The sequence below is a fragment of the Catellatospora sichuanensis genome, assembly GCF_007483665.1.
Lineage (GTDB): Bacteria > Actinomycetota > Actinomycetes > Mycobacteriales > Micromonosporaceae > Catellatospora > Catellatospora sichuanensis.
Genome location: NZ_VIQO01000012.1, coordinates 226569 through 340874, shown reverse-complemented (window position 1 = coordinate 340874; position 114306 = coordinate 226569). Strand labels below are relative to the sequence as shown.

General features: G+C 70.7%; 103 protein-coding genes and 1 pseudogene (1 of these 104 cut by a window edge). 55 read left to right on the top strand and 49 right to left on the bottom strand.

The window, feature by feature from the left end; translation table 11 throughout:
• From FLL47_RS24835 to FLL47_RS24810, 6 genes are all read right to left on the bottom strand, one after another.
• Positions 1 to 737, bottom strand: the 5' portion of a protein-coding gene (locus tag FLL47_RS24835; RefSeq protein WP_222106186.1) for an MBL fold metallo-hydrolase. It extends 22 nt beyond the left edge of the window; only the first 737 of its 759 coding nucleotides appear in the window; it begins with the start codon at positions 735 to 737; its stop codon lies off the left edge, out of view.
• Positions 738 to 889: 152 nt separating this feature from the next.
• Positions 890 to 2362 (bottom strand): FAD/NAD(P)-dependent oxidoreductase, encoded by a 1473-nt coding sequence (locus tag FLL47_RS24830; protein WP_144122958.1) that lies wholly within the window; start codon positions 2360 to 2362, stop codon positions 890 to 892.
• Positions 2359 to 2661, bottom strand: a complete 303-nt coding sequence (locus tag FLL47_RS24825; protein WP_222106184.1) for a (2Fe-2S)-binding protein — start codon at positions 2659 to 2661, stop codon at positions 2359 to 2361. The genes FLL47_RS24830 and FLL47_RS24825 overlap by 4 nt, the downstream gene beginning before the upstream one ends.
• Positions 2662 to 2696: 35 nt before the next feature.
• Positions 2697 to 3866 carry an NAD(P)/FAD-dependent oxidoreductase gene (locus tag FLL47_RS24820; protein ID WP_144122957.1) on the bottom strand — a complete coding sequence of 390 codons (1170 nt, stop codon included), beginning with the start codon at positions 3864 to 3866 and terminating at the stop codon, positions 2697 to 2699.
• Complete coding sequence (locus FLL47_RS24815; protein ID WP_144122956.1) at positions 3866 to 4783, bottom strand: dihydrodipicolinate synthase family protein; 918 nt, start codon at positions 4781 to 4783, stop codon at positions 3866 to 3868. The genes FLL47_RS24820 and FLL47_RS24815 overlap by 1 nt, the downstream gene beginning before the upstream one ends.
• A gap of 71 nt (positions 4784 to 4854) precedes the next feature.
• Positions 4855 to 5391 carry a cupin domain-containing protein gene (locus FLL47_RS24810; RefSeq protein ID WP_144123018.1) on the bottom strand — a complete coding sequence of 179 codons (537 nt, stop codon included), beginning with the start codon at positions 5389 to 5391 and terminating at the stop codon, positions 4855 to 4857.
• A gap of 301 nt (positions 5392 to 5692) precedes the next feature.
• On the opposite strand from FLL47_RS24810, the gene FLL47_RS24805 reads away from it, so the two are divergent.
• The 12 genes from FLL47_RS24805 (at position 5693) to gnd (ending at position 18705) form a co-directional block, all read left to right on the top strand.
• On the top strand, positions 5693 to 7312 hold the full coding sequence (locus FLL47_RS24805) for an ABC transporter substrate-binding protein (protein ID WP_144122955.1): 1620 nt from the start codon (positions 5693 to 5695) through the stop codon (positions 7310 to 7312).
• Positions 7309 to 8400 (top strand): ABC transporter permease, encoded by a 1092-nt coding sequence (locus FLL47_RS24800; RefSeq protein ID WP_144122954.1) that lies wholly within the window; start codon positions 7309 to 7311, stop codon positions 8398 to 8400. Before FLL47_RS24805 ends, FLL47_RS24800 begins: the two co-directional genes overlap by 4 nt.
• A complete protein-coding gene (locus FLL47_RS24795; RefSeq protein WP_144122953.1) occupies positions 8397 to 9302 on the top strand; it encodes an ABC transporter permease in 906 nt (301 codons plus the stop codon). The genes FLL47_RS24800 and FLL47_RS24795 overlap by 4 nt, the downstream gene beginning before the upstream one ends.
• Before the next feature lie 2 nt (positions 9303 to 9304).
• Positions 9305 to 10282: an ABC transporter ATP-binding protein gene (locus FLL47_RS24790; RefSeq protein WP_144122952.1), complete on the top strand. Its 978-nt coding sequence runs from the start codon at positions 9305 to 9307 to the stop codon at positions 10280 to 10282.
• Positions 10279 to 11226, top strand: coding sequence for an ABC transporter ATP-binding protein (locus FLL47_RS24785; protein ID WP_144122951.1), 948 nt, complete (start codon positions 10279 to 10281; stop codon positions 11224 to 11226). The genes FLL47_RS24790 and FLL47_RS24785 overlap by 4 nt, the downstream gene beginning before the upstream one ends.
• Before the next feature lie 9 nt (positions 11227 to 11235).
• A complete protein-coding gene (locus FLL47_RS24780; protein WP_144122950.1) occupies positions 11236 to 12477 on the top strand; it encodes an amidohydrolase family protein in 1242 nt (413 codons plus the stop codon).
• Positions 12474 to 14135, top strand: a complete 1662-nt coding sequence (locus tag FLL47_RS24775) for a DUF885 domain-containing protein (RefSeq protein WP_144122949.1) — start codon at positions 12474 to 12476, stop codon at positions 14133 to 14135. Before FLL47_RS24780 ends, FLL47_RS24775 begins: the two co-directional genes overlap by 4 nt.
• Positions 14132 to 14521, top strand: a complete 390-nt coding sequence (locus tag FLL47_RS24770; protein WP_144122948.1) for a nuclear transport factor 2 family protein — start codon at positions 14132 to 14134, stop codon at positions 14519 to 14521. The genes FLL47_RS24775 and FLL47_RS24770 overlap by 4 nt, the downstream gene beginning before the upstream one ends.
• Positions 14518 to 14841, top strand: a complete 324-nt coding sequence (locus FLL47_RS24765) for a TIGR04076 family protein (RefSeq protein WP_144122947.1) — start codon at positions 14518 to 14520, stop codon at positions 14839 to 14841. The genes FLL47_RS24770 and FLL47_RS24765 overlap by 4 nt, the downstream gene beginning before the upstream one ends.
• The gene (locus tag FLL47_RS24760; RefSeq protein WP_144122946.1) at positions 14838 to 15848 is read left to right on the top strand and encodes an LLM class flavin-dependent oxidoreductase; all 1011 of its coding nucleotides are present in this window, start codon (positions 14838 to 14840) and stop codon (positions 15846 to 15848) included. The genes FLL47_RS24765 and FLL47_RS24760 overlap by 4 nt, the downstream gene beginning before the upstream one ends.
• Positions 15849 to 16011: 163 nt before the next feature.
• Positions 16012 to 17640, top strand: coding sequence for a glucose-6-phosphate isomerase (pgi, locus tag FLL47_RS24755; protein WP_144122945.1), 1629 nt, complete (start codon positions 16012 to 16014; stop codon positions 17638 to 17640).
• Positions 17641 to 17649: 9 nt separating this feature from the next.
• Positions 17650 to 18705, top strand: coding sequence for a phosphogluconate dehydrogenase (NAD(+)-dependent, decarboxylating) (gene gnd, locus FLL47_RS24750; protein WP_144122944.1), 1056 nt, complete (start codon positions 17650 to 17652; stop codon positions 18703 to 18705).
• Between the two features lie 132 nt (positions 18706 to 18837).
• Here gnd and FLL47_RS24745 read toward each other — a convergent pair whose 3' ends face one another.
• Complete coding sequence (locus tag FLL47_RS24745; RefSeq protein WP_144122943.1) at positions 18838 to 20298, bottom strand: hypothetical protein; 1461 nt, start codon at positions 20296 to 20298, stop codon at positions 18838 to 18840.
• Positions 20299 to 20533: 235 nt separating this feature from the next.
• On the opposite strand from FLL47_RS24745, the gene FLL47_RS24740 reads away from it, so the two are divergent.
• Both FLL47_RS24740 and FLL47_RS24735 read left to right on the top strand, forming a co-directional pair.
• Positions 20534 to 20932, top strand: coding sequence for a hypothetical protein (locus FLL47_RS24740; RefSeq protein ID WP_144122942.1), 399 nt, complete (start codon positions 20534 to 20536; stop codon positions 20930 to 20932).
• On the top strand, positions 20929 to 21123 hold the full coding sequence (locus tag FLL47_RS24735) for a helix-turn-helix transcriptional regulator (RefSeq protein ID WP_144122941.1): 195 nt from the start codon (positions 20929 to 20931) through the stop codon (positions 21121 to 21123). Before FLL47_RS24740 ends, FLL47_RS24735 begins: the two co-directional genes overlap by 4 nt.
• 43 nt (positions 21124 to 21166) lie before the next feature.
• On the opposite strand, the gene FLL47_RS24730 is transcribed toward FLL47_RS24735, so the two are convergent.
• The 3 genes from FLL47_RS24730 to FLL47_RS24720 all read right to left on the bottom strand — a co-directional run bounded on the left by FLL47_RS24730 (position 21167) and on the right by FLL47_RS24720 (position 24426).
• Complete coding sequence (locus FLL47_RS24730) at positions 21167 to 22600, bottom strand: lipase maturation factor family protein (RefSeq protein ID WP_144122940.1); 1434 nt, start codon at positions 22598 to 22600, stop codon at positions 21167 to 21169.
• Position 22601: 1 nt separating this feature from the next.
• A complete protein-coding gene (locus FLL47_RS24725) occupies positions 22602 to 24053 on the bottom strand; it encodes a phytoene desaturase family protein (protein ID WP_246158543.1) in 1452 nt (483 codons plus the stop codon).
• 100 nt (positions 24054 to 24153) lie between these two features.
• Positions 24154 to 24426, bottom strand: coding sequence for a dsRBD fold-containing protein (locus FLL47_RS24720; RefSeq protein ID WP_144122938.1), 273 nt, complete (start codon positions 24424 to 24426; stop codon positions 24154 to 24156).
• 105 nt (positions 24427 to 24531) lie between these two features.
• Here FLL47_RS24720 and FLL47_RS24715 point away from each other — a divergent pair, with 105 nt between their 5' ends.
• Entirely contained in the window at positions 24532 to 24717 is a 186-nt protein-coding gene (locus FLL47_RS24715; RefSeq protein WP_144122937.1) for a hypothetical protein, read from the top strand.
• Here the strand turns inward: FLL47_RS24715 and FLL47_RS24710 are convergent, their stop codons facing one another.
• The 3 genes from FLL47_RS24710 to FLL47_RS24700 all read right to left on the bottom strand — a co-directional run bounded on the left by FLL47_RS24710 (position 24718) and on the right by FLL47_RS24700 (position 26162).
• Positions 24718 to 25242, bottom strand: coding sequence for a P-loop nucleotide/nucleoside kinase family protein (locus FLL47_RS24710; RefSeq protein ID WP_144122936.1), 525 nt, complete (start codon positions 25240 to 25242; stop codon positions 24718 to 24720).
• Between the two features lie 90 nt (positions 25243 to 25332).
• Positions 25333 to 25947 carry a GOLPH3/VPS74 family protein gene (locus FLL47_RS24705; protein ID WP_144122935.1) on the bottom strand — a complete coding sequence of 205 codons (615 nt, stop codon included), beginning with the start codon at positions 25945 to 25947 and terminating at the stop codon, positions 25333 to 25335.
• An 11-nt stretch (positions 25948 to 25958) separates the two neighbouring features.
• Entirely contained in the window at positions 25959 to 26162 is a 204-nt protein-coding gene (locus FLL47_RS24700; protein ID WP_144122934.1) for a type II toxin-antitoxin system antitoxin, read from the bottom strand.
• Between the two features lie 490 nt (positions 26163 to 26652).
• Here FLL47_RS24700 and FLL47_RS24690 point away from each other — a divergent pair, with 490 nt between their 5' ends.
• The gene (locus tag FLL47_RS24690) at positions 26653 to 26979 is read left to right on the top strand and encodes a DUF3040 domain-containing protein (protein WP_186315893.1); all 327 of its coding nucleotides are present in this window, start codon (positions 26653 to 26655) and stop codon (positions 26977 to 26979) included.
• A gap of 44 nt (positions 26980 to 27023) precedes the next feature.
• Here FLL47_RS24690 and FLL47_RS24685 read toward each other — a convergent pair whose 3' ends face one another.
• Together FLL47_RS24685 and FLL47_RS24680 are read right to left on the bottom strand one after the other, a co-directional pair.
• The gene (locus FLL47_RS24685) at positions 27024 to 27278 is read right to left on the bottom strand and encodes a hypothetical protein (protein WP_144122932.1); all 255 of its coding nucleotides are present in this window, start codon (positions 27276 to 27278) and stop codon (positions 27024 to 27026) included.
• 50 nt (positions 27279 to 27328) lie between these two features.
• The gene (locus tag FLL47_RS24680) at positions 27329 to 29245 is read right to left on the bottom strand and encodes a toprim domain-containing protein (RefSeq protein WP_144122931.1); all 1917 of its coding nucleotides are present in this window, start codon (positions 29243 to 29245) and stop codon (positions 27329 to 27331) included.
• A 564-nt stretch (positions 29246 to 29809) separates the two neighbouring features.
• Here FLL47_RS24680 and FLL47_RS24675 point away from each other — a divergent pair.
• Together FLL47_RS24675 and FLL47_RS24670 are read left to right on the top strand one after the other, a co-directional pair.
• Positions 29810 to 30478, top strand: a complete 669-nt coding sequence (locus FLL47_RS24675) for a DUF4328 domain-containing protein (protein WP_144122930.1) — start codon at positions 29810 to 29812, stop codon at positions 30476 to 30478.
• 245 nt (positions 30479 to 30723) lie between these two features.
• Positions 30724 to 31683 (top strand): hypothetical protein, encoded by a 960-nt coding sequence (locus FLL47_RS24670; RefSeq protein ID WP_425457756.1) that lies wholly within the window; start codon positions 30724 to 30726, stop codon positions 31681 to 31683.
• On the opposite strand, the gene FLL47_RS24665 is transcribed toward FLL47_RS24670, so the two are convergent.
• Positions 31658 to 31819, bottom strand: coding sequence for an LPXTG cell wall anchor domain-containing protein (locus FLL47_RS24665; RefSeq protein ID WP_144122929.1), 162 nt, complete (start codon positions 31817 to 31819; stop codon positions 31658 to 31660). The genes FLL47_RS24670 and FLL47_RS24665 overlap by 26 nt on opposite strands.
• Before the next feature lie 207 nt (positions 31820 to 32026).
• Here FLL47_RS24665 and FLL47_RS24660 point away from each other — a divergent pair, with 207 nt between their 5' ends.
• The 4 genes from FLL47_RS24660 (at position 32027) to FLL47_RS24645 (ending at position 35694) form a co-directional block, all read left to right on the top strand.
• Positions 32027 to 32785 (top strand): SDR family oxidoreductase, encoded by a 759-nt coding sequence (locus FLL47_RS24660; RefSeq protein WP_144122928.1) that lies wholly within the window; start codon positions 32027 to 32029, stop codon positions 32783 to 32785.
• A 252-nt stretch (positions 32786 to 33037) separates the two neighbouring features.
• Positions 33038 to 34258, top strand: coding sequence for a macrolide family glycosyltransferase (locus FLL47_RS24655; RefSeq protein WP_144122927.1), 1221 nt, complete (start codon positions 33038 to 33040; stop codon positions 34256 to 34258).
• 3 nt (positions 34259 to 34261) lie between these two features.
• Positions 34262 to 34753, top strand: coding sequence for a hypothetical protein (locus tag FLL47_RS24650; RefSeq protein ID WP_144122926.1), 492 nt, complete (start codon positions 34262 to 34264; stop codon positions 34751 to 34753).
• Entirely contained in the window at positions 34750 to 35694 is a 945-nt protein-coding gene (locus tag FLL47_RS24645; protein ID WP_144122925.1) for a hypothetical protein, read from the top strand. Before FLL47_RS24650 ends, FLL47_RS24645 begins: the two co-directional genes overlap by 4 nt.
• A gap of 16 nt (positions 35695 to 35710) precedes the next feature.
• Here the strand turns inward: FLL47_RS24645 and FLL47_RS45005 are convergent, their stop codons facing one another.
• From FLL47_RS45005 to FLL47_RS24630, 3 genes are all read right to left on the bottom strand, one after another.
• Positions 35711 to 37459, bottom strand: a complete 1749-nt coding sequence (locus FLL47_RS45005; RefSeq protein WP_342780350.1) for a protein kinase domain-containing protein — start codon at positions 37457 to 37459, stop codon at positions 35711 to 35713.
• Between the two features lie 343 nt (positions 37460 to 37802).
• Positions 37803 to 39965 carry a DEAD/DEAH box helicase gene (locus FLL47_RS24635; protein WP_144122924.1) on the bottom strand — a complete coding sequence of 721 codons (2163 nt, stop codon included), beginning with the start codon at positions 39963 to 39965 and terminating at the stop codon, positions 37803 to 37805.
• 168 nt (positions 39966 to 40133) lie between these two features.
• Positions 40134 to 41348, bottom strand: coding sequence for a low temperature requirement protein A (locus FLL47_RS24630; protein ID WP_186315892.1), 1215 nt, complete (start codon positions 41346 to 41348; stop codon positions 40134 to 40136).
• Between the two features lie 385 nt (positions 41349 to 41733).
• Between FLL47_RS24630 and FLL47_RS24625 the strand changes: the two genes are divergently transcribed.
• Entirely contained in the window at positions 41734 to 43092 is a 1359-nt protein-coding gene (locus FLL47_RS24625; RefSeq protein WP_246158540.1) for a YibE/F family protein, read from the top strand.
• Positions 43093 to 43203: 111 nt separating this feature from the next.
• Entirely contained in the window at positions 43204 to 44643 is a 1440-nt protein-coding gene (locus FLL47_RS24620; protein WP_246158538.1) for a PepSY-associated TM helix domain-containing protein, read from the top strand.
• Between the two features lie 87 nt (positions 44644 to 44730).
• On the opposite strand, the gene FLL47_RS24615 is transcribed toward FLL47_RS24620, so the two are convergent.
• On the bottom strand, positions 44731 to 45912 hold the full coding sequence (locus tag FLL47_RS24615) for a serine hydrolase domain-containing protein (protein WP_144122921.1): 1182 nt from the start codon (positions 45910 to 45912) through the stop codon (positions 44731 to 44733).
• Positions 45913 to 46254: 342 nt separating this feature from the next.
• On the opposite strand from FLL47_RS24615, the gene FLL47_RS24610 reads away from it, so the two are divergent.
• From FLL47_RS24610 to FLL47_RS24595, 4 genes are all read left to right on the top strand, one after another.
• Positions 46255 to 46878, top strand: coding sequence for a DinB family protein (locus tag FLL47_RS24610; protein ID WP_144122920.1), 624 nt, complete (start codon positions 46255 to 46257; stop codon positions 46876 to 46878).
• 190 nt (positions 46879 to 47068) lie between these two features.
• Positions 47069 to 47983, top strand: coding sequence for an ABC transporter ATP-binding protein (locus FLL47_RS24605; protein ID WP_144122919.1), 915 nt, complete (start codon positions 47069 to 47071; stop codon positions 47981 to 47983).
• The gene (locus FLL47_RS24600; RefSeq protein WP_144122918.1) at positions 47980 to 48819 is read left to right on the top strand and encodes an ABC-2 transporter permease; all 840 of its coding nucleotides are present in this window, start codon (positions 47980 to 47982) and stop codon (positions 48817 to 48819) included. The genes FLL47_RS24605 and FLL47_RS24600 overlap by 4 nt, the downstream gene beginning before the upstream one ends.
• 494 nt (positions 48820 to 49313) lie before the next feature.
• Positions 49314 to 50093, top strand: a complete 780-nt coding sequence (locus tag FLL47_RS24595; RefSeq protein ID WP_144122917.1) for a hypothetical protein — start codon at positions 49314 to 49316, stop codon at positions 50091 to 50093.
• A gap of 58 nt (positions 50094 to 50151) precedes the next feature.
• Here the strand turns inward: FLL47_RS24595 and FLL47_RS24590 are convergent, their stop codons facing one another.
• Positions 50152 to 51108, bottom strand: coding sequence for a helix-turn-helix domain-containing protein (locus FLL47_RS24590; RefSeq protein WP_144122916.1), 957 nt, complete (start codon positions 51106 to 51108; stop codon positions 50152 to 50154).
• 105 nt (positions 51109 to 51213) lie between these two features.
• Here FLL47_RS24590 and FLL47_RS24585 point away from each other — a divergent pair, with 105 nt between their 5' ends.
• Together FLL47_RS24585 and FLL47_RS24580 are read left to right on the top strand one after the other, a co-directional pair.
• Positions 51214 to 52269: a saccharopine dehydrogenase family protein gene (locus tag FLL47_RS24585; protein ID WP_144122915.1), complete on the top strand. Its 1056-nt coding sequence runs from the start codon at positions 51214 to 51216 to the stop codon at positions 52267 to 52269.
• A 277-nt stretch (positions 52270 to 52546) separates the two neighbouring features.
• Positions 52547 to 54445 (top strand): adenylyl cyclase, encoded by a 1899-nt coding sequence (locus FLL47_RS24580; RefSeq protein WP_144123015.1) that lies wholly within the window; start codon positions 52547 to 52549, stop codon positions 54443 to 54445.
• 91 nt (positions 54446 to 54536) lie between these two features.
• On the opposite strand, the gene FLL47_RS24575 is transcribed toward FLL47_RS24580, so the two are convergent.
• Positions 54537 to 56471 carry a potassium transporter Kup gene (locus FLL47_RS24575; RefSeq protein WP_222106183.1) on the bottom strand — a complete coding sequence of 645 codons (1935 nt, stop codon included), beginning with the start codon at positions 56469 to 56471 and terminating at the stop codon, positions 54537 to 54539.
• A gap of 196 nt (positions 56472 to 56667) precedes the next feature.
• Positions 56668 to 58056, bottom strand: coding sequence for a MocR-like pyridoxine biosynthesis transcription factor PdxR (gene pdxR / locus FLL47_RS24570; RefSeq protein WP_144122913.1), 1389 nt, complete (start codon positions 58054 to 58056; stop codon positions 56668 to 56670).
• 46 nt (positions 58057 to 58102) lie between these two features.
• Between pdxR and FLL47_RS24565 the strand changes: the two genes are divergently transcribed.
• Both FLL47_RS24565 and FLL47_RS24560 read left to right on the top strand, forming a co-directional pair.
• Positions 58103 to 58564, top strand: coding sequence for a carboxymuconolactone decarboxylase family protein (locus FLL47_RS24565; RefSeq protein ID WP_144122912.1), 462 nt, complete (start codon positions 58103 to 58105; stop codon positions 58562 to 58564).
• Positions 58549 to 59400 (top strand): isocitrate lyase/PEP mutase family protein, encoded by an 852-nt coding sequence (locus FLL47_RS24560; RefSeq protein WP_246158532.1) that lies wholly within the window; start codon positions 58549 to 58551, stop codon positions 59398 to 59400. The genes FLL47_RS24565 and FLL47_RS24560 overlap by 16 nt, the downstream gene beginning before the upstream one ends.
• 114 nt (positions 59401 to 59514) lie before the next feature.
• Here the strand turns inward: FLL47_RS24560 and FLL47_RS24555 are convergent, their stop codons facing one another.
• Both FLL47_RS24555 and FLL47_RS24550 read right to left on the bottom strand, forming a co-directional pair.
• Entirely contained in the window at positions 59515 to 60144 is a 630-nt protein-coding gene (locus FLL47_RS24555; RefSeq protein ID WP_144122911.1) for a P-loop nucleotide/nucleoside kinase family protein, read from the bottom strand.
• A 138-nt stretch (positions 60145 to 60282) separates the two neighbouring features.
• Positions 60283 to 61332, bottom strand: coding sequence for an AraC family transcriptional regulator (locus FLL47_RS24550; RefSeq protein WP_144122910.1), 1050 nt, complete (start codon positions 61330 to 61332; stop codon positions 60283 to 60285).
• Positions 61333 to 61464: 132 nt separating this feature from the next.
• Here FLL47_RS24550 and FLL47_RS24545 point away from each other — a divergent pair, with 132 nt between their 5' ends.
• From FLL47_RS24545 to FLL47_RS24495, 11 genes and pseudogenes are all read left to right on the top strand, one after another.
• The gene (locus FLL47_RS24545) at positions 61465 to 62454 is read left to right on the top strand and encodes a quinone oxidoreductase family protein (protein WP_144122909.1); all 990 of its coding nucleotides are present in this window, start codon (positions 61465 to 61467) and stop codon (positions 62452 to 62454) included.
• Between the two features lie 70 nt (positions 62455 to 62524).
• Positions 62525 to 63442 carry a TauD/TfdA dioxygenase family protein gene (locus FLL47_RS24540; protein ID WP_144122908.1) on the top strand — a complete coding sequence of 306 codons (918 nt, stop codon included), beginning with the start codon at positions 62525 to 62527 and terminating at the stop codon, positions 63440 to 63442.
• Positions 63443 to 63486: 44 nt separating this feature from the next.
• Entirely contained in the window at positions 63487 to 64539 is a 1053-nt protein-coding gene (locus tag FLL47_RS24535) for a beta-keto acid cleavage family enzyme (protein ID WP_144122907.1), read from the top strand.
• Positions 64540 to 64715: 176 nt separating this feature from the next.
• Positions 64716 to 66047 (top strand): MFS transporter, encoded by a 1332-nt coding sequence (locus FLL47_RS24530; RefSeq protein ID WP_144122906.1) that lies wholly within the window; start codon positions 64716 to 64718, stop codon positions 66045 to 66047.
• Positions 66044 to 66631, top strand: coding sequence for an RBBP9/YdeN family alpha/beta hydrolase (locus FLL47_RS24525; RefSeq protein ID WP_144122905.1), 588 nt, complete (start codon positions 66044 to 66046; stop codon positions 66629 to 66631). The genes FLL47_RS24530 and FLL47_RS24525 overlap by 4 nt, the downstream gene beginning before the upstream one ends.
• Positions 66628 to 68187, top strand: coding sequence for a long-chain-fatty-acid--CoA ligase (locus FLL47_RS24520; protein ID WP_144122904.1), 1560 nt, complete (start codon positions 66628 to 66630; stop codon positions 68185 to 68187). The genes FLL47_RS24525 and FLL47_RS24520 overlap by 4 nt, the downstream gene beginning before the upstream one ends.
• 82 nt (positions 68188 to 68269) lie before the next feature.
• Entirely contained in the window at positions 68270 to 69310 is a 1041-nt protein-coding gene (locus tag FLL47_RS24515; RefSeq protein ID WP_144122903.1) for a YeiH family protein, read from the top strand.
• A 50-nt stretch (positions 69311 to 69360) separates the two neighbouring features.
• Positions 69361 to 70533, top strand: a complete 1173-nt coding sequence (locus FLL47_RS24510; RefSeq protein ID WP_144122902.1) for an acyl-CoA dehydrogenase family protein — start codon at positions 69361 to 69363, stop codon at positions 70531 to 70533.
• Positions 70534 to 71226: 693 nt separating this feature from the next.
• Positions 71227 to 71931, top strand: coding sequence for a helix-turn-helix transcriptional regulator (locus FLL47_RS24505; RefSeq protein WP_222106181.1), 705 nt, complete (start codon positions 71227 to 71229; stop codon positions 71929 to 71931).
• Between the two features lie 254 nt (positions 71932 to 72185).
• Positions 72186 to 72296: pseudogene (locus FLL47_RS44205) on the top strand (metallophosphoesterase); the annotation flags it as partial.
• Positions 72293 to 72943, top strand: a complete 651-nt coding sequence (locus FLL47_RS24495) for a 4'-phosphopantetheinyl transferase family protein (RefSeq protein WP_144122900.1) — start codon at positions 72293 to 72295, stop codon at positions 72941 to 72943. The pseudogene FLL47_RS44205 and the gene FLL47_RS24495, both read left to right, overlap by 4 nt.
• A gap of 154 nt (positions 72944 to 73097) precedes the next feature.
• Here the strand turns inward: FLL47_RS24495 and FLL47_RS24490 are convergent, their stop codons facing one another.
• Positions 73098 to 73448, bottom strand: coding sequence for a helix-turn-helix domain-containing protein (locus FLL47_RS24490; protein ID WP_144122899.1), 351 nt, complete (start codon positions 73446 to 73448; stop codon positions 73098 to 73100).
• A gap of 35 nt (positions 73449 to 73483) precedes the next feature.
• On the opposite strand from FLL47_RS24490, the gene FLL47_RS43100 reads away from it, so the two are divergent.
• Entirely contained in the window at positions 73484 to 73651 is a 168-nt protein-coding gene (locus tag FLL47_RS43100) for a hypothetical protein (RefSeq protein ID WP_186315891.1), read from the top strand.
• Positions 73652 to 73755: 104 nt separating this feature from the next.
• Here FLL47_RS43100 and FLL47_RS44200 read toward each other — a convergent pair whose 3' ends face one another.
• Entirely contained in the window at positions 73756 to 74040 is a 285-nt protein-coding gene (locus FLL47_RS44200) for a GNAT family N-acetyltransferase (RefSeq protein WP_246158531.1), read from the bottom strand.
• 125 nt (positions 74041 to 74165) lie between these two features.
• A complete protein-coding gene (locus FLL47_RS24480) occupies positions 74166 to 74633 on the bottom strand; it encodes a nuclear transport factor 2 family protein (RefSeq protein WP_144122898.1) in 468 nt (155 codons plus the stop codon).
• A gap of 284 nt (positions 74634 to 74917) precedes the next feature.
• Between FLL47_RS24480 and FLL47_RS24475 the strand changes: the two genes are divergently transcribed.
• A complete protein-coding gene (locus FLL47_RS24475; protein WP_144122897.1) occupies positions 74918 to 75283 on the top strand; it encodes a VOC family protein in 366 nt (121 codons plus the stop codon).
• A 280-nt stretch (positions 75284 to 75563) separates the two neighbouring features.
• On the opposite strand, the gene FLL47_RS24470 is transcribed toward FLL47_RS24475, so the two are convergent.
• Together FLL47_RS24470 and FLL47_RS24465 are read right to left on the bottom strand one after the other, a co-directional pair.
• The gene (locus tag FLL47_RS24470; RefSeq protein ID WP_222106179.1) at positions 75564 to 75908 is read right to left on the bottom strand and encodes a carbamoyltransferase N-terminal domain-containing protein; all 345 of its coding nucleotides are present in this window, start codon (positions 75906 to 75908) and stop codon (positions 75564 to 75566) included.
• 11 nt (positions 75909 to 75919) lie between these two features.
• Positions 75920 to 78295, bottom strand: a complete 2376-nt coding sequence (locus FLL47_RS24465) for an iron-containing redox enzyme family protein (RefSeq protein ID WP_222106178.1) — start codon at positions 78293 to 78295, stop codon at positions 75920 to 75922.
• A gap of 163 nt (positions 78296 to 78458) precedes the next feature.
• Between FLL47_RS24465 and FLL47_RS24460 the strand changes: the two genes are divergently transcribed.
• The 7 genes from FLL47_RS24460 to FLL47_RS24430 all read left to right on the top strand — a co-directional run bounded on the left by FLL47_RS24460 (position 78459) and on the right by FLL47_RS24430 (position 94038).
• Positions 78459 to 79433 carry a fatty acid desaturase family protein gene (locus FLL47_RS24460; protein ID WP_144122896.1) on the top strand — a complete coding sequence of 325 codons (975 nt, stop codon included), beginning with the start codon at positions 78459 to 78461 and terminating at the stop codon, positions 79431 to 79433.
• A gap of 34 nt (positions 79434 to 79467) precedes the next feature.
• Positions 79468 to 81267: a SidA/IucD/PvdA family monooxygenase gene (locus tag FLL47_RS24455; RefSeq protein WP_144122895.1), complete on the top strand. Its 1800-nt coding sequence runs from the start codon at positions 79468 to 79470 to the stop codon at positions 81265 to 81267.
• Positions 81264 to 81491, top strand: a complete 228-nt coding sequence (locus tag FLL47_RS24450; protein ID WP_144122894.1) for an MbtH family protein — start codon at positions 81264 to 81266, stop codon at positions 81489 to 81491. The genes FLL47_RS24455 and FLL47_RS24450 overlap by 4 nt, the downstream gene beginning before the upstream one ends.
• A gap of 73 nt (positions 81492 to 81564) precedes the next feature.
• Positions 81565 to 83400, top strand: a complete 1836-nt coding sequence (locus FLL47_RS24445; protein WP_144122893.1) for an ABC transporter ATP-binding protein — start codon at positions 81565 to 81567, stop codon at positions 83398 to 83400.
• Entirely contained in the window at positions 83397 to 85190 is a 1794-nt protein-coding gene (locus FLL47_RS24440) for an ABC transporter ATP-binding protein (RefSeq protein ID WP_144122892.1), read from the top strand. Before FLL47_RS24445 ends, FLL47_RS24440 begins: the two co-directional genes overlap by 4 nt.
• A 68-nt stretch (positions 85191 to 85258) precedes the next feature.
• Positions 85259 to 90253: a non-ribosomal peptide synthetase gene (locus tag FLL47_RS24435; protein ID WP_186315890.1), complete on the top strand. Its 4995-nt coding sequence runs from the start codon at positions 85259 to 85261 to the stop codon at positions 90251 to 90253.
• On the top strand, positions 90250 to 94038 hold the full coding sequence (locus FLL47_RS24430) for a non-ribosomal peptide synthetase (RefSeq protein WP_144122890.1): 3789 nt from the start codon (positions 90250 to 90252) through the stop codon (positions 94036 to 94038). Before FLL47_RS24435 ends, FLL47_RS24430 begins: the two co-directional genes overlap by 4 nt.
• Before the next feature lie 497 nt (positions 94039 to 94535).
• Here the strand turns inward: FLL47_RS24430 and FLL47_RS24425 are convergent, their stop codons facing one another.
• Entirely contained in the window at positions 94536 to 94871 is a 336-nt protein-coding gene (locus tag FLL47_RS24425; RefSeq protein ID WP_144122889.1) for a hypothetical protein, read from the bottom strand.
• Positions 94872 to 95086: 215 nt separating this feature from the next.
• Positions 95087 to 95929, bottom strand: coding sequence for a phytanoyl-CoA dioxygenase family protein (locus tag FLL47_RS24420; RefSeq protein WP_144122888.1), 843 nt, complete (start codon positions 95927 to 95929; stop codon positions 95087 to 95089).
• A gap of 272 nt (positions 95930 to 96201) precedes the next feature.
• Between FLL47_RS24420 and FLL47_RS24415 the strand changes: the two genes are divergently transcribed.
• Complete coding sequence (locus FLL47_RS24415; RefSeq protein WP_144122861.1) at positions 96202 to 96969, top strand: DinB family protein; 768 nt, start codon at positions 96202 to 96204, stop codon at positions 96967 to 96969.
• 306 nt (positions 96970 to 97275) lie between these two features.
• Here the strand turns inward: FLL47_RS24415 and FLL47_RS24410 are convergent, their stop codons facing one another.
• The 14 genes from FLL47_RS24410 to FLL47_RS24345 all read right to left on the bottom strand — a co-directional run bounded on the left by FLL47_RS24410 (position 97276) and on the right by FLL47_RS24345 (position 110568).
• Complete coding sequence (locus tag FLL47_RS24410; protein WP_144122887.1) at positions 97276 to 97542, bottom strand: hypothetical protein; 267 nt, start codon at positions 97540 to 97542, stop codon at positions 97276 to 97278.
• 138 nt (positions 97543 to 97680) lie between these two features.
• Entirely contained in the window at positions 97681 to 98364 is a 684-nt protein-coding gene (locus tag FLL47_RS24405) for an FMN-binding negative transcriptional regulator (protein WP_144122886.1), read from the bottom strand.
• 2 nt (positions 98365 to 98366) lie between these two features.
• Entirely contained in the window at positions 98367 to 100130 is a 1764-nt protein-coding gene (locus FLL47_RS24400; protein WP_246158528.1) for a gamma-glutamyltransferase family protein, read from the bottom strand.
• Between the two features lie 38 nt (positions 100131 to 100168).
• Entirely contained in the window at positions 100169 to 100564 is a 396-nt protein-coding gene (locus tag FLL47_RS24395; RefSeq protein WP_144122884.1) for a cupin domain-containing protein, read from the bottom strand.
• A 46-nt stretch (positions 100565 to 100610) separates the two neighbouring features.
• Positions 100611 to 101624, bottom strand: a complete 1014-nt coding sequence (locus tag FLL47_RS24390; protein ID WP_144122883.1) for a class I SAM-dependent methyltransferase — start codon at positions 101622 to 101624, stop codon at positions 100611 to 100613.
• Positions 101621 to 102625: an L-tyrosine 3-hydroxylase gene (locus tag FLL47_RS24385; protein ID WP_144122882.1), complete on the bottom strand. Its 1005-nt coding sequence runs from the start codon at positions 102623 to 102625 to the stop codon at positions 101621 to 101623. The genes FLL47_RS24390 and FLL47_RS24385 overlap by 4 nt, the downstream gene beginning before the upstream one ends.
• Positions 102603 to 103148, bottom strand: coding sequence for a VOC family protein (locus tag FLL47_RS24380; protein WP_222106177.1), 546 nt, complete (start codon positions 103146 to 103148; stop codon positions 102603 to 102605). Before FLL47_RS24380 ends, FLL47_RS24385 begins: the two co-directional genes overlap by 23 nt.
• Before the next feature lie 59 nt (positions 103149 to 103207).
• Positions 103208 to 103939 (bottom strand): aspartyl/asparaginyl beta-hydroxylase domain-containing protein, encoded by a 732-nt coding sequence (locus FLL47_RS24375; RefSeq protein ID WP_222106176.1) that lies wholly within the window; start codon positions 103937 to 103939, stop codon positions 103208 to 103210.
• A 207-nt stretch (positions 103940 to 104146) separates the two neighbouring features.
• On the bottom strand, positions 104147 to 105037 hold the full coding sequence (locus FLL47_RS24370) for an LLM class flavin-dependent oxidoreductase (protein ID WP_144122880.1): 891 nt from the start codon (positions 105035 to 105037) through the stop codon (positions 104147 to 104149).
• Positions 105038 to 105131: 94 nt separating this feature from the next.
• Positions 105132 to 107534 carry a non-ribosomal peptide synthetase gene (locus tag FLL47_RS24365; protein ID WP_222106175.1) on the bottom strand — a complete coding sequence of 801 codons (2403 nt, stop codon included), beginning with the start codon at positions 107532 to 107534 and terminating at the stop codon, positions 105132 to 105134.
• On the bottom strand, positions 107531 to 108460 hold the full coding sequence (locus FLL47_RS24360; RefSeq protein WP_186315889.1) for a beta-ketoacyl-[acyl-carrier-protein] synthase family protein: 930 nt from the start codon (positions 108458 to 108460) through the stop codon (positions 107531 to 107533). Before FLL47_RS24360 ends, FLL47_RS24365 begins: the two co-directional genes overlap by 4 nt.
• Before the next feature lie 56 nt (positions 108461 to 108516).
• Positions 108517 to 108798, bottom strand: coding sequence for a hypothetical protein (locus FLL47_RS24355; protein WP_144122878.1), 282 nt, complete (start codon positions 108796 to 108798; stop codon positions 108517 to 108519).
• Positions 108788 to 109717: a chlorinating enzyme gene (locus tag FLL47_RS24350; RefSeq protein WP_186315888.1), complete on the bottom strand. Its 930-nt coding sequence runs from the start codon at positions 109715 to 109717 to the stop codon at positions 108788 to 108790. Before FLL47_RS24350 ends, FLL47_RS24355 begins: the two co-directional genes overlap by 11 nt.
• 167 nt (positions 109718 to 109884) lie before the next feature.
• A complete protein-coding gene (locus FLL47_RS24345) occupies positions 109885 to 110568 on the bottom strand; it encodes a helix-turn-helix transcriptional regulator (protein ID WP_144122876.1) in 684 nt (227 codons plus the stop codon).
• Positions 110569 to 110910: 342 nt separating this feature from the next.
• Between FLL47_RS24345 and FLL47_RS24340 the strand changes: the two genes are divergently transcribed.
• The gene (locus FLL47_RS24340; protein WP_144122875.1) at positions 110911 to 111996 is read left to right on the top strand and encodes a branched-chain amino acid aminotransferase; all 1086 of its coding nucleotides are present in this window, start codon (positions 110911 to 110913) and stop codon (positions 111994 to 111996) included.
• 20 nt (positions 111997 to 112016) lie between these two features.
• Here the strand turns inward: FLL47_RS24340 and FLL47_RS24335 are convergent, their stop codons facing one another.
• Entirely contained in the window at positions 112017 to 112247 is a 231-nt protein-coding gene (locus FLL47_RS24335) for a hypothetical protein (RefSeq protein WP_144122874.1), read from the bottom strand.
• Between the two features lie 22 nt (positions 112248 to 112269).
• On the opposite strand from FLL47_RS24335, the gene FLL47_RS24330 reads away from it, so the two are divergent.
• Positions 112270 to 112464: a hypothetical protein gene (locus tag FLL47_RS24330; RefSeq protein ID WP_144122873.1), complete on the top strand. Its 195-nt coding sequence runs from the start codon at positions 112270 to 112272 to the stop codon at positions 112462 to 112464.
• Positions 112465 to 112483: 19 nt separating this feature from the next.
• Here FLL47_RS24330 and FLL47_RS24325 read toward each other — a convergent pair whose 3' ends face one another.
• Positions 112484 to 113494, bottom strand: a complete 1011-nt coding sequence (locus tag FLL47_RS24325; protein WP_222106174.1) for a fatty acid desaturase — start codon at positions 113492 to 113494, stop codon at positions 112484 to 112486.
• A gap of 17 nt (positions 113495 to 113511) precedes the next feature.
• A complete protein-coding gene (locus FLL47_RS24320; protein ID WP_144122871.1) occupies positions 113512 to 114303 on the bottom strand; it encodes a thioesterase II family protein in 792 nt (263 codons plus the stop codon).
• Positions 114304 to 114306: the final 3 nt, after the last annotated feature.

Genomic DNA, 114306 nt, shown 5'->3' with positions numbered 1-114306 from the left:
CTGCCCGGGGCCAGCACCCGCACTTCGGTCGGCAGCTCGCGGGCTGCGACGGCGGCGGCGAAGGCGCGGGCGGGTTCGCGGAGCCGGTCGGGGTAGAAGCGCTTCAGCCCGTACGGGAAAAGCGTGCCCCAGTGGACGGGCACGGCGCGGCGTGGGCGCAGCAGGGCGACGGCTTCGGCGGCGCGTTGCGGGTCGAGGTGTCCGGGCCCGAGGTTGGGTCCCCATCCCCATACCGGGATCAGGGCGAGGTCGAGGTCGGGGCACAGCTCACGCATCCCGGGGAACAGGTCGGTGTCGCCGGCGAAGTAGACGGCGGTCTGCCCGGAGGCGATGAGGTAGCCGACCGCGTCGGCCCGGGGCCCGAAGGGTTCGCGCCTGCCGTCGTGCACCGCCGGGGTCGCGGTGATCGTCACCGCGCCGATCGTGTGGGACTCGCCGGCCTTCAGCGTGACGATCCGCTCGAATCCCCGCCGCCGGAGGAAACGGTGGGCGCCGTCGGGCGCGACGACGCGCACGCCGCGGCCGAGCAGGGCGAGCGAGCGCAGGTCGCAGTGATCGTGGTGCAGGTGGGAGAGGACGACGACGTCGATGTCGGCGTGATCGCGGGGTGCCACCGGTGCGACGACCCGGTGCAGGAACGTCAGGCGCCTGCGCAGCACCGGATCGGTGAGCACCCTGATGCCGGCGAGGTCGAGCAAAACCGTCGAGTGGCCCAGGAACACCAGTGAAGACGTCACGTGGAGTCCTTTCGGCCGGTGACGGGGTGCCCCTCGAATGTCGCACCGTCCCCGGTGTGCCGGGCCGAAAAGCCGGCATTGCCGTCCTCAGTGCAGCGCCCGGCTTCCTGAACCGCGCGCCGGAGCCGGGTGTGCCACCGGCCGAGCCGATCTCAGCCCTGGTCGTCGTGCTGTCGTGCGGCGGCTGCCAAGGATGCCAGCGGCACCGGTTTGACCGGTGGCTGCGCGGTGAACGCGCCGATCTGCTCGGGCGAGCGGCCGGTCTGCTCGGCGATGAGCCGGCATACCGCGGGCTGGCAGGATCTGCCCTGGCAGAGGCCCATGCCGGCGCGGGTGAGCAGCTTCACCGCGTTGGCGGTGCCCAGGTGGGGGTGGTCGCACAGGGCGCGGCGGATGTCGCCGGCCGTCACCTCCTCGCACCGGCACAGCACGGTGTCGTCGGTGACCAGCGCGTTCAGCGCTGCCGGGTCGGGGGCGAACCGGCTCAGGACGGCCGCGGCGAAGCGGCGCCGGCGGGCGAGGATCCGCCGCACCGGCCGGGCCAGGGCCGCCGCGCGGTCGGCGTCGAGCAGGCCGAGGGTCTGCAGCGTGCCGTACGCGGCGAGGCGGCCCTCGACCTCGGCCTGCTCGGCGCCCGCGACGCCGGTGAGCTCGCCTGCCACGCTGATGCCGGGTACGGAGGTGCGCATCCAGTCGTCGTGGTCGACGATCCAGCCGCCTTCGGCGGGTCGCCAGGCGACGGCGCACCCGGCCTGCCGGGCCAGCTCGGTCGACGGGACGAAGCCGTAGCCGAGCGCGAGCACGTCGCAGGCGACGGTGCGTTCGGTGCCGGGCACGGGCAGGCCCGCCGCGTCGACGCGGGACAGCACGACGCCGTCGAGTTCGGGGTCGCCGTGGGCGGCGCGGATCACCGTGCCGAAGCGGACCGGCACCCGGGCGCGCCGCAGGTGACGTAGCGCGGCCGCGCCTTCGGCGAGTTTGGCGGCGTTGCCGACGGCGGCTGCCAGGTCACGCGGGCCGGGGAGCAGGGTCCGCAGGTGCTGGCTGAACGCGACCTCGACGACGTGGGCACCGGCGGCGACGAGCTGGGCGGCGACGACGAGCAGCAGCGGGTGGCCGCCGGCGAGCACGAAGCGGCGTCCGGGCAGCAGCCCCTGTGCTTTGAGGAAGGTCTGCACGCCACCGGCGGTGAGCACGCCGGGCAGGGTCCAGCCGGGAAACGGCACGGGCAGGTCGTAGGCGCCGGCGGTCAGCACGAGGGCGGCCGGTTCGAGTGTGCGCCCGCCGTCGGGGGTGTGCACGCCGAGGCGGAGGCGGCCGGGTGCGGGCGCGGGTCCGGCGTAGTCGTCGAGCCCGGCGCGGGTGCCGAACACGCCCCAGGCGACGGTGTCGGGCAGCCAGTCCAGGTGCGGCGCGGCGGCGGCCTCGGCCAGCAGCGCCCGGCCCGCCTCGGTGCGGCGGCCGGTGCGGGTGTGGCCGGTCGGTGGCTGCCGGTAGATCTGCCCGCCGGGGCGTTGCTGCTCGTCGACCACGGTCACGCGGGCACCGTGGCGGCCCAGGGTCGCGGCGGCGGCGAGCCCGGCCGGGCCCGCACCGACCACGACGACGTCGGTTGGGTTGCTCATCGGGCGGGGCCGGTCTGCACGATCAGGCCGGGGCGGACCCGGATCAGGCAGGAGCGCTGGAAGGGCTGGCCGTCCACGGTGACGACGCATTCGAAGCAGACGCCCATGTTGCAGTACGGGGCCTTGCCCGCGCCCGACGTGGTTTCACCGGTGGTGCGGCGGCCGGCGGCCAGCAGTGCGGTGGCCAGCGACTCGCCGGGGTGGGCGGTGACCGGCTCGCCATCGACCATGATCGTCGTCGGGTCGGGACGGTGCAGGCCGGTGCGGGTGGGCCGGGCAGGGGTGGCGGTGTCGGACAAGGTTCAGCGCTCCAGGCAGGGTGTGGACGGCCGCGTCAGACGAAGTTCAGCGCGCCGAACCGGGCGGGGGAGTAGTCGTCCAGCGGCAGGTCGGGCCGGTCGCCGAGCAGCGTCGAGGCGAGCAGCCGGGCGTAGGTCGGCCCGAGCGTGAACGCGGAGCCGCCGGTGGCCACGTGCAGCCCGGGTCGCCGGGGGACCGGGCCGAGCAGCGGGAGCTGGTCGGGGGTGAGGGTGGTCATGCCGGACCAGGAGCGGATGATCGGCAGGCGCATGACCGCGGGCACGACCCGGGCCGCGTCGGCGTTGCCGGTCAGTGACTCGTAGCGGAGTTCGGGGTTGCGGTCGAGGTCGGTGCGGCCGTGGCGGGTTACCAGTTTCGCGGGCCAGCCGCCGCCGAGCAGCACGTTGCCTTCGGCGGTCTGCTTCATCGACAGCCTGCGTCCCACGTGCTGGATCAGGTGGGGCAGCAGCGGGGCGGTGCGGGCGGTGGCGCTCATGGTCAGGCCGACCGGGAACACCGGCAGCCGTACGTCGGCCATCGCGGCGAGTTCGGCGGTCCACACCCCGGCGGCCAGCACGACCGTGTCGGCGGTGTCGGAGCGGCCGTCGCCGGTGCTCAACCGCCACCGGCCGCCGTCGCGGTGCAGCGCGGTGACGCGGTGGCCGGTGCGCAGCTCGGCGCCGTGGCGCAGGGCGGCGTGCGCGAACGCCGGGGTGACCAGCCTCGGGTTGGCCTTGCCCTCGCCGGGCAGGTGACCGGCGGCCCGGACGGTGTCGGCGAGGTAGGGCGCGAGCTCGCGCAGCTGCGGGCCGCCGAGGACCTGGACGTCGAGGCCGTACTCGCGTTCCAGGGCGGCCTTGCGGTCGAGGGCGGCGACCTCGGCGGGGGTCTCGGCGAGCATCAGCCCGCCGCGGAGCGCGACGCCGCAGGGTGCGCCGAGTGCGGCTTCGAGGCCGGCCCAGGTGCGTTGCGCGTCCAGGTGCAGGGGCAGGGCGCGGGCGGCGAGGCGGGCTGCGTCGTCGCCGTGTTCGACCATGCGGAATTCGAGCTGGAAGTGCAGGCTGCCCGCGTTCTGGCCGGACGCGTGCCGGTTGACCTGGTCCTTTTCGACGATCAGGACGCGGGTGCCGGCGCGGGCGAGGTGCCAGGCGATGGCGCAGCCGAGCAGGCCCCCGCCGATGACCGCCGTGTCGTAGTGGGCCATCAGAGCAGGCCGAGCTCCGTGAGCGTGGCGCGGACGCGGCCCTGCTGGTCTTCGGTGAGCGGCAGCAGTGGCGCGCGGACGTGGCCGGCCGGGACGCCGCGCAGGGTCAGCGCGTACTTGAGGATGGCCTGGGCGCTGGCGAACTTGGCGCCGTAGTCGGCGTTGAACCAGCTGTTCATGAGCACCCGGTCGCGGGCGCCGAGGCGGCGGGCGCGGAACAGGTCGCCGTCGGCGACGGCGCGGAAGAAGTCGGAGTGGTCGGCGCCGAGCACGGCGCCCGCGCCCATCAGGCCGTCGCCGCCGATGTTGGTCAGCAGGCCGATACCGATGTCGTCGGTGGGGATGCCGAAGTAGCGGACCTGGCGGCGCAGCGCGAACAGGCCGCGGACGAAGCCGCCGAAGTCGGGGGTGGAGTTCTTGACCGCGACGACGGTGTCGAGCGCGGCGAGTTCGGTGAGCAGGGCGGTGTCGAGGTCGACGCCGGTGCCGCGGGGCCAGTTGTAGACGCACAGCGGGATGTCCACGGCGTCGGAGACCTGGCGGTAGAAGGCGAGGGTCTCGTCACGGTTGGGTACCACGTACGGCGGCGGGGTGAGCAGGATGCCGTGCAGGCCGGCGCGCTTGGCGGCTTCGGCGTGGCGGATCGCTTCGGCGGGAGTGTAGGCGTTGCAGCCGCCGAGCACGGTCATGCGGTCGCCGACGTGTTTCGCGGCGGTGCTGAACAGCTCGGCGCGTTCCTGTTCAGTGAGGCTGAACCACTCGCCGGTGGTGCCCGCGACGATGATGCCGTGCAGCCGCTGGGCGGCGAACCAGTCGAGCTGTGCCGTCCAGGCGTCGAGGTCGAGTTCGCCGGTGGTGGTGAACGGGGTGGTGACGGCGGGGATGTAGCCGTGCCAGTCGACGCTGTCGCGGTTCATGCTCGGGCCTTCCTTGGCGCAGGGTGCAGCGGCCCGCGGGGGTGCGCGGGCTGCGTGGTGGTGCGGTCGGGTCAGGGGGTCGGCGGGGTGACCGCGATGACCAGGCGGGCGGGTTCGGTGCTGGTGTTGAGGTAGCGGTGCGGCATGCGGGAGTCGAACGTGACCGATTCGCCGGTGGCCAGCTCGTAGGTGGTACCGGCGATCTCGGCGGTGACGGTGCCGGCGAGCACGATGGCGCATTCGGTGGAGGGGTGTGCCCAGGGCTGGGCGGAGCTGGCGTCGCCGGGGGCGAGGTCGGCCTGGAGCACTTCGAGGTCGCCGCGGCCGGGGGTGAGCCGGTCGTAGGAGATCTGCCCGGGTGGGGCGGCCAGGCGGCTGCGGGAGCCGGGGCGGCTGACGTACACCGCGGGGGCATCAGGCTCACTGAACAGCATGGCGATCGAGGTGTCGAAGACGCGGGCCAGTTTGCGCAGGGTCGACAGGCTGGGGTCGGTCGCGCCGTTTTCAATCTGGCTTAGCAGCGCTGACGAGACGTCCGCCGCGGTGGCCAACTGGCGCAGCGTGTACCCGTGCTGCGTACGCAGCTCGCGGAGCCGGTCACCGAGCATTGGCGCCTCCATCTCAGATAAGTATCGCTGAACTTGTTTGACTAAACTACACGAGCTAGTTTAGCGTGGTCAAACAGAGCGGGTGGCGAGTCTCACTCCACCACCTGCCCTTTCGATACATCGCCGGACCGACTCGTGTCCGTCCACATCAAACACGTGCCACCCATGCCGGGTAAAGCCGGCCGGGTCCGCACACCCCAGGCGTGCCGCCGGCCGCAGGCCGGCACCCGGTACTGCCGGTCCCCGGGAGAGCCTCCTCTCCCAGCTCCCGAGGACCGGCCCCAAGGAAGGTAGGAACCGCATGCCGGCGAACACCCGCCGACTCCGCGCCGCAGCGCTCGCGCTCGTGGCCCTCACCGCCGCCTCCGCCACCGCCGCATGCACCGCCGGAAGCGGCGCCAGCGGCGGCACGGGCACGACGGACACCCTCACCATCAACACCTCGTTCGTCCTGAAGACCCTGGACCCGGGCCGGGTGTACGAGGCCACCGGCGTCACCACCACCCACGCCCTCTACGACACCCTGCTGACCTTCGAAGGCTCGGACGTCGGCAAGCTCGTGCCGCGGCTGGCCGAGTCCTACGAGGCCTCGGCCGACGCCAAGACGTTCACGTTCAAGCTGCGCCAGGGCGTGAAGTTCTCCGACGGCACGCCGCTGACCGCCGACGACGTCGTCTTCTCGCTCAACCGGCTCAAGAACGTCAAGGCCAGCCCCGCCGTCATGGTCTCGGACCTGACCGCGGCCAAGTCCGACGACCGCACCGTCGTGGTCACCTCGGCCAAGCCCAACCCGAACGTGCCCGTCGTGCTGGCCATGTCGGCCACCGGCGTGGTCAACGCCAAGGTCGCCAAGGCCAACGGGGCCACCGACGCCGCCGACGCCGCCTCGGCCGACACCGCCCAGCAGTTCCTCGACAAGACCTCGGCCGGCAGCGGACCGTACGTGCTGAAGTCCTACGACCCGAACTCCCAGGTCGTGCTCGAGGCCAACCCGAACTACTGGGGCACCAAGCCGCAGTTCAACCGGGTCGTGCTGCGCAACATGGACGTGCAGACCCAGAAGCTGACCATGTCGCGGGCCTCCGGCGCGGAGGTGTCGCTGGACATCTCCGGCAAGCTGCTCGACGGCCTGCCGGACACGGTGCAGACCTCCGGCATCCAGGACACCGTGTACTACCTCATCCTCAACGCCGACCCGGCCGTGTCGCCGCTGACCTCGAACGCGAAGTTCCGCCAGGCGCTGCGCTCCGCGATCGACTACCAGGGTGTCGCCCAGCTGTTCGGCAAGGGCGCAGGCCCCGGCGCGGGCCTGGTCGCACCGGCGTTCCCCGGCACGCTGCCCGCCGGTGAGGAGAGCAAGCGCGACGTCGTCCAGGCGAAGGCGCTGCTGGCCGAGTCCGGCGTCACCGACCCGACGGTCAAGTTCAGCTACCCGACGATCACCTACCGGGGCGTCGACCTCGGCACGGTCGCGACCAAGGTGCAGGGCGACGCGGCCGAGGCCGGCATCAAGCTGGAACTCAACCCCCAGCCGCTGACCACGTTCCTCGACCAGATGCGCAGCGGCAAGATGCCGATGGGCTTCACCCCGCAGAGCCTGAACTACCCGGTCGCCGACTCGCTGATCAACAACATGGCCCCCGGTGCGGGCAGCGCGCTGCGCGCCGGATGGACCGTGGAGCGGGCCGCCCCGAGCGTCATCACCGCCGGTGACAAGGTCGTGGCGACCCTCGACCCGGCCGCCCGGGCCGAGGCGATGAAGGACTGGCAGCGCGAGATGAACGCGCACTCGCCCTACATCGTCATCGCCAACAACTCCGGCATGAACGTCGCCACCGCCAACCTCACCGGGGTCGAGTACACCCCCGCCGGCTGGCAGATCGACATCGCCGCGATCGGCAGCAAGACGGAAGCGCGATGACCACGGTCACGCAGGGCACCCCGGGAGCGGCCGTCACGGCCGCCCCCGGGCCCCGCCCGCGCCGCCGCCGCCCGGTGCTGGCGTACGTCGCCAAACGGCTGGTCATCACCATCGGACTGCTGCTGGGCGTCACCGTCCTGACGTTCGGCCTGGTCCAGGTCGTGCCCGGCGACCCGGTCACCGCGAACCTGTCCGACCAGGCGCTCAACGACCCGGCCGCGGTCGCGGCGTTCCAGGCCAAGTGGGGCCTGGACCAGCCGGTGTACGTGCAGTACCTGCACTACCTCGGCAACCTGCTGCACGGCGACCTCGGCACCTCCCAGCAGACCGGCCGCGCCGTCGCCGAGGACCTGCTGCAGTACGTGCCCGCCACCATGGAACTGGCCATCCCCACCATGCTGCTGGCCCTGCTGCTCGGCACCGGTATCGGCATGCTCGCCGCGGTCCGCAACGGCCGCCTCACCGACCAGCTCATCCGCGTCGGCGCGCTGCTCGGCCTGTCCACCCCGCCGTTCTGGCTGTCGCTGGTCGTGCTCTACCTGTTCTTCTACCGGTTCGGCCTGGCCCCCAGCGGCGGGCGGCTGTCCCCGGGCTTCACCCCGCCGGACACCGTCACCGGCATGTACACGGTCGACGCGATGCTCGCCGGGCAGTGGGAACTGGCCTGGGACGCCGCCCAGCACCTGCTGCTGCCGATCCTCGTGCTGACCTGCCTCACCGTGGCGATCCTGGTCCGCTTCGTGCGCTCGTCCATGCTCGAAGTGCTCGGCCAGGACTACATCAAGGCCGCGTACGCCAAGGGCCTGCCCACCGGCCTCGTGCTGCGCCGGCACCTGCTGCGCGCCGGTCTCGTGCCCGTGATCACCGTCTCCGGCCTGGCGTTCGCGTCGCTGCTGTCGGGCACCGTGCTGGTCGAGAACATCTTCGGCTGGCCGGGCCTGGGCCAGTACGCCTACCGCAGCGCCAGCGCGCTGGACCTGCCCGCGATCCTCGGCGCCAGCCTGTTCGTGGCCCTGGTCTACACGCTGGTCAACCTCACCGTCGACCTGCTGTACGGACTCATCGACCCCAGGATCCGGATCTCATGACGACACTCGCCCACGCCGACCCGAAGGCCGCCAAGTCGCTGCGCCGCCGCTCGTGGCTGCGACGGCTGCGCGGCGCGGACACCGGCCGCCCCATCTGGCGCCAGCCCGTCACCGTCGTCGCCCTGTCGATCCTCGCCGCCTGGCTGCTGATCGCGCTGGCTGCGCCGCTGATCGCCCCCTACGACCCGATCGCGCAGAGCATCGACACCTACCAGCCGCCCACCGGCGCGCACTGGTTCGGCACCGACTCCCTAGGCCGCGACGTGTTCAGCCGGGTCGTGCACGGCGCGCGCCTGTCGATCCCGCTCGCGCTGGCCATCGTCGCCCTGGCCCTGCTGCTCGGCGGGCTGCTCGGCCTGGTCGCCGGGTACGTCGGGCGGCTGCTCGACGAGGCCGTCATGCGCCTGACCGACCTGGTGTTCGCGTTCCCGCAGATCATCCTCGCGATGGCGGTCACCGCGGCCTTCGGCCCGAGCACCGGCAACGCCATCCTCGCCCTGGTCATCGTGTCCTGGCCGGTGTACGCCCGGGTCATCCGCAGCGCCGTGCTCACCATCCGCGGCGAGGACTACCTCAACGCCTCCCGCCTGCTGGGCGTCGGCCCGATCCGGACGCTGCGCCGCGACGTGCTGCCCAACAGCGTCGGCCCGGCCATCGTGCTGGCCACCCTGGAACTCGGCAACGCCGTACTGCTGCTGGCCGCGCTGTCGTTCCTCGGCCTCGGGCCGCGCCCACCGGCCGCCGAGTGGGGCTCGATGGTCGCCCTCGGCGCGCAGGACCTGTCGATGTGGTGGGTCAGCGTCTTCCCCGGCCTGGCCATCCTCACCGTGGTGCTGGCCTTCAACGTGCTCGGCGACGCGCTGCGCGACCGCCTCGACCCCCGCTACATGAACGGACGCTGACGATGGGCGCACTCCTCGACATCGACCGCCTCGCCGTGGCCCTGCCCGGACCCCGCGGACCCCTGCCGATCCTGCACGACGTCTCGCTGACCGTCGGCGAAGGAGAACTCGTCGGCATCGCCGGGGAGAGCGGCTGCGGCAAGAGCATCACCGCGCAGACCGTGCTCGGCCTGCTGCCACCCGGCGCGACGGTCACCGGCTCGGCCCGTTTCGACGGCACCGAGCTGCTGAACCTGGACCGCAAGGGCTGGCAGCGGGTACGCGGCGCGGGCATCGCCATGGTGTTCCAGGACCCCAGCGCCGCGCTGCACCCCATGCTCACCGTCGGTCGGCAGCTCACCGAGCACATGCGGGTGCATCTGGGCGTCGATCGCAAAGCCGCCAAGCGCCGCGCGATCGACCTGCTCGACCAGGTCCGCCTGCCCGACCCGGAACGGGCCCTGGACGCCTACCCGCACCAGTTCTCCGGAGGCATGCGCCAGCGCGTCGCCATCGCCAGCGCCCTGGCCGCGCAGCCGCGGTTGCTCATCGCCGACGAACCGACCACCGCCCTGGACGTCACCGTGCAGGCGGGCATCCTGGGCCTGCTCGACCGGCTGCGCCGCGAGACGGGACTGGCCGTCGCGTTCATCACCCACGACCTGGGCGTGCTCAGCGCGCTGACCGCCCGCAGCTACGTGTTCTACGCCGGTCGTGTCGTCGAGAACGGACCGACCGGCGCGCTGCTCACCGAGCCGCGGCACCCGTACACGGCCGCGCTGCTCGGCGCGCGCCCGCACGGCGGGCAGTCCACCGCCACGCTCACCCCGATCCCCGGCGGCCCGCCCGCCCCCGGCGAGCTGCCGCCCGGCTGCGCGTTCAGCCCTCGCTGCACGCACGTGCGCGACGACTGCCGCACCGCCGTGCCGCCGCTGCTCCAGGCGGGCCCCGCCCGGGAGACCGCCTGCGTGATCCGACCCGAGCTGGAGGCAGCCGCGTGACACTCCTGGAGATCGACGGCGTGCACGTCGAACACAAACCCCGCGGCCGGGACGCGGTCCGCGCCGTCGTCGGCGTCGACCTGTCGGTCGCGCCCGGCCAGATCGTCGGCCTGGTCGGCGAGTCCGGGTGCGGCAAGTCGTCGCTGGCCCGGGTCGCCGCCGGGCTCACCCCGCCCAGCGCGGGCGAGGTCCGCTACGCCGGACGGCCGGTCACCCCGCTGGGCTGGCGGCGGCGCGCAGCCGACCAGATCGGCCTGCAGATGGTGTTCCAGAACCCGTACGCCTCCCTGAACCCGCGCCGCGCTGTCGGCGAGCAGCTGCTCGACGGCGTGCCCGCCGACGTCACCGGCGCGGCCCGCCGCAACCGGATCCCCGAGCTGCTGGAACGGGTCGGGATGCCGGCCAGTGCCGCCACCCGCTACCCGCACCAGTTCTCCGGCGGGCAGCGCCAGCGGCTGGCCATCGCCAGGGCGCTGGCCCCGCAGCCCCGTGTGATCATCGCGGACGAGCCGGTCACCGCGCTGGACGCCTCCTCGCAGGCGCAGGTGGTGAACCTGCTGGTGGGACTGGTCCGGGAGCTGGAGATGGGCATGCTGTTCATCTCCCACGACCTGGCCCTGGTGCACGAGATCGCCGACGTCACCGCGGTCATGTACCTCGGCAAGATCGTCGAGACGGCGCCGACCCGGCAGCTGTGGGCCGAGCCGCGCCATCCGTACACCCGTGCCCTGATCGACGCGGTGCCGCGCATCAGCGCGACCCCGACCCTGCCCACGACGTTGGCCGGTGAGGTGCCCGACCCGGCGAACGCGCCGGCCGGGTGCCGCTTCGCGCCGCGCTGCCCGCACGCGTTCGACCGCTGCGCCGAAGCGCCCCCCACCGTGCAGATCGGCGCCGGCAGCGTCGCCTGCTGGCTCAACGTTCCGCAGCCCGTACACCAGTAAGGAGGTCGCATGAACCGCCCGACCGAGCAGGTCCTCGTCAACTGCGCCGTCTACGACGCCGTCACCGACACCGCACAGTCCGACCAGGGCGTCTGGATCGGACCCGACGGCCTCATCCGCGCTGTCGGCCCGGTCGACGACGTGCTCGCCGAAGCAGGCGACACCACCGTCGTCGACCTCGACGGCGGGTACGTGATGCCCGGCCTGACCAACATGCACGTGCACCTGTCGCTGGGCCTGCCCGGCCACTTCGGTGACGAGGTGCACCGCTCCGACCAGGCCGAACTGGTGCTGCTGATGGCCGACTCGGCCCGGCGCACCCTGCACGCGGGCATCACCACCGCCCGCCTGGTGGGGGAGAGCCGCTACGCCGACTTCGCGCTGCGCAAGGCCATCGACCGGGGTGCCGTCGACGGCCCGCGCATCTTCACCGCCGGACACGCGCTGTGCTGCACCGGCGGGCACGGCTGGGACGCCGACGCGCTGGAGGCCGACGGGGCCGACGGCTTCCGCAAGCTCACCCGCCAGCAGATCCGCGCCGGGGCCGACCTCATCAAGGTGTGCATCTCCGGCGGCATCGCCGGGCAGCACGAGTCGATCGACACCCCGCAGCTGCTCGACGACGAGATGGCCGCGGTGATCCAGGTCGCCCACGACTGGGGACGCAAGGTCACCGCACACGCGGGTCCCGCCGACTCCGTGCGCCGCGCCGTCGAACTCGGCCTGGACTGCGTCGAGCACGGCTACGAGCTGACCGACGAGGTCACCAAGCTGATGGCCGCCCGCGGCGTCTGGTACGTGCCGACGATCGTGGTCAGCCGATGCGAGCAGTTCTTCCGCGACTCCGGCGTGCCCGGCTGGCTGATGGACCGGGCACTGGCCGCCGGTCCCCGGCACTGGGAGAGCCTGCAGTTGGCCATCCGCAACGGGGTGCCGATCGCGATGGGCAGCGACATGCCGCCGCACGCCGGATACGACGAGACCACCGCCACCGTCCGCGAGCTGGAGTTCATGGTCGAGGCCGGGATGAGCGTCGCCGACGCGCTCAAGTCCGCCACCGTCCGCCCGGCGCAGTGGCTCGGGGCCGACGACCGGCTCGGCACGGTCGAGGCGGGCAAGCACGCCGACCTGCTGGTGCTGCGCGACGACCCGACCCGCGACATCTCCGCCCTGCGGACCCTGCGCCTGGTCATGAAGGACGGCGTCGTGTACCGCGACGACACGAACGCGACCGGGAAGGCCCGCCGATGACCACCATCGTCAAGGTCGCCGACGCCTATCTCGCGGCGCTGGCCACCGTGGACCCCGACGCCGCCGACGTGGTCGGGCGGCCGCTGCCGTCCCGGTTCGGCGACCTGTCCCCGGCCGGGTTCGCCGCCCGCGCCGACCTCGACCGCCGCACCCTGGCCGCGGTGCGCACGGCCACCGCGGGCACCACCGCCGAACGGGCGCTGCGGGCGGCGCTGCTCGACCGGCTCGACAGCGATCTCGCGCTGCACGACGCCGGTTTCACGACCCGCCTGCTCGCCCCGCTGGCCACCCCGGTGCACCTCACCCGCCAGGTCTTCGACCAGCTGCCCCGGCAGACCGAGGACGACTGGGCGGTCGTGGCCCGGCACCTGGAGGATCTCGGCGGGGCCCTCGACGCGTACGCCGCGACCCTGCGTGCCGCCGCCGACCGCGGCCACCTCGTGGCCCGCCGCCAGGTGCTCGCCGTCGCCGACCAGGCCACCGCCTGGATCACCACCGACGACTTCTACGGCCGGTTGGTCGGCGGCTACTCCGGCGGTGCGCTGAGCGACCGCCTGGCCGCCGGTGCCCGCGAAGCGGCCGCGGCCACCGGACGGTTCGTCGACTTCCTGCGCGACGAACTCGCCCCCCGCGCAGGGACCGTCGACGGCGTGGGCCGCGAGATGTACGCGGTGACCTCCCGCAGCTTCCTGGGCGCCGAGGTCGACCTCGACGAGCTCTACGCCTACGGCTGGGCGCAGCTGCGCGAAACGGCCGAGGAGATGCGGCAGGTCGCCCTGCAGCTCGGCCACCCCGACACGGCCACCGCCATGGCCGCGCTGGACGCCGACCCGGCGTGGCGGGTGGCCACCGGGGCTCCGCTGGAGGAATGGCTCAGCCGGCGCGTCGAGCAGGTCACCGACGCCCTCGACGGAACCCACTTCGACATCCCCGCCGCAACCCGGCAGGTCACGTGCCGGATCAGCCCGGCGGCCTCCGGCGTCATGTACTACACCCCGCCCGACGCGACGCTGACCCGTCCCGGCGGCATCTGGTGGGCGGTGCCCGGCGGACAGGCCGAGATCCCGGTATGGAGCCACGTCGGCACCCTGTACCACGAGGGCCTGCCCGGACACCACCTCCAGCACGCGATCACCATGACGACCGAGCAGCTGCACCCCTGGCAGCGGCACCTGTGCCACGTGCACGGCTACGCCGAGGGCTGGGCGCACTACGCCGAGCGCCTCGCCGACGAACTCGACCTGTACGCCGGACCCGCAGAGCGCCTCGGCATGCTCTGCGGCCAGATGTGGCGGGCCGCCCGCATCGTCATCGACATCGGCCTGCACCTGGACGTGCCCATCCCCGACGGCAACGGCATCACCGACCAGACCCGCTGGAGCCCCGAGTTCGCGGTGGGGTTCCTGTCCACGGTGGCCGGTCTCGACACCGCGACCGCGCGCTTCGAGGTCGACCGCTACCTCGGCTGGCCCGGCCAGGCGCTGGCGTTCAAGGCCGGCGCACGGCTGTGGACCGAGGTCCGCCGCGACGCCGAGCGCCGCGCGGGAGCCGCGTTCGACCGCAAGCGGTTCCACGCCGACGCGCTGCGGCTGGGCCCGATGGGCCTGGACCCGCTGCGCACCGTACTCACCGAACTCGACCACCAGGAGCGGCCATGACGACCCCCGACATCGCCCCGGTCATCACCGCGATGTACCAGGCCCTGGGCGACCGCCCGGCCTTCGACGCCCACCTGCACCCCGACCTGACCATCTGGGAGTCCGACGCCCCGGCCATGCTGCACGGCGTCGCGCAGCTGGACACCCTGCGCGACCAGCGCGCCGCGGCCCGTCCCGCGTCCGACGGGCCGGTGTCCGCATCGGTGACGGTCGCGCCCGAGGACCTGTCGACCGAGACCTGGGGCGACACCGGCCTGGCCCGGTACGTGCTGCGCGCCCGGCACGCCGACGGCAGCCCCGACGCCGTCTTCCGGGTCACCGACGTGCTGCGCCGCGACGACACCGGCTGGCGCATCGTGCACCACCACGCGGAGGCCGTGTCATGACCGACGGACCCGTCACCGACCTGTACGACCTGCGTGTCGTCGTGGAACGCATCGAGGGCCGCTCCGTGTGCGGCATGCACGTCGGCGACCACATCGACCTGACCGAGTCCAACCGGCTGTCCATCCCCGAGGGCAAGCACTTCTGCCTGTACGCCCTGGCCGCGTGCCTGCCCCTGCTGCCGGCCAAGCAGCGGCCCCTGCCGCCCGGCGACTGGCTGGAGACCGACAGCCACGTCGCCTGCCCCGACCCCGACGAACGGCTGATCATGCGCATCGAGCGCACCGGCCGGCGCACCATCCCCACCGAGGAACTCACATGACCCAGCGCCTGATCGGCCTCGGCGTGCAGTCCGACAAGACCGCCGGCGAGTACGCGGCCATCGCCGAGCTGGCCGAGCAGCACGGCTTCGACGTGCTGTCGGTGTTCGGCGACCTGATGTACCAGCCGCCCATCTTCCCGCTGCTGGTGGCCGCCCAGCACACCCGGCGCATCAAGCTCGGACCGGCCTGCCTCAACCCGTACACGATGCACCCGGCCGAGATCGCCGGACAGGCCGCGGCGCTGGACATCGCCTCGGGCGGCCGGGCCTACCTCGGCCTGGCCCGCGGCACCTGGCTCGACCAGGTCGGCGTGCCGCAGGCCCGCCCGCTGCGCCGGCTGCGCGAAACCGTCGACGTGGTCAACCTGCTGCTCGGCCAGGACCCGGCGGGCTACACCGGCCGGGAGCTGACCATCGCGGCGGGCACCGCGCTGCGCTACACGCCGCTGCGCCCGCGGGTGCCGCTGCTGATCGGCACCTGGGGGCAGAAGACCGCGGAACTCGCCGCCGCCGTCGCCGACGACATCAAGGTCGGCGGCTCGGCCAACCCGGCCATGGCCAAGACCATGCGCGCCTGGGTCGACACGGCCGCGGCGGCCGCCGGCCGGTCCCCGGCCGACGTCGGCGTGACGCTGGGTGCGGTCACCGTCGTCGACGAGGACGGCGCGGCGGCCCGGCGGCTGGCCCGCACGGAGGTGGCCATGTACATCGCGGTCGTCGCCGACCTCGACCCGACCGTCGAGATCGACCCCGAGCTGCTCACCCGCGTACAGCAGCACGTCGCCCGCGGCGAGCATGATGCCGCCGGGGCGCTGATCAGCGGCGACCTGCTGGACCTGTTCGCGTTCTCCGGCACGCCGGAGCAGGTCGCCGCGCAGGCCGACGCCGTGTTCGCCGCCGGGGCGTCGCGGGTCGAGTTCGGCACCCCGCACGGGCTGACCCCGATGTCCGGCGTCGACCTGCTCGGCCGCCGGGTCCTTCCGGCGTTGCGGGCGACGATCGGCTGAGCGCTGCCGCGCCTGGCCGCCTCGCCTATCCCGGCGCGGCGGCCAGGCGCGGCACCCTCGTAGAGCAAATCGCTGGGAACTTCCTGAAACGGACGATAGAGGGCTTAACGTGTCCCCATGGGCGCGAAGTGCGTATGCCTGAAAGTCGACCAGAGGAACAGCGATGCCGACCGTCCCCCTTCGAGACCGTGCCGCCTGGCAGGCGCTGGAGTCGCACCGCGCCGAGCTGGGCGAAGTTCGTCTCCGGGAGCTGTTCGCCGCCGACCCGGGCCGCGGTGAGCGGCTGACCGCCGAAGCGGCCGGGATCTACCTCGACTACTCGAAGAACCTGATCACCGACGAGACGCTGCGTCTGCTGGTACGCCTCGCCGAGGAGTCCGGCCTGGCCGGGCACCGCGACGCGATGTTCCGGGGGGAGCCGATCAACGTCTCGGAACACCGCTCGGTGCTGCACGTCGCGCTGCGCATGCCCAGGGGCGGTTCCCTGACCGTCGACGGTGTCGACGTCGTCGCGCAGGTCCACGAGGTGCTGGACCGCATGGCCGGCTTCGCGCGGCGCGTCCGCTCCGGCGACTGGAAGGGCCACACCGGCAAGCGGATCAGGAACGTCGTCAACGTCGGCATCGGCGGCTCGGATCTGGGACCCGTCATGGCGTACGAGGCACTGCGCCACTACACCGACCGGGACCTGACCTTCCGTTTCGTGTCCAACGTCGACGCCACCGACTTCGTCGAGGCGACCCGCGACCTGTCCGCCGACGAGACCCTGTTCATCATCTCGTCCAAGACCTTCGGCACCCTGGAGACCCTCACCAACGCCCACTCGGCCCGCGACTGGCTGGTGTCCCGGCTGGGCACCCAGGACGCGATCGCGAAGCATTTCGTGGCGGTCTCGACCAACGCGGAGCGGGTCGCGGAGTTCGGCATCGACACCGCGAACATGTTCGGATTCTGGGACTGGGTCGGCGGACGCTACTCGATGGACTCCGCCATCGGGCTGTCGACGATGATCGCGATCGGGCCGGAGCAGTTCCACGACCTGCTCGCCGGGTTTCACGAGATGGACGAGCACTTCCGCAGCGCACCGCTGCCGGAGAACCTGCCGGTGCTGATGGGCCTGCTGGCCGTCTGGTACGCGAACTTCCACGGTGCGCAGACGGTCGGCGTCCTGCCGTACGAGCAATACCTGAAGAGGTTCCCCGCCTACCTGCAGCAGCTGACGATGGAGTCCAACGGCAAGCACGTGACCCTGGGCGGCGACCTCGTCGACTACGACACCGGTGCCGTCTACTGGGGCGAGCCGGGCACGAACGGCCAGCACAGCTTCTACCAGCTGATCCACCAGGGCACCCGGCTGATCCCGGTCGACCTGATCGGATTCGGCAAGAGCCTCAACCCCCTGGGCGACCACCACGACATCCTGTCGTCCAACGTGTTCGCCCAGGCCCAGGCGCTGGCCTTCGGCAAGTCCGAGGACGAGGTGCGGGCCGAGGGCACGGCCCCCGACGTCGTGCCGCACCGGGTGATGCAGGGCAACCGCCCCACCAACGTCCTGCTCGCCGAGAAGCTGACCCCGTACCTGCTCGGCTGCCTCGTCGCCCTCTACGAGCACAGCGTCTTCACCCAGGGCACGATCTGGGGCATCGACTCCTTCGACCAGTGGGGTGTGGAGCTCGGCAAGCAACTCGCGGCCCAGATCGTTCCCGAGCTCACCAGCAGCACCGAGCCGGACCTGAGCCACGACTCCTCGACGAACGCGCTCATCCGCCGCTACCGGCGCCTCAAGGGATAGGAGCAGGCGATGGCCACCGCCAAACCCATGCAGCTGGGCATGATCGGTCTCGGACGGATGGGCGCCAACCTCGTCCGCCGCCTCATCAGGGACGGGCACCGGTGCGTCGTCTACGACATCGACGCCGCCGCCGTCGCCGAACTCGCGGCCGAGGGCGCGGTCGGCGCGACGTCGCTCGCCGATCTCGTGGCGAAGCTGGACAAGCCCCGGTCGGTATGGCTCATGCTGCCGGCCGCCATCGTGCAGTCGACCCTCGACGAACTCGCCGGGCTGCTCGCACCGGACGACGTGGTGATCGACGGCGGCAACTCCTTCTACCGCGACGACATCGACCGCGCCCGGCAGCTCGCAGCAAAGAAGATCCACTACGTGGACTGCGGGACCTCCGGCGGCGTCTGGGGACTCGAACGCGGCTACTGCCTCATGATCGGGGGCGAGCAGAAGGTCGTCGACCGGCTCGATCCCATCTTCAAGACCATCGCACCCGGCCTCGGCGACGCCGAACCCACACCGGGCCGGACGCGTAAGGGCGGGACCGCGCCGGAAGGCTACCTGCGCTGCGGACCCAACGGCGCCGGACATTTCGTCAAGATGGTCCACAACGGCGTGGAGTACGCCATGATGGCCGGGATCGCCGAGGGTCTGAGCATCATCAAGAGCGCCGACGTCGGCAAGCGGGACCACGTCGTGGACGCCGAGACCGCGCCGCTGCGCGACCCCGAGGCCTACCAGTACGAGATCGACGTCGCCGAGGTGGCCGAGGTGTGGCGACGAGGGTCGGTCGTCGGTTCATGGCTGGTCGACCTGGTCGCCGCCGCGCTGGCCCGCTCGCCGCAGCTCGACGACTTCGCCGGACACGTCTCCGATTCCGGCGAGGGCAGGTGGACCGTGATAGCCGCGGTCGACGAGAGCGTGCCGGCTCCGGTCATCACCGCGGCCCTGAACCAGCGCTTCGAATCCCGGGGACTCGGCGAGTTCACCGGCAAGGTGCTGTCGGCGATGCGCAGCGAGTTCGGCGGCCACGCGGAGAAGAAGGGCCGGAAGCGCCAGGGCAGCCACGGCTAGGAAGACGCGACGTGTGGCCGGGACCTAGGCGATCTCGGACTGCGCCGAAACCATGGTCGTGGTGCAGCGCGACAGGCGACATGTACTCGTCGACGGGCGGCATCGATGGCCACGTGACCGTCGGCCCGGGGATCAGATCCCGGGTGTCCTGGTCTGGTCGGCGGACTCCACGAGCCGTCGACAGGCCATGGGCGGGATGGCCGGATTGCGGGCGACTTCCAGGACCACCTCGGGATCGGGATGGGCTGCCAGTTCCAGTAGAACGTCAGGCGGTGTGGCCGGGTTGCCTGCCACGCACACGGCGTTCGCCGGATGCCGCAGACATGCCTCCAGCGCGGCGGGCGGCGACGCCTCGTTCCAGGAGACGGTCGTGACCGCCTCGGCCGGTGCCTGGGGATGCGTCGCGATGGCGAGCAGGACGTCGGGCGGGCAGCGACGAAGGCCGGCCAGTGCCGGGAACATCGCGGGTCCGTGCCGGGCGGCGGCCGCCCGGATCTGCTCGGCGGACACCGCGGAACTGCGGACCGCCCGACTCGACACGTCGAAGTCCGCGTCGTCAATTAGCGCTGCGCGTACGTCGTCAGGAAGCCGGTGACTGGCGGCCGCGACCAGCCTCACCCGCGGATCGGCGTCTGCGGCCAGGACGCCCAGCTCGTCGAGTGCCGGGTGGAAGTCCGTGCTCGGTGACCCGCCTTCGCGGCTGTGCCGCACCAGCAGGTCCAGCGGCGTTCGCGGGTTGGCCAGGACAGCGCCGCGCCAGTGGCCGGCGTCCGTGTCGTAGAGCCTGCGGAGCAGGTCGGGCGGGGCCGCCCAGTTGATCGCGACACGAATCGTCACCTGGTGGTCTTCCAGCGAGACGAGACGGTCGTAGGTCTCGTCCGTGAGATCGGGACGGGTCGCGAGCGCGAGCGCCATCGGCTGGTTCGGTGCGACGGTGAACGGCTCGACCGCGTCGAGGGGCGTCGTGGGATTGCCCGCCGCGACCCGCTGCACCTCTTGCCGGGCGGCCGGTCCGTCCGGCTGATGCGGGCACGGGTTCATCGGCGGTGATCCGCCGTGGTCGATCAGGTCGGCCAGGAGCCGGGCGGGCGCGTTGCCGTTGGCGGCCAGGGCGATCCGGACGCACGCTTCGGTCCGGTCGGCCAACCGAAAGGCGAGCTTCTCGGGCAGTTCCCAGAGCCGAGCGGCGTGGGCGGCCACCGCACAGACCGGATCGCCGGCCAGTGCCTCGGCGATGTCGCGCCGCTCGAGCGTTTGGTCACCGAGCGCGTGACGTACCGCGACGTCCGGGCATGACGCGAGCGACCGCAGCAGGTCGGCGGGTGCGTCGTCCCGGTGGACGGCGGCGAGCAGCAGCCACGGGTCATCAGGCGGGATCTGCTGGATCATGAGGTGTTCTGACTTGATCAGTGCCAGCAGGACGTCGCGGTGGCCGGTCGCCACGAGGGTTTCGATCTGGGCCGGCGTGAGCGGCTGCCCGTCGGCCAACTCCGTCAGCACGGCCGCGTCGCCTGTCGCGATGAGCCTGTCGACGTGCTCGGGTGGCAATGCCGGGTTACCCGCCAGGGCGAGCAGGATCTGCTGAGCGGACACGACACTCCTGCTCGTACGGGACCAGCGGCGCCGATCGCGGCGCTCAGGATCACCGACGTGAACTCGCGGTGCAAGCAGGTTTGGCTCTGTGGGTCGGTGCTCGCTGCCGGGTGGCTACTCGTTTACCCATGTCGCTGCCGCGAGATGGCGCTCGATGTCAAGGACACTTGACATCACGGCACGCCGTCTCATAGTGTGTCAAGTGTCCTTGACACCGCACCGGAGGAGACCGCCCGTGCAAGCACAGAACGAGCTCAAGGCGTCCGTCGGACTCGTACTCTGGACGCTCGCTTGGGCGGCGAGCCTTGCCCTGGCCAAGTTCGGCCCCCGACTCCTGTGGGATCCGCCGCAGCAGGTGGCGAGCTGGGTCGCCGTCGCCGTCAATCTGGCCGTCGGCATCGGCTGGATCGTCGCCTTCACGCGCTTTCTCCACGCACTCGATGAGCTGCAACGGAAGATCATGCAGGATGCGCTGGCGGTCACCCTCGGCGTGGGGTGGGTCGTCGGATTCGCCTACGTCGTCGCGGACGCCGTTGGCCTCGTCGCCCGCGACGTCAATGTCGCCGTCCTTCCCGCGCTCATGGGAGTCGTCTTCATGGTCGCGTTCGCCGTCGGCAAGCTCCGATACCGATGAAGAACCGCATCACGGACCTACGCGCCGAACGGGGTTGGACGCAGGCCGACCTGGCTCAGCGTGCGGGCGTCTCCAGGCAGACGATCAACGCCATCGAGACAGGGAAGTTCGATCCGAGCCTTCCGCTCGCCTTCCGTCTGGCCAAGCTCTTCGAGCTGAGGATCGAAGAACTCTTCCTCGACGAGCAGTGACCGAACTTCGCGGCGTCGGGTCGGTGTTCACGGCAGCGGGTCGTCAGGGACCGTGTGGAGTTCGGACGCCGTGCCGCAGAGTGACCGGTGGCACGTACTCGTCGATCAGGGTGCGGTGCCACCAGGCGCCGGTGGCGCGCCGCTCGGCGGGTGTGGTGAACCGGTAGCGGTAGAGCACAGCCCGCACGTAGGTCGGCGGTTTGCCGGGGAACGGGTTGGTCCGCAGCAGCCGCAGCAGCGCGCGGTCGCCGGTGAGCAGGCGGCCGATCAGGTCGAGCAGCCAGGGGTGGGCGTACAGCGGGGACATGGCGGCGAACCACATCAGCCAGTCCAGGCGCAGGTGGTACGGCGCGAATTGCCCCGGCAGCCGGCGGGTGTCGCCGGGTTTGCCCTTGAAGCCGTACTCCCGCCAGATGGTCTGCGGACCGGGGTGGGTCTCGTCGGTGCCCTCGATGACGATCTCGTTGCGGAGCTTGGTGACGCTGCCGAACGCGCCGTAGGTGTTGACCAGGTGCAGCGGTTCGAAGCTGTGGTTCATCAGCTGGTGTCGCGCCACCAGGTTGCGGGCCGGCCGGTAGCTGAGCGCGATCACCAGCGCCGCGGCGGCGAGCACCAGCAACTGGTACCAGCCGGGTCCGGTCGTGGCGGTGCCGGACCCGAGCAGCGGGGAGAGGTCCAGCGCCGAGGCCGCCAGGACGATCGCCATCCAGTTCAGCCAGGAGAAGTTGCCCGACGCGACCAGCCACAGCTGGGTGACGATGATGGTCCCGGCGGCCACGCTCGCGACCGGCTGCGGCAGGAACAATCCGAACGGCACGACGAGCTGCGTGACGTGGTTGGCGGCGACCTCCGCGCGGTGCAGGGGGCGGGGCAGGTGGTGGAACCACCAGCTCAGCGGACCGGGCATGGGCTGGGTCTGGTGGTGGTAGTACAGGCAGGTCAGGTCGCGCCAGCAGCGGTCGCCGCGCAGCTTGATCAGCCCGGCGCCGAACTCGAGCCGGAACAGCAGCCAGCGCAGCAGCCACAGCATGACGACCGGCGGGCCGACCCGGGCGTTGCCCAGGAAGATCGCCAGGAAGCCCGCTTCCAGCAGCAGGCTCTCCCAGCCGAATCCGTACCACAGCTGTCCCACGTTGACGATCGACAGGTACAGCAGCCACAGCAGCAGCCACATCGCCATCGCGGTCCACAGCGGCACCAGGTCGCCGACACCGACGAGCAGCGCGGCGGACACCGCTACGCCCGTCCATGCCACGGCCGTGAACAGGCCGTCGGAGTAGCGCAGGTGGAAGATGCTCGGCGCGCGCCGCCACGGCGTACGGGCGAGGAACCGCGGCACGGGGGTGAGGCCGTGCTCGCCGAGCAGCACCCGGAACTGGTTGACGGCCACCAGGAACGCGACGAGGTAGACGGCGGCGAGTCCGCGCTGGAACAGCAGCCGGCTCCACCAGTACTCGGGTGCGGTGAACCAGTCCATGTCAGCCCTCGCCGGGGCCCGGCAGCCGCACCCCGAAGACCCGCCGCAGCGCCACTCGGGCGGCGTGGAAACCGCACATGCCGTGTACACCGGGTCCGGGCGGCGTGGACGCCGAGCACAGGAACACGGCCGGGTCCGGGGTGGCGTAGGGGACCGGTGCGAAGTTCGGCCGGAACAGCAGTCGCAGGCCTTCGCAGCTGCCGCCGGCGATGTCGCCGCCGAGGTAGTTGAGGTTGCGCCGCTGGATCTCCGCGGGCCCGGCGACGGCTCGGGCGAGCACCAGGTCGCGGAAACCGGGCGCGAACCGTTCCAGCTGCGCCTCGATCGCGGGCGTGAGGTCGCCCGTCCAGCCGTTGGGTACGTGGGCGTACACCCAGAACACGTGGGAGCCGGTCGGGGCGCGCGTGGGGTCCCACAGGCTGGGTTGCGCCGTGATCAAAAACGGCGGGTCCGGTGCGGCGCCGTGGTGCACGGCCTGCAGCGAGTCGGCGACGTCGGTGTCGTACGGGCCGAGGTGCACGGTGCCCGCCTGCCGGCAGGCCGGTGCCGTCCACGGCACCGGTCCCGACAACGCATAGTCGATCTTGAAAACGGCCGGGCCGCGTCGCGTGCGGCGCAGCCGGTCGCGGTAACGCTCCGGCAGCCGGGCGCCGGCCAGTTCGGCGAGGTGCTGCGGGACGACGTCCAGCAGGTATGCCCGCGCCCGCGGCAGCTCGTCGAGGCTCGTGACCGCGTGTCCGGTGTATACCCGCCCGCCCAGTTCCTGAAGGTAGGCCGCCAGGGCGTCGGAGATGGCCTGGGACCCGCCGCGGGCCAGCGGCCACCCGGCCGCGTGCGCGGCCAGGGCGAACGTCAACGCGACGCCACTGCTACCGGGCGAGCTGAGCGGTGAGGTGGTGTGCGCCGCCAGTCCGGCGAGCAGCGCACGCGCGCGCGGACCGTGGAACCGGCGCAGCAGGACGGCAGCGGGCAGCGCTGCGGGGATACCGAAACGGGCCAGCAGCAACGGGTGGCGGGGCATGGCTCCCAGCGGGGGGCGCAGCACGTCCGGTGCCAGCTCGTCCCAGCGGCCCAGGAACGGCCTGACCAGCCGCCGGTACTGCTGCGCGTCGATCGCGAGCGAGGCGGCGGTCTGCGCCACGGAGCGGGACAGCGTCGCGGCCGTGCCGTCCGGGAACGGGTGCGCCAGCGCCACCTCCGGGTGCAGCCAATGCAGGCCGTGCCGGTCCAGCGGCCAGGACCGCAGCACCGGCGAGCCCGCCCCCAGCGGGTGCACGGCCGAGCACGGGTCGTGCCGGAAACCGGGCAGGGTCAGCTCCTCGGTGCGGGCGCCGCCGCCTACCGTGTCGGCGGCCTCGAAGACGCTCACCCGCAGCCCGGCGCTAGCGAGGGTCACCGCCGCGGCGAGCCCGTTCGGTCCGGCGCCCACCACGACCGCATCGACGCCGTCCACACCGCCACCAGCCATCACACCAGCCGTCCTGTGCGCGGAGCACGAACGTTCGACGTGCTGTGTACCCGGGTTCCGAGCCGGTCACACCTCGCGCCGCGGTTCAGGCAGTCGGCGGCGGCGGTGTCGCGCCGAACTTCTCCAGGACCTGTGCGGCGTCGGTCTGCAGCAGGCTGGCGAGTTCGACCAGGGCTCGAGCGGCTGCGAGATCGTCGCCGACGCGTGCCAGGTCGAGGTCGCGGGGATGGCGGTGGGCGGTGCCTGTGCCCTCCAGGCTCGTTCCGTCACGGCGCAGCCTCGCCACCGCGCGTGTGCACCGCTCCTCCTGGACCTCCTCGATGTCCAGGTCGATGATCCAGCGCGTCTTGTTCGGCATCGTCCACCTCCTGGGGCGCCCTTTTCATTCTGCCCCGCGCGTGAGTCGAGCCGTCAGGGTGCAAGGTCTTCGTCCCGAACGGCCACGCACGTTTCTCGTACCCCGGTGGCGGGGTGGCTCGACTTCACCACCGGGCCGGACGGCAGTGCGCAGAGTTCGGCGACCCATCAGTGGCCGTTCAACCAGCAGAACCCGCCGCAGTCACTGATCGTCCACGCCGAGGCGACCCAGACCGCGGCCGGCCACGCCGGTATGGCGGGCGCCCGGCTGGCCTGCGTCAACCTGCCCTGATCACGCCGGTCGAACCGGTGCGTGACCCGTGACGCCGTGGGTCGGGTTCGGCGGAAGCTCCTCACCTTCGCCGTTCGGGGCCTCGCTGTGTTCGGCGATCCAGTCGAGGAGCTGCGGTGTGATCGCCACGTGCGCCGGATCCTCGTTACGTCTGGACAGGCGGCGTAGCAGCTCATCGCGGTCGAGCTGGAAGGTGACCAGGCGCCAGGTTCCGCCGTGCTCGGTGACCAGCTGCTTGAGCTCCTCCCGCTGCGCCCGCCGTCCCAATCCGTGGTCCAGGACGACCGAATGACCCGCCTGGACGAGTTCGATCAGCTGTCGACGCACGCTTTCCACCACCGGCGCCAGGAGCGTGAGGTGCTCGTGCTCGGCGTAGTCCTTGCCGATGCGGCCGTGCAATGCGGTCATCCGGTCGTCGACCGACAGCCGGACGACGCCTGCTTTCTCCAGGGTGAGCGCAAACGTGGTCTTGCCGGTCCCCGGCAGCCCGGCCAGCAGCCAGACCACGGGTTGAAGATCGCTCATCCGGAAACCTTAGCCGCACGCCTCGAGCTCGCGGCTCCGAGAACCGGGCCGTGGACTCGGCGACGCGCTCGCCGTTTTCGATTCCGTTGATCAGCCTCCGCCGGAGGTGGCGGCGTGGTGGTCGCGGATGACTTTGCGCAGTGCGGGCAGCGCCGGCCCGGCCTGGTCGGTCAGTTGTTCGATGCGCTGCTTGTGCTCGCGGGCCTGAGCCCGACTGACCGCGATTCGGATCTCCCCGATGGCGGCGAGCGCCGTCAGCGCCGCCTCCTGCGGGTGGGCCCTGCTTGCGCTCAGCGTGCGGGACACCGTCGACCGCAGCTCGCTGATCAGCCGATGCTGGTGCACCTTGACTCTGGTCGCCGGGAAGAGACCGAGCATCCGATAACGCTCGGTGCTGATGAGGCGGGCATCGGCCAGCCGCTGCTGCACCGCGCGGAACATCGGCGTCTGTGCGCGGTGCACCCAGTGCGCCCAGCTCTTGAGTTTGGGCGCGTCGGCAAGGTCCCGGAGCACGTCGGCGAGCATGGGGTCGGTCACGCGGACGCTGGTCGGCTTGGCCTTACCGTCGGCATCGGACAGTGCACCGAGCTGGAGGAGCTCGGTCAGAGCTGCGGCGCGAAGAACGTATCCCAGGTAACCGTTGCAGGTGAGCTTGTGCCTGTCGGTGTTGTAGGCCAGCAGATAGACCTGTGAGGTGAGCTCCATGTCTGTCTCTCTCAGTCCGGGTCCTTGGGGGGACGTCCGCGCCGCCTGGGCTCGCCGACGCCACCGGGCAGCCTGCCGTTGTCGGCCAGGGACCGGCGCAGCAGGAACTCGATCTGCGCGTTGACGCTGCGCAGGTCGTCTGCCGCCCACCTGGCCAGCGCGTCGTGCACGGCGGGGTCGAGCCGCAGCAACAGCTGCTTCCGTTCACCCGCCATGTCGCTATCATAGTGATATCTATTTTCTGCGCGCAAGCATCCGCGCAAGATGCGCGGCCTCGCTGCCCCGAGCACGACGGAGGTCCCGCACGACGTGCGGGACCTCCGTCGGGTCCGTGCTCAGTGTGACCCCCGGCGGCACGTGGCCATCGGGCTCCTCCCCGCGGGCTGCCGAGTCGTCACATAGGCGGCGGTGGGACCGGCGGGATCGGCGAAGGCGCCGGTGGTGGAGGTGTGGGCGGGGGAGCGGGCTGGGGCGGCTCCGGTGCCGGCATGGGCTGCACCGGATCGCGAGGATCGGTGATGGTCGACATCTTCTGCCTCCTGCTGTCGATGCCTCAGCCGTACCCCGGATGCCCCGGTTGCCAAACCGGGGCATCGGATCAGTAGCCGCCCGCCGCACCGGCTGCGCCGGAATGTTCGGCGGTTCGCGAGCGGTATGCGACCGCGTGCGCTGGGTAGGAGGTGGGCACAGGAGGAGGTGGGTGCGATGTCGCTGCGTCCGGAGGAACAGGCACTTCTTGAGGGGCTGGCTGAGCAGACCCGCGCCGGTGATCCGGTGTTCGTGGCGGGCCTGAGCATCGGTGTCGCCTGCCCGCCGGTGGAATACCGCAGGCGGACCGCCGCGCGGGTCGGGTTCGCGCTGGCCGCCGCAGCGGTGGTGCTGGCGACCGTCCTGCTGCTGGCGGGGTGGCTGGGCGGTGGGCTGGTCGCCCTGTTCGCCGCGGTGGGTGCGGGCACCGCCGCCCGGCGCTGCGCGCTGCAGCCGGGGGTGAGCCGCACCGTTCACCGCGGCCCCCAGGACATCCCTGCCTGAACACCGGCAGTCCCGCCGGACCGCTGCACAGGTTCGCTTCCGGGCTACTCCGCTTCGCCGCTCCTCAGCAGGCGGCGTGTCAGTTCGTGCTCCCTCAGCTCCCTGATGATCACCGCTCCCACCACGGACACGACCGCCCACGTGAGAATGAACAAACCGGTGATCAATAGGTACAGGCGGCCGTGCTGACCATCGATCTCGGCGGTCACCCGGTCGCCGAAACTTATGATCAAGAGTGCCAGGCCGGCGACGCCGAGCCAGATGGCGACCCTACCCAGGACAGACTTCTCGGACCTCATGAAAACGGCACGCTAGCAGCCACTCGCCAACGAGAGCGCGGACCAGCGTCTTATCGAGGTGGTCCGGCTCCGAGATCAGGCCGGTCGCTTCCGTAGTGCTGGGCCACGCCTTGGCTGAGTTCATGCGGTGCCAGCGACAGCTGCGCTGCCGCTGACTGCAGCAGCAGATCGACGTCGCCGTGGCGCACCGCGTCGAGCAGGTACGGGGCGACCGTGCGGCAGGCGCGGACCCGGGCCTCCGGCCAGTCGGAGTGGAAGCCCTCGGGGAAGGCCTTGGCCAGCGCCTGCGCGACGCCGAGCAGCGGCAGCGGCCGCTCGGCGGCGAGCAGGTCCAGCAGTGCCTCGTCGGCGCCGCGGGCGGCCAGCAGCGCGGCGATGTCCTTGCACCCGGCCGGTGCGGTGCCCAGCACTCGGCCGTGCGGCCAGGTGACGGCCAGCGGGTAGGCCCGGTCCAGGGCTCTGGCGCCCGCATTGTCGGCGTCGAACGACATGATCAGCGAAGTGTCGGGTCCGGCGCCGGCGGCGAGCAGGGCGAGCTGAGCCGCGGTGAACGCGGTGCCGCACGGGGCGACGGCGACGGTGGTGACGCCCTCGCCGGCGAGGGCGCGGTAGGTCAGGTGAGCGGCGATGGCGTCGGTCGGGCCCTCGACGACGACGAACTGTGTCGGGGGGCCGTTCTCGCGCAGCTGCAGTGCGAGGCCGTAGAGCAGCTCGCTCTTGCGGAAGATCGAGGTCGCGGGGGTGTTGTAGAACTTGGCCTTGCTGTGCCCGGACAGGTCCCGTCCGGTGAACCCGGCGATCTGCCCGTCGGGGGCGTGGATGGGGAACATCAGCCGGTCGCGGAACAGGTCGTACAGGCCACCGCCGTGGAGCCGGCTCGCGGCGACCAGGCCTGCGTCGAGCAGGACGCGGTGGGAGAAGCCGAGTGCGCGGAGGTGCTGCAGGAGGGCGTCGCCGCCGGGCGGGGCGACGCCGAGCTGCCAGCTGCTGTCGGGGTCAGCGGCCGCGGCGATGCCCCGTGATCGCAGGTAAGCGGCTGCGGCGCGGCTGGCGGGCAGGTGGGTGGCGTAGAACGCGGCGGCGGCGGCGTTGGCGGCGTACAGGGCGGTTCGGTCTGCGGCGCTCGGCGCTGCGGCTGCCGTCGGGTCCGGGCGGCGTGGCGCCGGGATATGGGCGGAACGGCGCTGTGGCACCGGCGCCGCCGTGGGCCGGTCGAGCGCGTGCCGGAGGCGGGCAGTGAGGGCGTCGGCAGCGCTGATGATCGCCGCAGCGGTGGCGACGATGGCGCGGTCGGGAGCTGCCGGGTCCAGGATCTCCGCCCAGCGGCGGGGCTCGGGCACGGTGACGTCGGGTGGCTGCAGGCCGAATCGCCCGGCGATGATCTGGGCCACGCCTGCGGCTTGTACGTGGCGGGCCGGGCCTGCGGGCAGCGTTCGCTGGGCCAGGTGGTGGACCAGGTGACCGGCGGTCGCGGAGATCGGCAGGTTCGCGGCCAGGTCGAGGCGGTGGCCGTCGGTGCGTACCGCGGTCACGAGTCCCTGGCGCAGTCGCACGGTCAGCCCGGCCTCGTCGGCCAGCGCCGCCAGCGCTGCGACCACGGGCACCAGATCGGGTGCGGGGGGCCGTGGTGAAGGCGCCGCGTTGGTCTGTGTGATGTCGAAGACTTTGACGATGTCGGAGGCCTCGCCGGAGTCGTCCGACGGTGGGAGCAGTGCCAGGCCGCGTTCGGCCCGGCGCACGTGGACGCCTCGTGCGCGCCACTGGTCGTAAGTGGCCAGCTCGGTGGCGTCCGGGCGTTGCCGGGCGATCAGCAGGACCTCGTCGACGCTGCGGCCCGGGTGGCGGGCCGCGACCCTGAGCAGGCGGTTCCATGCCTGCGTACTGGTGAGGTCGGCGACCGCCATCCGCAGGGTGAGCATGGTGGCGTGGAGCAGGCCACGGCTGGACGGGTGCACCCGAGTGGTCATGGTTCACCTGCCCGCCGGGACCCGGCGATGCCGATCTCGAGCCGGCCCGCGTGAGGAGAGCGTCGGTGGAGCGATCGAGCAATGACCATGGGTTTCACCGTCCCGATGCCAGGCAGCGCCTCGAATGCCCGCCGCTGTGTCCAGCACGGTTGCCCGCCGGGACAGCGACTCACATCGAGGTTAAGCGCTGGGTCCGACAGCGGTAGCCGTGCTGGTTCGGCCCGTCAGCGGCCGGGGCAACGGTTGTCGCCGCCGCTGTGCTCCATACAGTGCGTCGGAGCCTAGGGTTGCGGCGTCGCCGGGTGCAGGGTGCGCCACATTCCGGCCGCGCCGACTGCGCCGACAGGCACGAGCAGGACGGCGAGGACCGCGATTTCATGCGCAGGTGATCCCGGCGCGTGATCCGGTCCTGGCCGCGCTGCCGCAAAGATCGCGGGGCCTGTCAGCGTCGCGGGCCGGGCATACTCGCCGGTGACCTCCGAAAGGGATGAGCGCCTGTGGAACCGACGACCAGCCATCGACCGCCGGGCGACCTGCCGGGCCCGGCAGCGGACGGGACGCGGCGTGGCCCGGTTGGCAGTGGCCGCGCTTCTGGTGTGGGCCGTCCTCGACGTGCTGCGCACGATCGTCGCGGTGGGACACTACGAGCACCGGATCGAGGTGGTGGTGCACGGCAACACCGATCCGGTGCTGCCCGCCTTGATGGTGTACGAACTCCTCGACCATCTGCTGCCGCGGGGCATGACGACCACTGTGGCCGACCGGTCGTGGATCGTCGGGTTGCTCGTCGCGGCCGCCGCCTTCATCATCTGGCTCCACCGGGCGCGGCGCAACGCGGAGCGTCTGGGTGGCGCGCCGGTGTGGGCACCCGGCTGGGCGGTCGGCGGATGGTTCGTTCCGGCGGCGAATCTGGTCATTCCTTACCTCGTGGTGCGGGACGTGCAGCGGGCCGGCGGCCATGGCGCGCATCCGGCCCCGGTGGGCCGATGGTGGGCGAGCGTGCTGCTCGCGGTGCTTCTCGACGGACTCATCCGGCTGTACGGCGTCGTCACCTCGGACGGTGGCGTGTTCGAGAAGACCGCATTGGACATGCGCATCGTGGCCTATCCGCTGTGGACGGCAGGAACGGTGACGGTCGTGGTCGCGGCGTTTCTCGCCGCACGCGTGGTGCGGCGGATCACGCAGGCACAGCAGCGGACTGCCGCGACCCAGGGGCCACCTCCCCAGCGTTGACCATCCTCGAGCGGCTGGTGCTTCGACCACGTCCATCGGGCTCACCCGTCGCGCCTTCCCAGCCGAAATCCCTCTGACACCCGCCCGGCGCGTGCGGTGCGCTTGCGGGGGCAGACCCCCGGGCGGACCCGGGGGTCGACCGCATGGTTCGGCGCGGCCTGCTCCGCGAGGCTGATGGAAGTACGGCGGCAGCAAGGCCAGGCCGTACGAAACCAGCCATCAAGAGCCGCGTTCGGGAGCATCCCTTGACCATCCTCACGACAGCCGTCAGCGCGATGCGCGGCTGGCATCGCCCGCTGACGGTGCACGCGATGTCCATGTTCGCCCTGGTGCTGGCGTGCGCCGTAGCCATGTTCGTCGACGATCGCCTGCTCATGGGCGAATCGGTCTGGCTGAAGCCGATGAAGTTCGGCTTCGCGATGGGGGTGTACGGCCTGACGCTGGCATGGCTGCTCAGCAGGCTGCGCAAGGGCAGACGCTTCGGGTGGTGGCTGGGCACCGTCTTCGCGGTCGCCGGGCTGCTCGACGTCGCCGCCGTCGCCTACGCCGCCGCACACGGCACCTTCAGCCACTTCAACGCCAACACCGACCCGGTCGCCCGGACCGTGCGGACCGTGTTCAACTTCGGCGTCATGCCGCTGCTGCTGACCACCCTGGCCATCGCGGTGCTGCTCCTGATCCAGCGCGCCGGCGACCGCGCGCTGACCCGCGCCCTGCGCGCCGGGCTCGGACTTGCCGTCGCCGGCATGGTCGTGGCCGTTTGGCTCAGCAACTCTTCCGGTGCCACGCCCCGTACGGTGACCGACGCCAACGGACACACGGTGTCCATGACCGGTGGCCACGGCATCGGCGATCCCGACGGCAGCGGTATGCCCGTCACCCACTGGAGCACGACCGGCGGCGATCTGCGTGTGCCGCACTTCTTCGGGCTGCACGGCATCCAGGTATTACTGCTCGTCACGGCCATTCTGGGCATACTGGCGACCCGGTACGGTCGGCTGTCCGGCGAACGGGTCCGCGCTCGGCTGGTGGGCGTCGCCGGGCTCGGCTACACCGGAGGGTTCGTGGTGCTCACCTGGCAGGCCAAGCGGGGCCAGTCGGTGATCCACCCCGACGGGCAGACGTTGCTGGCCTTCGCGGCGTTGGCGGTGATCAGCCTGGCGGCTGCCGTCGCCGTGGTCATCGCCGCGCGGAGGCGGCGGTGAAGGTGCTTTTGGGTCCGAGGTCCTTCTCGGCGACGACGGTCTCGCGGCGGTTTCGGCGAAGCAGCGCGCCCGCCACCCCGGCCGCGGTGGCGCCCGCGAGCACGGTGAAGATCGCCAGCCGGGTTCCGGTCGACATTCCGTTGCCCTGTGTACCGCTACCAGGCATGACGCACCCCCTGTTCCTGCAGCATAGGCCCGATTGCCGCCGCCGCGACGGCGTTGCTGCGGCATAGTGCACCTGGCCGGCACACGGCTTGTTAAGGTCCAAAGGAACATAACGGACCGTCCCGGCCCGTCACCAGTGCTGCCGCCCCGCGGCGGGGCGGAGAACGGGGGCAACGCCATGACGAGCAACGCGGACGACGCGCAGCTGGGGGTGGCTGTCGTCACCGGCGGCTCACGCGGCATCGGCCGTGAGTCGGCACGTCTGCTGGCCGGCCGCGGATTCGCCGTCGTCGTCAGCTCACGTAACCAGGGCGAGTCCGACGCGGTCGCCAAGGAGATCACCGCGGCCGGCGGGACGGCACTCGGTGTGCGTGCCGACGTCTCGGACGAGGGCTCCGTCGCCGCGCTGTTCGACACCACCGAGACGACCTACGGCGGGGTCGACGTGGTCGTCCATGCCGCTGCCCACGCCGGACTCGGACGCACCTCGACGGTCGCCGAGCTCGACCTGGCGGTGCTCGACGAGCTGTACCGCACCAACATCCGGGGCACGTTCATGGTGGCGCAGCAGGCCGCCCGGCGCGTGCGCGACGGCGGCGCGATCATCACGTTCTCCACCGCGGTGGTGCGGCTGGCCATGCCCGGTTATGGCGCCTACAGCGCCAGCAAGGGTGCGGTCGAGGCGCTGACGCTGATCCTGGCACGGGAACTGGGCAGCAGGAACGTCACCGTCAACGCGGTCGCGCCCGGCCCCACCGCGACGGAACTGTTCCTGGAGGGCAAGGACGAGGCGACCCTGTCCCGGTTGGCCGCCCAGGCTCCGTCGAACCGTCTCGGCATGCCGGCAGAGATCGCCGAAGTCGTCGCGTTCCTCGCCGGTCCTGCCGGTCACTGGGTCAACGGCCAGGTCATCCAGGTCAACGGCGGCGCGCTCTGACGGCCGAGGGACCGGCCCGCCGGGTACGCGGAAGCGGGTTGGCCCGGACTGCTCCGGGCACCGCACCCTGCCCGTGAGATGCCTGCATGCGCGGCGACGACCTCGATCACTGCCTGGGGTCCCGGCCGAGTGGATCATCCGGGGCTGCGATACTGGCCGCGAACGAGCGCGATGATCTGTCGCGGAGGTGAAGCGGATCATGATCGCCACAGGGTGCCGGACACTGACTCCCTCCCCGGCCGAGGCCGGCCGATGAGCGCAGTCGCGTTCCTCAACATCGGCATGCACGGTCACATCAACCCGACGCTGCCGCTCGCGGCCGAGCTCGTCCGTCGTGGCCACTCCGTCACGTACCACACGACGCCCGCCTACGCCGACGAGATCGCGGCCACCGGCGCGAAGGTGTTCCTTTACGCCGGGGACGAGATACCGCTTTCCGGCCCGCCGAGTGCGGTCACGCTGATGGAGCAACTGGCGCGGACCGCGGTGCAGGTGCTGCCCGGTGTCCTCACCGACCTGGGCCGCGCCCGGCCCGACCTGATCGTGCACGACTCCGCCTGTCTGTGGGGGCCGGTGGCGGCCCGGGAACTCGACGTGCCGGCCGCGTCGTCGTTCACGACGTTCGCGTTCAACCGGCACGTGCCCAGCCCCACCCGCGCGTCCTGGGGGCTGCTCGCCGCAGCGGCGGCCAGACCCCGCAGCGCGTGGGGTTACCTGAGGTCGCGCTGGGAACTGCGCCGCCGGTACGACGTGCGTGGCGTGCCCCTGATCGACCTGGCCGACATCCGCCAACCGCTCAACCTGGTATACACCTCGCGGGCGTTCCATCCCGATGCCGCCGGTTTCGACCAGTCCTACCGGTTCGTCGGACCGAGCATCGGCGCCCGCCCGGCCGACTCGTCGTTCCCGCTCGACCGGCTGCGCGATCCAGTGCTGTACGTCTCCATGGGCACGGTGTTCGACGCCGGGCCCCGGCTGCTGCGCAGCTTCGCCGACGCGCTCGCCCCGCTGGGCGGCACCGTGGTCGTCGCCACCGGACACACCGACCCCGCCGAACTCGGTCCGCTGCCGGCCCATGTGATCGCCCACGGCTCCGTGCCGCAGCTGGAGGTGCTGGCCCGCGCCGCGCTGTTCATCACCCACGGCGGGGTCAACAGCGTCAACGAGGCCCTGTACTCCGGCGTCCCGATGCTGGCCGTCCCACAGGGCGCCGACCAGGCGCTGGTGGCCCGCCGCATCGTCGAACTCGAGGCCGGCCTGTCCATCCGCACCGAGGACGCCGACGTGCAGACCGTGCGCGCCCTCGCCGAACGCCTGCTCGGTGAGCCCCGTTTCCAGGCCGCCGTGAGCACCCTGCAAGACGCCCAGCGTCAGGCGAGCGGCTATCCGCGTGCCGCCGATGAACTCGAACGTCTTCTGCGGCAGACCGGCGTCACCAGGCCGGGCGCTGCCAAGCTGACGTCGCAGGGCTGACCGGTGACCCCCTTCGTCGCCGTCGTGCTGCTGCTCGCCGGCCTGTCCGAGGCCATCGGTCGTCTCCTGCCCGTGGTGGCACGCCTGTCCGGCGTATCGCAGACCCGGGCGATGTGGCTGGTGGTGGCCGGCGCCTTCGTCGACGCCGCAGTGTTCGCGCTCTGGCCGCTGACCGCATGGACGCTCGCCGAGCTGGTGCTGCCCACCTCTCCGACCGGTGAGGGCGTGCTGGTCTGGACACCCGGCCTGGCCGCCCCGCTGCTGCTCGCCGCGATCCTCGCGTTCCCGCTGCTCGGACCGCTGCTGCACCTGCTGCTCATGGTGGGTGTGGGAGCGGGCCTCGCCACCGCGCTCGTCCCGGTGGCCGGGATCGGCTGGTGGGAAGCCGCAGGCTGCGTCGCCGTCGCGGGGGTCGCGCTCGGTGTCGCCGTCGAGGGCGTCCGCCGCCTGGTTGCCAGGCTCAACAGGACCAGCGCACCGGCGCCGCTCACATGATCGAGTTCGCGCTCCTGCTGCTGCTCCTCGGGATCGGGCCGGTGCTGCTCGCCGAAGCCCTGCTCGCCCGCTACGAGGTGCTGGCCTATGCCGCAGGCTGGCGGACTCCCACCACCGAGCTGCCCACCCGCGTGCCCTACGCCCGGGGCGCGGACGCGGACCGCCCGCCGGACGCCTACCTGGTCTACCTGGACGGCATCGGCAAGCGCCGCTTCCAGGACACCCGTGACGGCGGCCAGCTGGTCAAATCCCTGCTGAGCAAGGCGCCGGAGCTCAGGGTGCTGGGCCAGGTGCAGCCCTACTCTCCGCTGGCCAATCCACTCGCCAACCGGCCGGTGTGGATATGGCTGCGCCGCCGCATCGGGCTGGTGCTGTTCCTGCACAACGTGATGCAGATCTTCGTGGCCGCCGACCGCCGGTACCGTCCCCTGTACAACCGTGCCGTCGGCTCGCAGATCGCCACGCAGCTCCGGCTCGGCGGCTACCGGCCCGACAGCGGTATCCCCGTGGTGCTGCTCAGTTACAGCGGCGGCGCCCAGGTCGCCACCGGCGCGGTGGAAGAACTGTGGTCCGAGCTGCGCTGCCCGCTCTGGCTGATGACTCTCGGCGGGTTCTACAACGGCGCCAACGACATCAGCCACGCCCGGCACCTCCACCGGCTGACCGCTGCCGACGACTGGATCGAGCGAGCCGGCATGTGGATCTTCCCGCAGCGGTGGCCGCTGTTCCGCTGGAGCGGGTGGAACCGGGCCGTCCGGGCACGCAAGGTCACGGTGCACTGGCTCGACCCGGCCACCCACGTGGGACCGCGCAGCTACATCAGCCCACAGGCCCGCCTGCCCGACGGCCGCAGCCACCTGGACCGGACCGCCGACACCGTGATCGCGCTGATCCGCGACAGCGTCCGCGCCACCGCGGAACCCGGGAGCCCGCCGGCCTGATCCGACGCCGCACGGACTATGTGGCCGGTGTGGTGATGCAGACCCAATCGCTCTGCGCGGGCGGGTCGTAGGCCGAGACGCCAGCGGAGTGGAACGCGCGGACCTTGAAGCACGTGTGCGTACCGGGGGCCACGCCGTCCCAGTTCAGCGTCGTCGTGTCGGCACCGACATTCCTCGACGTGGCACCGTTGGTGACGGTGAAACCGTCCTCGTCCGGCGACCTGTCGGTCCACTGCAGACGGACGGTCCCGGTGCCGACCGCTGTCGCGCTCAGGCCCGTGGGCGCCGCCGGTCCCGAGCCGGACAGGCTGGTGGCACAGACCCAGTCGAGCTGCGCGGCCGGGTGGTAGGCCGAGACGCCGGACGAGTCGTACGCGCGGACCTTGAAGCACGAGTGGGTGGCAGGCGCCAGCCCGGTCCAGTCGTACGCGGTCGTGTTCGCGGCGACGTTCCTCGACGTATTGCCGTTGATGATGGTGAAGCCGCCTTCACCGGACGACCTGTCCCTCCAGCGCAGCCGAATAGTGCCGGCGCTGATCGGTGTCGCCGTGAGGTTGTTAGGCGCCGTGAGCGACGTGTTGCGGGCGCTCGCCTTCGGGCTCGGGGCGCCGGAACCCGGGACGGAACTCGGGACCGGACTCGTGGCACTCGGACTCGCCGGCGGAATCACGGCGTCACCGTTTCCGGCAGGACTCGGGGTGCTGAGGCCCGGGCTCGTCATGAGGGTCTGGGGTGGTGGGTCGGAGGGACGGTTGAGGACGATCGCGGCTGCCGCGGCGACCGCGATGGCCAGGCCGACGATCGCGGGGACGAGCAGTCGCCGGCCACGGCGCCTGCCGGCAACGGGCTGGCTGCTGGTCGGCACCGGCACCACGGCCTGGGGCCGGGTCGGTGCCGCTGCCGTCACGGGCAGCGCTGATGCCGCCGCGGACCGGTCCTGGAGCGGATCCTGCGCCGACGCGCGTCGCGCCTCGAGGGCCATCACGGTGGCGGAGGGCCAGCGCATCGCCGGGTCCTTGGCCAGCGCCCGCTCGACGACCGCTCGTGCACCGGCCGGCACGTCCGGCGGCAGCGGCGGGGGTTCGTCGTGGACATGGCGCAGCGCCAGCTCGACCATGCTGTCCCCGGCGAACGGCAGCCGGCCCGCCAGGCATCGGTAGGCCACGATGCCCAGCGCATAGATGTCCGACGCGGGGGTGGCCGGTTGGCCCATCGCCCGCTCAGGTGCCAGGTATCCGGCGGTGCCGACCAGTGATCCGGTCGCGGTGTGCCCGGTCGCACCGGCCGACCGGGCGATGCCGAAGTCGGTGACCATGGTACTGCCGTCGGTACGCAGCAGCAGGTTGCCGGGCTTGATGTCGCGGTGGGTCACGCCCTTCTCGTGGGCCGCGTGCAGCGCCGCGGCGGCCTCGGCGACCAGCCGCATCGTCGCCTCGGCGCTCAGCCGTCCGACCCGGGCCAGGGTCTGCGCCAGCGACTCGCCTTCGATGTACTTCATGACCAGGTACACGCCCACAGCCGGGTCGTCGCCGAAGTCGTGCACCTCCACCACCCCGTGGTGGCTGATCGTGGCCATGATGCGCGCCTCGGCCCGGAACCGGGCGACGAAGCTCGGGTCGTCCGGCCGCGCATCCAGCAGGCATTTGACCGCGACGGTGCGGCCCAGCACCTCGTCGAAGGCCCGCCACACCTCACCCATGCCGCCGCTGCCGACGCGCTGCTCAAGCCGATACCGTTCGGCGAGCACCGTTCCTGCACGGACCAACGCGACCACCTTCGCAGGCCAGAACACCAGAGCCAATCCCGACTCGCAGTTGGGTACGTCCCTTGGTCGTGATCTTCGGCGCGGGTGCCGTCGACGGACATCAGGTGGTCGAGTCGACCGTCACGGTGCCGCGAAGTCGGCCACTGCCGCGTATTCGCCGCCCGCGGAGCGGGCCGCGGTGCCGACGTGGGTGAGGCGGCAGTCGCTGATTATCGCGCGGTGGCCGGGGCTGTCATCCAGGCGGCGACCGCCTGCTGCGGGTCGCCTGTGCCCTGTGCCCAATAGAGAATCTCGCCGCTTGCCGACGCCTCGAAGCCGGTGTCGGCGATGCGCTGCCGGTCGGCTACTCGTCGCCCTGGTCCCGCAGGCGCGCCCGCTCCTTCTCGATGATCAAACGCTCGGTGGCAGCGCGTGTGCTGTCGTTGTCGCTCACATCGACGGCCTGCGCGTTCGCGTCCTTGAACGCGCTGCGCCGGGCGTACTCGTCGAAGATCGCGGCTTTGGCCGCGACCAGTTCGCGCACGCTGGTGTCCACGGTGTCCTCGGCGATCAGCCGGAAGACCTGCACCGGCCGGACCTGGCCCATCCGGTGGCAGCGGGCGATCGCCTGCTCCTCGGTGCTGGGCTTCCACTGCGGCTCGACCAGGATCACCACCGAGGCGGTCTGCAGGTTCAGCCCGACGCCGCCCACTTCGATCTGGCTGACCAGCACGGATGGTTTCCGGCTGGCGGTGAACGCGTCGATGACCTGCTGGCGCTGCAGCGGAGGCGTCGATCCGGTGAGCGGGCCGTGCGCCCGCTTGCCGAGCGTCTCCGCGACCGCGGTGAGCACGTCGCGGAAGTACGAGAACACGACGACCTTGTGCCCCTCGGCGAGCGCCTCATCGGTTATCTCGCGGATGTGGTCGAGTTTGGTCGAGGTCCGCGCCGGGTCGCCGAACGTGGCCCGGCGCATGGTCATGAAGTGCCCCTCCCAGACGGCCTTGCGGTAGGCGCTGACCTCGTCCGGGGCCAACGTCACCGGCAGCACGTTCTCGATCCGGGCGGGCAGTTCGGCGAGCACGTCGGACTGGTTTCGGCGCAGGTACGCCGGTGCGATGGCGTGGCGGAACGCGTCGGCCGACGGCGCCGCGGCGGCCTGCCGGGCGATGTCGGGGTTGACGTGTTCGGTGAGCACGGCGAACTCCGCCACCCGGTTCTCCAGCGGGGTGCCGGTCAGCAGCGCGACCCGCTCGACCCGCTCGATGAGGCGGCGGCTCTGCCGGGTGCGCCTGGCCTCCGGGTTCTTGATGTAGTGAGCCTCGTCGAACGCGGCCATGGCGACCTTGACGCCGTTCAGGTCCAGCCGGTCCAGCGCCGTGTACGTGGTCACACCGACGCCGCCCTGCGCACGCCAGACGGCGTTCGCCTTGGCGACGTCGCCGCCGTAGAGCAGACGGGGGACGAGTTTGCAGTGGCGCCGGATCTCGTGCATCCAGTTGCCGGCCAGGCTCGGCGGGCAGACCACCAGGAAGTGCCGCTCGCCCTGGGCGGCCAGGTGGCACATCGCCGCGAGCGTCTCGACGGTCTTGCCCAGGCCCATCTCGTCGCCGAGGATCACGCGGCGCTGCGCGAGCATGAACCGGGCGCCGAACGACTGGTAGCCACGCAGCGTGGAATTCAGCAGGCTGGTGTCCAGGCGCAACTCGTCGATGCGGGCCGCGTCGTCGGACGGCAGGTGCTCGGCCGGGCCCTGCCCGCCGGTCTCCCGGCCGGTCACCTCGGCCAGCAACGTCAGGTAGGTCGCGGCGTCGGCCTGGTACTTCTGCCACAACTGCTTGTCGGTCGGCTCTCGCGTCAGCGCCGTCGCGGCCGCGACCACCCTGGTGCGGGCGGTGTCGAGCCGCGGCGAGTGCAGGGCCGTTTCGAGCGAGGCCAGCGCCTCGCGATCGGCCTGGCGGCCCTGGCGGCCGCGGAACAGGCCGCGCCAGCGGCTGTTGGCGCGCCGGGCGCCGTCGATGCTGCCGGCGATGGCGTCGTGCAGCTCGCCGGCTCGGCCGAGCACGGGCCGCACCCGTCGCCGCACGACGGCCAGCCGGTGCAGCGAGCGCAGCAGGTGGGTGTCGGCCGGCGAGCGGCGGTCGGGGTCGGGGCGCAGCACCGTGTCGGCCTCGACGGCTTCGGCCAGGGCCTCGATGGCCGCCTCGAGCTGGGTGACGGTCGTGCGCCCGATGCCGGGGTACTGGTGGAGCTGGTGGCGTCGGGCGATGAGCTGACCTACGGTGGTGAACCCGGCCGCCTGCAGCGGCCCGAGGCGCAACCGGCCGCCGGCCGCCTCCCGCAGCCGCGAGATGTCGGCCCGATGCAGGCGCTCGTCGAGCAGCTGCCGGCGGTGGCCGGTGGCGAGCTCACGGATCTCGGTGACGAGGTGCTGCTCGGCGTCGAGCAGTGTCCGGGCGGTCCGCTGCGTGTCCGCTGCGTCGGCGACCAGGGCACGCGCCTGCGGGCTGCGGGCAGCGGCGACCATCGTGACCTCCTTTCACACCGGCCGCACCGGGCGGGGCGCGGACCTTGGATTCTTGCGGCAGCACGGGTCGCTCGGTATCGGACCCTCGTGGCCTGCCGGCAGGCTGTCCGACGTCCTCATGCCCACCGGGCCGCACCGTCACGCCCCACGGCTGCCGCGAGGTCGGGTTCAGCTCTCCGTGGTGACGCGGCTGCGGGGCAGCCGCAGCAGCGGCAGGGGCCGGTGGGTGCGGATGAGCCAGGCCTCGAACCCGTTGAGCGCGAGCAGGACGGCGACCAGCAGCGCGGCCGTCGCTGCGATCGGGAGCACGACGGCCGCCACGGCGAGAACGCAGCAGGCGACCGCGGCGGCGACGCGCTGCAGGGTCGCCGCGCCGAACATGCGCCAGCGGGCGTAGCAGAATCCCCACAGGTACAGCGCGACACCGGGTGCCAGCAGCAGCTCGGGCAGGCTGTGCGGCACGCCCAGGGGATGGGCGAGCAGCTTCTTCAGGCCGACCGCGACCAACACGATCGCGATGACGTAGCCGAGGTGAGCGTAGCTGAACACGTCGGTGACGATGCGGGACTGCGCGGGCGTGTGCTCCAGGCTGTGCCGGACCGCGGGCGCGCCGTAGTGGAAGTACGTCCACCACAGCAGCACGATCAGAGTGAACGCGAGCAGCAGCGCGGCCAGTTCCGGCGTGCCGAGGCGGCCCGCGGCGGCCTGGTTGCCGGTGGCGACCACGGTCTCGCCCAACGCGATGATCAGCACCAGCCCGAACCGTTCGGGCAGGTGCGCGGTCTCGAACCGCATCCCGCTCAGCCGCCGGCGCAGCAGCCGCGGGCTGCTGAGCTCGATGAGCGCGGCGGCCGCCCACAGCGCGGTCTGCCACGGCCCGCCGAGCACGGCGCCGGCCAGGTACAGCGGGGCGCTGACGAACAGGGCGACCGCGAACGGCTCCAGCGTGGGCCGCCGGGGCGCGCCGTCCAGTCCGCTGCGGACCGCCCACAGCACGAGGCGCAGCACGGCGTACGCGACGGCGAACAGGACGGCGTGGTCGCCGTACGCCTGCGCGATCGACACCGACACCAGCAGTCCGCAGCCGGCGGCGCCGAACAGCACGAGCCGGCCCGCGGCCCGGTCGACGCGGCTGCCGGCCAGGTTCGCCACCAGCGTCGTGCCGACCCAGCCCCACCACAGCGGCAGGAACAGCAGCAGCGTACGGGCCGCCTCGCCCGCGCTGTGCGCACCGGCCAGGGTCGTGGTGATCTGCGTGATCGCGAATACCCAGATCAGGTCGAAGAACAGCTCGGCCCAGGCGACACGCTGCTCCTCGTGGGGGGCGGCCGGGGCGGCGGGGGTGTCGACGACGGGATCTGCGGTGAGCGGTGGGGGGTTCACATGGCTCCCTGTGGTGAGGCTGCCCGGCAAACGCTATGGGCCTGCGGCCCGCCCGACAACTTCCTTACTCGCCCACATCGGACTGTCTCGCGCGGCCGGCCCATGGCCGGGCGGCTGTTGTGCCGGCGACGCGCCTCCGGAAGGACGTGCCTCTGACGCCACGGGGAGGTGGGCATGAGCCGCCCGGGCGGGTTGCTGATCCTTGTCGGTGCCCGGGACGCCGTCACCGCTGCCCCAGCGCACCGAGTGCGTGGGGCGTGGCCACCGCGTCTTCTCGCCATGAGCACCACCCTGACCTGCGTGGTTTACTTGTCCGGACGTTGACAGCGACGCCGCCTTGCCCTGCCCCGGGCATCGCGGCCGCCGAACCGCCGAGGAGCCTCCGGTGACCCCCTCGCACGACCTGGGCGCTTTCGCCGGTGACCCCGGGCACGAACACGCCCAGCACTCCCACTCGCACTCCCACGCCGGCGTTCCGGTGAGTCGGCGGGCCACCCGGCTGACGTTGGCCGCGCTGATTCCGGCCGCCGTGGCGACAATTGTCGGATTGATCCTGTTGTGGCCCGGCGACCTCAAGTCAGAGCCGTGGGCCGGGGCGGTCAACCACGACGGCGTCGTGGCGTCCGTGCGCGTCATCGACTGTGCCGATGCCGCCGAGCCGCCGGTGCAGACCCCTGAGCAGACCGCACCACCGGTGTGCGGCGAGGTGGTCGTGCGGCTGGCTGACGGCAAGGCTGTCACGACCTCGATCCCGTCGGGTCCGGGCGCACCGGAGGTCGAGGCCGGCGACAAGGTCCTCGTCATGGAGACCGAGGCGTTCGACCAGCCGGGCGTGATCAACTACGAGATCGTCGACCACGACCGCACCGGCGGCCTGTGGGCGTTGGCGCTGGCGTTCGCGGGGGCGGTGATCGCGTTCGGGCGCTGGCGCGGCGTTTTCGCGCTGGTCGGGCTCGCATTCACCTTCGCCGTGCTGCTGATGTTCGTCGTCCCGGCGATCCTGCAGGGCAGCTCGCCGCTGCTGGTCGCCATCGTCGGCTCAGCGGTGATCATGCTGGTGGTGCTCTACCTCACCCACGGCATCAACGCGCCCACCTCGATGGCGGTGCTGGGCACGCTGACCGCCCTGGCGCTGACCGGCGGCCTGTCGGCGCTGTCGGTGTCGCTGCTGCACCTGACCGGCATGGCCAGCGAGGAGTCGCTGTACGTCACATTCGTCAACGCCGACATCAACATGCCGGGCCTGCTGCTGGCAGGCATCCTCATCGGCGCGCTCGGCGTGCTCGACGACGTCACCGTCACCCAGGCCTACACCGTCACCGAACTCGCCGCCGCCAACCCGAAACTGGGATTCGCCGCCCTGTACCGGGCGGCGTCGCGCGTCGGGCGGGCGCACATCACCTCGGTCATCAACACCATCGTGCTGGCGTACGCAGGCGCGTCGCTGCCCACCCTGCTGCTGCTGACCGCGGGCGGCGCGCCGCTGGGGGAGATGCTGACCAACGAGTTCCTGGCGCAGGAGATCGTGCGCTCGGCGGTCGGCACGATCGGCCTGATCGCCGCCGTGCCGATCACCACGGCCCTGGCCGCACTGGTCAGCCGCGGGTCGATGAGCGACGTGCCGGCACCTCGACGGGCGCGGCCTCGGCGGGTCGACGAGCTCGAGCAGGCGTGGGGCCTGCCGGCCGAGGACGGCGCAGACCCGCACCCGCAGGCGTGGGCGGAGCCCGGCCGACCGGCCTGACCCGCACCCTTAAATCTCGACTTAAGGGAACTAACGCCGCATACTACGCGACCAGTGGGCTCCACACCCTGGCCGGCGCCGCCCAGGGACGCCCGCCGGATGGAGCCCGCCATGACCACCACGACCAGCCCCACCTCGGCAGCACCACGCACAGAACCCGCCGAACACGCCCCCGAACCCGCGGCCCGATCAGCCCTGTACAGCGGATTCGGGCCGCTGCTACGCCGGATGCACTTCTACGCCGGCCTCCTCGTCGCACCCTTCCTGCTGCTCGCAGCGCTCACCGGCCTGCTGTACGCGTTCACCCCGCAAATCGATCAGATCGCCTACCACGACCAACTGCACGTCGACACCGTGGCCACCGCACGCGTGCCCCTGGCCCAGCAGGTCACCGCCGCCCGACAGGTCGTGCCCGGCGGCACCCTGGTCGCCGTGCACCTCCCCGGCACCCCCGACGCGACCACCAAGGTCGAGTTCAGCCTGCCCGAACTGGGCGACAAGCAGCGGACGGTGTACATCGACCCCTACACCGCACAGGTCCGCGGCGTGCTCACCACCTGGTTCGGCGCCACCCCCGTCACCACCTGGCTCGACCAGATGCACGCCAACCTCAACCTCGGCGAGACCGGACGCCTCTACTCCGAACTCGCCGCCTCCTGGCTCTGGGCGCTCGTCCTCGGCGGCGTCGTGCTCTGGTGGCGGCACCAGCGCGGCCGCCGCACCGCACGCCGCCTGCTCCTGCCCGAACGCGCAGCCAAGGGCGTACGCCGCACCCGCTCGCTGCACGCCGCCACCGGCATCTGGCTCGCCGCATTCCTGCTGACCCTGTCCGCCACCGGCCTGACCTGGTCCCAGTACGCCGGAGCAAATTTCGGGGCACTGCGCTCCGCCCTCAACTCCGACGCCGTCCCGCTGCACACCGGACTCGACGGCACGACACCGCCCGACCCGGGCGGACACCACGGCGGCGGCACCACCGGCGGCGACACCGGCGCCGACCTGAACGCGATCGCCGCCGCAGCCGCGACAGCCGGGCTGACCGGGCCGACCACCATCACCCCCGGCGATGCCGGGCAGGCCTGGACCGTCGAACAGATCGACAACACCTGGCCCCTGCACAAGGACAAGATCGCCGTCCATCCGAGCACCGGGCAGGTCATCGACGCCGTCCGCTGGGCCGACCAGCCGCTGCTGTCCAAGCTCACCACGATCGGCATCCAGGTGCACATGGGCGCGCTGTTCGGCCTCGCCAACCAGATCGCCCTGGCCCTCGTCGCGACAGGGCTCATCACCGTCCTCGTGTGGGGCTATCGCATGTGGTGGCGTCGGCGCCCCACTCGCGACGCGGCCCGCCCGGCGCTGGGCGCGCCACCGGCGCGTGGAACCTGGCGCCACCTCCCCGCGCCTGCCCTGGTGCTCGCCGGGTCGGTCGCCGTGGCGGTCGGGTGGGCCCTGCCGCTGCTGGGCTGGACCCTTCTCGGCTTCCTCGCCCTCGACGCCGTCGCCGGGGCCGTGACCCGGCGCCGATCGGGTCGAAAGGTGCTTTCGTAGAGCGGTGGCCCCAGGACGTCACAGCATGCGGTCGGCAGCCGCGGAAACGCCGACGCGGCACGGAACCCGTGCCGCGTCGGCGCGCACTCAGCGGCGGAAGGCGAGATCGGCGAGGTGTGGGCATACGCCTGCGCGGGCCGTGGCCACCTGCTCGCCGCACAGCTGCGCGGTCAGCATGGCGATCGTGGCGTCCGCGATCGGGTCGGGCTGCCCGGGCGCGACGTAGTGGGTCATGTTCTGTGCGACGGTGGTCTGGCGGCGGCCGTCGGGGCTGTGCCAGGAGATGGTGGCGTGGCCGAGCACGAGGCCGTCATGCCCCCAGACCAGCCCGCACGGCAGCGCGTTCGAGTACAGGCCGAGGCCGTACCCGCCGTACTCCGGCGCGCCGGGCACCCACGGCACGGTCGTCTGCATCTCGGCGAGTTGGGCGGGCCGCAGCAGCTTGCCGGTCAGCAGCGCCCGGTAGAACGTGTTGAGGTCGCCGGTCGTGGAGACCAGCTCACCCGCGGCCCACGCCCAGGACATGTTGTAGTCGGCGAAGTCGAGCAGTATGCCGTCGTACCAGGGGATGTAGGCGGCGGCGTGCGGGCCGTGGATACGGATGCCGGTGCCGGGCAGGTAGGTGTGGCGCAGGCCCAGCGGCCGGATGATCCGCTTGGTGATCTCGTACGCCACCGACCGCCCGGTGATTCTTTCCAGGATCATTCCGGCGAGCACGTAGTTGGTGTTGGAGTAGGACCAGGCCGCGCCCGGAGTGCCCGTGGCGGGCTGGCCCAGCCCGACCGCGGCGAGCTCGGCCGGTGTGAACGTGCGGTGGCGGTTGGCCTCCAGCAAGGCATCGGTGGCGAAGATGACGTGGTCGTAGTCGGCGATCCCGCTGGTGTGGTTGAGCAGCATCCGGACGGTGACCCCGTCGACGGCGTACGCCGGCAGGTAGTGGCCGACAGGCTCGTCGAGCCTCAGCCGGCCCTCTCCGGCGAGCTGGAGCAAGACGGTCGCGGTGAAGGTCTTGGTGATGCTGCCGACGCGGTGCCGCATGTCGGGCCGGGTGGGTGCGCCGGTGGTGACGTCGGCGACTCCGGCGGCCGCGGAGTGCCGGCGGAAGCCGTTGACGGCTTGGGCGAACACTCCGGGCATGCCGGCCGCGGTGATCGCTTCCAGTTGGGGGCGCAGGGTCGCGCCCGTGGCGGCGCCGGCGGGTGCGGCGCCGCCCAGCAGAATCAGAGCGACGGCGGTGCCGAGGGCGGCACGGATGGGCGTTATGGACATCATTCCTCCCCTTTGGACAAATGTCATGCTGCCCCATCCGCGCGCCGGTGCCGTCAGCCGGGCGAGGGACCCGTTCCTCGGTCCGCGGGAGGACCTGGTCGTCGTCCTGGCGGGGGAGTGTCCACCGCCGAGGGTGGAGTCGTGACAGCGAACTCGTCCGCGGCATGCGTCGGCGGGTCCAATGCTCCGACCGCCGCGGACCGCTCCAACCAGCGCGCGGCTGTAACCGCCGGATTCGGCACCACAAGATCGTCGCTGGATTTCATGTCCACGAGTTTCGACGCCACAGTTCGGTGAACTCCGGAGTGGCTCCTGTTGTTGCCGCGTGGCAAGCTCGTCGCCATGATCGATGGTTTCGCGAAGGACTTCCTGCACAGCCGCCTCAAGACGATCCGTGAGACGCTGGTCTGGAAGCTCGACGGCCTGTCCGAGTACGACATCCGGCGTCCCCTGACGGCGACGGGAACCAATCTCCTCGGCCTGGTGAAGCATGTGGCGACCTGCGAGGCCTGGTATTTCGGTGAGGTCTTCGGCCGCCCGTCCCCGGAGCCGCTGGGGCGATGGCAGGACGCGGACGGCAGTGACCTGTGGGCGACCCCGGACGAGACACGCGAACAGATCATCGACTTCTACCAGCGTGCCTGCAAGCATGCGGACGCGACGATCGGAGAGCTTGCCATCGACGCGCCTGGCCACGTGCCTTGGTGGTCGCGTCCCGACGTCAATCTCTTCAACATCATGATCCACATCCTGCAGGAGACCACCCGCCATGCCGGCCACGCTGACATCCTGCGTGAGCAGCTCGACGGCCGGACCGGGCTGAGGGCCGAGTACGAGGAAGAGATCGACACGGCGGCCCGCGCGACATACCGCGCGAAGATCGAGCAGGCTGCTCAGGCAGCGGCAGGCGGCGCGGGCCGTGCCGGCCTATCTGCCCCACACGGCGCAGTCGGGACTATGCCGTGATCAGCTCGGCGGGCACGAGGCGTTCTTCGAAGGCCACGAACCCCGACCAACCCGCGACGGCGGCCGGAAGTGCGGTCAAAACTCCCATCGACCCGGAAACCGAAGTCCGCGGCGGGCCATGACGGCGACTGGCGCCATGGTGACGGAAATCGCGATGGCCGGACTTGCCACGACCACGCACACTGTCCGGATGGGCAATGTGATCACCGATGGTGAGATCGTCGTGTCCGGCCTGACCAAACATTACAAACAGGTCAAAGCCGTCGACGGCCTCTCGTTTGCCATCAAGCCGGGGCGTGTGACCGGCTTCCTCGGACCGAACGGCGCAGGTAAGACCACCACTCTACGAATGATCCTGAATCTGGTGTCGCCCACCGCGGGCACCGCGACGATCGGCGGCTCCCGCTACGCAGACCTAGCCGAGCCACTGCGAGCGGTCGGTGCCGTCCTGGAGGCGTCGAGCGCGCACAAGGGCCGCACCGGTCGCAACCACCTGCGAGTCATCTGCGCCGCAGCCGGGCTGCCGGCCTCCCGCGCCGACGAGGCGATGGAGCTGGTCGGGCTGACCCCCGCGGCCAAACGCAAGTTCAAGGGCTACTCGCTGGGTATGCGGCAGCGGCTCGGCATCGCCGCCGCCATGCTCGGCGACCCGCGCGTGCTGATCCTCGACGAGCCGGCCAACGGCCTGGACCCCGAAGGCATCCGCTGGATGCGCGACCTGCTGCAGAAACTCGCCGGCGAAGGCCGCACCATCCTGGTCTCCAGCCACCTGCTGTCGGAGATGGAACTGCTCGCCGACGACGTCGTCATCATCGCCGCGGGCCGGCTGGTGGCGCAGGGCGCGGTCGCCGACGTGATCGGGAACGCGGGCAGTGCGGGCACGGTACGCGTACGCACCCCCCACCCCGACACTCTGCTCGAGGCGCTGGCCGGCGTTGCCAGCAGCCGCGACGACGGCGCGCTGGTGCTGACCGGCGTCACTGCCGAGCAGGTCGGCGACGCCGCACTGCGCGCCGGGGTCGCCATCCACGGACTGGTCACCGAACGCCCCGACCTGGAGCGCGTCTTCCTCGACCTCACAGCGGGCAAGGAGGCGATCCGGTGAGGCTCGTCCGCAGCGAATTCCTGAAGATCCGTACGACCAACGTGTGGTGGCTGTTCGCGCTCGGCGCGGTGGGCCTGCTCGTGGTGGCGTTCGCGATCAACGCGTTGAACATGCACTTCGGTGTCCTGCAGCCGCCCGTCGAGGCGGGACAGAACATGGACCCCGAGCAGGCGGCGGTGCTGTCGGCGCTGGCCGAGCCCGTGGCGCTGACCTCGTACATGGTGACGTCGGGGCAGTACTTCGGGCTGATGTTCGTCATGCTCCTGGGCATCATCACCGTGACGAACGAGTTCCACCACCAGACCGCCACGACGACGTTCCTGGCGACCCCGCACCGGACCTCGGTGATCGTGGCCAAGGCGGTGGCCGGCGGCGTGTTCGGCATCGTGCTGTGGCTGGTGACCACGGCGGTGACCGTGCCGGCGACCGCGATCTTCCTCGACGCCGAGGGCATCACCCCGGCCCTGGGCGACGGGGAGGTCATCCGGGCCGTCCTGCTCAACGGCCTGGCGTACGCGCTGTGGGCGCTGATCGGCATCGGCATCGGCGTGCTCATCCGCAGCCAGATCGGCGCCACCATCACCGCGATGGTCGTCTACACGGTCGGCACGGCCGCTGTGTCGATCATCGTGAACGTGCTGACGGCCTGGCTGAACTGGGAATGGCTCGCCAACGTCCAGTGGGCGATGCCGTCCCTGGCGTCGAGCCTCATGACCAGCGGCACGAGCCTGCCGGGCCAGCCGGACTACTGGGTGGGCGCGCTGGTGCTGGTCGGCTGGGCGGTGGTCACCGGCCTCGTCGGCACCCTGCTCACCCGCTCCCGCGACGTGTCCTGAACGTGCGCCCGGGGCCCGCTCCCATCGTGGGAGCGGGTCCCGGGCCCGGCGGGGCCGAAGCCGGGATTCCGTGACGTGAGCGGCGGCGCGACCGTCAGCGGCGGCGCGGCACTCAAGCCGCGGTGCGGGCGGCGGTGTAGACGACCGTCAGGCGCGGGTCGTCGACCTGTCCGCCCTGGTCGTCGATGAGCGCGACCAGCCTGGTCAGGAACTGTTCGCGGTCGGGTGGGGCGAGTTCGGCGATGTTGGGGAACGTCGACCACAGGTCGCGGGCGGTGCTCGGGGTCAGGGTCTGCTGCCATTCGATATTTGTCGCCTCTCGTCCATTTATGCGGTGGACATGCTTTCAACCTGTCCGCCATGGAGCCCCCGGTCACTGCGGGGGCAGGCCGTCACTGCACTTCAACGCACAGTCGGGGGCCTGCGATACTGACGGTTGTCGTTGCGTGTCGTTGCTAGCGTGACACTCACGGGCGACCGAGTCGGGAGAACCCATGACCGATCACTGGGACCAGCGTCGTATATCTCGTGACAGGAATTCCGTGCACGCCCTGCGGCTCCTGCTGGCCTTCTTCGTCATGGATCTTACCTGGGAGGTCCTGCGCGCCAATCTCGACGCGCCCCAGCGGACCCAGTGGCCGTGGCGACTGACGATCCTGGACCCGGCCACCTGCGCGACTCTCGCGGCGCTGCTCACCGGCATCCTCGTCACTCGCAATCAGTACGCCCTGTCGACGCTACCGCTGCTTAGCTGGGCAGCGCATCGAGGGAACAGCGACTACATCGTCGATTCGCCGCAAACGGTTCGCCTGTGTAATGCAGGTGGCGGCCGGGCGGTCGTGAAGCGGGTCGAATACCGATTGCAGGAATCACCGCGACCGGACGAGCCAAATCCTCGGCTCAGCCCATGGCTTGACTGGTACGCCACGATCGCAGCGCTGAAGGGGATCGGCCTGCGCATGGGCCAGGACATCCATGTACTCGAGCTGGGCAAGGGCGCGGTGATCCCATTGACAGCACGGCCGAGTGACGGCATCGAGCTGGTCTCTTTCGGAGCGAGAGGGCTCGAGCGCCTCGACCACCTGGATATGAGAATCCAGGTGGTCGACGCGCTCGGGGACGTGCACGAGAGGATGCTCCAATGCCGGCGCCGACGTCCGGATCCGTCCCGCCAGGCTTCACTCGCCACCGACGGTCAGCGGGAGCTGCCGGCCGAGGCGCAGGTGACCTCCGTCGTCCAGCAGGGCGTATCCACAGAGAATGATCACCGGTAGGGCCGCGGCGGGACGTCGTCGGGCGGCCGGGTGACTGTGGCCGCCGACAGGATGGTGCTCACGATTCTGATGCGTGCCCGGTGCTGCGGAAGGTGCGGCGATAGGCGTCCGGAGGCACCCCGACGGTGCGGTTGAAGTGTCGGCGCAGCGTCGTGGCGGTACCCATGCCGGCCGCCTCCGCGATCACGTCGATGCTGCTGTCGGTGTTCTCCAGCAGCTCCTGGGCTCGGCGGATGCGCTGCGTCGACAGCCACTGCAGCGGGGTGGTGCCGGTCGCCGACTTGAAGTGGCGGGCCAGGTTGCGCGAGCTCATGTTCGTCTGGCGGGCCAGGTCCTCTACGGTCAGCGGACGATCGAGCCGTTCCAGCGCCCAGCCGAACAGGTTGGCGATGGGGTGGTCGTCGCGGGCGGGCACCGGGGTGGTGACGAACTGGGCCTGGCCGCCGGCGCGATGCGGTGGCACGACCAGGCGGCGGGCGACGGCGTTGGCGACCGTCGAGCCGTGGTCGCGGCGGATGAGGTGCAGGCACAGGTCGATCGCGGCGGCTTTGCCGGCGGAGGCGAGCACGTTGCCGTTGTCGACGTAGAGCACGTCGGGGTCCACGGTCACTCGGGGGTAGCGGGTGGCCAGCGCCTCGGTGTGGGCCCAGTGCGTGGTGGCGCGCAGCCCGTCGAGGACCCCGGCGGCGGCCAGCACGAACGCGCCGGTGCACAGCGAGACCATCCGGGCGCCTGCCTCATGTGCTGCGCGGACTGCGTCGATCAGGTCGGGTGGCAGATCCGCGTCGATGTCTTCGACGGCGGGGATGATCACGGTGTCGGCGCGGGCGAGCCGGTCCAGACCGTCGTCGGGTTCCATGCGGAATCTGCCGATGCCGACCGGCCCCGGGCCGCAGACGACGAGGTCGTACCACGGGTCAGCCAGGCCGGAGGGGTCGCGGACGAAGACCTCGCAGGCCATCGCGACCTCGAAGTGCAGCATGCCTTCGGTGGCGGCGAGCGCGATGGTGGCCATGTCCGAAAGTGTATGGGGCCTGGCGTTCCAGACACTCGCTGGGGACGGGTCGCCGCTGAGAGGATGTCTTCAGTTGATCTTTGAGGGACATCGGAGGCAAGGCAGATGAATGCGAAGCAGACCGTGGCGGTGTTCGGCGCATACGGGCACACAGGCCGGTTCGTGGTGGCGGAGTTGCGCGATCGCGGCTTCGTCCCGTTGCTTCTCGGTCGTGACGCGGGCAGGCTCCAGGCGCTGGCCGCGTCGCATCCGGGGCTCGCCTACCGGGTGGCGTCCGTGGACGATCCGGCCTCGCTCGACCGGGCGTTGCAGGGTGCGGCGGCGGTCGTCAACTGTGCCGGCCCGTTCGCCTCGACCGCGGGCCCGGTGATCGAGGCCGCCTTGCGCAGCGGGATCCCGTACGTGGACGTGGCGGCCGAGATCGAGGCCAACGTCGACACGTTCACGCAGTTCGCCGACCGGGCCAAGGCCGCGGGTGTCGCGGTGGTCCCGGCGATGGCGTTCTTCGGCGGGCTCGGCGACCTGCTGGTCACGACGGCGATGGGTGATTGGACGGCGGCCGACGAGGCGCACGTCGCGTACGGGCTGAACAGCTGGCACCCCACGGCCGGGACCCGGGTCTCCGGCACGGTCTCCCGGGAACGCCGCGACGGCCGACGTGTCCGCTACACCGGTGGCCGGCTGGAGTATTTCGTCGACGAGCGGGCCCTGCCGACGCTGGATTGGGACTTCCCGGCTCCGATGGGCACCCGGCCCGTCCTGGGCGAGTTCACGATGGCCGACGTCGTCACCGTGCCCAGTCATCTGTCCATTCCCGAGGTGCGCACCTACATGGCCATCGAAGCGGCCCGGGACCTGGCCGCCGCGGACACGCCCGCACCGGCTGCGGTCGACGAGCTCGGCCGGTCCGCGCAGACGTTCACCGTCGATGTCATCGTGCGCTCCGGCGACACGCAACGCCGCGTCGTCGCCAGCGGCCAGGACATCTACGCCGTCAGCGCGCCGTTGGCGGTCGAAGCGGTGCGCCGCATTCTCGACGGTCGGATGCGGGCGAGCGGAGTCGCGTCCGCCGGCGAGATGTTCGACGCGCCGGACTTCCTCCGTGCGCTGTCCGGGTACCTCTCGGTCGAAGCGCACGAGGCGTCTGCGCAGTTCGCCTGATCGCTCAGCGAGATCACCATCGGCCATCTCATCGGGAGGGATGGTCGGTGCCAAGTGGGGCGAGATGCGAGGAAGGCAGCTGTTCCGGCAAACCGGGATCGATGTCGCAGCGTCCACAACGGAGATTTCCAGAATGAGTCCGCTCCGCTACGCTCCAGAGGATTGGCCCGGGAGAGCGCTCTCTCCGACATCGAAATTCCATGTCACGCCCAACTCGCATGGGCGAGAGCGCTGTCACCGTGCCGAGCCGTCCAGCAGAGAGGACCTGCACCCCATGATGAGCAAGAGTCCCGGCAGTGCCGTAGCGGCACCGTCCCCGGGCCGCCGCGCCGTACGCCGGAAGGTGGCGCTCGGCTTGAAGACGGCGCTTGCCGCCGCGATCGTCGTCGCCGGCACCACCGGCCCGGCCGCCGCCGCGACCCCGCCGTCGGCCGCCGCGCCGAACTTCGGCGCGAACGTCACCGTCTTCGACCCGAGCATGCCCGTCAGCCAGATCCAGGCCACCCTGGACGCGGTGCACACGGCACAGGTCGACAACGAGATGGCGCCCAACCGGTACGCGTTCCTGTTCAAGCCGGGCACCTACGGCACCGCGGAGCAGCCCCTCCAGGTGAAGGTGGGTTACTACACCGAGATCGCCGGCCTCGGCGCGTCGCCGACCGACGTCGTGATCAACGGCAAGGTCGAGGTCTACAACCGCTGCCTGGCCGACGGCGGCACCGGCAACTGCCTCGCTCTGGTCAACTTCTGGCGCACCCTGTCCAACCTGACCCTGAACGTCAACTCCGCCGGTCAGGACGGGTGCCGCTCCTCGGCGAACTTCTGGGCCGTGTCGCAGGCGGTCTCGCTGCGGCGCATGAACGTCACCGGTGCCAACCTGTCGCTGATGGACTACTGCACCGCGGGCCCGCAGTACGCCAGCGGCGGCTTCATCGCCGACTCGAAGCTGCCGACCGTCGTCAACGGCTCGCAGCAGCAGTGGCTGATCCGCAACAGCCAGGTCGACAGCTGGTCCAACGCCGTGTGGAACCAGGTCTTCTCCGGCGTCGTCGGCGCCCCCAGCGACGAGGCGTTCCCGAACCCGCCCTACACCACGCTGGACACCACCCCGGTCAGCCGGGAGAAGCCGTACCTGTTCGTGGACGCGCAGGGCAAGTACCAGGTCCGCGTGCCCTCGGCACGGTTCGACACCAGCGGCATCTCGTGGGCCGACGGCCTGACCCCGGGCCGCACCGTGCCGCTCAGCGACTTCTACGTCGCCAAGCCCGGCGACTCCGTCGCGAAGATCAACCTGGCGCTCGCGCTCGGCAAGAACCTGCTGCTCACCCCCGGTGTGTACGACATCGCCCGCAGCATCGAGGTCTGGCGGCCCGACACCGTGGTGCTGGGCCTGGGCCAGGCGACGCTGACGGCCGTCAACGGCGCCGTGCCGCTCGACATCGCCGACGTGCCGGGCGTCATCATCGCCGGCGTCACCGTCGACGCGGGGTTGAAGGAGTCCCCGGTGCTGCTGCGCGTCGGCCGCAAGCACAACCTGCTGCGCTGGTCCAACCCGAACAACCCGACCACGCTGTCGGACGTGTACTTCCGCGTCGGCGGCCCGCACATCGGCAAGACCGACACCGCGCTGCAGGTCAACAGCGACAACGTGCTCATCGACCACACCTGGGTGTGGCGCGGCGACCACGGCGTGGAGGGCTTCACCGACACCGAGCGGTGGAATACCAACACCGGCCGGTACGGCGCGGTCATCAACGGTGACAACGTCAACGCCAACGGCCTGTTCGTCGAGCACTTCCAGAAGTACAACACCGTCTGGAACGGCGAGCGCGGGCGCACGATCCTGTACCAGAACGAGCTGCCCTACGACCCGCCGACGCAGGCCGACTGGATGAACGGCGACGTCGAAGGCTATGCGGGTTACAAGGTCGGCGATCACGTGCGCACGCACACCCTCTACGGCGGCGGCGTGTACGTGTTCAACCAGAACAACCCGTCCATCCACACCGAGAACGGTTTCGAGGTGCCGAACCGGCCGGGTGTGCAGCTGCACCACATCATGACGGTCAACCTGAGCGCGGGCACGATCGACCACGTGGTCAACGGGCTCGGCGATCCGGCTGACACGACCCGCATCGGCGGGCCGGTGTTCGTCACGCAGTACCCGGCTCCGTAGGACGAGTACGGCATAACGTGTGGCCGGCCGGGCGACATCCCCGGCCGGCCACACTCGTGTTCGGGTGCGTGATCTGCAGCGACGACCGGTGTCACACGTCGATGTGCGAGCCCATGATGACGGTGCGGTCGCGGGGCAGGCCGAAGTGCGCGGCCGCGTCGGCGGTGATGTACGAGGTTGCGATGAACAGCCGCTTACGCCATGACGCCATGGTCGGTGACGTGCCGCGCCGCAGCTCGATCTTCGACAGGAAGTAGGACGCGTCGTCGAGCTGCAGCTGCCCCTCGGTCGTTGCGGGGTCCAGCGTGCTGAGCGCGGCGGGCACGTCGGGCGTGTCCATGTATCCGAACCGTGCGGTCACGTGGGTGATCCCGTCGTCGGCGTAACCGAGGTCGTCGACGGTGACCCGTTCCTCGGCCGGCACGCGGGGGACGGTGTCGGTCTCGAGCGACATGATGACGACGTGCTCGTGCCGGACGTGGTTGTGTTCGAGGTTGGCGCGCAGCGCCAGCGGCGCGGTCTGCTTGCCGCGGTTGAGGAAGACCGCGGTGCCGGGCACCGTCGCGGTCGACGCGCCGGCCGCGCGCAGCTGCTCGACGAACTCGGGCAGCGTTCCTTCGCTGTGCGCACGCTCGGCGGTGACGATCTCGCGTCCGCGCTGCCACGTGGTCATGATCGTGAACGCGGTGAGGCCGATGAGCAGCGGCAGCCAGGCGCCGTGGGCAAGTTTGGTCAGGTTGGCGGCGACGAACAGCAGGTCGACGCCCAGCAGCAGGAACGCGCCTATGCCGAGCAGCCAGCGGGGCGTGCCCCACTTCAGACGGGCGACGTAGAAGAACAGCAGGGTCGTGATGGTGATGGTGCCGGTCACGGCCATGCCGAACGCGTACGCCAGTGCCGCCGAGGTCTGGAACGCGAACACGAGGGTGAGCACCGAGACCATCAGCAGCCAGTTGATCCACGGCACGTAGATCTGGCCCATGGTCGCCTCGGAGGTGTGCGCGATCCGCAGCCGGGGCAGGTAACCCAGTTGGGCCGCCTGTGAGGCGACCGAGTACGCGCCGGTGATCACGGCCTGGGAGGCGATGACGGTCGCGGCCGTGGCCAGGATGACCATCGGCAGCCGCGCCCAGCCGGGTGCGAGCAGGAAGAACGGGCTGCCGATGTTGGCGGGGTCGGCCAGGATCAGGGCGCCCTGGCCGAGATAGCTGAGCACGCACGCCGGCAGTACCAGTGCCAGCCAGCCGCGGGTGATCGCGCGGCGGCCGAAGTGGCCCATGTCGGCGTAGAGCGCTTCGGCGCCGGTGACCGCGAGCACGATCGCGGCGAGAGCGAAGAACGCGATGCCGAAGTGGCCGATCAGGAAGTCCAGGGCGTAGGTCGGCGACAGTGCCTTGAGGATGTCGGGGTGGCGGGTGATGCCGCCGATCCCGCACACGGCGACGACGAGGAACCAGGCGATCATCACCGGGCCGAAGACGCGGCCGACGGCGGCGGTGCCCCGGCGCTGCACGGCGAACAGCGCGACGATGATGATGACCGTGATCGGGATGATCGCCGCTTCGAGGTCCGGATTGACGATCTTGAGCCCTTCCACTGCCGACAGTACCGAGATCGCCGGGGTGATCATGCTGTCGCCGAAGAACAGTGCGGCGCCGAAGATGCCCAGCGCCGCGAGCACGGCCGCGGCTCGGCGGCCCCCGCGCGAACTCCACCGGCGCAGCAGCGTGATCAGCGCCATGATGCCGCCCTCGCCCTGGTTGTCGGCGCGCATCGCCAGCAGGATGTAGGTGACCGTCACGATGATCATCACGGACCAGAAGATCAGGGACACGACGCCGAACACGTTGTCGACGCTGACCGGGACGGGGTGCGGGTCAGCGGGGTTGAACACCGTCTGCATGGTGTAGATCGGGCTGGTGCCGATGTCGCCGAAGACCACGCCCAGTGCGCCTACGACGACGGCGAGCCGCACCACGTCCCGTGCGCCCGGGCCGTGCCCGGTCTCTTCCTCGCGGCTCGTCACGGCAGGGCCTCCTCGGGCGCTCGGTGCCAGATGATCGGCTTACTGCGGGACGATACCGTCCTGCGCCCGGCGCCTTCACGATGAGCGGCGGCGTGGTGCGGGCACGAACACTGCCGGTTCCATCAGCGGCCCCGCGTGCCCGGCCTTGACGCACAACTCGCTGTACCCGTGCTGTGGTGCGCGGCGGTTCACCCCGCTACCGGCCCCGTAGGGTGCGCGCGAGCAGGTCGAGGGCGGCGGGGTAGGCGGCCTGGCCGGGAGCGGCGTAGCCGACGATCAAACCCGTGGCCGTGGCCCGGCCGGGGGTGTGCAGGTGTGGGCGGAGCCCGCTGAGCGCCAGGCCGCGGGCGGCAGCGCGTTCGATGATGACGTCCTCGTCGGGACCCTCGGCGGGTAGGGGGATGAGGGCGTGCATGCCGGCTGCGATGCCGTGCAGTTGATGGCGGCGGCCGAGGCGTTCGATGAGCAGGTCGCGACGGCGTCGATAGTGCAGCCGGCAGGCGCGGATGTGCCGGTCGTAGGCGTGGCTGGTGATCAGCTCGGCGAGGCTGAGCTGCCCGATGGTCTCGGTGTGCAGGTCGGTGAGGCGCTTGGCGTGGGCGACGGGCTCGACGAGACGTTCGGGCAGGACCATCCAGGCCAGCCGCAGCGCCGGACCGAGCGTCTTCGCGGCGGTGCCGACGTAGGCGACGTGCTCGGGCGCCATGCCCTGCAGCGCGCCTACGGGTTGCCGGTCGTAGCGGAACTCGCCGTCGTAGTCGTCCTCGATCACCAGTCCCCGGTGCGACCGGGCCCACGCGACCGCCGCGCGGCGCCGTGCGGGGTGCAGCGTCACGCCGGTCGGGTACTGGTGAGCCGGGGTCAGCACGGCCGCCCGCGCCTGCGCCAGCGGGCCGCCGCCCAGCTGATCGGTGCAAGCGCCCTGCTCGTCGACGGGAAGTGCGAGCACCTCGCAGCCGGTGTGGCGCACGACGTCGCGGTGGAAGGCGAGCCCGGGGTCCTCCATCGCGATCGGTCCCTGCAGGACCCCGGCGAGCAGGGACAGGGCCTGGACGTAACCGGAGCAGACGACGATGTGCGCCGGGTCGGCGGGTACGCCGCGGGCGCGGCCCAGGTATCCGGCCAGCGCCGTGCGCAGCTCGGTCCGGCCCCTCGGGTCGCCGTAGTCGTAGCTCGACACGGGTGCGCGGGCCAGCGCCCGGCGGGTGGCACGCACCCATGCGTCGACCGGGAAGGTGCTTACGTCGGGGCTGCCGGGACGCAGGTCGAAGCGAGGGCCGGGGACGGGTGCCGGCGGGGTGGTGCCGGCGCGGCGTCCGGGCACCCCGGCCACCGTGGTTCCGGACCCGGTACGGGCGTGGAGATAGCCCTCGGCGGTGAGCTGCTCGTACGCGGCGGCGACCGTATTGCGGGCCAGGTTCAGCTCCGTGGCCAGGGCCCGGGTGGAGGGCAGCCTGGTATCGGGGGCCAGGCGTCCGGACCGGATCGCCTCCCGTAGTGCCTGCTCCAGCCCGGCCCGACGCCCCCCGGCGGTGTCGAGGTCCAGATGCAGATCGACACCGGAATTGGCCCAACTATCGGTCACACCAATGGACCTTAGTAGGGAGCCATTTGCGCCATAGCGTTGCCTCATGAACATCGTGGTGAACGACATCCCGGTCCGTGTCGCGGTCGACAAGCTCGCTCCGCACATCAACAAGGCCATGAATGCCCTGGACGCCGCCTCCCGCATCACCGTGTTGGATGCCGGACTGCTCGAACTGGTCCGCACCCGGGTGTCCCAGATCAACGGCTGCGCGTTCTGCGTGGACATGCACAGCGGCGACGCCGTCACCGGCGGCGACGACCCGCGCCGGGTGTTCGCGCTGCCGGCGTGGCGCGAGGCCCCGTTCTTCACCGGCCGTGAGCGGGCGGCCCTGGAACTCGCCGAGGCGATGACCCGGCTCAGCGAAGCACCGGTCGGCGACGAGACGCTCGCCCGCGCGGCCGAGCACTTCACCGAGGCCGAGCTCGCCGAACTCATCTGGACGGTCACGGTCATCAACGCCTGGAGCCGCCTGGGCGCGACCGCCCGGCCGTGGACCCTGAAGTGACCCCGCCCAGCAGCTGGTCTCCGGGGGCCGAACCCCGCCCGACCGCGGACCAGGCGGCGGCCGTCACGCACCGGGCCGGGCTCCTGCGCAGCCTGCACCGGCCCGGTGCGCCGCTGCTGCTGCCCAACGTCTGGGACTGCCGGGGCGCCCGCCTGGTCGCCGAAGCCGGACTGCCAGCGGTCGCCACCAGCAGCGCGGCGATCGCCGACAGCCTCGGCTACACCGACGGCGAGGCCACCCCGGTCGGGGAGATGCTGGACATGATCGCCCGCATCGCCGCGGCCGTGGACGTGCCGGTCACCGCCGACCTGGAACGCGGGTACGGGATGACGCCCGTCGAGCTGGTCGAACGGCTCGCGGCGGCCGGTGCCGCCGGCTGCAACCTGGAGGACTCCGATCCGCGCACCGGCCGCCTAGTCGACGCCGGACAGCAGGCGGACCTGCTCGCCGGGGTACGCGACGCCGCCCATGCGTGCGGTGTCGACCTGGTCGTCAACGCGCGCATCGACACCCATCTCCGGCCGCCGTCCGGCGAACCCGGCGGGCGGCTCGACGAGACCGTCCGGCGGGCCCACCTCTACCAGGCGGCCGGCGCGGACTGCGTGTACCCGATCCTGCTGTCCGACGAAACGGGCATCGCCCGGCTCGTGGCCACCGGCATCGCGGTCAACATCCTCGCCGCCGGCGGCGCGGCCGTGACCCGGCTCGCCGAACTCGGCGTGGCGCGCATCAGCCTGGGCGCGCACCTCTACCAGGCCAGCCGGGCCCACCTCGCCGGGCTCGTCGCCGACGTCGCCGCCGCCGGTCCCGGCCACCAACCCGCCGCTACACGCTGAATCCCACCGGAGCCGCCGTCATGGGCGGCTCCGGCCCACCCCGCCGCGTGTGCTGCGGGCCTGCGCCCCGCCAGACGCCCGCATGCCGCCCTCGCCGCCGTCGGCACACCCGGTTCAGGGCCGGTTCGCGTAGGCCGAATGAGGCGTTGCGTGATCGTCGCGGGCAGCTGCGCTTCTTCTCACCCAGGCGGCCACCTGTCGAGCGGTCTGATCTGGCGTATCCGTTCCGGTGCGCAGGACGGTGCCGATGGTGCGGCGCAGGTGCGCGGCAAAGGCCAGGTGCTCGTCGACGGCATGCTCTCGCCATGACGGCCTGGCCTGAAGCCGGGCGCGGCGCTGCTCATCCGTGCAATCCAGGACGGCGAAGTGAACCGGCCCGATCCAGCGCCGCGACGGCAGGTCCACCAGATGCTCCGGCATCAGCGGCCCCAGCAGGACCGTGCTGCGGCGTCCCTGCGCGATCCCGTGCGCGACACTCAGCCAGGCATCGCGGAAAGCGTCCCAGTCGACCGATCCATCGGTCTTCATCGGGTCGATGAGCCAATCCACGTCGAAGACCACGCATTCGGGCAACGCGGCGGCCAACGGTGCGAAGATCGCCGATTTTCCGGAGCCGGATGCTCCGGTGACGACGTACAGCGGTTCGCGGCGGGCAGGTTCGGTCCAGCCGCAGCGCGAGCAGACCGCGACATCCGCGGCCGGTTCGAGAGTGACCGCTGGTTCACAACGCTGGCAGAAGTGCATCGCGTGATTCTCCTCGACCGCACGACCTCAAGGTGCCCCTGGTTGCTTGCGCCCTTGCCGCCGCCGATCCCCGCCACCACCCCGCGGAGCAAGGAAACCCCGGCCGTAGCCGCCGACCCGGCGGCTCCGGCCCACCTCTCACGCGGGGGCGAGCGGGTGGGTGTCGTCGGCGGCAGGCCAGGCGTCCGGTAGTTGAGTTCGGCGGCTGCGCCACTGGCTGGGGCTGTCGCCGAACCGGTTGCGGAACCACCTGGAGAACCCGCTGGGGGCGGCGAATCCGAGCAGTTCGGAGATCTCGGTAAGCCGGTAGCGGTTGTTGGACAGGTAACGCTCCGCCAAGCCGGCGCGGGTGGCGTCCACGATGGAGCTGAAGGACTCATGGGCGTCGGCCAGGTGGCGGTGCAGCGTCCGCCGGTCGACGCCCATCGCGCGAGCGACCTCGTCGGCGGCGCAACGTCCGGTCGGCAGCAGCACCTCCACCAGTTCGCGGACCCGGTCGGCGGTGGCGCCCTTGGGCGCGGCCAGCGAGCGCAAGGTTTCGTCGGTGCGGGCCCGGGTGGTGGGGTCGGACTGCGCGTTCGGCGCGTCGAGGTCCTTGGCGTACATGATCAGGCCGGTGAAGCCGTGTCCGAACTGGATCCTGGCTCCCAGCAGCCGGGTGTGGTTGTCCAGGCGGGCGGGGGCGGCGTGGGAGAAGCACACCGACAGGGGCTGCCAGCCCGGGCCGAGAAACTCCCGGATGATGGCGTGCAGGGCGGCGACGGCCAGTTCCTCGGCCTGCCGTGACGGCGCCGGTTCGCCCAGCTCGAACCACATGCGCACGGTGGCCAGGCCGTTGACCTCCGACAGGCGGATGCGCAGCGCCTCGTTGTAGCTGTGCTCGTAGCGCATCAGCAGGTCCATGGCGCTGCGCAGGTTCGGTTCGTCGCGCAGCACCAGGCTGAGCGGCCCGAGCGTGGACGGGCGGCGGTATTCGGCCAGGCGCAGGCCGAAGTCGTCGAGCCCGGCCGCCCGGGCGGACAGTTCGAGCAGGCGGGCGACCCGGGCCGCGGAGACCCATTTGTCGGGAGTCGCCAGGTCGGCCGGGTCGAGGCCGACGGCGTCCATCAGCTCCCCGGGGTCCAGCCCGAGGGAGTGGGTGAGCTCCAGGTAACCGCTGAGCGTCGCATATCGGAGCGAAGCTCCCATTCTCCCCTCCCGAATGTCCCGTCAAGATAAGGATTCTGTCCCAGCAAGTAAAGCATGTGTCCGGCGTCACGCCTACTGTTGCACCATCGCAGCAGGCCAGGGCCTCAGGCCCGAGGCACGGAGGAGTTCAGCGTGACGAAGGCGATCCGTTTCCACCGGACCGGCGGCCCCGAGGTGATGGAGTGGGAGGCGGTCGAGGTCGGCGCTCCCGGCCCGGGCGAGGTCCGGGTCCGGCACCTGGCCGTCGGCCTGAACTTCGCCGACACCTACTTCCGCAGCGGCCTCTACCCGGCGGCACTGCCGGCCGGCATGGGCGTCGAGGCGGCCGGTGTCGTCGAGGCGGTCGGGCCGGGCGTGACCGGATTCGCCGAGGGCGACCGGGTCACCTACACCGGCAGCCCGCTGGGCGCGTACAGCACGGCGCGGGTGATGCCCGCCGCGCCGCTGATCAAGCTGCCGGACGGGATCGCGTTCGAGACCGCCGCCGCCATGACCATGCGGGGACTTACCTCGGCATATCTGCTGCGGCGCATCGCCACGCTGCACCCGGGTGACACCGTCCTGCTGCACGCCGCGGCCGGGGGAGTAGGCCTGATCTTCACCCAGTGGGCCCGGCTGCTCGGCATCAACGTGATCGGCACGGTCTCCACCGACGCCAAGGCCGAGGTCGCCCGGCGGCACGGCTGCGCGCACACCATCGTCTACACCCGGGAGAACGTGGCCGCCCGGGTCCGGGAGCTTACCGACGGGGCCGGTGTGCCGGTCGTCTACGACAGCATCGGCGCCGCCACCTTCCACCAGTCCCTGGACTCCCTGAAGCGGCGCGGCCTGCTCGTCTGCTTCGGGACAGCGTCCGGCCCGGTGCCGCCGATCGACGCCATGCAGCTGGCGGTCAAGGGCTCGGTGTTCGTCACCCGGCCCGCGCTCGCCGACTACATCGCCGACCCCGGCGAGCGGGCCGCGCTGGCCGGTGAGCTGTTCGACCACGTCGGCTCCGGCCGAATCAAGATCGAGATCAACCAGCGGTACGCGCTGGAGGACGCCGTGTACGCCCACCGGGAGCTGGAAGCCGGCATCAGCATCGGCTCCTCGGTCTTCTGCCTGGAGTCCGCTGCGAACTGACCCCTTCCGGCCAGGAGCAGCGCCCCATCCGCCCGACCCCCGCAGTGCCAACAGACAGTAGGGAGACGCCATGCAATCCACCATCGACGACGCGGCGGGGCCACCGGCGGCGGCCGCCGCCCGTCGGGACACCGGCCCGATCGAGGTGCACCCGCTGACCGTGCACATCGGCGCCGAGCTGCGCAACGTCAGCCTCGCCGCGGCCGCCACCGACGACGACCTGTTCGCCGAGCTCAAGTCACTGCTGCTGCGCCACAAGGTGCTGTTCGTCCGCGACCAGGACATCACCCGCGCCGAGCACGTGGCCCTGGCCGAACGGTTCGGCCGCCTGGAGGACCACCCGGTCGCGGGCAGCGATCCCGACCACCCCGGTCTCGTCCGCATCTACAAGGACCTCGACAGCCCGGCCGAGCACTACGAGAACGCCTACCACTGCGACGCGACCTGGCGCCAGGCGCCGCCGATGGGCTGCGTGCTGCGGTGCGTCGAGACACCTCCGGTCGGCGGCGACACCATCTGGGTGAACATGGCCGAGGCGTACCGCAGGCTGCCGCAGGACGTCAAGGCACGCATCGACGGCCTGCGGGCCCGGCACAGCATCGAGGCCAGCTTCGGCGCGAACATGCCACTCGAGCAGCGGCTGGCGCTGCACGAACGCTTCCCGGACGCGGAGCACCCGGTCGTGCGCACCCACCCGGAGACCGGCGAGAAGGTCCTGTTCGTCAACGCGTTCACCACGCACTTCACGAACTTCCACACCCCCGCCAACGTCCGGTTCGGATTCGACTACGCCCCGGGCGGCGGCGAGCTGCTCAACTACCTGATCCGGCAGGCGGCCGTGCCGGAATACCAGGTGCGCTGGCGCTGGACGCCGAACAGCTTCGCGATCTGGGACAACCGCTCCACGCAGCACTACGCCGTGCAGGACTACTGGCCCGCCGTCCGAAAGATGGAGCGCGCCGGGGTCATCGGCGAGCAGACCTTCTGACCGGCGACACCCCTCGTCCCGTCCCACCCCGACAGGAGACCCCCATGCATTTCCTCGACGACGCCCTGTTCCCGGAGAACCAGGACAAGCTCGTCATCACCGCGGCGCCGTACGGACCCGAGTGGGAGCCGGCGGACTTCGCCGAGGACCTGCCGGTGACCATGGACGAGCACGTCCAGGCCGCCGTCGACTGCTACAACGCCGGCGCGACCGTGCTGCACATCCACGTCCGTGAACTCGACGGCAAGGGCTCCAAACGGCTGTCGCAGTTCAACGAGCTGCTCGGACGGCTCCGCGAGGCCGTGCCCGACATGATCCTGCAGGTCGGCGGCTCGATCTCGTTCGCCCCCGAGGGCGAGGGCGGCGACGCCAAGTGGCTCAGCGACGACGCCCGGCACCTGCTCGCCGAGCTCGACCCGGCGCCGGACCAGGTCACCATCGCCATCAACACCAACCAGATGAACATCGTCGAGCTGATGACCGAGGACGACATCGCCGGCACCTCGATCCAGCGGCCCGCGGTGTACGAGGCCTACCGCAACATGTACGTTCCGGCCGACCCGGCCTGGGTGCAGGAGCACCTCAGGCGCCTGCGGGCCAACGGGATCCAGCCGCACTTCCAGCTCGCCAACGTCGCGCAGTTGGAGACCGTGGAGCGGCTGATCCGTCGCGGCGTTTACGCCGGACCGCTCAACGTGACCTGGGTGGCCATCGGCGGCGGCTTCGACGGGCCCAACCCGTACAACATGATGGAGTTCATCCGCCGGGTGCCCGACGGGGCCATCCTGACGCTGGAGACGTTGATGCGCAGCGTGCTGCCCATCAACACGATGGCGATCGCGATGGGTCTGCACTCGCGCTGCGGCAACGAGGACACCATCTGGGGCCGCAAGGGCGAGAAGATGACCTCCGTCCAGCAGGTCGAGCAGCTCGTACGGATCGCCGACGAGCTCGGCCGCAAGGTCGCCGACGGCAAGGAAGCCCGCGACATCTACCGCATCGGCGAGTACTACGACAGCGCCGACGAGACCCTCGCCAAGCTCGGCTACCCGCCCAACCGCAAGCCCGGCCAGGTGGGCTTCACTTTCCACGCCTGACCGCCCGCGCCACCGGCGCCGCTGTGCTCCGGATCCGCCCGGCGGCAACCTCCGTGCCCCGGCCGGACCCGGAAAGCGCGTGGGGGTGCGGCACGCCGCACCCCCACGTCCATCACATCAGTTCACCGGCGGCGCGCCTTCACCCGCGCCGGCGGTTCGACTCTCTTTGGAGCACGATGACACTGACCACTGGCGAGGGTACCGCGGCCGACCAGGCCGTATCCACCCGGACCACCTCGCGGCTCTTCCCTTGGGTCGTGTTCGCACTGACCTTCGGCCTGCTGCTGTCGGACTACATGTCGCGGCAGGTGCTTTCGGCGGTGTTCCCCTACCTGAAGACGGAATGGGCCCTCACCGACACCCAGTTGGGCAGCCTCACCAGCATCGTGGCGCTGACCGTCGGCATCCTCGCCGTGCCGCTGTCGCTGCTCGGCGACCGCTGGGGACGCGCCCGGGCCGTCGTCGTCATGGGCGTCGTCTGGAGCCTGGCGACCATCGGTTCGGCAATGGCGGCCAACTACGGGCAGCTGTTCGCCGCCCGGTTCCTGATCGGCGTCGGCGAGGCCGCCTACGGCAGCGTCGGCCTCGCCGTCGTGCTCGCCGTCTTCGCCGCCCACCGGCGTGCGTCACTGACCGGCGCGTTCATGGCCGGCGGCTCGTTCGGCTCGGTCCTGGGCGTCGCGCTGGGCGGCGTGTTCGCGGCACAGTTCGGCTGGCGCTGGGCGTTCGGCGCCATGGGCGTCATCGGGCTGCTGCTCGCGGCGCTGTACCTGGTGCTCATCAACGAGGGCAAGCTCGCCCGGCACAAGGTCGACGACGAGGCCGGCACCGGTCCCGTGCTGGCCGCGGGCCAGCAGCGGGCCCGACTGTCCACCCTGTTCTCCACCCCGGCGGTCATCCTGGCCTATCTCGGCGGCGGCCTGCAGCTGTTCATCGCCGGCTCGCTGTTCGCGTGGCTGCCCAGCTACCTCAACCGGGCCCACGGCATGGTGCCGCAGCGCGCGGCCGGCATCGCCGCACTGCTCATCCTCGTCATGGGCGCCGGCATGATCGTCTGCGGCATGGTCACCGACCGGATGGGTCGCAGGAACCCGGCCGACAAGTGGACCACCGCGATCGTCTTCGCGGCCCTCACCCTGGTGCTGCTCGGCTCGGCCTTCGCGATGAAGCCCAGCGGGCTGCAACTGATCCTGATCGCCGTCGGCTGCTTCTTCGCCGCCGGCACCACCGGTCCCACCGGCGCGATGGTCGCCCGGCTGACGCACGAGTCGATCCGGGCCACCGCGTTCGGCACCTACACCTTCTTCAACAACCTGCTCGGCCTCGCCGCCGGCCCGATCGTGACCGGCATGCTCGCCGACCGGCTGGGCCTGGAGACCGCCATGCGCTACGTCCCGCTGATCTCGGTGCTCGCGATCGTCGCGCTGCTGGCCGGTCGCCGCGCCTACCCGTCCAGCCTCCGCAAGCTCGACGCCGCCGCCGGCGTGCAGCAGGGAGGCCCGGCATGAGCCGCAGCCCGGGCACGGTGATCGTCACCGTGCCCGGGCTGCGGGGCCCCGTCGACGAGCACTGGCAGACCCGGTTCGCCGCGCGGCGGCGGGACGTGCTGGCGGTGCCGCCGCTGGGACGCGACAACCCCAGCCTGGACGACCGGGTCGACGCGCTGCAGGAGACCGTCGAGACCGCCCGGGGATCGGTGGTCATCGTGGCGCACAGCGCCGGCGTGCTCACCACGGTGCACTGGGCGGCCCGCCGGCGCGGCTCGGCCCGGCGCGTCCGGGCGGCGCTGCTGGCCACCCCGCCGGACCTGGGCGCACCCCTGCCCGCGGAATACCCCGCACTGTCCGAACTGGCCGAACACGGCTGGCTGCCCATCCCGCTGCAGCCCCTGCGCTTTCCCAGCATCGTCGCGGCGAGCAGCAACGACCCGCTGGGCGACCCGGCCCGGGTCCGGGCGCTGGCCGACGCCTGGGGCAGCCGGTGGCACGACCTCGGCGCGGTCGGCCACCTCAATCCCGCTTCCGGCCACGGCGAATGGCCCGAAGCCGACTCGCTGGTCGCGCAACTGAGCACCATGGAGGCACCCCGATGACCCTGAACCTGGCCACGCTCCTGGAAGACAGCGCCCGCCGCCACCCCGGCCGCGACGCCGTGGTGCTCGGCGCCACCCGACTCACCTACGCCCAGGTCGACGCCGCCGCGAACCAGGTGGCCAACCTGCTGGCCGGCCGGGGCATCGGCCCCGGCGACAAGGTGGCACTGTCGTGCCCCAACCTGCCGTACTTCCCGGTGCTCTACTACGGCATCCTCAAGGCCGGCGCCACCGTCGTGCCGCTCAACGTGCTGCTCAAGGGGCGCGAGATCGCCTACCATCTCGCCGACGCCCAGGCGAAGGCGTACTTCTGCTTCGAGGGCACACCCGAGCTGGCGATGGGCGCCGAGGGGCACGCCGGCTTCCGGCAGGCGCCGGATTGCGAGCACTTCTTCGTGGTCACCGCGGACCCGGCCGCCGCGTCCCCGATCGACGGCGTGCCGACTCTCGGCCAGGCGCTGGCCGGACTGCCGACAGCGTTCGACACCGCGCGCACCGGCGAGACCGACACCGCGGTCATCCTGTACACCAGCGGCACGACCGGGCAGCCCAAGGGCGCCGAACTGTCCCACGCCAATCTGGTGTTCAACGCGCTGACCTGCAACCGCCTGTTCGGTTCGCTGCCCACGCTGCACGACCGGCACCTGATCACGCTGCCGCTGTTCCACTCGTTCGGATCGACGGTGCAGCTCAACGCCGGTTTCGCGGTCGGCTCCACGCTCGTGCTCATGCCCCGGTTCGTTCCGGAGTCGACGGTCGAGCTGCTGCTCACCGAGAAGATCACCTTCTTTGCGGGTGTGCCGACGATGTACTGGGGCCTGCTCGGCGCGCTGGCCGAGGGCGCGGACGTGGCGGAGATCGCCCGCAACCTGCGGGTGGCCGTCTCCGGTGGCGCGTCGCTGCCGGTGGAGATCACCAAGCGGTTCAAGGAGGCGTTCGGCGTCCAGATCCTCGAGGGGTACGGACTGTCGGAGACCTCGCCGGTGGCGACCTTCAGCGACCCCGAGCGCGACCCGCGTCCCGGCTCGATCGGCGTGCCGATCTGGGGCGTGGAGGTCGAGCTGGTCGACCCCGAGTGGAAGACGATCGAGGCCGTCGGCGAGGTCGGCGAGATTGCGATCCGCGGCCACAACATCATGAAGGGCTACCACAACAGGCCGGAGGCGACGGCCGAGGTGATGCGGGACGGCTGGTTCCGTACCGGCGACCTGGCCCGCCGCGACGAGGACGGCTTCTACTACATCGTCGACCGGGCCAAGGACATGATCATCCGGGGTGGCTTCAACGTGTACCCGCGCGAGATCGAAGAGGTCCTGCTGACCCACCCGGCGGTCTCGCTCGCCGCGGTCGTCGGCGTGCCGCACGACAGCCACGGCGAAGAGGTCAAAGCCTTCGTGATCAGAAGCGAGGGCACGCAGCTCACCGAGCGGGAACTCATCTCGTGGTGCCAGGAGACCATGGCCGCGTACAAATACCCGCGCGTGGTCGAGTTCGTCGAGTCACTGCCGATGACCGCCACCGGCAAGATCCTCAAGCGCGAACTGGCCGGCCGGTGACCACCACGGCCGTCCGCGCGACCCGGTGCCCGGGGACCTGCCCGGGCACCGGGGGTGCGGTGACGTCTGCCGGGCAGCGCCGATGACGATGACCGCACCCCGCGCGGCCGTCGCCGTCCCGGCCCCACGCCGACCCCACGCGCAGACCCTCGTACCCGCGCTGCTCGCCGTCGCGGCCGGGCTCGGCGGCGCCACCCTCGGCCACCGGCTCGTCCCGCAGGTCGGCGTCCTGACCTGGGCCGTCGGCCTCGGTGTCCTCGCCGCCAACCTCAACCTGCTGCCCGGCCCCAGCCGGACCATGCTCGGTCTGCTGACCAGAAAACTGCTCCGGGTGGGGGTGGCGCTGCTGGGAATCTCGGTGTCGTTCGCCGCCATCACCGCCCTCGGCGCGCCCGTGATCGCGATCGTGGCCACCATCCTCGTGGGCACCCTGGCCTTCACCACCTGGCTGGGCAACCGGATGCGAGTGGGCGCGGCCAGGAGCCTGCTGCTCGGCACCGGCGTCGCCATCTGCGGCGCATCGGCCATCGCCGCCATGGAGCAGACCGCGGGCGCCGACGAGGAGGACGTCACCGCCTCCATCGCGATGGTCACCCTGTTCGGCACCGTGGCCCTGATCGCGTTCCCGCTGCTGAGCGGTCCACTCGGGCTCAGCGGCCCGCAGTTCGGGGTGTGGACCGGAGCCAGCGTGCACGAGGTCGGCCAGGTCGTCGCCGCGGCCAGCCCCGCCGGCGCGGCCGTCGTCGCCACCGCGATCGTGGTGAAGCTGACCCGCGTACTGCTGCTCGCGCCCGTCGTCGCCACCGTCAGCGTCATCCGCAGGCTCACCACGCCCGCCGCCGGCGGCACCGCCCGGCCGCCGCTGGTGCCGCTGTTCGTCCTCGGCTTCCTCGGCTGCGCCGCGCTGCGCGGCACCGGCGCCATCCCGCCGTGGGCGCTCGAAGGGATCGGCACCGTACAGGTCGCGGCCCTCGGCGCCGCCCTGTTCGGCATGGGCGCCGGCGTGCACCTGACCTCACTGGTCAGAAAGAGCGGCCCGCTGCTGGTGGTCGCGGCAGTCTCGACGCTGTTCATCACCGTCCTCGCGCTCGCCGGAGTCCTGCTCTTCGTGCCGGGATCCTGACCGGCCCGGTCCCCCAGCTCATTTCGCACCACACCCCGATAGGAACTCCCGTGACAGCCCACTCCCGCTTCGACCTGTTCCGGCTCTCCGACGACCACCTGGCCGTCCGGGAGGCGGTACGCGCCATCGCCGTCGACAAGATCGCCCCGTACGCCGCGGAGGTGGACCGGACCGAGTCGTTCCCGCAGGCCGCACACGACGCACTGGTGGCCGGCGACTTCCACGCCCCCCACGTGCCCGAGGAGTACGGCGGCGTGGGCGCCGACGCGCTGGCGACCTGCATCGTGATCGAAGAGGTGGCCCGGGTGTGCGCCTCGTCCTCGCTCATCCCCGCCTGCAACGAGCTCGGCAGCCTGCCGCTCATCCTCGCCGGCTCCGCAGACCTCAAACACCGCTACCTGACCCCGCTGGCCCAGGGCCGCACCACCTTCTCCTACGGCCTGTCCGAGCGCGAGGCGGGCAGCGACATCGCGTCGATGCGGACCCGGGCCAGAGCCGTCGGCGACGAGTGGATCCTCAACGGCCAGAAATCCTGGATCACCAACGCCGGCGTCTCCGACTACTACACCGTGCTCGCCGTGACCGACCCCGACGGCCGTCGGGGCGCCAACGTCACCGCGTTCCTCGTGGAGAAGTCCGACCCCGGCTTCACCTTCGGCGCCAAGGAGCGCAAGCTCGGGATCAAGGGCTCACCGACCCGCGAGCTTCGCTTCGACGACGTGCGCCTGCCCGCCGACCGGGTCATCGGCAAGCCCGGCGACGGCATGAAGATCGCCCTGCGGACCCTCGACCACACCCGGGTCACCGTCGGCGCGCAGGCCGTCGGCATCGCGCAGGGCGCGCTGGACTGCGCGCTCGCGTACGTCCAGCAACGACAGCAGTTCGGCCAGCGGGTGGCCGACTTCCAGGTGGTGCAGTTCATGCTCGCCGACATGGCGATGGCGATCGAGACGGCCCGGCAACTGGTGTACGTCGCCGCCGCGAAATCGCAGCGCGAAGATCCCGACCTGTCGTTCTTCGGGGCCGCCGCCAAGTGCCATGCCTCGGACGTGGCCATGAAGGTGACCGTCGACGCGGTCCAGCTCCTCGGCGGATTCGGCTACACCCAGGACTTCCCGGCCGAGCGCATGATGCGCGACGCGAAGATCACGCAGATCTACGAGGGCACGAATCAAGTGCAGCGGATCGTCATGGCCAGGCAACTGCTCAAGGGTACTATCTGAGCCGTTGTCGCAGGTAGGCGCCATGATCTAGAGTTAGTTGATCTTTCGAACGGATTCGGTCGATCATGGCCTGTTTCGAACGGCACTCTGGGCAAATGCTGGCCCGTGAGCTAATAAATGTGACTTCGTCAATATATTGTCTTAAATGATCCTGCGATCATCTCTGGCGTCCCCGCTACAAAGTTCTTGCAGGTCAGAAGCCCGTACCGGTTCGCCCGGGCGGGCTTCTGCTGTAAGGCCTGATCCATGTGATCGTGAGCGCTTCGGGGGCGGAGTATTGCGAGAAGGCGTGGTGTGTCGGCATCTTGCCGTCGTTCCCGATAGGTCGCATGTCATGCGCCTGGCGCGCCGCAGAACGATTCTGCCAACGACCGGGCGGAGAGTCGCGCGATGAAGGCGGACGTGCGCTGATCGTCGGTGGCTGCGCCGGGGCTGGCACGTCCCTGATTGGGGCCACCTTGTCTGGGGCGGGGCGGGCTGTCCATTGTGGGCATGGTCCCTGAAAGCGGGGACCCCGCCCGGAATTGGATGCTGTTACCGTCATTGATGATCTGAAGTCTTCCGTTACGGCCATGCCGGGCTTTTTGCCCTTGCGGCCACGCATCGTTGCCGGGCGGCGATCGCAGGCGGCACAGGGAGTCCCGGCCGAGTGAGATGAGACCGATCAGGTAGTGCACGAGTACGGTGGTCAATGTGATTCAGATCGATATCCTTGTCAGTTCACCAATCTTCCTTGTCGGGCTCGTCGATACGCTGACCAGGGCCGGTATCCGGGTGGTCGCCGCGAGAACCTCGCCTGATGAGGAGCCGTCGTGGCTTGCCGACGCATTGCTCATCGATGTTGATGTGCTGGCCGGGCCCGGCGATCTGATCCACATTGCTGAGGCGGCCAGGTCCACGCCGGTCCTGGTGCTGGACAACCAGGCGGTCCCTGACGCGGCGCGGTATCTGCGGGCCGGCGCCGCAGGGGTCATTACCAAGCGGGCCTCGTCGGAGCGGATCGTCGGGGCGTTGCATGCCGTCATTCAGGGCGTGACGACATCGCTGTACATGGCCGCCGAGCCGGCCGGGACTGGGCGGCCGGCACCGGCCGGGTGCAGTGATTCGCTGAACTGCCGGCTGTCCGGGCGCGAGGTTCAGGTGCTGGGCCAGATTTCACGGGGCCTGACCCACGGGCAGATCGCCACGCGGCTGGGCATCAGCCCGCATACGGTCGACACGTACGTCAAACGGATCCGGGCCAAGCTCGGAGTGGGTAACAAGGCCGAGCTGACCCGGGTGGCGCTGGACGGCTGGCCCGGCGGCGGCCGGTCCACAACAACCGAGGCCAGCCCTCCCAGGCAAGCGCCACCGCCCGCGGTCGAGTCGCTGGCCCACACCACCGCACCACACCCGTGACCACCCGACACGCCCGCACAGTCCACAGCACCGGATTCGCCCCCGACGGCCATCAATCCGGTCCCGACCTGGCAACGGTAAAAACGTGGCAAAGAAGACCGCCCCGGCACCGCGAAGCCAGCACCAGAGGCGGGCCACCGGCAAACCACCGGCGGGCCACGCACGCCACCGTGGGCTGCGGACTGGTCTCCCGATACAAACGCACCGAGCGTTCACGCAGCTCAGCGGGATACTTCTGCATAGCTATAACGATGATCTACGAGGGTGTCCGGTTCGAGGAGGTTTCCCTGGTTTATCCTCGGGAGTGGAAGCGGCGGGGTGCGGCCCCGATGCCGATGCGCCGCATCTTCCGGGCGGACGCATGATCGAGGAACTGCTGGAGCCCGACGTGATCGCGGTGGAGGCCTTCGGCGACGTTCCCGGCGAGCCGATTTTCCCGGGCGAGGAGGCGCTGCTGGCAAATTCCGTGCCGGCTCGCCGCCAGGAGTTCGTCACCGCGCGTCGATGCGCCCGCGAGGCCCTCGGCCGGCTCGGCTTCTCGCCCGCGCCAATCGGGACCGGTCCGCGTCGGGAGCCGCTGTGGCCGCACGGGGTGGCGGGCGCGATCACCCACTGCGTCGGTTATCGGGCCGCGGCCATCACCACGAAACTGGCCGCCATCGGTATCGACGCCGAACCGAACGGACCGCTGCCCCCTGACGTCGCCGACCAGGTCACCACGGCAGGGGAGCCCGCCATGCTGGCCGAGCTGGCCGGGGCCTACCCGTCGATCCCCTGGGGCCGCGTGCTGTTTAGCGCCAAGGAATCGGTGTACAAGGCGTGGTATCCGCTCACCGGCCGCTGGCTTGGGTTCGAGGAGGCGGTCCTCACCATCGACCCGGCGGCCCGAACCTTCCGGGCACGCCTTCTGACCCGAGGCGAGCGCATGGACGGCGGAGTTCCGCTGACCGGCGTCGCCGGCCGGTTCCTGGTGACGGACCGCTTGATTCTCACCGCCGTCACGGTGGAGTGACGCGTCGCTGCCTCACGAGTCCCCCGAGGCGGGCAGGTCCTCGGCGAAACCCTCGAAGAGTTCCGACGGCCCTTCCATGAGGGCCGTCGAGCAGCACGCTCCGGGTGGACCCGCACGACGACCAGCCGGTCACGTGCCGATGTTCAGCCACTTGTCAGCCGAGTGCGTGTCCGGGAGCGCGCCCGGCGGACCACCGCGATCGCCGCCCGCCGCTCGGCCGATGAGTCGTCCACGACCCGTGCCACTCGGCCACCGGGCGGAGGATTTGCCGGGCCCGGTCGATCACGCGTGCTCCTACGCTGGTCAGCGTGGCGAGTCGGGTCGTACGCCGGAGCAGCCGCACACCGAGTTCGGCCTCGAGCGCGGTGATCGTCCAGCTGAATGCGGCCTGGGCGATCCCGAGCGCGACGGCGGCGTCGGTGAACGTTCCCTCATCAGCCACGGCGATGAGCGCGCGCAGCTGGACATCCGTAACCGAATTGTATGGCTTTGACGAGCAATGCATTTTGTGGATGGAGACCCCCCGCCCAGACTCGTGACATGAGCGTCGCAACGAAGGACGCGGCGACGGGCATCCAAGCCCCAGCCGACCCGGCCGGCCGGATTCGCAAGCGGGGATTGGTCACTGGCGTGCTCATCATGCTCGGCAGCGGTAACGGTAACCAGCCGCCAAATTCTGATCTTGCCTTGCTAAGTAACGGTGCGTGACGGCTGAGGCGTCGGCGATGCCACCAAGGCTGCACGCTCATGCCGATCAGTAGGTCGGCCTTCCTCCGCTCGGCACATCGGCTGGCGCGGTATCCGCGCGCTCGTCAAGGCGGAGGATCGTTTCCTCGATCTCCGCGCTCCGGCCGTTGGCGAACGAAACCTCCGTTCCTGTGATGGCGAATCCTGCCTTTCTGCAGCACCTTGAGCGATCCGATATTGTCACTCACGACGCGGGCGAACAGCGGCCGCACCGGATTCAACTCCAGGAGCAGGCCGAGCGCCCGACTGGCGATGCCCCGCCCCCAGAAGGATCTGTCGATCCAGTACGTGACCTCGGTGTCGCCCTCGATGACAAAGCTGGCGATGCTGCCGACAAAGCCGTCCGTCAAGTGTGAATCTGCCGCGATCCGAGCGACCAGCCGCCAGGCGGAACTTCGCCAGCTGGGATACGCTGCATGACCGGGGTTACCGCAGATCGCCCATCGGGCTGATCGGTTGCAGCGACGACCGGACGTTAATCCGATGTGGACAGATGAAGGTCAGGCGGCGGTGTTGGCCCTGAGGACAGCTCGGGTCGGGTCTGCTCGCTGTAGGGTGTCATCTGGAAGGTGACGAACCGCCAGCCGCGGTGGTTGTCGCGGCGCAGGACCTGGGTGGCCACGCCGGCGAGGGTGCGTTGACCGCCGTCGGGTGTTCGTAGCAGGTTGGTGAGCGGGCCGGTCATGACCGCGACGTCGCCGATGAGTCGGATGGTGATCTCGCCGCGGGTGATGCGGAGGTAGGGCCGGCGGTTGGCGGTGTGCTCCAGCAACTGCGTCTTGGTGTGGGTGATGCCGTGCGCGTGGGTGTGCACGAGCGTGTCGTCGAAGAGGTCATCGAGTGTCTCCAGATCCACGTCGACGAGCGCTCGTTGCCGGCGTCGCTCGATGGCGTGCAGCTCCGTGGTCACCTGCTCGTCGGGTGGCTGAACGGTGGTGCTCATGCGGGCTCCTGTCGGGTGCGGTGGGCGGTTCCGCCCGGCAGCGGCTCGGCGGAATCCCCCGGCGCCTCCGAAGCGACCTGCCGTTCGAAAACCAAGTCTGGGGTGTAGCTGGTGCTAGTCACGATTCACCTCCACGAGCGTCCGGTTGAACGTAGGCAACGTCGGCCGGACCGGCGCAGTCACCTGAACCGGGGGCCGTCACGGTGCCGCCGGAGCTGCCAGAATGAGCGGGCGGATTTCGACATCAGGCGGACCTACAAATCAGCCGGAAAGGGTGTGGCCTTGTGAATTTCAAGCGTCGGACGATCGTTTTCGAGGCAGCCGATATCGAGGCAGAGAGCGCGTTCTGGGCGGGACTCCTGGACGGCTCCGTCGAGGCGAAGGACGCCTGGCACAACGTCTGGGTCGACGGCGACTGGCACCTGGCGGTCCAGCTCGTGCCCGATCATGTGCCACCCGTGTGGCCCGACGGCGGACCGTCACAGCAGGTCCACCTCGACTTCTACCTCGAGGACCTCGAGGCCGCGCACGAGAAGACGCTCAAGTTGGGCGGGCGGCTGTTGAAGGCGGTCGATGATCCGGCCGCACGGAAGGGGTTCCGGGTCTACGCGGATCCGGCCGGCCACACCTTCTGCCTCTCCTGGCCGTAGGGCGGCCAACGGATCGGTAAGCGGTGCGGAGCGTTCTGCGGGGACACCGCACCGCTTCGGCCTGGCGTCAACTTCTTGGCAACACAGACGAGTGGGCCCGAGCCGACGGCGGTTAGCATGATCGAGGCGGCCGTCGAGTTCAGGGCGCGGCACCTCGACAGCTGGCTCCCGCGTCAGCTTCGTCCTTCAGCCGCTGGGCGAGCTGGGTGCGGGAGGAACCGGCCCCCCAGGAGATTGATGTGCTCGTAGACCCGGACGGACGGCGAGACGTAGCGGGTCGCTAGCCCACCCGTTTGTCGGCACTGATGTTCGGGTGCGTCGTCCACCAGCCGGCAGGGTGTCCCGGAAGGTGGCCAGTCCGAACGGGACGGCGCCCAGATATGTCGCCAGGACGCGGCGGAACTTCAGCGCCGGGTCCTCCTGGTAGGCGATCGCCGATACGTCCGCGAGCGTGGCACCGGGCCTCGCTGAGCGTGTACGCGACCGCTCGGGCCGGGAACGCCGAGTCGTGGCGGCGGCGGGTGAACCGCTCCTCCCGTGCGGCCGCGACGGGGCGGCCGTCGCAGACGAGCGCCGCCGCACTGTCGTGATAATAGGCGGAGATGCCCAGGACCAGCTCAGACATGCGACCGTCCCTCAGGTTTCGGCTCGGCTGGCCCCTTTGCGTGCCAGGAGTCCGGATGGTGCGTTCAGCGATCGGTATCCGGCCCGGATCCGGTCCCATGCGTCCGTGCTAGCCGTCGGCGCCTGCTGGGCCAGGTATCCGTCGATGGCGTCGGCCGCCCAGGCGGAGTGGCCGGTCGCGACGTTGTCGATGGTGTTGTGGATGTCGACGAACGCGGTACTGAAGCCGTGCTTCTTGAGCGACTGCCGGCCGCGGCGATAGTTGCCGCCGACCCCTGACAGCTCCATCGCCAGGTTCAGGCCGAGAATCTCCGGCTCGAACGTGCGCGGAAACCGGCCGATCGCCAGCCAGTAGACCGGCGTATCGAACGACTGGTCCCGGAACCCGGACCAGGTCGCGAACTCCGGCGAGCGAGTCGGTGGGAGGTCGATGCCCATCTCCCGCAACACGGCACGGTAGATCAGCGGATGGTTCAGGCTCAGGTCGCCGTTGCCGAGCTCGTCCCAGTAGGTGTCGAACAGGAAGTGCCCGCGCTCGGAGGAGGCGAGCTGATAGTCGGTGTGGCCGGTCAGCCAGGCACCGTCGATCAGGGTGAGCGGCGCCAGTTGCACGCTCGAGTCGATCAAGTCGGCGCGGTCCGGCAAGGGATCGCCCAGGCCGTTGTGGAACTCCATGTTGTGGAGGTCGTGCTGGTCGAGCAGCCAAGACCGCAGACCGTCCACCGGGTGCTCGTCCGGCAGCGACTGGGCGGACGACTCCATGCCCTGGCCGGACCTGGCGAGCCGCTCTTCCACGTATCGCAGCGCATACCGGCTGGTCGCCGGTGTGATCGTGCGCCGCAACAGACGGAGGTATGCCTGCCGGATGTCCGCGGGAGCGTCGCCGTCGTCGTGGGCGCTTTCCGAGGCCGGGCGGAGCATGATCCGCCGGGGCTGATGGGCGGGCGGTCGCCACCCTGCCCGCTGTGCGGGATCCGCGGGCAGCGCGTCGATCCATCGCTTGATCGTGTCCAGTTCGTTGTCCGGGAATATCCGGAACATCCGGCCCTTGTCCGACACGAGCTCGCCGGTCAGGCGGCTGGCCTCGGACCTGCCCGGCCGGATGAGGCGACTGTTCGCCAGCGCGGTCAGGAACGGGATCGGGTCGGTGCGCGCCTCGGAGAGCCACTCCTGCAGCGGCCGGCCCTGCACGCTGAACCGGTCGTGATAGACGGACGCCTCCCTAGCCCGGGACCGCACCAGCTCCGCCATCTCGAAACCCGGGTCGCGAGCGGCGTCCAGCTCCTGGGCCACCTCGTCGCACCAACGTCGCAGCGCGCCGAACGCCCAGGCGAAGCCGCGCTCGACCGCGGTCGCACCGGCCGTACCGGCTGATTCGACGAACGCGGCCGCCACGGCCCGAGCATCCTCGACCGCCGGCGGCCCGTCCGGCGTGCGCGCGCGGCTCGGATCCAGCGCGTCCCATCCGATCGCGTGCGGAAGCCGGGTCTGAACACCGTCGAGCGGCGGGAGCAGGCCGACCTCACGCAGGCAAAGGTCAAGACCGATGATCTCGCCCCGGTATGCGTCCGGGCGCCGGCTCATCGTCAACGCGACGGCCGGTAGGTAGAAGGACTGGTCGGCGATTCGGCGGTCCTGCGCCAGTTGGCTCGCCGGATGCGCATGCACGGCCACCCGGAGGTGTTGCATGAGAGAGAGGTAGACGCTGCCTCGGGACGCCCGCGGATGCCCGGCGCCGACGTCGCCCGCGAACAGGGAGAGCACCCACATGGTGACCGCTTCCTCGGCGTTGCCCGGCTCGCTCATCCACTGCAGCCAGGCGCCGGACAGCGAGGCCAAGGGGGCACACGCGAGGACCGCCCGGCGGACGAGCACGTCGGCGCGGCCCTCGCGTTCCGCCGCGGCGAAGAGTGCCTCGAAGCGCGAGCGTTGCGTGGCGGCCCAGGCGGCGACCGACGGCCCGAGGTCGGCCAGCGGGACCCGCGAACCGCGATCGTCGGCGCAGCCGCGGTCCAACTCCGCAACGATCGCGGCCCGCAGAGCGTCGGGCAGTGGCGTGCTCTCGGGGTCACACGCGCGGGCGAACACCGTCTGGATCGGCAGCGTCGTCGGGTCGTCTACCGCCTGATCAGAACATCCGGTAGATGGACGCATCGTGCTTCTTCCTCTTCCTACGTCGAAAACCTGGCAATCGCACGCAGAAGGGCCACCGCGAGCCACCTCCCTCGCACAGCGGGGAATGGTGCACGGCATTGCGGCAAGAAGCCGGCCGAACCTCCTGCCAAGAAACCTAACGCCGGGCCAGTGGGGGACCGTGTCCCGTAAAACAGCCCCCCGCCCCGCGCCCCTGGTCCGCGAAGCGGGCCGGGCGCCGCGTCGCCGGTTCACGTGACTGCGCTGGGCAGCCGGAGCTGCGTACGGTCGGTCAGTGTTCACGAGCGACGAGTGGCATTCACCCGGGTCGAACCGCCTCACGGATCGGGCCCGCCGAGGTCAGCCGACAGGCGTGCCCGGGCTTCGTCGAAGAGGACTCGGGAAAGGTGACGGTGAGATGATCGACCGCGAGCCCGGACGGATATGGCGCAACAGCCCGGCCGACGCCATCCTGCTCGGGATTTGCATCGTGCAGTTCGCAGGGACGATCGCGCTGGCCGTGCTGACGCCGGACGGGCTGTGGCCGCGGCTCGGCTCGGCGATCCTGGTCACCGCCATAATGACCTACTCGGTGCTCATCGTTAACCACATGTTCGTGCACCAGCCCTGGTTCACCGACGACCGGCTGAACGCGCTCGTGTCGTTGATGAACTCGGCGAACATCGCGCAGTCGGTACAGGCGTACCAGTTGAGTCACGTCCGCAACCACCACCGGTACAACAACGACCGCAAGCGCGACGGGGTCACCGCCGACCTCAGCTCCACTTACCGATACAGCCGGGACGACGACCACGCCCCGCTCTGGCGGTACCTGGTCTTCAGCCTCGCCGCCTCGGCCCGGGACTTCGTGGGCACCTGGGCGTCCTTGCGCCGGTTGTGCGGCGTCGGCCCGGCGGAGACCACGCTGCGAGGGTGGGCCGCCCGGCACCCGGACCGGCGCGCGGTCGAGCTCGCCCAGATCCGCTACGACCGCTTGGCACACGTGAGTTTCATCGTGCTGCTCGCCGTCCTCTCGTGGCAGTGGCTGCTGCTGTGCTACCTGCCGGCGGTAGCGGCCGCGTTTACCTGGGTCAACGTCCAGAACTACTACCGGCACTTCGGGGCGGATCCGGAGAGCCGGTACGCGAACTCCGTGAGCTACTACAGCCGGCTGTACAACCGGCTGACCTTCAACGACGGGCACCACCAGGAGCACCATCTGCGCCCCACGACGCACTGGACCCGGCTTCCCGAGGTCGCGGCGCAGTATCAGGAGCGGCTCGACGAGGCCGGTCGTGTCGTGTCCACGGTGCCGCCCGTGGTCGGCTTCCTGGACACCGGTCGCATTGGTCGCATCGCCCAACGCTCCTCAGCGACCCGAGCCACCCAATGAACCAGCCGGGCAGACGCCGAGGAGGGGAGCGGTAGTGCGGAATCTCGGCACGCCGGATGACCCGTACGACGTGATCGGGCTGGGCTTCGGACCGTCGAACATCGCACTCGCGATCGCTGCCCAGGAGATCGCGCCGGATCGCCGCTGCCTGTTCCTGGAGCGCTCCGGCGACACGCGCTGGCACGAGGGCATGCTCATCGACGGCGCCCGGATGCAGATCTCCTTCCTCAAGGACCTGGTGTCCCTGCGGAACCTGGCCAGCCCATTCACCTTCCTCCAGTACGAGAAGGCCAAGGGGCGGCTGGAGAGGTTCGTGAACCTCGCCGAGTTCCGGCCGACCCGGCTGGAGTTCCAGGACTACCTGAGGTGGGTCGCCGCACAGTTCGCCGGCATGGTGCGCTACCGCTCCGCGGTCCGCGCGGTGACCGCGGTCCGCGACGACGACGGCACGCTGTCGCTGTTCCGGGTGACCGCGACCGACACCGCGACCGGCGGCGTCGTCGAGTACCACGCCCGCAACATCGTGCACGCGCTCGGCGGCGTACCCCGCGTGCCGGAGGCGGTGACGCTCGGCCCGACCGTGGTGCACTCCAGCGCGTTCCTGCCAACGGTCCCCGAGACGTTCACCGACCGCGACCGCGAGTGGGAGTTCGCGGTCGCCGGCGACGGGCAAAGCGCCGGCGAGATCACCCACTACCTGCTGGATCGGTACCGCAACGCCCGCGTGCACCTGATCCTGCCGGGGTACTCGCTGCGTGCCACCGACAACAACCCGTTCGCGAACGAGCAGTTCTTCGAGGCCAACGCCGCCGACTTCCACTCCCGCAACGAGGCGAACCGGCGCGACTACTACGCCGGCCTGCGAACCACCAACTACGGCGTGGTGGAGGCGAGTTTTCTCGACGAGCTGTACCGGCTGGTCTACGCCGACGAGGTCCGCGGCCGCACCCGCCTCGTGGTGCACGACGGCTCCCGGCTGACCGGGGCGGAGGCCGGGGCCGACGGCACGGGCATCCGGATCGGGGTCGACGCCCGCTTCGGCGGCGAGGCCCGCGTGCTCCGAGTTGACGGCCTGGTGCTGGCCACCGGGTACCGGCGCGAACTGGACTCGGGGATGTACCGCGACGTCCTTCCCTACCTGGACACCGACGCCGACGGCCGACTGGCGGTTTCCCGTGAACACCGCGTGCGCACGACCGACGAGCTGACCTGCGGCCTGTACGTGCAGGGCTTCGCCGAGGCGACGCACGGGCTCGGCGACACGCTGTTGTCGCTGCTGCCCTTCCGGTCCAAGCAGATCATCACAGCCATCGCCAAGGACGGTGGTTCGCTGGCCCGCGCGTTCCCGCCGGCGGGGCACGACGCCGGCCCGGCCGCCGCGACGCTGCTGGCGCTGATCGAGCGATGCGGCTCCGGAACGCTGGTGAGCGCCGGTGCGGGGGAGTTCCCGGTCGCGACCCGGCTGCCGCTGGTGCTGGATCGCGACCGCGGTCGCAACGGCGTCCTGTTCGGGGTGCTCGACCGGACCGATCCGCAGCTGCCGCTGCTGGACGGCGGCAAGGTGCTGGCGATATTCCAGCCGGACGGGGCACCGCCCGGCGAGCCGCAAGCCGGGGACTCGATGTTGATCGAGGTTCGCGGATGCGCCCGGGTGGTGACCGACCGGGACCGACTTGTGGGGCACCTGGCTCGCGTCGACCCGGCGGATTCCGGGCCGGCCGCACGCGCCGACGGTTCGGTCCGGATCGAGATCGAGATCGAGGCCCTTTCCGGCCGGTTCCCCCTGTCATCGGAGCCGCGTGCGGCCGAGAGCGAGAGCGAGAGGCAGTCATGACCGACGCCGACGAGATGTACGTGATCGTTCGCAACGACGAGGAGCAGTACTCGATCTGGCGGTCGGGTCGGCCGGTACCGGCCGGGTGGGAGCAGGTCGGCGAGCCGGCGTCCCGGGATGACTGTCTGGCGCGCATCGGCGAGTTGTGGACGGACATGCGCCCGGCCAGCCTGCGGGCCGCCATGAGCGCCTCCGCTGAGGAGCAGAGGACGCACAGTGGCTGAGCCAGAGTACGCGACCGGGTCTCCAGCCAGCTCCTACCTCCCCGTCGGTCTCCACTCGTACTGCTGAGCAGCAATGACGACAGCGAATGATGAGGAAGTGGCGTTAGTGGATCAGAAGCCAGCCGCACGGCCCAACGTCCTGCGCCGGTCGTGCACGTTGCTGCTCGCCGCCTTCCGCGCCCATCCGGGTCCAATGAGCTGGGGGCTGGTCGCCGCGATGCTGTACGGAGCGGGACTGACCGTCTGGTCCGTCGCGCTCGGCGAGCTGGTCAACCGCGTGGTGATACCGAGGTTCGAGGGCGGCCAGGTGGCCACCGGCACCGCCGTCGCCGTGGTCCTGGTCGTGCTCGCGATCGGCGTGGTCAAGGGCACGGCGGCGCTGATCCTGCGATGGACTGCCGCCTCGACCCGGGCCCGGTTCGATGCCACCCTGCGGGAGGCCGTGGTCGAGCGGTACGACGCGTTGCCGATCGCCTACCATCGGGCCCACCCGACCGGCGAGAAGCTGGCGCACGTGACCAGCGACCCGGAGACGGCCGCGGACCTGCCGGCCCGAGTGCCGCAGGTACTCGGCATGTTCCTGATGTTCCTGGTCACCGCCGGCTGGATGCTGGCGGTGGACCCGATCCTGGCAGTGGTCGGCGGTGCCTCGATCCCGGCGCTGCTGCTGGTCAACTCCGTGTATCAGAAACGGGTCGAAAAGCTCGCCGTGGAGGCCCAGGAGCGGATGGGGCGGGTGACCGCGGTCGCCCATGAGAGTTTCGACGGCGCGTTCCTGGTGAAGACGCTCGGCCGGGACCGCGAAGAGCGGGACAGGTTCGACGCCGAATCGGCCCGTCTCCGCGATGCGAACATCAAGCTGGCCGGTCGGGAATGGCTGATGAACGAGCTGTTCGACCTGATCCCGGCCGCCACGTCGCTGATCATCCTGGTGATCGGGGCATGGCGGGTGAACAGCGGCGCGATCACGGTCGGCCAGCTGGTCAGCTTCGTCAGCCTGTTTGCCCTGCTGGCGGTGCCGCTCAGCGTTATCGGCAACGTGCTGGCCCACGTGCCGCACGTGCTGGCGGGGTACGGCCGGGTGCAGAAGGTGCTCGGCGAGACGCCTCCGCCGGCCGTGGTGGATCCGCAACCGCTGCCGACGGGTCCGCTCGGCCTCAGCGTCCGCGGTCTCGGCTTCGCCTACCCGGACGGCCCGGTGGTCCTTTCGGATGTGAGCTTCGACGTCCCGGCCGGCGCGACCGTCGCGATCACCGGGAGTACCGGGTCGGGTAAGAGCACGCTGCTGCTGGCGCTGGCCGGCCTGCTGCCCCCGACCGGCGGCACGGTGCTACTGAACGGGGTCGACCTGTACCGGGTCGCCGCAGCCGACCGGGCGGCGGCCTGTGCGGCGGTCTTCCAGGAGCCGTTCCTGTTCGCCGGCACGCTGGCCCAGAACGTCCGGCTCGACTTCGACCGCACCCCGTCGGAAGCACCCGCGGACGCCGACCGGGAGCGGCTGGACGAGGCGCTCCGCCTCGCCCGGGCCACCGCCATCGTCGAGCGCCAGCCGGACGGGCTGGCGACTCGGGTCGGCGAGCGTGGGGTGAGGCTGTCCGGCGGCGAACGACAACGCCTCGCGCTGGCCCGGGCCCTGGTCCGTCAGCCCCGGGTGCTGCTGCTGGACGAAGCCACGTCCGCGGTGGACGCGACCACCCAGCAGGAGATCATGAGCGGGCTGGCCACCAGCCTGCCGTCCACCACCACGATCGTCGTCACCACCAGCGCCGCGACGCTGGCCGGGGCCGACGCGGTCGTGTACCTCGACAGCGGCCGCGTGGCCGGTGTCGGCGCCCATGGGGACCTGCTCCGGATCGACGACTACGACCGGCTGATCCGGGGATTCGAGCGAGAGCAGGTAGCGGCATGAGTGCGTTCGTGATCGATCCCGACGGTATTTCCGGGTCGACGCCCGCGGTGCTTCGGCGCGGCCTCGCCGCCATCCCGGAGATCCGCGACGGCCTGGCCCTGACGATCGTCCTCGCACTGGTCGGCGGGTTCGGCCGGCTGGCCGTACCGGTCCTCGTCCAGCAGCTCCTCGACCGGGGACTCAGCAACGGGCGCATCGACGTCGGTCAACTGGTTCGCCTGGGCGCGCTGGCGGGGGTGGCGGTGCTGGGTACCGCCCTGGTCAACTGGGTGAGCCTGCTGCGCCTTGCGGTTGCCAGCGAGCGCGCACTGTGCGGGCTGCGGGTCCGCGCCTTCGGCCACGTACACCGGCTCAGCGTGGCGTACCACTCGGCCGAGACGCGCGGGAAGCTGGTGTCCCGGGTGACCTCCGACGTCGGGACCCTCGGCCAGTTCCTGCAGTGGGGCGGCATCGCCTGGGTGGTGAACGGCGCCGCTATGCTGGCTGCCCTCGTCGGCATGCTGTACTACGACGTCTGGCTGACACTGGTCACGGTTGCGCTGATCCTGCCGATGGTCGTCCTCATCAACGTGCTGACCCGGCGCCTCGGGCCCACGCACTCCGCGGTCCGGGGCCGGGTCGCCGATGTGCTCACGGTGACCTCGGAGACGATCCAGGGTACGGCCGTCATCCGCGCCTACGGCATCTCGGAGCCGAGCCTGCGGCGGACCACGGCGACCATCCGCCGCTGGCGGGACACGAAGGCTCGCGCCGGCCATCTGGGCAGCGTGCTGTTCTCCCTCTCCGAGCTGTTCGCCGCGATCGTGGCGGTCGGCGTCGTCGCGGTGGGCCTGGCGATCGGCCCGTCGACCGGGCACACCGCCGGCGAGCTGGTCGCGTTCCTCCTGCTGGTGACCCTGTTCATGGGGCCGGTGGGGCAGTTCACTCAGGTCATCGACTTCGCGCAGACTGCCGCGGCCGGCTGGCGACGGGTGCTGGCACTGCTGGACATCGTCGAGGACGTCACCGAGCCGGTCGACGGCCGGCAGCTGCCGGCCAGCCCGCCGGAGGTGGTCGTACGGAATGTCACCTTCAGCTACCCGAACGCCGGCACGGCCCTGACCGACGTGTCGTTCGAAGTGCCGGCCGGTCGCCAGGTCGCGCTGGTCGGCGCCACCGGATCGGGCAAGACGACGCTGACGAAGCTGATCGCCCGGCTGGCCGACCCGGACCGCGGCCAGATCCTGATCGGCGGCGTGGACACACGGGAGATCGCGACCGAGTCGCTGCGCTCGCGCGTGGTGGTCGTGCCGCAGGAACCGTTCCTTTTCGACACCACGGTCGAGGAGAACGTCCGGTACGGGCGACCGTCCGCCACCCGTGCCGACGTCGAGCGGGCCTTCCACGATCTGGGTGCGGAAGCGTTCCTCGCCGGCCTGCCGAGCGGCCTGGACACCCCGGTCGGGCAGCGCGGCGAGAGCCTGTCCGCGGGCGAGCGGCAGCTGGTCGCGCTGGCCCGCGCGCACCTGGCCGACCCGGCCTGCCTGATCCTCGACGAGGCGACCTCGGCCGTGGACCCGCAGATCGAGCTGACGCTCATCGAGGCGTTGCGCCGGCTCACCGCGGGCCGCACGTCGTTGACCGTCGCGCACCGGCTGGCCACCGCCGAACGGGCCGACGAGGTGATCGTGCTCGACGGCGGCCGGCTGGTGGAACGCGGCCGGCACGACGAGCTGCTCGCGGCGGGCGGTGTCTACACCGGCTTGTACGACAGCTGGCGGCGATCCACGGCCGCCGGCACGGTCGCCTGACCCGAACGCTTCATCTCTACAGCACGGAAAGAGGTAGGCGATCGATGTCCGATCTCTGCGTACATCAGTTGATCGAAGCCCAGGCGGCGCGCACCCCGGACGCGCCGGCGATCATGTCCGGTGACGGTGTCCTGAGCTTCCGCCAGCTCGACGAGCGGGCCGGCGAGCTGGCCGACCGGCTCGCTGTGCGCGGTGTGCGGCCGGAGGTCCGGGTCGGGGTCGCCGTCGAACAGTCCGCCCGCTGGCTGGTGACATTGCTCGCGGTGTGGAAGGCCGGTGGCGTCTACGTTCCTCTGGACGCCGCGCTGCCCGCCGGGCTGGTGGCGGGGATGCTTGCCGACGCCGAGGTGGAGCTGGTGATCCGCGGTGGACCGGAGAGAACGTTCGACGGTGCCGGGTTCTCGGTGGTCGACCTGGCCGACCTCATGGCCGAACCGGCCGGCTCGGCCGAACCGGACCCGACTGGTGCCCGGCCGGCGCTGTGGCCCGGCAATCTCGCGTACTGCGCCTTCACCTCCGGCTCGACCGGCCGGCCGAAGGCCGTCGGGGTCTCGCATGCCAGCCTGGCCGAACACGCCGCTGCGATCCAGGCGGAGCTGGGCCTACGGTCGTCCGACCGGTTCCTGCAGTTCACCTCGATGCACATCGACGCCTCGCTGGAGGAGGTGCTGCCGGCATGGCTGGCCGGCGCCGCGGTCGTGCTGCCGGACACGCCCCGGCCGACGAGCGTCGAGCTGACCGACGTGATGAAGGCCCGCGGGGCGACCATGGTGAGCCTCCCGAGCAACTACTGGCACCAGTGGGCGGACGACCTCGTCGCCGGGATCGTGTCGCTGCCCGACAGCCTGCGTACCGTGTTCGTCGGCGGGGACAAGCTGCGGATGGACCGGCTCGCCCTCTGGATGGAGGCGGTCGGCTCGCGGCCCGTGGACTTCGTCGCCGACTACGGGCCCACCGAGACCACGATCAGCTGCACCACCTACCGGCCGGACCCGGCGAACCTGCCGGACGTCGGACTCGTGCCGATCGGCCGACCACTGCCCGGGGTGACCGTGCACCTGCTCGACGACGAGCTGGCGCCGGTGGCCGACGGGGAACCCGGGGACGTGTGGATCGCCGGCTTCGGGCTGGCCCGCGGCTATCTGGGTGCGCCGTCCACCACCGCCGACCGGTTCTGGCCGGACCCGTTCGGGCCGCCCGGCGCCCGGATGTACCGGACCGGTGACCGGGCCAACCGGATGCCGGACGGGAACCTGCAGTTCCTCGGCCGGTCCGACCGCCAGGTCAAGATTCGCGGGTTCCGGGTCGAGCCCGGCCAGGTGGAGAACGCGGTGCGGGCCTGCGCCGGCGTACGCGACGCCGTCGTGGTCGCGGCCGACGACCCGGTTTCCGGCGCCCGGCTGATCGCCTACGTCGAGGGGGAACACACGCCGGCCGCGGACGCAGCGCTCCGCGCCGAACTGGCCGACCGGCTGCCCGCCGTCATGCTCCCGCGGACCATCGTCTGGCTGGACCGGATCCCGCGATCCCCGCTGAACCGAAAAGTCCTGCCGTCCGAGCTGCCGCCACCACCACCCGCCGACCCCGCCGTGGAAGACGCGGCCATGTCCTCCGGTGTGGAAGGCGTCGTCGCGCGACTCGTCGCCGACGTGCTGGGCCGGCCGGCCGGCGCCGACGAGGACTTCTTCGCGGCCGGCGGCGACTCCCTGCGCGGTCTGCAACTGCTCAGCGGCATCGCCCGGGCCACCGGTGCGGCTCTATCGTTCAACGAGCTGCGCTCCGCCCCAACCGTGACCGCCCTCGCCGCGCTGGTCAAGGGGACCAGCCGGCGAGACACCGGCGGCGGAGTCGTCGCGGCGTCCGGCGAGCACGACGAATGGCGGCCGGCCTCGCGCGGCCAGGCAGCGCTGTGGTACCTGGACCGGCTGCAGCAGGGTGTCGCGACCTACGCCGTACCCCTCGGATACTGGATTTCCGGACCGCTCGATATCGAGCGGATGGATGCCGCGCTCACCGCGCTGGTGGAGCGGCACGAGGCGTTGCGGACCACCCTCGCGGAACGGGACGGCCGCGTCTGGTCCCGGCTCCAGCCGCCAGAGCCGGTCCGTACCGAGGTGAGATCCGTCGCCGACCGGGCGGCCGCGGCGCGCCTGGCCGAGGCCGAGGCGGCCCGGCCGTTCGACCTGTCCGCCGGACCGCTGGTGCGGTCCTGCTGCTACCGGGTCGACGACGAGCAGCACCTGTGGTTGCTCAATGTGCACCACAGCGTCTTTGACGCATGGTCGCTGGGAGTGTTCTGGCGAGAGTTCGCCGCGCTGTACCAGGACCGCCCGCTGCCTTCGCCGTCCGTGCGGTTCGCCGACTATGTGGCCTGGCAGGAGCGCTGGCTGGGCTCGGAGGAGGCGGCCGGGCAGCGGCGGTACTGGGTGGAGCAGCTCGACGGCGACGCGCCGGTGCTGGAACCCGGTCGGCCGACCGGGGCGGAGGGGCAGGCCGGGTTCTCGATACCGCTCGACCTCGCCGGCGTCGGCCTGGCCGCGGTGGAGCGGGTGGCCCGCGCTTATGGATCTACTCCGTTCGGCGTGTTGCTGGCCGGCTTCCTCGGCACGCTGCACCGGATGACCGGCGGCGCCGACGACGTGGTGGTCGGGGTCCCGATGGCCGGCCGGGTCCGGCCCGGTACCGAGGACCTGATCGGCTACCTGGTCAACACCGTGCCGCTGCGGATGCGATTCACCCCCGGCATGCGCTTCCGGGACCTGGTGGAGCGCACCGACGCGGCGCTGGCCGAGGCGCTGTCCCGGCAGGACCTGCCGTTCGTGGAGATGGTCGGCGGTCGTTCCCCCGGCGGGGCCGACAACCCCGTCTTCCAGACCATGTTCGTCCTCGAGTCCACCCCGATGGACGGCGGCGGCGAGATCGACGGCCTTCAGATCACCGAGCAGCAGATCCACTCCGGTACCGCCAAGGTCGCGCTGACCTGCACGATGCGGCTGGACGACGGGACGCTGGTCGGCGAGGTGGAGTACGCCACCCGCCGGTTTGACCGCCCGTCCGCCGGCCGCTGGCAGGAAGCCTTGCTGACGCTCCTCGCATCGGCACTGGCGGACCCGGCGGCCCAGCTGGCCGAGCTGCCGCTCTTGCCGGCCGCCTCGGCCACCGCCCAGCTGGCCGCGATCAACGCCGGCCACGAGGACCGCGGCGCCGCCCGGACGCTGCTGCACGATGGTTTCCATGCCGCGCTGGCCCGAGACCCGGACGCGGTGGCCGTGCAGGCGTGGACGAGCTCGGTCAGCTACGCCGACCTGGACGCTCGCGCCGAGGCGGTGGCGACCGCGCTGGCGGCCGCTGGCATCGGGCCGGAGTCCCTGGTCGGGGTGTGCGTCCCGCGCTCGGTGGAGTCGATCGCGGCGCTTCTCGGGGTACTCCGCGCGGGTGCCGGCTTCGTACCGCTGGATGCCGGCTACCCGGCCGAACGCCTGCGCTGGATAGCCGCCGACTGCAAGATGGCGGCGGTGATCGCCGCGGGGCCGCCGCCGGCCGGCCTGGAGGGCCTGCCGATCGTCGACACGGCCACGCCGATCGTCGACACGGCCGCGCCGATCGTCGACACGGCCGCGCCGATCGTCGACGCGGCCGCGCCGGACCGGAGGCACCGTCGGATCCACCCGCGGAACACGGCCTTCGTCTACTACACGTCCGGGTCCACGGGCCGGCCCAAGGGCGTCGTCATCGACCACGGCTGCGCGGCGTCCCGGGTGGAGTGGATCGCCCGGCGGTACGAGCTCGAGCCCGGCCGGCGAGTCGTGCACAAGACGCCGTTGATCTTCGACGTCGCGATCTGGGAGATCTTCGCGACGCTCGGCGCCGGCGCCACCGTCGAGCTGGCCGAGGCGGGCTCGGAGACGGACGTGCCGTACCTGGCCGAGCTGCTCGCCGAGCCGGGCACGGTGCTGGCCCACTTCGTACCGTCGATGCTGGACATGTACCTGGCCACCGTTCCGGCCACCAAGTACCCGGACCTCGGCTGCGTGCAGACCTCCGGCGAGGCGGTGCCGGCGGCGCTACTGGAGCGGTTCGCCGCCCACTTCGATCTCGACCTGCACAACGCGTACGGGCAGACGGAGACCTCGGAGGTCGCGCTCTGGACCGGGCGCGCCTGGCCGGCCGGCGGCGGCGTCCCGATGGGCCGGGCGGTCAACGGCTACCGGCTGTACGTGCTGGACGAAGCGCTCCGGCCGATCCCGCCGGGCGTGGTCGGCGAGCTGTACGTCGCCGGCGTGGACGGCCTGGCCCGCGGCTACCTCGGACAGCCGGAGCTGACGGCGCAACGGTTCCTGCCGCACCCCTGCCCGGTGGTGCCGGGGGAGCGGCTGTACCGCACCGGTGACCTCGCCAGCTCCGACGACGACGGCGTGCTGCACTACGCCGGCCGGGCGGACAACCAGGCCAAGGTCAGGGGCGTACGGGTGGAGCCCGGCGAGATCGAGGCGGTGCTGGACAGCCACCCGGCGGTCGAGCGGGCGGTGGTGGCGATCCGGGAGGACGAGCCCGGCGTCAAGGAGATCGTGGCCTATGTGGTCGGGCCGGACGCCTTCATCCCCGAGGTCGCCGAGTATCTGGCCGGGTACCTGTCCCAGTATCTGCTGCCGGCGGTGTACGTGAAGCTGGATGCCCTGCCGCTGACCCCGTCCGGCAAGGTGGACCGGCAGGCGCTGCCCGTTCCCACCATCCGGGACCGGGAGGCCCGGACCGGTGTCTCGGAGGTCACCTCGGTGATCGAGGCGGAGGTCGCCGAGGTGTGGTGCGACCTGCTGCAGGTCAACCAGGTCGGACGCAACCAGAACTTCTTCTCGGTCGGCGGCACCTCACTGTCGGCCCTGCAGATGTTACACCGAATCAAGACCCGGTTCGGGACATCGATCACCGTCCGGCAGTTCTTCGACGCACCGACGATCGCCGGCGTGGCCGGGTACGTGGAGACGGCGCTGGCCGCCGAGGTGGCCACGATGTCCGACGACGACGCCGAGCCGCTCGGCGATACGGGAGGGGTCAGCCGATGACCACGTTGGACGCGAACAAGCAGCGGCTGCTCATGAAGTTGCTGCGCGAGCGGGCCACCGCGGTCGCCGTGCCGCGCATCACCCCGGTGCCGCCGGGGACCGCCGTTCCGCTCAACCCGTCGCAGGCGGGGATCTGGTTCTCCTGCCGGCAGTACCCGGACAGCAGCGAGTACAGCATTCCGGACCTGCAGGTCATGGAGCGGGCGCTGGACCAATCGACACTGCGCGCCGCCACGGCGGAGGTGATGGCCCGGCACGACATCCTGCGAGTGCGGATGTTCGAGCGCGACGGTGTCCCGATGCAGCAGGACTGCGGCCTCATCGAGCCGCCGGTGACCTGGCACGACCTGCGGCACCTGCCGGCGGACGAGGCGGCGGCGCGCGCCATCGAGATCAGCAACCGGGCCGCCCAGCGTCCGATCCCGCTCGACGAGCCGTGCTTCTTCACGATCATCGGATTCGCGTTGCCCGGCGAGCGCACCATGCTGGCGACCAACTTCCACCACCTGGTCGCCGACGGACTCTCCCGGGAGCAGGTCGTCCGGGAGTTGAACGCGTTGCTCGCCGGCCGGACACTCGACCCGCCCCCGGCGGTCGGCTTCCTCGACTACGTGGCCTGGGAACGCGAGAACACCGACGAGGCGAGGGTCCAGCGCGATTTGGCCTACTGGACCCACAATCTGACCGGTCATCTGCCGGTGCTGGACCTGCCGAGGGACCATCCCCGGCCGGCCCGAGCCAGCCGCGCCGCATCCACCGTGCCGGTCACGATTCCCGGTTCGTTGCTGACTCGGCTGCAGCGGCTGGCGGCAGACGACGGGGTCACCGTGTTCGTTGTCGTCCTCGCCGCGTACAAGCTGTTCCTGGCCCGGATGGCGGGGCAGCAGGACATCCTCGTCGGCGTCCCGCTGGCCGGCCGGGACCAAGAGGTCGCCGAGTCGATGGTGGGCTGCTTCGTGCGGACGGTGCCGATGCGCACCGACTTGTCCGGCGACCCGACGTTCCGCGAGGTCGTCCGCCGGGTGCACGAGGCATTCCTGGAGGCCCACGACCATCAGGCCGTACCGTACGCCCGGGTGGTGGCCGAACTGGGGTTGCCCCGGCTGTCCGGGGTGCACCAGGTGTTCCAGACCATCGTCACGCTGCTGCAGCCGGTCGGCGGCTCGGGCCGGGCGGCCGAGAAGAGTGTGGCGCTGAACACGAACGCCATGCCGGTAGACCTGGCCCTGATCCTGCACCCGGACGGCGACGCGCTCGACGGCATCATGTTGTACTCGGGCGACCTGTTCGACCGGGGGACCGCGCTCCGATACGCAGGTGTTTTCGAGCATCTGCTGGCCGCGGCCGCCGAGCGGCCGGACGCGCGAGCGTTCGAGCTGCCGCTGCTGTCGCAGGCAGAGCGAGAGCGCGTGCTGCACGGGCTCAACCGGGACGTCCGGCCGGACGTCGCGTACTGCACGCTGGCGCAGCCGTTCGAGGAGCAGGTCCGGCGCGCCCCGGACGCGATCGCGGTGTGCGGTGCCGAGGGCCAGTTCAGCTACGCCGAGTTGAACGCCCGGGCCAACCGGCTGGCGTGGTTCCTGCGCGACACCGGGGTCGGTCCGGGAAACGTCGTGGCGCTGTGCCTTTCCCCTGGGGTCGACCAGACGGTCGCGCTGCTTGCCGCGGCTAAGGTCGGCGCCCCGTACGTAACGCTCGATCCGGAGGAGGGCCGGCTCGGGGCGATGCTGGACGGTGCCGCCCCGGCTGCGGTGATCATTGACGGGTCGACGGCGGGCCGCGTGCCGGCAGGACCGTGGCAGGTGCACTCGTTTGCGGAGTCCGGCCGGTGGGCCGGGGCGCCCGCCGACGACCTGCCGGTCGAGGCAACCGGGTACGACCTGCTGTGCCTGCGCTACACGGCGCACGCCACCGACCGGCCGGCCGCGATCGCCTACCCGGTCGAGGGGGCGCTGGCCGAGCTGGCGCAACTTCAGCACGACCATCCCCTCGGTGCCGGCGACGTGGCGCTCCTGGCGACGCCCGAGGACTGCTTCTGGCCGCTGTCGCAGGGTGCGACGGTCGCGTTGGCGCCGCCAGCGGTGCACCGGGACCCGCGGCGGCTGGCGGACTATGTGGAGGCGTACGGCGTCACGACGCTGTCGGTCGTGCCGTCGATGGTGCCGGACGTGGCCGGGTTCCCGGGCGACCTCGTCGCCGGCTACGGGCCGGCCGAGACCGGACGGGTCACCGACCAGGGCCGGCCGGCCGGCCACCGCGCCCTCTACGTGCTGGACGAGGCGCTGGCGCCGGTGCCGATCGGCGTGGTCGGCGAGCTCTACGTCGGCGGCGAGATCGGCCTCGCCCGCGGATACCACCAGCGGCCGGCGCTGACCGCGCACCGGTTCGTGGCCGACCCGTTCGCTGCCCCCGGCGCCCGCATGTTCCGCACCGGCGAGCTCTGCCGGCACCGGGAGGACGGCGTGCTGGAGCACCTTGGCCCGATCGACCGGCAGGTCCGTATCCACGGCCTGCGCGTCGAGTCGGCCGAGATCGAGGCGGCCTTCACCGACCAGGACGGCGTGCGGCGCGCCGTCGTGACCGCGGCGCCGGACGGCGGCCTCGCCGCCTTCGTGGTGCCGGACGGGGAACGTGAGCTGTCCGGGAGAAGACTCGTCGATGGCGCCGCCGCGCGGCTGCCGGAGTACCTGATGCCGGCAACCGTCACGGTAGTGGAGGAGATCCCCCGGAGGGGCAGCGGCGAGATCGACGTGGCCGCGCTGCTCGACCTCCGGGACCGCGACACGGAAGCTGACCGCACCGACGCACCCGAGACCGAGATGGAGGCGCGGCTGGCCGGGATTTTCTGTCGGGTCCTGCGCCGGGACTCGGTCTCGGTCACCGAGAGCTTCTTCAACATGGGTGGCCACTCGCTGCTGGTCTTCAAGCTGATCGAGGAATGCGCGAGCGAGTTCGGGCTGAAGCCGAGCGTCCTGGACGTGTTCACCGGCCCGACGGTCCGCGCGCTGGCGGCGACGCTGGGCGCGATGCGACCTGCAGCGGGCGTGGACGCGCTGGTGAGCCTGGTCGAGCACCCGGGCGCGCCGCTGGTGGTCTTCGTGCACGCCGCGAGCGGTTCGGTGCTGCCGTTCTACCAGGTGGCCAAGCGGCTCGGGCGGGAGTTCGCGGTGTACGCGCTTCAGTCGCCGCCGGACGGTCCGCCGGCGTCGATCGAGGAGATCGCGGCCCGCTACGTGGACGAGGTCGACGCGGTACGCGGCGTCGCCCCGGTCGTGGTCGCCGGCTGGTCGATGGGCGGCGCCGTGGCGCTGGAGATGGCCCGCCGCTGGCTGCATCGCAACGAGCGGGTCGCCGCGACCCTGCTGCTGGACACCTGGGCGCCGCCCGCGTTCATGTCCGCGGCGGCGGACGCGGCCCAGGTCCGGGCTTCGGTCCTGGCGCTGGACGTGCTGCGCCTGGAGGGGGCCGACGCCACCCCGGCGACGCAGGCCGAGCTGGCCGAGACCGTCGAACGCAACCGCGCGGCGTTCCTCGACTACCGGCCGGAGTACTACCCGGCCGAGGTGGACCTCCTGCGCGCGAGCGACCCGCTGCCCGCCGACGCGCCGCCGTTCCCGGCCGGCTACATGGACGGCGACCGCGGCTGGTCCGCCCTCGCCGCCGAGGTGACGACCGTCGAGATCAAGGGAAACCACCTGAGCCTCTTCGACCAGGAGCACGCCGACCAACTAGCGGCGGCGATCAGCGCCGCGATCGCCCGGCGGATGGGCTACGAGGAAATCTGAGCGCGGCCCGGCCGTGTGGCCGGGCCGCTCCACGCGAGGACCTGGCCCCCTGGAGGCCGAGGCCGAGCGACGCGGCGTCCCGCTGACCTTCGTCCTGGCCGAGGCAGTCATCAAGTTCGCCGCCGACTTGCGCCGGGGACGTAAGCCCCGTGCTGTTCGTTCCCGAATTGGTCATGGCCGAACTCGACTGCTGGTGCCACAAGCGGCTGACCGGTGCCGAGACCTGCAGCGCTCCTACGCCGACCTCAGCCTCGGGGCGGTCGACGCAAGCGTGATCGCGCTGGTCGAGCGGATCCGCGAGCCGAAGGTTGCGACGCTCGATCACCGCCGCTTCCGGACCGTTCGGCCAACGCACGTGCCGGCGTTGCGTCTACTTCCCGCCGATATGTAGTTGCCGCACTGCGGACGTGAAAATAGGGTCAGGCCGCTTTTGACGACGTCGATCTTTCTCTGGGCGTGTGAGTCCGTTGGTCAGTCTGGCGCCGACGAGGCCGGGGTCAACGGCTCGCAGGAATCCCGGCGGCGTACCTTCTGCACACCGCCGCCCGTCGCCCGTCGCCGAAGGCGCACGTGAACGAGCCGATGCCGATGTCTTCGTGATTCGAGATCATGGTTCCGCTTCGATCGGCAGAGGGTCGGGAATTGCCGGGCCGGCGAGGTGGCAACGTCAGGACCGGGCCGGTTCGACCGCGCTCGCGTCGACTGGGCGTGTCGATCTCGCGGAGGACGTCGGCTATGCCGTCGATGTCGTTGAGCCGGGGGACCCATTCCGGGCGGACTGTGATGGTGCCGTCCGTGTACTTCTTGATGTAATTCATCAGCACGATGATCATGTTGAGCCAGCTGATGCCCAGTTCCTGCCGGGACTTCGCCTGGACGATCTGCTCGTCGGCGAGGTCGGCGCGCGTGGGTTGGGTCGCGCGAGGATCTCGGCGAACCTCTGCCGGTAGGCGTCAGTGGCCGTCGGACTCGACCTTCGGGAAGGGGAAGCCGTTGAGGTTCTCGCGGTGCATCCGGTTGTACCCGTACGTGTCCTCGCCGGACACCATCACGCCGCCGTGGTAGTCGAGTTCGATCGCGTCGCCGGATCCGCTGAGCGGTCGATGTGCTCGTAGACCCGCACGGACGGCGAGACGTAGCGGGACACCAACCCGACGCGCTTGTCGGCACTGATGTTCGGGTGCGAGCTGTGGACGCACTTGGCCAGGAAGATGACGAACTGGCCGGGCCTCAACTCCATGTCGACGATCTCGTGATTGTTCGGATCCCAGTCCTTGTCGAGCTTGAGCTCCGCATAGTCGTAGCCGTTGTGGGACTTGTTCTCCACGTTGTAGGACTGCTTGTGGCTGCCGGGCAGGAAGCGTAGGCAGCCGTGCGCCTTGTCCGTCGAGGAGAAGGCCGTCCAGACGAACAGCTCCTGCGTGGCGGCCGCGGACTCCTCGGTGTAGCGCAGCGAGGGATACGAGACGGTTTCCGACTCGTTGTACATAGTGAATGCCTCGACCTGGTGCCAGCCCGTTCCCGAGCCGCCGGGCTCCTTCTCGAAGATGTGCGTCTTCCAGCACATGATGTCGTCATCCATGAGGCTGCGAAGCTTGTGGACGATCGCCGGCTGGGCAATGTGCCGCGACAACGTGTCGCAGTCCAGGTGCCGGTCGTAGTTGATGATGGTCGAGTTGTGCGGCTTGTTCTCGGACGTGACCATCTCGATCATGGCCTGGCTCCAGACCAGCGGAGCCTCTTCCTCGGCATAGAGGTCGAACGGCCCAAGGAACCCGTTCTCCTTGAAGGACTCCACCTGTTCGGCCGTCAGCCCTCGGATCGCCGGGTCGCTCGTGCTTTCCGCCACCTTGACCCCCTTCTTTCGATGAGGTTCCTGCGAGCCGGACATGCCTGGAACGAGGAATGCGGGGCGGGCCAGTGCCGATGGAGGCTACTGACACGCCAGCTGAGCCAACCGTAGGCGGCGCGGACGGACGGGTCTTGTCACTGAAACGGGGGTCTGCATCGGTGCGGCACCGCATGGCCGGACCCGCATCCCGAGCGCGGACCCCGCCCATCCGCGCTCGTCCTCACAGCCCGGCGCCGTCCCCGACGTACGACAGAACCCTCACGTTGTGCCATTCACTTGCGGGGGTGGGATGGATACGGGAAACTGTCCCGATGCCTGCTGAGTACACCCAAGGTGACCAGTTCCGTGGTGCCCGCATCCATCTGTGCGATCTCTCTGGTCTCGAGATTCGCGATTGCGACGTCACCGGCCTGAAGATTGTGGACTGCTATGGGGGTAACGTCTCCCTCGGTGGCGGCTTCGAGCGTGTCGTTGTCAATGACGTCGACGTGACCGCCTATGTCGAGGCCGAGCTCGACCGGTTGCATCCCAACCGGGTGCTGGCCCGTGAGGCCACGTCCGCCGCCGAATACCGGGCTGCTTGGGATGCCATCGAGAAGCAGTGGGAGGAGACGCTCGACCGTGCCAGGCGCCTACCCGAGGCGAAGCTGAACGAGCAGGTCGACGGCGAGTGGTCGTTCGTCGAGACGCAGCGGCATCTGCTGATGGCCAGTGATGCCTGGATCGGCAACGCCGTGCTCGAGGAGGATGCGCCGCACCACTCGTTGGGCCTTCCTGGCGGCGGGATGCCGGCCGAAGCATTGGCGAAGCTCCTCGGGCTCACCCTCGATGCCACCCCGACGCTCGACGAGGTACTCGCGCCGCGGCTCGCCCGCATGGCCACGATGCGCCGGGTCGTCGACGAGCTCACCGAGGCCGAGCTCGACCGGGTATGTGGTCGCAAGCCGGCCGACCCCTACCCGGACAAGGACTACGTCGTACGCCGCTGCCTCAGTGTCGTGTTCAAGGAAGAGGCCGAGCATCACCGGTACGCGGTGCGCGACCTCACCGTGCTCGAGGCCGATACCCGAACCGAGTGAAAGCGCCCACCGAGCAGGAGCGCTGACCGGTCGGGCGACTTCCAGCCGCAGTGCTGCTGCTACTCCCGGCCGCAAGATTCTGGTCGTCTGCCACACCTGCCAGGAACACGGCCAACTACTCGGTGAGTGCCACGCCGCGCAAACAGCGAACCACATCCCATCGAACGCTGCCTGGAGTGGGTCAGCCGGTTCCGTCGGCTGGCCCGCCGCTTCCCACTACACCGGATTCCTGCGCCTGGCATCCGCTCTGATCTGTTGTCGGCAAGCCGACCGGCTCAACCCCAAATCAACTGAGATGCGGTCCTGTTAGGGCCCAACGGCTCGCAGGAATCCCAGGCGGCGTACCTCCTCCACGCCACCGGCCAGCGGGACCGGATCACCTCCGCGGGTGAGGGTGGCGAGGAACTCGCGGCGCGGTTCCGGCGCGGCACCGAGCCGCTGGCTCTGCCCGCTGTCCCACTCGACGTCCAGCGTCACACCGGTGCCGGCCAGCCGGTGCTCGATGTCCAGCAGCGCCACCTTCGACGGCAGCCGGTTGCGCAACAGCCTCATCAGGGTGCGCGGCTTGGTCAACCGCCCATGGGGGATGACTGGTCGTGGGTCCGGCGACCACCAGGTCAACGCGTACGGATCGGGTAGCGGCGAGTCGAGCGGCCCCCCTCGTTGCGGCCTTCGTTGTTGGATCATCGGTATCTTGTGCGGTGGGGCAGGTCAGAAGGGGCAGGAGGACACGGTCTCGTCCGGCGATCCGGCGGAGCCGCCCATCCCGGCCTCCCGCATCAGCCGGGCGATCGGCCAGCCGGCGCCGCTGGGATCCGCCTCGTAGCGGCGGATCACCGACTCCTGCACGTCCGCCGGCTTCTCCTGGCTGAGTTTGAACAGCGCCTCCACCGACTCGATCGTCAGCCGGAAGGCACCGACGCCGTGCACGATCCGGCGGAAGTAGTCGACCGAGGAGGTCTGGTCCCAGCCCGCGCCGAAGCGATCCTCCAGGCGAGCGGCCGTCCACCGGACGACCTCGAGTGTCTCCTCCCGCCCGCGGATCAACCGGAGGCGGCCGCAGACGTGCACGGCCGCGAAGTTCCACGTCGGCGCGGACGGGTCGCCGGGGTAGACGGCCGGCGTGACGAAGCCGCCCGGCCCGTCGAACATCAGCCGGGCGTACGTGCCGTCCGTGAGCGCCTTCCAGTGCGGGTTGGCGCGGTTGAGGTGGCCGAGGATCTCGGTGCCGGCCAGCGGGCCGGACTCGGGTTCACCCGGCGCGACCAGGGCCGGCAGGCGGGTGGCCAGGGGAGCGGTCGTCCCGTTCGTGGTGAGCGTCGCGAGGGGGTGGCCGTCGATGATCCGGCGGTGCCAGTCCTCGTCCTTGATCCGGTAGTGGCTCGGTACGAACATGGCTACCGACACACTCCGTAGGCCTGGCGGCCGCGCGGGCCGGTCGCGGCCCGAAGGAAGCCGGTATCCGGGTCGACACCGGCGGCGCAGACCTTGCCGAGGGTGGACGCCGGCACCACGTCGAGCCGGTGGCCCTTCCGCTCCAGGCCGGCGAGCACCTCGGGCCCGAGCGAGCGTTCCGCGACCAGCACGCCCGGCCGGGAGGCGCGCGGCGCGAACGACTGCGCGAAGTGGTCGATGTTGACGGCGGGGAGCTCGGTCGCGGCCTGCGGTTCCAGCCCGAACTCCGCGATCGCGAGGAACACCTGGAGCGTCCACTGGTCCTGCTGGTCACCGCCCGGCGTGCCGAACGCCAGAAACGGCTCGCCGTCGCGCAGCACGATACTGGGGCTCAGCGTCGTGCGCGGACGCCGGCCGGGCGCCAGCGAGTTCGGGTGGCCGTCGACGAGCCAGGCGGTCTGGCCGCGGGTGCCGAGCGGGAAGCCGAGATCGGGGATCACCGGTGAGCTCTTGAGCCAGCCGCCGCTGGGCACGGCCACGGCCAGGTTCCCCCACCGGTCCGCGACCGCGACGGTGCAGGTGTTCCCGGCACCGGCCTGCGGCGCACCGGCGGTCACGGTGGGTATGCCGCTGCGCAGCTGGGTCATCCAGTCCGGCTCGTCGGCGCCCGGCTGCTCCGGTTTGGCCTGCGGGATCCAGGGCTGGCCGGGGCCCACCCGGCCGGGTTGGGGGTCGAGGGCCGCACGGTCGCCGATCAGCGAGCGCCGCCGCGCGGTGTACTCCGGCGCCAGGAGCTCGGCCATCGGCACCGGTGTGTGCGCCGGGTCCCCGTACCAGGCCTCGCGGTCGGCGAACGCGAGCTTAGCCGCCTCCGCGAGGGTGTGGACGTAGTCGACGGTGCCGAGCCCCATGCTGCGCAGGTCGCAGCCGGACAGGATCGCCAGCTGCTGGAGGAAGACCGGGCCCTGCGACCACGGCCCCGGCTTGTAGACGGTGAAGTCGCCGTACGGCAGCGCGCACGGTTCCTCGACGGCAGGCTGCCAGGCCGCCAGGTCGTCGCCGGTGAGCAGGCCGCGGTGCCGGCCGCCGGTGGAGTCGAGCACCTCGGTGGTACGCGCGAAGCCGTCGATCGCGTCGGCGACGAAGCCCTCGTAGAAGGCCGCCCGGGCCGCCTCGAGCTGGGCCTCCCGGTCGGTCGACGCGGCCCGCGCCTCGCGCAGCAGCCGCTCGTAGGTGCCGGCCAGCGCGGCGTTGCGCATCCGGGCGCCGGCCGCCGGTACCGCGTCGTCGGGCAGGTAGGTGCGCGCGGACGCGGTCCACTCCGTCCGGAACAGCGGAGCCATCGCCGCGACCGTCGCCGCGGCGCCGGGCAGCAGCGGGTAGCCGCCGGAGGCGTACCCGATCGCCGGTTCCAGGACGGTGGCCAGTGGCATCGTGCCGAACTCGGCGAGCAGGCGCATCCAGGCGCCGAACGCGCCCGGCACGGTCGCGGGGAGCAGGCCCGCCGCGGGCATCTGCTCGATGCCGAGCGCGCCGAACCGCTCGATGGTCGCCGCCTGCGGCATCGGGCCCTGTCCGCAGATGACGCGTACCGTGCCGGCCGAGCGCGGGTAGACCGAGATCACGACGTCGCCGCCGGGCCCGTTCGAGTGCGGCTCGATCACCTGGAGGGCGAAGCCGGCGGCCGCCGCCGCGTCGAAGGCGTTGCCACCCCGGTCGAGGATGCCCATGCCGACGGCGGACGCTAACCAATGCGTCGAGGCCACGGCGCCGGAGGTACCGGTGAGCTGGGGTCGCAGGACGGTCATCGTTGGGTTGACCCGGTGAGCAGCAGGCCCAGACAATACGTGCCCGGTTCGGCCTTGCGGGTGACGAAGTGGTGCACCGTACCGGCCGGGATGAAGAATGTCGCCGGCGAGGTCAGCGTGTGGTGGCGTCCGTCGGCGACCACCTCGATCACGCCACCGCCCGGATTCGGTGACAGCAGCAGATAGATCTCGGGACACTCGTGGGTATGCGGATCGGCCACCGGCTTTCCCACCTTGTCGCTGAGCTCGCCGCCGGCCAGCTCCAAGCACAGCCCGCCGTACATGTCGTCGGTCAGGTAGAACGGTGTGGGTGCGTGATGTCCGGGAATCTCGCGAAACAGCGGAAGATCCATTCGGGCGGCCGGGGCGGCGGCTGTGGAAGGTGCGTCCATGGGGTGTTCCTCCGGGTACGGCCGCGCCGGCCGCGTCGATGACGGATCAGGCTGGGGTCAGGTGGAAGATGAAGCTGAACGCGGGAAGTTCGATGAGCCGCTGATCAGCGAGGCGCCAGCCGCTCTCATCGATCACCGAGTACCACTCGTCGAGCGTGGGCAGGTACTGGTCCATGATCGCGTGCACGGTCTCGAAGCCGAGCGTGAACATGGGCAGGTCCGGGCCTTCGACGCCGACGGACCGACAGGTGTCGCCGAGGAGGAGGTTTCGTCCGTTGGGGAAGGTCTCTCGGAGCTTCTGCAGTGTCTTCACGCAGTTGTCCCGTGGCCAGAAGTCGTGCCCCATGAGGAAGCAGGTGACCAGTTCGACGTCGGCGTACTCCGGCCTCGGCGACATGTTCAGCACATCATCCCGAAGCAGCGTGATCCGGTCCGTCAGGTTCGCATCCCGGACCGCCTCTCCCGCGACCGTCAACGCCCCCGGGGCGATATCGACCCCGATGGCCCGGATCGCGGGTCGCCGCTCGGCCAACATGATGATCCGATCGCCGCTGCCGCAGCCGAGATCGGCGACGGTCGTGTAGTCGATACCGTCGAGGAGATCCCGCAGCGGCGGGTCGAAGAAATTGCGGGCGATGCTCCGGCAGGCCACGCTGATCGCCCGCGAATCGCGGCGCATCTGGCGGTCGCCGCGTTCATCGGTGCGAACCAGGGTGGTGAGATCGGTGAAGAGCTCGCCACAGCCCCTGGTCAGCCAGTAGAAGAAGCCCCTGGTACGGAACGCCTCGTCGAATCCCGGTCCGCGCCGGGCCAGGTTCGGCCCGGCGTCGACGACCACGATCCTGCGGCTGGACAGCGCGACAAGGATCCGGCGAACCGCCTCCGGGTGGGTGCGGGTGCGGGCGGTGAACTCGGGTACGTCGACAGCGTCCCGGTCGGCGAGCTCGTCCAACAAGCCGATGTCCCAGGCCGCGCTGAGAGCGGCTGCGGCCACGGCACCGTTGAAGGTATCCGCACAGTATCGCGCTTCCTTGGGCAGATGGGTTGTCGCGGCGGTCATGTAGTCCTCAACTTTCGCACCGTGGAGCTGGTCCGGACCGTTCTCGATGGGTGGGCCTGGGTAGCCGGCGCGCCTACGAAGCTCAGGATCTCCAGGACGCAGTCCGTCAGTCCCGCCTTGCGTCGCATCACCTCCGGGTTCCGCAGACGGGGCGGTTCCTCATGCGCGCTCGGCGCGAAGGAGGGGTACAGGCCGTTAGCGGTGATGTCGAGAAAGATGGCGTGCAGTCGGCGGACCAGCTGGCTGCCGACAGCGAGCTGGGAGACGGCCGCACGGCTGGTCAGGAAGATGCCGTCGTACAGCCACATCAAGGTGTCCCGGGGGATCTGCTGTCGGCCCTTCGGCTTGGGACTCTGCAGCAAGGACACCTCGCCCGAGGACAGGACCTTGTCCGCGATCCCCTCGTGAACCTGCTCGTTGAGTTCGCACTCGTGGCGCAGGGCTTCCGCCACGGTGCCGGAGCCGATCGTCACCTTGCCCCGGATCAGCGGCCGGACCGGTGCATAGTCGCGGGCCCAGGCGCCGGTGAGATTGACGTGCTGGCGGGCCATCGGCATCCGGATGACGGGTCCGTAGATGTGCCGGGGGGCGGAGCTTCCGTACATCAGCATCAGCGAATAGCCGCACACCAGCAATCGCGCCTGCGTGGCGAGCTCCTCGTGTTCGACCCGCGCGGCCTCGCTCTCCCGCAGGATGGCCCCGAGCATCTGCCACAGCAGGAAGGTGGTCTGGTGGGCGGTGATCCACCGGAACCAGAACAGGCGGTCGATGTCCTCGGCACTGTCCGGACGCAGGTCGTGGACCGAGGCGGGTGACGCGTGCGCCAGCCGTTCCCGCAGTTCCTCGATCCGCATCGGGTCCACGGACACTGTTCGGGGTACCCATCGGGAGGGCAGGGCCAGCGGCTCAAGCCCGTAGGGATGACCGCCGAACTCCCATTCCGCGCCGGACGGGAGGGTGGTGACGACCGCCGGTGCCTCAAGCGGATGCATCGGCGGCATCCGTTCCCTCGGAGGTATCCGGAAGGTAGGTGAATTCGAACTCCAGGCCGTTCACGTCGTACGCGTAGAAGCTCTGCATGCCCTGACCGTCGATGTCGATCTCGGTGGCCGGCTCGGCGCGAGCGAAGGTGAAGCGGCCCGATTCGTACAGCTCCCGGTACCGGCCGCGCCACAGTCGCAGCTGTTCCGGCGTGTCGACCCGGATGCACAGGTGCTGGAACTGGTTCACCTCGCCGGCCGGCGGCCCGTGCGTACCGCGGTCGCGGGTGAACAGGTGCAGGCGGATGTCGCCCACGGCCACCTCGACCAGGCGGGTCAGGCCGGGGAGCCGCCGCCGGCTCAGGTCGGAGAAGCCGCCGCTCATCTCCCAGGAGACCGTGCAGCCGAGAAACTCCCGGTACCAGAGAACGGCGTTCTCCAGGTCCATCGTCTGGATGCCCACGTGGTCGATCGCCCCGGTCAGCGGAACCGGGCGGGCCGAGGGCTTGCCCGGCGCGGCCACGTCAGATGTGGTTGGAGCCAAGGTTCTCTCCTGTCTTCGGAGGAGTTCCGCATTTCTCGGGCAGCCGGCGGCTCGCGCGGTTATGTGTAGGGGGACCGTTCGATGGTGAAGTAGCGACGCAGCTCCTCGATGTGCCGGAGGGCTTCGGTGTCCCCGCTAGCGTGCGCGATGTCAATCATCGTGCTCCACACGAAGTCGTCGCCACCGTCGTACCGGTAATGCTTTTTGATGACGATGCTGAATATCTCGTCGACCGTTTCCATTGTCATGACGTCGGCGAGCCGCAATAGGCTGGCGCGGTCGGCATCGGTGACCGGTGGTCGTTTGACCATTCGGTCCTCCGGAATGCCGGCGTCGACGCTGTGGCCCGGGATCGTGATCAATGGCTTCTCGGACGGCGCGTTCGCGAAGTCGAGCATGAGGTGGATCCGCGCCTCGGTGGAGAGCACCGCTAGCGAGTGGATCACTGAGGCGTCGAGGAACCAGATCTCGCCCCGGCGCATCTGGTACACGGTGTTGCCCTCGCTGAAGAAGCAGTTCTCGTTGGTGGCGAGGGGGATGTGCACCCGGTGGGCGTTGCGGGTGTCGTCCGGGATGTCGCTGAGCTCGAGCAGGTCCCGGTGCGGTAAGCCCACGCTGTTCTGTACCTTCGCCAGCCGCACGAAGTTCAGCCGGTCCAGATCGACAACCGTGCTGATCAGCTCGCGGAGATAGGGAAGCTGGTTGCCGTACTCCGTGAACGCGCCGGGCTGGCGGTGATCGTATTTGGTGACCACCCCGTCGCCATCGGCTCCGCCCGGGGTCCAGAGCATGCAGCTCCTATAGGCGCCGCGGGAAAGGTAGTCGCTGTGCGCTTCGGACCACGGAAGTGAATCGCTGTGCTCGAGGTCTTTGGCGAGGCGGACGTCATCGAGTGGGGTGTCCGCTACATAGTGGGTTCGCATCGGATCACGCAATCCCTCTCAGCCGAATTTGGGGCTCTCCCGATACGCTAGGCGACTCCCAGTTCGGTACGCAGGTCACGTGTTCCGGTGACGATCCAGGTCCTCGGCCACTTTCTCCAAGATCTCCACCTTTCCCGAATAGGGTTCGCTGCGCCGAGGCCAATGCACGACGAAATCCGTAATGCCGGCTTCGGCGAATCGGCCCGCTGCATCGAAGAACGCCGCCGGCGACTCGAGAACACCGCCCACGGACGGGCCGCAGACCAGCAACCGGGCCACCGTGGCCGGGTCACGGCCGACCTCCACGCAGGCCTTCTCGAGCGCCTCCACCTGCCGGCGGACGACGGGGAGCGCCTGTTCGTACGGCGCGCTCTCGACCCGGTTGGGCTCGCCCGTCGTCACCCAGTACGAGCCGTACTCGGCCGCCAAGCGCATGCCGCGGGCCCCGGCGGCGGCGACGGCGAACGGGACGCGGGGCCGCTGCTGGCACAGTGGGTACGAATGAACCTCGTCGGCGACGTAGTAGCGGCCGTCGAAGGTGGTGACCGGCTGCCGCAGGAGCGAGTCGGTGAGCCGCACGTATTCCGCGAACCGCTCGGTCCGCTCCCGCCGGCTCCACGCGGTCCGGCGGGTCATGGTGGCGTCGAAGCCCTCGGCACCGGCGCCGAGACCGAGGATGAAGCGGCCGCCGGAGATGTCCTCGATGGCGGCGACTTCCTTGGCCAGGTACACCGGATGTCGCAGGTTGGGCGAGGCGACCAGGACGCCCAGCCCGATCCGTTCGGTCTCCACGGCCGCCGCGGTCAGCGTCGGGACGAGGGTGAACCAGTCCTTCGCGCGGAACGCCCGCCAGTTCAGGTGGTCATAGGTCCACGCGTGATCGAATCCCATCTGCTCGGCCCGGCGCCACTTCACGCGCGCCGTCTGCCAACGGTCCTCCGGGACGATCTGGATGCCGAATCGCATGTGTTTTCCTTCATCCGGCCAACCCGGATCGATGTTGAAGTTTTACCGGAAAGGTTCTCCGGATCGAGGCGCCGTTTGAGCGAGCTTCTCCGCGTCACCGGTCGTCAGCGTGTCCAGAACCGTCCTCCAGTTCTCGTCCAGCGGCTCCAGCGGTGACGGAAACCTTCGTCTCGGGTGGGCACCCTCCGTCGCGGATCGCCGCGGCCACGTCGCGCAATGTCCCGTCAAGGAGTTTCGTCAGGTCGGGCGCGGTTCGCAGGATCGCCTGGCACTCGTCGCGTAGCCGGAACGTGAGGATCGAGTGGCCGCCGAGCTCGACGAACGTGTCCAGGACGCTGATCGGCGACCGCCCCAGGACCCGCCGGTAGATCTCGACGAGGGTGGCTTCCAGCTCGTCGGCGGGGGGCACGACCGTACGCTCGGGCACGGTCGACGCCTGCCAGATCCTGATCAGCTCGTTGTGGTCCAGCTTTCCGTTCACCGTCGCCGGAAGACGGTCCACGGGCACGACCTGCGCGGGCCGCATCTGGCGGGGCAGTCCGGCCGCGAGTTCGAGGAGCGCCGCGGGGTCCAGGTCGGCGGTGGTGCGCCCGCCGGCGGGGACGACGAAGGCGAGCAGGCGGGGCGGCGACCCGTGGGCGATCACCGCGCAGTCGCCGACCGCGGGGTGAGCGGCCAGCACCGCCTCGACCTCACCGGGTTCGATCCGCAGGCCACGGATCTTGACCTGCCGGTCGATCCGGCCGAGGTGCTCCAGCGCGCCGTCCTCGCGAAGCCGACAGAGATCACCGGTGCGGTACATCCGCGACCCCGGCGACCCGTGGGGATCCGCGACGAACCGCTCCGCGGTCCTGCCCGGCTGCCGCCAGTAGCCGTCCGCCAGGCCGACAACACCGCTGATGTACACCTCCCCGGGCGTGCCGACCGGGACAAGATCGAGGTTGGTGTCCAGGACGGTTGCCCGGAAGTTGTCCGCGGGACGGCCGACCGGAACGACGACGCCGTCCCAGCCGGGCTCGATGACGTTGTCGGTGACCGAACCGGCCTCGGTGGGACCGAAGGCGTTGACGAGGGTGCTGCCGGGCAGCGCGGCGTGGAAGGCCGCCGGGATCCGCGGGCTCATCGACTCGCCGCCGCACACCAACCACCGCAGCGCGTGGGACCCGACCCGAGACATCTCGTCCAGGAAAGCCGGCACCAGCGTCGTCACCAGGAAGATCATCGACACGTCGTGGTCCCGGATGAGTCCGGCGAGGTGCCGCGGATCGCGCTCGCCGCCGGGCCGGCAGATCACCAACCGCGCCCCATGGTAGAGCGGCCAGAAGATCTCCCAGATGTGCACGTCGAACCCGGCGTAGGTCTTGTACAGGGCCGTATCGCCGAGATGGTACGGGTACTGGCGCTGCATCCAGAAGACGTTGGCCAGGGTGCCGGCCGTGCGGGAGGCCACGCCCTTGGGGCGGCCGGTCGTCCCCGACGTGTAGAGGATGTGGACCGGCTCGGAGGCCACGCCACCCGGGCCGCCGTCGAGATCCGGATTCGTCGCGGGCCGGCCGGACCATGTGCGCTCCGCGTGAACGTCGTGGATCTCCCACGCGCCGTCGGGCAGGCGAGCGTGGCAGGCCGGATCGGTCAGCACGTGGTTTGGCGCCGAGTCCGCCAGCATCAACGCGATGCGCTGGTCCGGCAGGTCGGCGTCCAGGGGAACGTAGGTGGCGCCGGTCTTGGCCGCGGCGTAGAACGCGACAACCTGGTGGATGCCGCGCTGGAGGAAGACGCCTATCCGAGTACCCGGGCGGGCACCGCGCTCGCGCAGGTGGTGGGCCAGCCGGTTCGCGCGCTCGTTCAGCTCCCGGTAGCTGACCGTGTCCCCGTTCTCGTCCTGCAACGCGATCGAATCCGGGGTTCGCTCCACCTGCGCCTGGAACGGTTCGGCCATCGTGCGGTATCGGATATCCGGGTTGCGCTGCGGGTTGAGGCCGTGCAGGATCCGCTCGCGTTCCTCGGCGCCGACCAGCGGATGGTCGAGCATCGGCCGATCGGGTTCGTTCGCCATGCTGGTCAGCAGTTGCAGGAAGGAGCGCGCCCAGGCCTGCGCGGTGGGGAGGTCGGACGAGTCCGTCATGGTCTCGACGTACAGCTGCCGGCCGGACCGGACGAACAGGATCGTCACGGCGACCGGTTCGTCGTCGCCCCCCGGTCCGGGCACGATGGTGTTCCGCGGCCGGCGGGCCTGCCGGAGCGCCTCGCGGAAGTTGAGGGACAGGTCCGGGGCGCCGGTCGCCCCAACGATCGCCTCGACCGGCCCCCGGGTGACCCGGATGCGGCAATGGGTGCCCGGGCGTGGCAGCCGCTCGGCCAGTACACCGGCGCAGAGGGACAGCGGGTCGAAGTTGTCCACGCCGGCCGCCCGAGCGAGGGAGTGCAGGGTTTCCAGCACGCCGTCCGGTAGGGCGATCGGTCCGATGCACTCCGTTGTGGACAGATACCCGCTCACTGCGCGCTTCCTTCGAAGAGTCCGCAGGCGTAGAACCCCGGCGCCAGGGACTGCGCCAGATACGTCTGTCCGGGCTGAATGCCGAACCGCTCGTGGAAATCGGCCAGGTTGATCATCCAATCGGCGTTTCCACAGTGTCCGTAGGCGGCGAGCGTGTCGGCGAAGTGCAGGGTGTCCGGGCGCAGACCGACGGATGTCGCGTTGAATAGCGTCAGCGGCTTGTGCAGGTTGGCCGCGAACACCTTGGATATCTGTGCCTGCTGCCGGCCGCCGGCCCGGAGCACCGCGGACAGCGTCCGTTCGGCGACATCCTTGCGCGAGACGAACGTGTCGCGGCCGCGCAATCCCTCCGGGTCGATCTTCACCGCGGACGAGACCAGCCGCACGAGTCCCGGCCGGCGGGACAGCAGGCAGCTCGCGGCCGCGTCACCGAACATCGCGTAGGGGAGCACCCGGTCGCGGTCGTGCGGCACGAAGTCCACGGCGACGACCACCACGTGGGTCGCCTCCGGATCGGCCAACAGCCGCTGACCGTGCCGAAGCGCGGTCAGCGAGCTGCAGCACCGCTGATAGGACATGACATGAGGGACGCAGTCGTTCATTCCCAAGGCGAGTAGCACTCGGCTCGCGAAGTCGGACGGCAACAGAGCCAAGGTCGGGTCGCTGGTCGCGAACACAAGGTGGTCGATGTCCGCGGCGGCGACGCCGGCGTCCCGGAGGGTTCGGCGCACGGCGTCCACGACATAGTCTTCGACCGGCCCGGACATTTTCCGGTACGTCGTACATCCCATCTCACGGAAGTCGGTGCCGAACGACACGGTCTCCCAGAGGGCGCCGAAATCAGGGATGTTCTCCGGCTTGCATTCCACATCGCCGAAGGCGCACGCGAACGAGCCGATGCCGATGTCTTCGTGATCCGAGATCATGGTTCCCTTCGATCGGCAGAGGGTCGGGAATTGCCGGGCCCGGCGAGGTGGCGACGTCAGGACCGAGCCGGTTCGACGCCGATCGCATCGATCTCTCGGAGTACGGAGACGATGCCGTCGATGTCGTTGAGCCGGGAGACCCATTCCGGGCGGACGGTGATGGTGCCGTCCGTGTACTTCTTGATGTAGTTCATCAGCACGATGATCATGTTCAGCGAGCTGATGCCCAGTTCCTGCCGCGACCGCGCCCGGACGACCTGCTCGTAGGTGAGACCGTCGCCGAAAGGTTGAGTCGCGAGGATCTCGGCGAACCTCTGCCGGTAGTCGTCAGTGGCCATCGGACTCGACCTTCGGGAAGGGGAAGCCGTTGAGGTTCTCCCGGTACATCCGGTTGTGCCCGTACTTGTCCTCGCCGGAGACCATGACGCATCCGTGGTAGTCGAGGTCGATCGAGTCGCCGAACCCGCTGAGACGGTCGATGTGCTCGTAGACCCGCACGGACGGCGAGACGTAACGCGACGCCAACCCCACGCGCCTGGTGGCACTCGTGTTGGGGTGCGAGCCGTGGACGCACTTGGCCAGGAAGATGACGAACTGGCCGGGCTTCAACTCCATGTCGACGATCTCGTGACTGTTCGGATCCCAGTCCTTGTCGAGCTTGAGCTCTGAGTAGTCGTAGCCGAAGAAGTCGTGGGCCTTGCTCTCGACGTTGTACGTCATCGGCTTCGACTCGTCGTAGTACCACTGTTTGTGGCTGCCGGGCAGGAAGCGTAGGCAGCCGTGCTCCTTGTCCGCCTCGGAGAAGGCCGCCCAGACGGTTAGCTCCTGCGTGGCGGCCGTGGACTCCTCGGTGTAGCGCAGTGAGGGATACGAGACGGTTTCCGCCTCGTCGTATATAGTGAATGCCTCGACCTGGTGCCAGCCCGTTCCCGAGTCGCCGGGCTCCTTCTCGAAGATGTTCGTCTTCCAGCACATGATGTCGTCGCCCATGAGGCTCTGCAGCTTGTGGACGATCGCCGGGTGGGCGATATGCCGGGACAGCGCTTCACAGTCGAGATGGCGGTCGTAGTTGATTTTGGTCGAGTTGTGCGGCTTGTTCTCGGACGTGACCATATCGATCATGGCCTGGCTCCAGACCAGCGGAGCCTCTTCCTCGGAGTAGAGGTCGAAGGGGCCGATGAACCCGTTCTCCGTGAAGAACTGGACTTGTTCGGCCGTCAGACCCTGGGTCACCTTTTGGACAACGCTTTCAGCCACCGTGATTCCCTCCTCGTAATGACCGTGATCGCTGGTCGGACGTGTCTGGCGTCAGCCGCCACGTTGAGCACACCGTAGGGTTCCGCCGGCTGGGGCGTCTTGTCACCGGAACCAGGGTCGGGCCGCCGCCGCCCCGGGATGGATGCCGTGCGCGTCACCGGGCGGCGTCATGCAACCTCCCTGATGAGCGACGCGGTCTCCGATTGTTTGGGCAACCGGGTGTCTCGTTGTTTGGGCAACCGGGTGTCTCGGCTCTCGGCGGCAGGTCGGCCGAGCAGCGCAGCCCGGGTGAGTTCCGCCTTGTTGCCAACGCCGAGCTTGGCCCGGATGCGCTTGACATAGGTGTCGACCGTATGCGGGCTGATGCACAACCGGGTGGCGATCTGACCGTGGGTCAGGCCACGGGAGATCTGCCGCAGCACCTGCTCCTCGCGCTCGGACAGGTGGTAGCCCGATGTGTCGGCGTGCAGCGCGGTGGGCTCGCCACCGGACTCGGCCGGCCAGACGCGGCTTCCGGACGTCACCGCCCGGATCGCGCCGATGATGCCCTCGCAGGACTCCAGTTTGCTCACGACCCCCAACGCTCCGGCGCGCAGGTACATCTCGGCCTCGATGCAGTCCGAGTTGCTGAGGACCAGGACCGCCGCGCTTTTGGCCACCTCGGTGATATGCGTCAGGTCGTCGGGTATCCGAAGCGCGTCAACGTCGATCACAGCTGCATCCGCGAGGCAGGACGCGTCCACTGTGGGCGAGGTTCGCCTGGCGACGACTTTGATGCCGGCCTTGGTCAGCGTGTCGACCAGGCCGATGAGGAAGATGGGTGAATTGACGAGAATGTCGGTGCGGATCATGTTTCGCCCCCGTCTTTCATTCTGTCCTTATTCGGCGACTGGATCTCTGCGCCGGTCGCTGCCGTCGCCACCGCCGGCAGCCGTCGCCCTGGTCGGTCAGCAACTCCTTCTTCCGTCGTCCATGGCGGCCGAACACAGCCACCCCCCGCACCGGCGAATGCAGGGAGTTGATCAAAAGTTCGTGCCGACGCTAACAGTGTGAATCAGCCGAACGCTTGTCGCTGCTTTCGGGGACAGTCAAAGCGAAAACGCATGGTGCCACGGCGTTGGCGGCGGCCTAAATGGACGGTAGGCTCCCGGCCAGGCGTGATCGCACCTTGACACATCCCGGGGGTGAAGCTCATGAGCAGCCTTGAGTTCGAAACTCGACAGAACGCCACCCCCGTCGCCGTGGCCGAACGGGAGGCGCTGCTGGCGAACCCGGGCTTCGGGCGGACCTTCACCGACCACATGGTGTCGATCAGCTATTCCGACGGCAAGGGCTGGTACGACGCCCGACTCGAGCCCTATGCCCCGCTGCGGATGGACCCGGCCACCGCGGTGCTGCACTACGCTCAGTCAGTCTTCGAGGGGCTGAAGGCCTACCGCGCGCCCGACGGCGGGGTCGTGATGTTCCGGCCCGACGCCAACGCCGCGCGGTTCGTCAGGTCCGCCGAGCGCATGGCGATGCCGCCGCTGCCGCCGGAGCTGTTCCTTCATTCCCTGCGAGTTCTCATCGAGCAGGACCGGGATTGGGTTCCGGGCAGCGGTGAGTCCAGCCTCTACCTGCGGCCGATCCAGTACGCCTCCGAGGTGTACCTGGGGGTGCGGCCGGCGTTGGAGTACCAGTTCCTGGTGCTGGCCTCGCCGGTCGGGGCGATCTTCGCCGGTGGGGCCAAGCCGTGCTCGATCTGGCTGGAGCGGGAGTACAACCGGTCGGGCCCCGGCGGCACTGGTGCAGCCAAATACGGGGGCAACTACGCCTCCAGTCTGCTGGCCCAGGCCGAGGCCATGCGGCACGGCTGCGAGCAGGTGGTCTTCCTCGACGCCACGGAGCACCGGCACTTCGAGGAGCTCGGCGGCATGAATGTCTTCTTCGTGCTCGGGGACACGCTGGTCACCCCGCCTCTGACCGACACGATCCTGCCGGGTATCACCCGGGACTCGGTCATCACCCTGGCCCGGCACCGCGGGCTCACCGTCGAGGAGCGGTCGTACTCGATCGACGAGTTCCGGTCCGACGCCGCGAGCGGTGCGCTGACGGAGATGTTCGCCTGCGGTACGGCGGCGGTGATCACGCCGATCGCCCGGCTGCTGTCCGCTGATGGCGAGATCGTCGTGGGTGACGGTGGGTCGGGGCGGGTGACGACGTCGCTGCGCTCCGCCCTGCTGGATATCCAGTACGGCCGTGCCGAGGACGAGTTCGGCTGGGTTCAGCGCATCGTCTGACCCCACGCCGCCGGCGACGGTCAGGTGGGGAGTTTCCGGGCGGCGGGGATACCGTGGCCGGGGGTGGTACGCAGCAGCCAGGTGGGGTTGCCGACGCCGACGATGGCGCCGGCTCCGTCGCGCACCACTGGCCGGAAGTACTTTCCCTCACTCGGCCAGAGGTCGAGGTTCCATTTCCCGCCGGTCATGTTGCTGACCTTGATGGAGCGCACGGAGGTGGCCGGCTTGGCCGAGCGCGACGGCTGGCTCACGCCGCCCACGCGGTAGAGCAGCGTGTACTGGCCGGCCGTGCCGGGCCGCGAGCGCGGCGGCGCCGGCCGCCTCGTCGGTGACGTCAATGAGCTCGCCAACCGCTGCCAGCAGCTCGGCCAGGCCGTCCGGCAGGTCTCCGACGGGTGCGGCAAACAGCAGTTTGTAGTCCCCGGCATCGGCGGCAAGCTCGATCGGCGTGGCGCCCCGGCCGTGTAGACCACGACCACTGGGCTGGTCATGTGCGGGCGATCCCGGGAGCGGTGTGGTCCCGCCGCGGGGGCAGCGATCGGTAGATCTGCTCCAGGCCACCCAGGGCGCCGCCGAGCCGGGGCAGGGCCGCGTACACCGGGTCGCGACACAGGATCGCGTCCACCTCACGCAGCCGCCACATCGGCGTCCGGGGGTACAGGTGGTGGACCAGGTGGAAGCCCTCGCCGTCCTTCTCGCCCAGCAGGAACCGGGTGCCCAGTCCGTAGACCCGGTTCCAGGACATGTAGATGTCTTTCCGGGGGGCCGTCTCGATGAGCGGGAAGTGCTCCATCAGCTCGGCCACCGCGCCGATCCACACCTGCGTGGTGACGAGCGGCACGAACCAGAGCAGCAGCAACCAGGGCCACCAGCCGCCCAGGACGGCCCAGGCGAGCACCGCCGCCAGCAGGGTCACCCGCAGCATCCGCTCGGCCGGGCGCTCGCTGGCTGTCATGATGCGGTGCCGCAGCAGGTAGAGCACGTACGAGACGGTCGCCCGGGGCGTTATGACGCGCCACAGGTACCGGCGCAGCGCCCGGCGGCTCAGGTCGTCCCCGCACAGCCCGTTGTCCCGGTACTGGCGGTAGTCCGGGTCCCGCTCCGGGTCACCCAGTCGGCCGTGGTGCTCACCGAGATGCGAGGCCTGATAGCCGGTATAGCTCTGCAGCACAGGATATCCGCCAAGAACCGCGCCGATCACGCTGCCGACCCGATGGTTGGCCATGAACGCCCGGTGCGTGGCCATGTGCAGCATGCCGGCGATGCCCCGCTGCCGGCCGCCGATGAAGAATATCGCCACGATGTACACCGGCACCCCCAGCCACCAGGGGGTGTGCCGCCACGCCAGCACCGACGCCGCGCACCAGACGGCGATCCAGGTCCAATGCTCGACGGCCTCCAGCGGGCCGTGCCAGTTGTCCGGTCGGGACACCGCCCGGACCGCGGCCAGGATATCCGGCGCGAAGCGGTACCGCTCGGCGAGATCCGAATCGGCCACGGTTCTTCCTCCTTCGCTCATAGGCGTCCAACTGAGGCGCTTCCCCAGTTAGACATCCGGGTCAGGATGTCGGCAACCAGCTCGGCCTCCCGGGGCTGGAGGTAGAAGTGATCGCCGTCGAAGCGCCGCCAGGCGGCCGGGCCGGAGGTCAGCTCGCCCCAGGAGGCCAGCTGGTCCGGCACGTCGGCGGGACCGTCGCTGCCCGCGTAGGCGACGATCGGGCAACGCAGCCGCGCCGGATCGCGGTGGCGGTAGGACAGCACCGCCCGGAAGTCGGCCAGCAGCGCCGGCAGCACGAGCTCGCGCAGCTCCGGGTGCTCGAACACCATCGGATCGGTCCAGCCGGACGCCCGGGTCTCCGCCTCGATGATCGCGTTGTCGAGCACCTCCCGGGGCGGCAGGAACCGGTGCGGGGCGAGCGTGCCGGAGACGAACAGGCCCGCCGGACCCGGCCCGGCGCCGGCCTCCAGTTGGGCCGCGACCTCGTAGGCGACCAGGCCGCCCATGCTGTGCCCGAACAGGTACAGCGGCCGGTCGGTGTAGGCGGCCAGCGCCGCAACGAGCGCGTCGGCGATCTCCTGGACGGACCGCGCGCAGGGCTCGGCCAGCCGGTCCTGCCGGCCGGGGTACTGCACGGCGATCAGCTCGATCCGGGCCGGCAGCCGGGCGGCCCAGGAAGCGTACGCGCTGGCGGTGCCGCCGGCGTGCGGCAGACAGACCAGACGGCTCGCCGGGTCGTGGCAGGGACGCGGCCGGCGCAGCCACCGCGCCGATGCCTCGAAGGTGCTCTCTGTCGAGGATGCGGTCATGAG

What these genes read in the sequence shown, in the direction of transcription:
- FLL47_RS24830 (WP_144122958.1), bottom strand. Translation starts at nt 2,362, where the DNA reads ATGAGCAACCCAACCGACGTCGTCGTGGTCGGTGCGGGCCCGGCCGGG.
- FLL47_RS24820 (WP_144122957.1), bottom strand. Translation starts at nt 3,866, where the DNA reads ATGGCCCACTACGACACGGCGGTCATCGGCGGGGGCCTGCTCGGCTGC.
- FLL47_RS24815 (WP_144122956.1), bottom strand. Translation starts at nt 4,783, where the DNA reads ATGAACCGCGACAGCGTCGACTGGCACGGCTACATCCCCGCCGTCACC.
- FLL47_RS24810 (WP_144123018.1), bottom strand. Translation starts at nt 5,391, where the DNA reads ATGCTCGGTGACCGGCTCCGCGAGCTGCGTACGCAGCACGGGTACACG.
- FLL47_RS24805 (WP_144122955.1), top strand. Translation starts at nt 5,693, where the DNA reads ATGCCGGCGAACACCCGCCGACTCCGCGCCGCAGCGCTCGCGCTCGTG.
- FLL47_RS24800 (WP_144122954.1), top strand. Translation starts at nt 7,309, where the DNA reads ATGACCACGGTCACGCAGGGCACCCCGGGAGCGGCCGTCACGGCCGCC.
- FLL47_RS24795 (WP_144122953.1), top strand. Translation starts at nt 8,397, where the DNA reads ATGACGACACTCGCCCACGCCGACCCGAAGGCCGCCAAGTCGCTGCGC.
- FLL47_RS24790 (WP_144122952.1), top strand. Translation starts at nt 9,305, where the DNA reads ATGGGCGCACTCCTCGACATCGACCGCCTCGCCGTGGCCCTGCCCGGA.
- FLL47_RS24780 (WP_144122950.1), top strand. Translation starts at nt 11,236, where the DNA reads ATGAACCGCCCGACCGAGCAGGTCCTCGTCAACTGCGCCGTCTACGAC.
- FLL47_RS24775 (WP_144122949.1), top strand. Translation starts at nt 12,474, where the DNA reads ATGACCACCATCGTCAAGGTCGCCGACGCCTATCTCGCGGCGCTGGCC.
- FLL47_RS24770 (WP_144122948.1), top strand. Translation starts at nt 14,132, where the DNA reads ATGACGACCCCCGACATCGCCCCGGTCATCACCGCGATGTACCAGGCC.
- FLL47_RS24765 (WP_144122947.1), top strand. Translation starts at nt 14,518, where the DNA reads ATGACCGACGGACCCGTCACCGACCTGTACGACCTGCGTGTCGTCGTG.
- FLL47_RS24760 (WP_144122946.1), top strand. Translation starts at nt 14,838, where the DNA reads ATGACCCAGCGCCTGATCGGCCTCGGCGTGCAGTCCGACAAGACCGCC.
- pgi (WP_144122945.1), top strand. Translation starts at nt 16,012, where the DNA reads ATGCCGACCGTCCCCCTTCGAGACCGTGCCGCCTGGCAGGCGCTGGAG.
- gnd (WP_144122944.1), top strand. Translation starts at nt 17,650, where the DNA reads ATGGCCACCGCCAAACCCATGCAGCTGGGCATGATCGGTCTCGGACGG.
- FLL47_RS24735 (WP_144122941.1), top strand. Translation starts at nt 20,929, where the DNA reads ATGAAGAACCGCATCACGGACCTACGCGCCGAACGGGGTTGGACGCAG.
- FLL47_RS24730 (WP_144122940.1), bottom strand. Translation starts at nt 22,600, where the DNA reads ATGGACTGGTTCACCGCACCCGAGTACTGGTGGAGCCGGCTGCTGTTC.
- FLL47_RS24720 (WP_144122938.1), bottom strand. Translation starts at nt 24,426, where the DNA reads ATGCCGAACAAGACGCGCTGGATCATCGACCTGGACATCGAGGAGGTC.
- FLL47_RS24710 (WP_144122936.1), bottom strand. Translation starts at nt 25,242, where the DNA reads ATGAGCGATCTTCAACCCGTGGTCTGGCTGCTGGCCGGGCTGCCGGGG.
- FLL47_RS24705 (WP_144122935.1), bottom strand. Translation starts at nt 25,947, where the DNA reads ATGGAGCTCACCTCACAGGTCTATCTGCTGGCCTACAACACCGACAGG.
- FLL47_RS24700 (WP_144122934.1), bottom strand. Translation starts at nt 26,162, where the DNA reads ATGGCGGGTGAACGGAAGCAGCTGTTGCTGCGGCTCGACCCCGCCGTG.
- FLL47_RS24690 (WP_186315893.1), top strand. Translation starts at nt 26,653, where the DNA reads ATGTCGCTGCGTCCGGAGGAACAGGCACTTCTTGAGGGGCTGGCTGAG.
- FLL47_RS24685 (WP_144122932.1), bottom strand. Translation starts at nt 27,278, where the DNA reads ATGAGGTCCGAGAAGTCTGTCCTGGGTAGGGTCGCCATCTGGCTCGGC.
- FLL47_RS24680 (WP_144122931.1), bottom strand. Translation starts at nt 29,245, where the DNA reads ATGACCACTCGGGTGCACCCGTCCAGCCGTGGCCTGCTCCACGCCACC.
- FLL47_RS24665 (WP_144122929.1), bottom strand. Translation starts at nt 31,819, where the DNA reads ATGTCGACCGGAACCCGGCTGGCGATCTTCACCGTGCTCGCGGGCGCC.
- FLL47_RS24660 (WP_144122928.1), top strand. Translation starts at nt 32,027, where the DNA reads ATGACGAGCAACGCGGACGACGCGCAGCTGGGGGTGGCTGTCGTCACC.
- FLL47_RS24655 (WP_144122927.1), top strand. Translation starts at nt 33,038, where the DNA reads ATGAGCGCAGTCGCGTTCCTCAACATCGGCATGCACGGTCACATCAAC.
- FLL47_RS24645 (WP_144122925.1), top strand. Translation starts at nt 34,750, where the DNA reads ATGATCGAGTTCGCGCTCCTGCTGCTGCTCCTCGGGATCGGGCCGGTG.
- FLL47_RS24635 (WP_144122924.1), bottom strand. Translation starts at nt 39,965, where the DNA reads ATGGTCGCCGCTGCCCGCAGCCCGCAGGCGCGTGCCCTGGTCGCCGAC.
- FLL47_RS24620 (WP_246158538.1), top strand. Translation starts at nt 43,204, where the DNA reads ATGACCACCACGACCAGCCCCACCTCGGCAGCACCACGCACAGAACCC.
- FLL47_RS24615 (WP_144122921.1), bottom strand. Translation starts at nt 45,912, where the DNA reads ATGTCCATAACGCCCATCCGTGCCGCCCTCGGCACCGCCGTCGCTCTG.
- FLL47_RS24610 (WP_144122920.1), top strand. Translation starts at nt 46,255, where the DNA reads ATGATCGATGGTTTCGCGAAGGACTTCCTGCACAGCCGCCTCAAGACG.
- FLL47_RS24605 (WP_144122919.1), top strand. Translation starts at nt 47,069, where the DNA reads ATGGGCAATGTGATCACCGATGGTGAGATCGTCGTGTCCGGCCTGACC.
- FLL47_RS24595 (WP_144122917.1), top strand. Translation starts at nt 49,314, where the DNA reads ATGACCGATCACTGGGACCAGCGTCGTATATCTCGTGACAGGAATTCC.
- FLL47_RS24590 (WP_144122916.1), bottom strand. Translation starts at nt 51,108, where the DNA reads ATGGCCACCATCGCGCTCGCCGCCACCGAAGGCATGCTGCACTTCGAG.
- FLL47_RS24585 (WP_144122915.1), top strand. Translation starts at nt 51,214, where the DNA reads ATGAATGCGAAGCAGACCGTGGCGGTGTTCGGCGCATACGGGCACACA.
- FLL47_RS24580 (WP_144123015.1), top strand. Translation starts at nt 52,547, where the DNA reads ATGAGCAAGAGTCCCGGCAGTGCCGTAGCGGCACCGTCCCCGGGCCGC.
- FLL47_RS24565 (WP_144122912.1), top strand. Translation starts at nt 58,103, where the DNA reads ATGAACATCGTGGTGAACGACATCCCGGTCCGTGTCGCGGTCGACAAG.
- FLL47_RS24555 (WP_144122911.1), bottom strand. Translation starts at nt 60,144, where the DNA reads ATGCACTTCTGCCAGCGTTGTGAACCAGCGGTCACTCTCGAACCGGCC.
- FLL47_RS24550 (WP_144122910.1), bottom strand. Translation starts at nt 61,332, where the DNA reads ATGGGAGCTTCGCTCCGATATGCGACGCTCAGCGGTTACCTGGAGCTC.
- FLL47_RS24540 (WP_144122908.1), top strand. Translation starts at nt 62,525, where the DNA reads ATGCAATCCACCATCGACGACGCGGCGGGGCCACCGGCGGCGGCCGCC.
- FLL47_RS24535 (WP_144122907.1), top strand. Translation starts at nt 63,487, where the DNA reads ATGCATTTCCTCGACGACGCCCTGTTCCCGGAGAACCAGGACAAGCTC.
- FLL47_RS24530 (WP_144122906.1), top strand. Translation starts at nt 64,716, where the DNA reads ATGACACTGACCACTGGCGAGGGTACCGCGGCCGACCAGGCCGTATCC.
- FLL47_RS24525 (WP_144122905.1), top strand. Translation starts at nt 66,044, where the DNA reads ATGAGCCGCAGCCCGGGCACGGTGATCGTCACCGTGCCCGGGCTGCGG.
- FLL47_RS24520 (WP_144122904.1), top strand. Translation starts at nt 66,628, where the DNA reads ATGACCCTGAACCTGGCCACGCTCCTGGAAGACAGCGCCCGCCGCCAC.
- FLL47_RS24515 (WP_144122903.1), top strand. Translation starts at nt 68,270, where the DNA reads ATGACGATGACCGCACCCCGCGCGGCCGTCGCCGTCCCGGCCCCACGC.
- FLL47_RS24495 (WP_144122900.1), top strand. Translation starts at nt 72,293, where the DNA reads ATGATCGAGGAACTGCTGGAGCCCGACGTGATCGCGGTGGAGGCCTTC.
- FLL47_RS24490 (WP_144122899.1), bottom strand. Translation starts at nt 73,448, where the DNA reads ATGCATTGCTCGTCAAAGCCATACAATTCGGTTACGGATGTCCAGCTG.
- FLL47_RS43100 (WP_186315891.1), top strand. Translation starts at nt 73,484, where the DNA reads ATGAGCGTCGCAACGAAGGACGCGGCGACGGGCATCCAAGCCCCAGCC.
- FLL47_RS24480 (WP_144122898.1), bottom strand. Translation starts at nt 74,633, where the DNA reads ATGAGCACCACCGTTCAGCCACCCGACGAGCAGGTGACCACGGAGCTG.
- FLL47_RS24470 (WP_222106179.1), bottom strand. Translation starts at nt 75,908, where the DNA reads ATGTCTGAGCTGGTCCTGGGCATCTCCGCCTATTATCACGACAGTGCG.
- FLL47_RS24460 (WP_144122896.1), top strand. Translation starts at nt 78,459, where the DNA reads ATGATCGACCGCGAGCCCGGACGGATATGGCGCAACAGCCCGGCCGAC.
- FLL47_RS24450 (WP_144122894.1), top strand. Translation starts at nt 81,264, where the DNA reads ATGACCGACGCCGACGAGATGTACGTGATCGTTCGCAACGACGAGGAG.
- FLL47_RS24445 (WP_144122893.1), top strand. Translation starts at nt 81,565, where the DNA reads ATGACGACAGCGAATGATGAGGAAGTGGCGTTAGTGGATCAGAAGCCA.
- FLL47_RS24440 (WP_144122892.1), top strand. Translation starts at nt 83,397, where the DNA reads ATGAGTGCGTTCGTGATCGATCCCGACGGTATTTCCGGGTCGACGCCC.
- FLL47_RS24430 (WP_144122890.1), top strand. Translation starts at nt 90,250, where the DNA reads ATGACCACGTTGGACGCGAACAAGCAGCGGCTGCTCATGAAGTTGCTG.
- FLL47_RS24425 (WP_144122889.1), bottom strand. Translation starts at nt 94,871, where the DNA reads ATGATCATCGTGCTGATGAATTACATCAAGAAGTACACGGACGGCACC.
- FLL47_RS24420 (WP_144122888.1), bottom strand. Translation starts at nt 95,929, where the DNA reads ATGTCCGGCTCGCAGGAACCTCATCGAAAGAAGGGGGTCAAGGTGGCG.
- FLL47_RS24415 (WP_144122861.1), top strand. Translation starts at nt 96,202, where the DNA reads ATGCCTGCTGAGTACACCCAAGGTGACCAGTTCCGTGGTGCCCGCATC.
- FLL47_RS24405 (WP_144122886.1), bottom strand. Translation starts at nt 98,364, where the DNA reads ATGTTCGTACCGAGCCACTACCGGATCAAGGACGAGGACTGGCACCGC.
- FLL47_RS24395 (WP_144122884.1), bottom strand. Translation starts at nt 100,564, where the DNA reads ATGGACGCACCTTCCACAGCCGCCGCCCCGGCCGCCCGAATGGATCTT.
- FLL47_RS24390 (WP_144122883.1), bottom strand. Translation starts at nt 101,624, where the DNA reads ATGACCGCCGCGACAACCCATCTGCCCAAGGAAGCGCGATACTGTGCG.
- FLL47_RS24385 (WP_144122882.1), bottom strand. Translation starts at nt 102,625, where the DNA reads ATGCCGCCGATGCATCCGCTTGAGGCACCGGCGGTCGTCACCACCCTC.
- FLL47_RS24375 (WP_222106176.1), bottom strand. Translation starts at nt 103,939, where the DNA reads ATGCTCTGGACCCCGGGCGGAGCCGATGGCGACGGGGTGGTCACCAAA.
- FLL47_RS24370 (WP_144122880.1), bottom strand. Translation starts at nt 105,037, where the DNA reads ATGCGATTCGGCATCCAGATCGTCCCGGAGGACCGTTGGCAGACGGCG.
- FLL47_RS24360 (WP_186315889.1), bottom strand. Translation starts at nt 108,460, where the DNA reads ATGATCTCGGATCACGAAGACATCGGCATCGGCTCGTTCGCGTGCGCC.
- FLL47_RS24355 (WP_144122878.1), bottom strand. Translation starts at nt 108,798, where the DNA reads ATGGCCACTGACGACTACCGGCAGAGGTTCGCCGAGATCCTCGCGACT.
- FLL47_RS24345 (WP_144122876.1), bottom strand. Translation starts at nt 110,568, where the DNA reads ATGATCCGCACCGACATTCTCGTCAATTCACCCATCTTCCTCATCGGC.
- FLL47_RS24340 (WP_144122875.1), top strand. Translation starts at nt 110,911, where the DNA reads ATGAGCAGCCTTGAGTTCGAAACTCGACAGAACGCCACCCCCGTCGCC.
- FLL47_RS24320 (WP_144122871.1), bottom strand. Translation starts at nt 114,303, where the DNA reads ATGACCGCATCCTCGACAGAGAGCACCTTCGAGGCATCGGCGCGGTGG.